The sequence below is a fragment of the Achromobacter sp. UBA2119 genome (assembly GCF_002331005.1).
GTDB lineage: Bacteria > Pseudomonadota > Gammaproteobacteria > Burkholderiales > Burkholderiaceae_B > Achromobacter > Achromobacter animicus.
Genome location: NZ_DCYD01000015.1, coordinates 695,895 through 811,237, shown reverse-complemented (window position 1 = coordinate 811,237; position 115,343 = coordinate 695,895). Strand labels below are relative to the sequence as shown.

103 protein-coding genes, 2 tRNA genes and 1 other RNA gene (2 of these 106 cut by a window edge) are annotated in these 115,343 nt (G+C 62.1%); 41 read left to right on the top strand and 65 right to left on the bottom strand.

The annotated features are described in order from the left end of the window. The 6 genes from B3098_RS18205 to mobF form a co-directional block, all read left to right on the top strand. Positions 1-706, top strand: partial view of a helix-turn-helix domain-containing protein gene (locus B3098_RS18205; RefSeq protein WP_152385226.1) — the 3' portion only. Its footprint begins 281 nt before the window's first position; the window shows 706 of its 987 coding nt (coding positions 282-987); the start codon falls outside the window, past its left edge; the stop codon is at positions 704-706. Positions 707-1,445: 739 nt separating this feature from the next. Next, entirely contained in the window at positions 1,446-2,363 is a 918-nt protein-coding gene (locus B3098_RS18200; RefSeq protein ID WP_152385227.1) for a KfrB domain-containing protein, read from the top strand. Positions 2,364-2,840: 477 nt separating this feature from the next. Continuing rightward, positions 2,841-3,548: a StbB family protein gene (gene stbB / locus B3098_RS18195; protein WP_152385228.1), complete on the top strand. Its 708-nt coding sequence runs from the start codon at positions 2,841-2,843 to the stop codon at positions 3,546-3,548. 65 nt (positions 3,549-3,613) lie between these two features. After that, on the top strand, positions 3,614-3,961 hold the full coding sequence (locus B3098_RS18190; RefSeq protein WP_152385229.1) for a hypothetical protein: 348 nt from the start codon (positions 3,614-3,616) through the stop codon (positions 3,959-3,961). Between the two features lie 62 nt (positions 3,962-4,023). Continuing rightward, positions 4,024-5,652, top strand: a complete 1,629-nt coding sequence (locus tag B3098_RS18185; RefSeq protein ID WP_152385230.1) for a type IV secretion system DNA-binding domain-containing protein — start codon at positions 4,024-4,026, stop codon at positions 5,650-5,652. Positions 5,653-5,706: 54 nt separating this feature from the next. After that, positions 5,707-8,610: a MobF family relaxase gene (mobF, locus tag B3098_RS18180; RefSeq protein ID WP_152385231.1), complete on the top strand. Its 2,904-nt coding sequence runs from the start codon at positions 5,707-5,709 to the stop codon at positions 8,608-8,610. Between the two features lie 221 nt (positions 8,611-8,831). Here the strand turns inward: mobF and B3098_RS18175 are convergent, their stop codons facing one another. From B3098_RS18175 to B3098_RS18165, 3 genes are all read right to left on the bottom strand, one after another. Continuing rightward, a complete protein-coding gene (locus B3098_RS18175; protein ID WP_152385232.1) occupies positions 8,832-9,653 on the bottom strand; it encodes a sulfite exporter TauE/SafE family protein in 822 nt (273 codons plus the stop codon). Between the two features lie 78 nt (positions 9,654-9,731). Continuing rightward, positions 9,732-10,589: an N-formylglutamate amidohydrolase gene (locus tag B3098_RS18170; protein WP_152385233.1), complete on the bottom strand. Its 858-nt coding sequence runs from the start codon at positions 10,587-10,589 to the stop codon at positions 9,732-9,734. 1 nt (position 10,590) lies between these two features. Further along, positions 10,591-11,580, bottom strand: coding sequence for a tripartite tricarboxylate transporter substrate binding protein BugE (locus tag B3098_RS18165; RefSeq protein WP_152385234.1), 990 nt, complete (start codon positions 11,578-11,580; stop codon positions 10,591-10,593). A 160-nt stretch (positions 11,581-11,740) separates the two neighbouring features. On the opposite strand from B3098_RS18165, the gene B3098_RS18160 reads away from it, so the two are divergent. Next, positions 11,741-12,667 carry a LysR substrate-binding domain-containing protein gene (locus tag B3098_RS18160; protein ID WP_227741280.1) on the top strand — a complete coding sequence of 309 codons (927 nt, stop codon included), beginning with the start codon at positions 11,741-11,743 and terminating at the stop codon, positions 12,665-12,667. A gap of 80 nt (positions 12,668-12,747) precedes the next feature. On the opposite strand, the gene B3098_RS18155 is transcribed toward B3098_RS18160, so the two are convergent. From B3098_RS18155 to B3098_RS18130, 6 genes are all read right to left on the bottom strand, one after another. Then, the gene (locus B3098_RS18155; protein ID WP_167351706.1) at positions 12,748-13,845 is read right to left on the bottom strand and encodes a glycosyltransferase family 4 protein; all 1,098 of its coding nucleotides are present in this window, start codon (positions 13,843-13,845) and stop codon (positions 12,748-12,750) included. 97 nt (positions 13,846-13,942) lie between these two features. Beyond that, the gene (locus tag B3098_RS18150) at positions 13,943-15,388 is read right to left on the bottom strand and encodes an ArnT family glycosyltransferase (protein WP_152385236.1); all 1,446 of its coding nucleotides are present in this window, start codon (positions 15,386-15,388) and stop codon (positions 13,943-13,945) included. Next, a complete protein-coding gene (locus B3098_RS18145; protein ID WP_152385237.1) occupies positions 15,372-16,406 on the bottom strand; it encodes a glycosyltransferase family 2 protein in 1,035 nt (344 codons plus the stop codon). Before B3098_RS18145 ends, B3098_RS18150 begins: the two co-directional genes overlap by 17 nt. A gap of 132 nt (positions 16,407-16,538) precedes the next feature. Next, entirely contained in the window at positions 16,539-19,688 is a 3,150-nt protein-coding gene (locus B3098_RS18140; protein WP_152385238.1) for a CusA/CzcA family heavy metal efflux RND transporter, read from the bottom strand. A gap of 12 nt (positions 19,689-19,700) precedes the next feature. After that, positions 19,701-21,173: an efflux RND transporter periplasmic adaptor subunit gene (locus B3098_RS18135; protein WP_227741281.1), complete on the bottom strand. Its 1,473-nt coding sequence runs from the start codon at positions 21,171-21,173 to the stop codon at positions 19,701-19,703. 12 nt (positions 21,174-21,185) lie between these two features. Beyond that, positions 21,186-22,445 carry a TolC family protein gene (locus B3098_RS18130; RefSeq protein WP_152385240.1) on the bottom strand — a complete coding sequence of 420 codons (1,260 nt, stop codon included), beginning with the start codon at positions 22,443-22,445 and terminating at the stop codon, positions 21,186-21,188. Between the two features lie 361 nt (positions 22,446-22,806). On the opposite strand from B3098_RS18130, the gene B3098_RS18125 reads away from it, so the two are divergent. From B3098_RS18125 to B3098_RS18115, 3 genes are all read left to right on the top strand, one after another. After that, a complete protein-coding gene (locus tag B3098_RS18125; RefSeq protein WP_152385241.1) occupies positions 22,807-23,496 on the top strand; it encodes a heavy metal response regulator transcription factor in 690 nt (229 codons plus the stop codon). Continuing rightward, a complete protein-coding gene (locus tag B3098_RS18120) occupies positions 23,496-24,842 on the top strand; it encodes a heavy metal sensor histidine kinase (RefSeq protein WP_152385242.1) in 1,347 nt (448 codons plus the stop codon). The genes B3098_RS18125 and B3098_RS18120 overlap by 1 nt, the downstream gene beginning before the upstream one ends. A 373-nt stretch (positions 24,843-25,215) precedes the next feature. Beyond that, a complete protein-coding gene (locus B3098_RS18115; RefSeq protein WP_152385243.1) occupies positions 25,216-25,908 on the top strand; it encodes a heavy metal response regulator transcription factor in 693 nt (230 codons plus the stop codon). Positions 25,909-26,031: 123 nt separating this feature from the next. Here the strand turns inward: B3098_RS18115 and B3098_RS18110 are convergent, their stop codons facing one another. Then, positions 26,032-27,189 (bottom strand): porin, encoded by a 1,158-nt coding sequence (locus B3098_RS18110; protein WP_180098135.1) that lies wholly within the window; start codon positions 27,187-27,189, stop codon positions 26,032-26,034. 493 nt (positions 27,190-27,682) lie between these two features. On the opposite strand from B3098_RS18110, the gene B3098_RS18105 reads away from it, so the two are divergent. After that, positions 27,683-27,991 (top strand): DUF4148 domain-containing protein, encoded by a 309-nt coding sequence (locus tag B3098_RS18105; protein WP_227741282.1) that lies wholly within the window; start codon positions 27,683-27,685, stop codon positions 27,989-27,991. A 348-nt stretch (positions 27,992-28,339) separates the two neighbouring features. On the opposite strand, the gene B3098_RS18100 is transcribed toward B3098_RS18105, so the two are convergent. Together B3098_RS18100 and B3098_RS18095 are read right to left on the bottom strand one after the other, a co-directional pair. Continuing rightward, positions 28,340-28,621, bottom strand: coding sequence for a DUF4148 domain-containing protein (locus tag B3098_RS18100; RefSeq protein WP_152385244.1), 282 nt, complete (start codon positions 28,619-28,621; stop codon positions 28,340-28,342). A 102-nt stretch (positions 28,622-28,723) separates the two neighbouring features. Then, a complete protein-coding gene (locus B3098_RS18095) occupies positions 28,724-29,059 on the bottom strand; it encodes a DUF4148 domain-containing protein (RefSeq protein WP_152385245.1) in 336 nt (111 codons plus the stop codon). Between the two features lie 323 nt (positions 29,060-29,382). Here B3098_RS18095 and B3098_RS18090 point away from each other — a divergent pair, with 323 nt between their 5' ends. Continuing rightward, positions 29,383-31,338 carry a heavy metal translocating P-type ATPase gene (locus B3098_RS18090; RefSeq protein WP_254636970.1) on the top strand — a complete coding sequence of 652 codons (1,956 nt, stop codon included), beginning with the start codon at positions 29,383-29,385 and terminating at the stop codon, positions 31,336-31,338. Here the strand turns inward: B3098_RS18090 and B3098_RS18085 are convergent. From B3098_RS18085 to B3098_RS18065, 5 genes are all read right to left on the bottom strand, one after another. Then, entirely contained in the window at positions 31,301-31,600 is a 300-nt protein-coding gene (locus tag B3098_RS18085) for a hypothetical protein (RefSeq protein WP_152385247.1), read from the bottom strand. The genes B3098_RS18090 and B3098_RS18085 overlap by 38 nt on opposite strands. 36 nt (positions 31,601-31,636) lie before the next feature. After that, positions 31,637-32,296, bottom strand: a complete 660-nt coding sequence (locus B3098_RS18080; protein ID WP_152385248.1) for a DsbA family protein — start codon at positions 32,294-32,296, stop codon at positions 31,637-31,639. Next, positions 32,293-32,742 (bottom strand): disulfide bond formation protein B, encoded by a 450-nt coding sequence (locus B3098_RS18075; protein WP_217618828.1) that lies wholly within the window; start codon positions 32,740-32,742, stop codon positions 32,293-32,295. The genes B3098_RS18080 and B3098_RS18075 overlap by 4 nt, the downstream gene beginning before the upstream one ends. A gap of 42 nt (positions 32,743-32,784) precedes the next feature. Beyond that, positions 32,785-33,294, bottom strand: a complete 510-nt coding sequence (locus tag B3098_RS18070) for a copper chaperone PCu(A)C (RefSeq protein ID WP_180098134.1) — start codon at positions 33,292-33,294, stop codon at positions 32,785-32,787. 61 nt (positions 33,295-33,355) lie between these two features. Then, positions 33,356-35,482, bottom strand: a complete 2,127-nt coding sequence (locus B3098_RS18065) for a heavy metal translocating P-type ATPase (RefSeq protein ID WP_152385250.1) — start codon at positions 35,480-35,482, stop codon at positions 33,356-33,358. Between the two features lie 68 nt (positions 35,483-35,550). Between B3098_RS18065 and B3098_RS18060 the strand changes: the two genes are divergently transcribed. Then, positions 35,551-35,964: a MerR family transcriptional regulator gene (locus tag B3098_RS18060; protein WP_152385251.1), complete on the top strand. Its 414-nt coding sequence runs from the start codon at positions 35,551-35,553 to the stop codon at positions 35,962-35,964. 791 nt (positions 35,965-36,755) lie between these two features. On the opposite strand, the gene B3098_RS18055 is transcribed toward B3098_RS18060, so the two are convergent. The 13 genes from B3098_RS18055 to B3098_RS17995 all read right to left on the bottom strand — a co-directional run bounded on the left by B3098_RS18055 (position 36,756) and on the right by B3098_RS17995 (position 45,348). Then, complete coding sequence (locus B3098_RS18055) at positions 36,756-37,046, bottom strand: HigA family addiction module antitoxin (RefSeq protein ID WP_217618834.1); 291 nt, start codon at positions 37,044-37,046, stop codon at positions 36,756-36,758. Between the two features lie 5 nt (positions 37,047-37,051). Then, the gene (locus B3098_RS18050) at positions 37,052-37,399 is read right to left on the bottom strand and encodes an XRE family transcriptional regulator (protein ID WP_152385253.1); all 348 of its coding nucleotides are present in this window, start codon (positions 37,397-37,399) and stop codon (positions 37,052-37,054) included. Beyond that, complete coding sequence (locus B3098_RS18045; RefSeq protein WP_152385254.1) at positions 37,392-37,757, bottom strand: type II toxin-antitoxin system RelE/ParE family toxin; 366 nt, start codon at positions 37,755-37,757, stop codon at positions 37,392-37,394. The genes B3098_RS18050 and B3098_RS18045 overlap by 8 nt, the downstream gene beginning before the upstream one ends. Before the next feature lie 164 nt (positions 37,758-37,921). Continuing rightward, the gene (locus B3098_RS18040) at positions 37,922-39,907 is read right to left on the bottom strand and encodes a ParB N-terminal domain-containing protein (protein ID WP_152385255.1); all 1,986 of its coding nucleotides are present in this window, start codon (positions 39,905-39,907) and stop codon (positions 37,922-37,924) included. 26 nt (positions 39,908-39,933) lie between these two features. Then, positions 39,934-40,083: a hypothetical protein gene (locus B3098_RS18035; RefSeq protein ID WP_162876433.1), complete on the bottom strand. Its 150-nt coding sequence runs from the start codon at positions 40,081-40,083 to the stop codon at positions 39,934-39,936. A 72-nt stretch (positions 40,084-40,155) separates the two neighbouring features. Further along, positions 40,156-40,605 (bottom strand): hypothetical protein, encoded by a 450-nt coding sequence (locus tag B3098_RS18030; protein ID WP_152385256.1) that lies wholly within the window; start codon positions 40,603-40,605, stop codon positions 40,156-40,158. A 40-nt stretch (positions 40,606-40,645) separates the two neighbouring features. After that, complete coding sequence (locus B3098_RS18025) at positions 40,646-41,071, bottom strand: hypothetical protein (protein ID WP_152385257.1); 426 nt, start codon at positions 41,069-41,071, stop codon at positions 40,646-40,648. 527 nt (positions 41,072-41,598) lie between these two features. After that, positions 41,599-41,922, bottom strand: coding sequence for a ClpX C4-type zinc finger protein (locus tag B3098_RS29185; RefSeq protein WP_152385258.1), 324 nt, complete (start codon positions 41,920-41,922; stop codon positions 41,599-41,601). Positions 41,923-42,330: 408 nt separating this feature from the next. Beyond that, positions 42,331-42,525: a DUF6900 domain-containing protein gene (locus B3098_RS18015; protein ID WP_152385259.1), complete on the bottom strand. Its 195-nt coding sequence runs from the start codon at positions 42,523-42,525 to the stop codon at positions 42,331-42,333. A gap of 5 nt (positions 42,526-42,530) precedes the next feature. Continuing rightward, positions 42,531-42,785, bottom strand: coding sequence for a hypothetical protein (locus B3098_RS18010; RefSeq protein ID WP_152385260.1), 255 nt, complete (start codon positions 42,783-42,785; stop codon positions 42,531-42,533). Further along, entirely contained in the window at positions 42,782-43,429 is a 648-nt protein-coding gene (locus B3098_RS18005; protein ID WP_057287135.1) for a DNA methyltransferase, read from the bottom strand. The genes B3098_RS18010 and B3098_RS18005 overlap by 4 nt, the downstream gene beginning before the upstream one ends. 301 nt (positions 43,430-43,730) lie before the next feature. Then, the gene (locus tag B3098_RS18000) at positions 43,731-44,630 is read right to left on the bottom strand and encodes an N-6 DNA methylase (protein WP_152385261.1); all 900 of its coding nucleotides are present in this window, start codon (positions 44,628-44,630) and stop codon (positions 43,731-43,733) included. Positions 44,631-44,937: 307 nt separating this feature from the next. After that, complete coding sequence (locus tag B3098_RS17995; RefSeq protein ID WP_152385262.1) at positions 44,938-45,348, bottom strand: antirestriction protein; 411 nt, start codon at positions 45,346-45,348, stop codon at positions 44,938-44,940. Positions 45,349-45,694: 346 nt separating this feature from the next. On the opposite strand from B3098_RS17995, the gene B3098_RS17990 reads away from it, so the two are divergent. After that, entirely contained in the window at positions 45,695-46,543 is an 849-nt protein-coding gene (locus B3098_RS17990; protein WP_152385263.1) for a hypothetical protein, read from the top strand. A gap of 142 nt (positions 46,544-46,685) precedes the next feature. On the opposite strand, the gene B3098_RS17985 is transcribed toward B3098_RS17990, so the two are convergent. Next, on the bottom strand, positions 46,686-47,012 hold the full coding sequence (locus B3098_RS17985; RefSeq protein WP_152385264.1) for a hypothetical protein: 327 nt from the start codon (positions 47,010-47,012) through the stop codon (positions 46,686-46,688). Between the two features lie 250 nt (positions 47,013-47,262). Between B3098_RS17985 and B3098_RS17980 the strand changes: the two genes are divergently transcribed. Next, a complete protein-coding gene (locus B3098_RS17980; protein ID WP_152385265.1) occupies positions 47,263-47,925 on the top strand; it encodes an SOS response-associated peptidase in 663 nt (220 codons plus the stop codon). Between the two features lie 2 nt (positions 47,926-47,927). On the opposite strand, the gene B3098_RS17975 is transcribed toward B3098_RS17980, so the two are convergent. After that, entirely contained in the window at positions 47,928-48,128 is a 201-nt protein-coding gene (locus B3098_RS17975) for a hypothetical protein (protein WP_152385266.1), read from the bottom strand. Between the two features lie 127 nt (positions 48,129-48,255). Here B3098_RS17975 and B3098_RS17970 point away from each other — a divergent pair, with 127 nt between their 5' ends. The 7 genes from B3098_RS17970 to B3098_RS17945 all read left to right on the top strand — a co-directional run bounded on the left by B3098_RS17970 (position 48,256) and on the right by B3098_RS17945 (position 56,879). Then, a complete protein-coding gene (locus B3098_RS17970) occupies positions 48,256-48,534 on the top strand; it encodes a hypothetical protein (protein WP_371825606.1) in 279 nt (92 codons plus the stop codon). A gap of 89 nt (positions 48,535-48,623) precedes the next feature. Continuing rightward, entirely contained in the window at positions 48,624-48,770 is a 147-nt protein-coding gene (locus tag B3098_RS17965; protein ID WP_180098133.1) for a CrpP-related protein, read from the top strand. A gap of 308 nt (positions 48,771-49,078) precedes the next feature. Continuing rightward, complete coding sequence (locus B3098_RS17960; protein ID WP_152385268.1) at positions 49,079-49,261, top strand: DUF3606 domain-containing protein; 183 nt, start codon at positions 49,079-49,081, stop codon at positions 49,259-49,261. Between the two features lie 33 nt (positions 49,262-49,294). Then, complete coding sequence (locus B3098_RS29065) at positions 49,295-49,714, top strand: DNA polymerase ligase N-terminal domain-containing protein (RefSeq protein WP_312537785.1); 420 nt, start codon at positions 49,295-49,297, stop codon at positions 49,712-49,714. A gap of 130 nt (positions 49,715-49,844) precedes the next feature. After that, positions 49,845-51,716 (top strand): DNA ligase D, encoded by a 1,872-nt coding sequence (gene ligD, locus B3098_RS17955; RefSeq protein ID WP_313372282.1) that lies wholly within the window; start codon positions 49,845-49,847, stop codon positions 51,714-51,716. Positions 51,717-52,226: 510 nt separating this feature from the next. After that, positions 52,227-52,985, top strand: a complete 759-nt coding sequence (locus B3098_RS17950) for a hypothetical protein (RefSeq protein ID WP_152385270.1) — start codon at positions 52,227-52,229, stop codon at positions 52,983-52,985. A 93-nt stretch (positions 52,986-53,078) separates the two neighbouring features. Further along, entirely contained in the window at positions 53,079-56,879 is a 3,801-nt protein-coding gene (locus tag B3098_RS17945; RefSeq protein WP_152385271.1) for a hypothetical protein, read from the top strand. A gap of 306 nt (positions 56,880-57,185) precedes the next feature. Here the strand turns inward: B3098_RS17945 and B3098_RS17940 are convergent, their stop codons facing one another. Genes B3098_RS17940 through B3098_RS29180 form a run of 4 tightly spaced genes read right to left on the bottom strand, consistent with a single transcriptional unit; the run spans position 57,186 to position 59,895 of the window. Further along, entirely contained in the window at positions 57,186-57,527 is a 342-nt protein-coding gene (locus B3098_RS17940; RefSeq protein ID WP_152385272.1) for an H-NS family nucleoid-associated regulatory protein, read from the bottom strand. A gap of 42 nt (positions 57,528-57,569) precedes the next feature. Further along, a complete protein-coding gene (locus tag B3098_RS29060) occupies positions 57,570-58,805 on the bottom strand; it encodes a DUF7673 family protein (protein ID WP_152385273.1) in 1,236 nt (411 codons plus the stop codon). Then, the gene (locus B3098_RS17925) at positions 58,802-59,557 is read right to left on the bottom strand and encodes a ParA family protein (RefSeq protein WP_227741283.1); all 756 of its coding nucleotides are present in this window, start codon (positions 59,555-59,557) and stop codon (positions 58,802-58,804) included. The genes B3098_RS29060 and B3098_RS17925 overlap by 4 nt, the downstream gene beginning before the upstream one ends. A gap of 32 nt (positions 59,558-59,589) precedes the next feature. Further along, positions 59,590-59,895, bottom strand: coding sequence for a transcriptional regulator (locus B3098_RS29180; protein ID WP_227741393.1), 306 nt, complete (start codon positions 59,893-59,895; stop codon positions 59,590-59,592). A gap of 95 nt (positions 59,896-59,990) precedes the next feature. Between B3098_RS29180 and B3098_RS17920 the strand changes: the two genes are divergently transcribed. The 4 genes from B3098_RS17920 to B3098_RS17905 all read left to right on the top strand — a co-directional run bounded on the left by B3098_RS17920 (position 59,991) and on the right by B3098_RS17905 (position 62,988). Beyond that, positions 59,991-60,338, top strand: coding sequence for a helix-turn-helix domain-containing protein (locus B3098_RS17920; protein ID WP_152385275.1), 348 nt, complete (start codon positions 59,991-59,993; stop codon positions 60,336-60,338). A gap of 893 nt (positions 60,339-61,231) precedes the next feature. Further along, on the top strand, positions 61,232-61,378 hold the full coding sequence (locus tag B3098_RS17915; protein WP_180098131.1) for a hypothetical protein: 147 nt from the start codon (positions 61,232-61,234) through the stop codon (positions 61,376-61,378). A gap of 3 nt (positions 61,379-61,381) precedes the next feature. Further along, entirely contained in the window at positions 61,382-62,656 is a 1,275-nt protein-coding gene (locus B3098_RS17910; protein ID WP_152385276.1) for a DUF1173 family protein, read from the top strand. A gap of 113 nt (positions 62,657-62,769) precedes the next feature. Then, positions 62,770-62,988, top strand: coding sequence for a helix-turn-helix transcriptional regulator (locus B3098_RS17905; RefSeq protein WP_152385277.1), 219 nt, complete (start codon positions 62,770-62,772; stop codon positions 62,986-62,988). 136 nt (positions 62,989-63,124) lie between these two features. Here B3098_RS17905 and B3098_RS17900 read toward each other — a convergent pair. The 6 genes from B3098_RS17900 to ppk1 all read right to left on the bottom strand — a co-directional run bounded on the left by B3098_RS17900 (position 63,125) and on the right by ppk1 (position 69,607). Then, positions 63,125-63,201 (bottom strand) — tRNA-Pro (locus tag B3098_RS17900). A gap of 149 nt (positions 63,202-63,350) precedes the next feature. Beyond that, positions 63,351-64,127 carry a phosphate ABC transporter ATP-binding protein PstB gene (pstB, locus tag B3098_RS17895; protein ID WP_175126057.1) on the bottom strand — a complete coding sequence of 259 codons (777 nt, stop codon included), beginning with the start codon at positions 64,125-64,127 and terminating at the stop codon, positions 63,351-63,353. Positions 64,128-64,176: 49 nt separating this feature from the next. Further along, positions 64,177-65,031: a phosphate ABC transporter permease PstA gene (gene pstA / locus B3098_RS17890; RefSeq protein ID WP_279972436.1), complete on the bottom strand. Its 855-nt coding sequence runs from the start codon at positions 65,029-65,031 to the stop codon at positions 64,177-64,179. 24 nt (positions 65,032-65,055) lie between these two features. Then, complete coding sequence (gene pstC, locus B3098_RS17885; protein WP_175126056.1) at positions 65,056-66,072, bottom strand: phosphate ABC transporter permease subunit PstC; 1,017 nt, start codon at positions 66,070-66,072, stop codon at positions 65,056-65,058. A gap of 100 nt (positions 66,073-66,172) precedes the next feature. After that, positions 66,173-67,213, bottom strand: a complete 1,041-nt coding sequence (gene pstS / locus B3098_RS17880; protein WP_175138263.1) for a phosphate ABC transporter substrate-binding protein PstS — start codon at positions 67,211-67,213, stop codon at positions 66,173-66,175. Positions 67,214-67,531: 318 nt separating this feature from the next. Continuing rightward, positions 67,532-69,607 (bottom strand): polyphosphate kinase 1, encoded by a 2,076-nt coding sequence (gene ppk1 / locus B3098_RS17875; RefSeq protein WP_286898113.1) that lies wholly within the window; start codon positions 69,605-69,607, stop codon positions 67,532-67,534. A gap of 219 nt (positions 69,608-69,826) precedes the next feature. Here ppk1 and ppx point away from each other — a divergent pair, with 219 nt between their 5' ends. Beyond that, positions 69,827-71,314 (top strand): exopolyphosphatase, encoded by a 1,488-nt coding sequence (ppx, locus tag B3098_RS17870; protein ID WP_175138261.1) that lies wholly within the window; start codon positions 69,827-69,829, stop codon positions 71,312-71,314. A gap of 159 nt (positions 71,315-71,473) precedes the next feature. On the opposite strand, the gene B3098_RS17865 is transcribed toward ppx, so the two are convergent. The 5 genes from B3098_RS17865 to B3098_RS17845 all read right to left on the bottom strand — a co-directional run bounded on the left by B3098_RS17865 (position 71,474) and on the right by B3098_RS17845 (position 77,394). After that, positions 71,474-72,280, bottom strand: a complete 807-nt coding sequence (locus tag B3098_RS17865; protein WP_175126052.1) for a GNAT family N-acetyltransferase — start codon at positions 72,278-72,280, stop codon at positions 71,474-71,476. A gap of 169 nt (positions 72,281-72,449) precedes the next feature. Further along, positions 72,450-73,793, bottom strand: coding sequence for a phosphoglucosamine mutase (gene glmM, locus B3098_RS17860; RefSeq protein ID WP_286898112.1), 1,344 nt, complete (start codon positions 73,791-73,793; stop codon positions 72,450-72,452). Beyond that, a complete protein-coding gene (folP, locus tag B3098_RS17855; RefSeq protein ID WP_175126050.1) occupies positions 73,790-74,635 on the bottom strand; it encodes a dihydropteroate synthase in 846 nt (281 codons plus the stop codon). Before folP ends, glmM begins: the two co-directional genes overlap by 4 nt. Before the next feature lie 18 nt (positions 74,636-74,653). Next, positions 74,654-76,540, bottom strand: coding sequence for an ATP-dependent zinc metalloprotease FtsH (gene ftsH, locus B3098_RS17850; protein ID WP_175126049.1), 1,887 nt, complete (start codon positions 76,538-76,540; stop codon positions 74,654-74,656). Between the two features lie 221 nt (positions 76,541-76,761). After that, positions 76,762-77,394: an RlmE family RNA methyltransferase gene (locus B3098_RS17845; RefSeq protein WP_175126048.1), complete on the bottom strand. Its 633-nt coding sequence runs from the start codon at positions 77,392-77,394 to the stop codon at positions 76,762-76,764. A gap of 18 nt (positions 77,395-77,412) precedes the next feature. Here B3098_RS17845 and B3098_RS17840 point away from each other — a divergent pair, with 18 nt between their 5' ends. After that, on the top strand, positions 77,413-78,015 hold the full coding sequence (locus B3098_RS17840; protein WP_286898110.1) for a YhbY family RNA-binding protein: 603 nt from the start codon (positions 77,413-77,415) through the stop codon (positions 78,013-78,015). Positions 78,016-78,145: 130 nt separating this feature from the next. On the opposite strand, the gene greA is transcribed toward B3098_RS17840, so the two are convergent. Further along, a complete protein-coding gene (gene greA / locus B3098_RS17835) occupies positions 78,146-78,622 on the bottom strand; it encodes a transcription elongation factor GreA (RefSeq protein WP_175126060.1) in 477 nt (158 codons plus the stop codon). Between the two features lie 416 nt (positions 78,623-79,038). Continuing rightward, complete coding sequence (locus B3098_RS17830) at positions 79,039-80,349, bottom strand: solute carrier family 23 protein (RefSeq protein WP_175126046.1); 1,311 nt, start codon at positions 80,347-80,349, stop codon at positions 79,039-79,041. 150 nt (positions 80,350-80,499) lie between these two features. Between B3098_RS17830 and B3098_RS17825 the strand changes: the two genes are divergently transcribed. The 6 genes from B3098_RS17825 to B3098_RS17800 all read left to right on the top strand — a co-directional run bounded on the left by B3098_RS17825 (position 80,500) and on the right by B3098_RS17800 (position 86,861). After that, on the top strand, positions 80,500-80,940 hold the full coding sequence (locus B3098_RS17825) for a FlxA-like family protein (protein ID WP_286898108.1): 441 nt from the start codon (positions 80,500-80,502) through the stop codon (positions 80,938-80,940). 116 nt (positions 80,941-81,056) lie between these two features. Further along, complete coding sequence (locus B3098_RS17820) at positions 81,057-82,382, top strand: ABC transporter substrate-binding protein (RefSeq protein ID WP_286898106.1); 1,326 nt, start codon at positions 81,057-81,059, stop codon at positions 82,380-82,382. A gap of 89 nt (positions 82,383-82,471) precedes the next feature. Beyond that, positions 82,472-84,184 carry an ABC transporter permease gene (locus tag B3098_RS17815; RefSeq protein WP_286898105.1) on the top strand — a complete coding sequence of 571 codons (1,713 nt, stop codon included), beginning with the start codon at positions 82,472-82,474 and terminating at the stop codon, positions 84,182-84,184. Continuing rightward, positions 84,181-85,266 carry an ABC transporter ATP-binding protein gene (locus tag B3098_RS17810; protein WP_286898104.1) on the top strand — a complete coding sequence of 362 codons (1,086 nt, stop codon included), beginning with the start codon at positions 84,181-84,183 and terminating at the stop codon, positions 85,264-85,266. Before B3098_RS17815 ends, B3098_RS17810 begins: the two co-directional genes overlap by 4 nt. A gap of 15 nt (positions 85,267-85,281) precedes the next feature. After that, positions 85,282-86,190 (top strand): LysR family transcriptional regulator, encoded by a 909-nt coding sequence (locus tag B3098_RS17805; RefSeq protein ID WP_279972422.1) that lies wholly within the window; start codon positions 85,282-85,284, stop codon positions 86,188-86,190. Positions 86,191-86,216: 26 nt separating this feature from the next. After that, positions 86,217-86,861, top strand: a complete 645-nt coding sequence (locus B3098_RS17800) for a histidine phosphatase family protein (protein WP_239215340.1) — start codon at positions 86,217-86,219, stop codon at positions 86,859-86,861. 43 nt (positions 86,862-86,904) lie between these two features. Here the strand turns inward: B3098_RS17800 and B3098_RS17795 are convergent, their stop codons facing one another. From B3098_RS17795 to carA, 3 genes are all read right to left on the bottom strand, one after another. Further along, a complete protein-coding gene (locus tag B3098_RS17795) occupies positions 86,905-87,669 on the bottom strand; it encodes an SDR family oxidoreductase (protein WP_175138251.1) in 765 nt (254 codons plus the stop codon). A gap of 74 nt (positions 87,670-87,743) precedes the next feature. Further along, positions 87,744-90,983 carry a carbamoyl-phosphate synthase large subunit gene (gene carB, locus B3098_RS17790; protein ID WP_175126039.1) on the bottom strand — a complete coding sequence of 1,080 codons (3,240 nt, stop codon included), beginning with the start codon at positions 90,981-90,983 and terminating at the stop codon, positions 87,744-87,746. Between the two features lie 10 nt (positions 90,984-90,993). Continuing rightward, positions 90,994-92,148: a glutamine-hydrolyzing carbamoyl-phosphate synthase small subunit gene (gene carA, locus B3098_RS17785; protein ID WP_199778184.1), complete on the bottom strand. Its 1,155-nt coding sequence runs from the start codon at positions 92,146-92,148 to the stop codon at positions 90,994-90,996. Positions 92,149-92,383: 235 nt separating this feature from the next. Between carA and tal the strand changes: the two genes are divergently transcribed. Then, positions 92,384-93,337 carry a transaldolase gene (gene tal / locus B3098_RS17780; RefSeq protein WP_286898102.1) on the top strand — a complete coding sequence of 318 codons (954 nt, stop codon included), beginning with the start codon at positions 92,384-92,386 and terminating at the stop codon, positions 93,335-93,337. Positions 93,338-93,375: 38 nt separating this feature from the next. Here tal and B3098_RS17775 read toward each other — a convergent pair whose 3' ends face one another. Beyond that, positions 93,376-93,903: a carboxymuconolactone decarboxylase family protein gene (locus B3098_RS17775; protein WP_279972413.1), complete on the bottom strand. Its 528-nt coding sequence runs from the start codon at positions 93,901-93,903 to the stop codon at positions 93,376-93,378. Positions 93,904-94,000: 97 nt separating this feature from the next. Here B3098_RS17775 and B3098_RS17770 point away from each other — a divergent pair, with 97 nt between their 5' ends. From B3098_RS17770 to B3098_RS17755, 4 genes are all read left to right on the top strand, one after another. Continuing rightward, a complete protein-coding gene (locus tag B3098_RS17770) occupies positions 94,001-96,190 on the top strand; it encodes an ATP-binding protein (protein WP_286898101.1) in 2,190 nt (729 codons plus the stop codon). Between the two features lie 25 nt (positions 96,191-96,215). Next, positions 96,216-96,572 (top strand): response regulator, encoded by a 357-nt coding sequence (locus B3098_RS17765; protein WP_224776719.1) that lies wholly within the window; start codon positions 96,216-96,218, stop codon positions 96,570-96,572. Between the two features lie 10 nt (positions 96,573-96,582). Beyond that, complete coding sequence (locus B3098_RS17760) at positions 96,583-97,215, top strand: hypothetical protein (protein ID WP_218343182.1); 633 nt, start codon at positions 96,583-96,585, stop codon at positions 97,213-97,215. A gap of 86 nt (positions 97,216-97,301) precedes the next feature. After that, positions 97,302-97,877, top strand: coding sequence for a biliverdin-producing heme oxygenase (locus tag B3098_RS17755; protein ID WP_286898099.1), 576 nt, complete (start codon positions 97,302-97,304; stop codon positions 97,875-97,877). Between the two features lie 25 nt (positions 97,878-97,902). On the opposite strand, the gene B3098_RS17750 is transcribed toward B3098_RS17755, so the two are convergent. From B3098_RS17750 to B3098_RS17695, 12 genes are all read right to left on the bottom strand, one after another. Beyond that, on the bottom strand, positions 97,903-98,697 hold the full coding sequence (locus B3098_RS17750; RefSeq protein ID WP_175126032.1) for an ABC transporter permease: 795 nt from the start codon (positions 98,695-98,697) through the stop codon (positions 97,903-97,905). A 3-nt stretch (positions 98,698-98,700) separates the two neighbouring features. After that, positions 98,701-99,510 (bottom strand): ABC transporter ATP-binding protein, encoded by an 810-nt coding sequence (locus B3098_RS17745; RefSeq protein ID WP_056570777.1) that lies wholly within the window; start codon positions 99,508-99,510, stop codon positions 98,701-98,703. Further along, on the bottom strand, positions 99,503-100,543 hold the full coding sequence (locus B3098_RS17740) for an ABC transporter substrate-binding protein (RefSeq protein ID WP_286898095.1): 1,041 nt from the start codon (positions 100,541-100,543) through the stop codon (positions 99,503-99,505). Before B3098_RS17740 ends, B3098_RS17745 begins: the two co-directional genes overlap by 8 nt. Further along, positions 100,540-101,814, bottom strand: coding sequence for a CaiB/BaiF CoA transferase family protein (locus B3098_RS17735; RefSeq protein ID WP_286898093.1), 1,275 nt, complete (start codon positions 101,812-101,814; stop codon positions 100,540-100,542). Before B3098_RS17735 ends, B3098_RS17740 begins: the two co-directional genes overlap by 4 nt. 67 nt (positions 101,815-101,881) lie before the next feature. Then, positions 101,882-102,490, bottom strand: a complete 609-nt coding sequence (gene recR, locus B3098_RS17730; protein WP_175126029.1) for a recombination mediator RecR — start codon at positions 102,488-102,490, stop codon at positions 101,882-101,884. Between the two features lie 21 nt (positions 102,491-102,511). Continuing rightward, on the bottom strand, positions 102,512-102,838 hold the full coding sequence (locus B3098_RS17725) for a YbaB/EbfC family nucleoid-associated protein (RefSeq protein WP_056326789.1): 327 nt from the start codon (positions 102,836-102,838) through the stop codon (positions 102,512-102,514). Positions 102,839-102,882: 44 nt separating this feature from the next. Then, entirely contained in the window at positions 102,883-105,285 is a 2,403-nt protein-coding gene (gene dnaX / locus B3098_RS17720; protein ID WP_286898088.1) for a DNA polymerase III subunit gamma/tau, read from the bottom strand. A 151-nt stretch (positions 105,286-105,436) separates the two neighbouring features. Then, an RNA gene (gene ffs / locus B3098_RS17715) (signal recognition particle sRNA small type) lies at positions 105,437-105,534 on the bottom strand. A 273-nt stretch (positions 105,535-105,807) separates the two neighbouring features. Then, complete coding sequence (locus tag B3098_RS17710; protein ID WP_286898087.1) at positions 105,808-109,266, bottom strand: UvrD-helicase domain-containing protein; 3,459 nt, start codon at positions 109,264-109,266, stop codon at positions 105,808-105,810. A 2-nt stretch (positions 109,267-109,268) separates the two neighbouring features. Then, positions 109,269-111,938: a PD-(D/E)XK nuclease family protein gene (locus B3098_RS17705; protein WP_414631291.1), complete on the bottom strand. Its 2,670-nt coding sequence runs from the start codon at positions 111,936-111,938 to the stop codon at positions 109,269-109,271. A 124-nt stretch (positions 111,939-112,062) separates the two neighbouring features. Further along, complete coding sequence (locus tag B3098_RS17700) at positions 112,063-112,221, bottom strand: hypothetical protein (RefSeq protein ID WP_286898082.1); 159 nt, start codon at positions 112,219-112,221, stop codon at positions 112,063-112,065. Positions 112,222-112,244: 23 nt separating this feature from the next. Beyond that, positions 112,245-113,450 carry an MFS transporter gene (locus tag B3098_RS17695; RefSeq protein ID WP_175138242.1) on the bottom strand — a complete coding sequence of 402 codons (1,206 nt, stop codon included), beginning with the start codon at positions 113,448-113,450 and terminating at the stop codon, positions 112,245-112,247. Between the two features lie 350 nt (positions 113,451-113,800). Here B3098_RS17695 and B3098_RS17690 point away from each other — a divergent pair. Together B3098_RS17690 and pbpG are read left to right on the top strand one after the other, a co-directional pair. Next, positions 113,801-113,875 (top strand) — tRNA-Arg (locus tag B3098_RS17690). 309 nt (positions 113,876-114,184) lie between these two features. Then, a protein-coding gene (pbpG, locus tag B3098_RS17685) for a D-alanyl-D-alanine endopeptidase (protein WP_254594368.1) crosses the window boundary here: on the top strand, positions 114,185-115,343 show its 5' portion. 44 nt of this gene lie beyond the right edge of the window; the window shows 1,159 of its 1,203 coding nt (coding positions 1-1,159); the start codon lies at positions 114,185-114,187; the stop codon falls past the right edge of the window.

The following is a 115,343-nucleotide window of genomic DNA, read 5'->3' as shown; positions in this document are numbered from 1 at the left end:
GCTGATCGACCTGGCGGCCGCAGGTGCTGTCGCCGGCGGAGAAGCTCAGGCGGCGCAGCAAGATTTGGCTCTGCAGGATGGGAAGGACGATGCCCCAGCGGCCGCGCCGGCCAGCGACAATTCGCTGACAGTGGACCAACCTCAGCCGGGCGATCACGATGGATCCGGGCTCGACGCGATGTCCAAAGGCTCGCGCGTAGCGGACGACGCGGTTGCGGCAGACAGCTGCAGCCCTACTGACGGTTTTCGGAATTCCGCTCCGGCGACGCCTGCACCTACAGGCAAGGCAGCGAAGGGGGCCAGGAAGAAGGGCCGAAGACGCCAGCCTGAAGCGCGCGCTGCCGGCGCCGGCCCGACCAGGCTCCCGGCGACCTGGAAACTGCCGGAGCGGTGGCGAAGTTGGACGCAGGAGCAGCGACCGCTCTGGACGCACGAGAAGATCGACGCCATGGCCGCCACGTTCAGCGCCTACATGCGATCCAGGCCCGGTGAATTGGGCACGTCACCCGACTGGTTCGAGTCATGGCGGCTCTGGGTTTTCCGAGAGCGTGAGTACGGCGAAGCCGCCGGCACAGCGTGGCAGAACAGTTGGACCGGCATCGTGGCCATGGGCAAGAAGCTTGACGTGGAACAGGCGCCGAACGAACCGCCGCCTCATTTCAAGGCTCGCGTGTTCCAGGCCGCTGGGCTTGTGCCGTCCCATTAGATGTTGTCCACAGCCTGGCCCGGTATCGGGACCAGTCCCAATTTTGGGCCTAGCCCGAAAAAGTGTTTTTGCCCGTCCCAATTTCTTCTTTCGCCAGTACCGAAAACGGCTTTTTGCCAGTACCGAAAACGGTACCCAATAGGTATATATAGGTTTTATAGGTTTTAGAGAGAGTCGCGCGCGAGGCGCTGGCTCATCGCGAAGACCGATCCGCCTACCCTCCGGTCGCTGCGCTCCCTCCGCCCCGACGCCTTCGGCGCCGGCCTGCCCCCCCTAGCTTCAGTCCCCCTCCCCGCCGGCGCAATGCGCCACCGGGCGGGGGAAAGGCGTCCCCCCAGGGCGTTGCGGGCCGTTGGCCTCGCCCCGCCCTGAGCGCCCCGACCCGTCTGCCGAACTCTGCCAATGCCGCGCCACCGCTGCTGACCTCCAGGGCCGCGCCAGCGTGCTTGCGCCCCGGAAAAGGTCCGTCCCCTTCCCGGCGGGCACCCCGCCGGGTGGGGGAACGGCAGGCCCCAAAAAGCGCGGGGGCTGCTGCCCCCCTGGCCGGCCGCCTAACGGCGTCCGCGCTTCCGACCCCCCGGGGAACCGCAACGGTTCCCCCGCGCCCGCCTACGGGCGCGGCTCCCCCTCCTTCAACCCCGGTTCTCCAGCAGGAGGGGCGCCATCGCTCACGTCAACTTAACCGCACGCCGGTGCTCAGCCTGGACCGCTACGCACCTTCACCTCACAAGGAAATCTCATGAAAATCTCCGATTGGAAATCCAAAGTCCAAGCGCTGTTTCGTCCAGCCCAGCCCGATCGCGCGGCCGCGTCAAACGGCCCGCGAGCTCTCTCCGCCGACGGCGAGCGCAAGCCGGTGGAAATCTCCATCATCAGCACTGGCGAGCGATTCGTGCATGTGCCCTCCTCGTCCCAGCCTGGCGAAGTGAGCCGCGCAGCTGAACAGATGGGTATTGAGCCCGCCGATTCCTATGAGCAACATATCGCTGCGCTCGAGCGCGAAGCAGTAGCGAAGCTGCGGCTATGGGACGGAAAGTCGGTAAGCGATATCGACACAAGCGCCCTCTATGACTTCCCAAACTTGGAAGACCACCCGGTCATGCGACTAACCGTGCCTGCACCGGTGGTTCGGAAGGAGTTCTTGAACCCGTCGCCGTTGAACGAGAACGATATCGAGAGAGTCACCCTACTTGCGGTCGACAAGCAGGGCCACGCGCTTCTCAAGACAAACCTCGGGCACCAGGTGAGCGATTTCGATGAGACTTACTACGACGTCATGCCCGTAGCGGAGGCTCTCGATCGGCTGCAGCAACACGGCGCCAGCAAAGATTTGACGCTCGTGATTGGCGAAACTTTGTGGCGTGGTGTGACGCCCGCGGAAGTGAAGTCCGCTGAAGTTGGCGCGACGTATCGGGGCGCCATTCTCGCTGTCGAGGGCGGCAAGGTTTACCAGCTCGTGTCGAACAGCACTGCCATCGCGCACGACGCCGGCAGGATGAGCGTTCCCGACCCTCTGCGATGCGTCGGAAAAGAGGTAGACATCAGCTACCCCTGCGGCAAGGTCGGCCTGTTGCGCGAGGTCGACTCGCTCGCGCTCGGACCTACCTCTCTTCAGAAGGCGGAGGCCGAGAAGAGCCCGAACGCGTTGGAGCGGTAGCGCCACCGCTACCCACCTCACCGAACAGGGAATTTCTTCCTCATGCAACGCAATCACGCACAGCCGACGACCGCGAGCGATCTTGTTCAGCAGCTAAACACGATGAGCGCCACAGATAGGCGCGCCCAGTTGCGCGCACTTCTTCCGCTGATAGACCAACTTGTTCGTAGAGGCGTCAGCCACGCCAAGATCGTTGAATCGCTGAAGAACGCTGGCTTCGCCATGACCATCTTGTCCTTTCGGAAGGCGCTTTACCGATGGCGAAAGCGGTCGAGAACTGCGGTGCCTCACGGCCCGCAAGACGTCCCAGCATCCCCCGCCGTCTCTGCAGACTTTCCCTCCCCTCCACCCGCCTCAAGCGCGTCGTCTGCGAGCGGCATCCAAAGCAAAGCCGACCTCGTTCGGCTTCGCAAAGCTTCTGATCCCATTGACCTTGATGAACTGGCCAAAATTGGCCGGAAGAAATAGGAACTTCGCATGAAAATCGCAACCGTCAACTATTCCGGCTCCGTCGGCAAAACCGTCACGACCAGCCACCTGCTCGCACCCCGCATTCCGGACGCGGAGATCATCGCCGTCGAGTCCACCAACGAGAGCGCGGCTGACCTTGGTCTCGCTGTCGAACAAATGCGCGGTGGCCAGTTCGGCCGGCTCTTTCGCAAGCTGCTAATGGCCGAAGCTGCCATCGTGGACGTCGGCGCCTCCAACATCGAGGACTTCCTGGCCGAGCTGGTGAAGTATGACCAGGCGCACCTGGAGATCGACTACTACGTTCTGCCCGTGGTCCCCTCGGGCAAAGCACAGCGGGAGACGATCAAGACCGTCCAGGTTCTCGCACAGATGGGGGTGCCGGCAGACCGCGTTCGCGTGCTTTTCAATCGCGTCGATTCCGACGTCCGAGAGGAGTTCGCTGCCATCTTTGGCTACGCAAAGCAGTCCGGCGATCTCCGCGCCAATCCTGAAGCGGCGATCTTCGAGAACGAAGTGTTCGATCTGCTGGCCAACAAGCGGACGACGATCAAGGAGATCCTGGCCGATCCGCGCGACTACCGCCAGGAGCTGCGCGAGGCGGACCGCGACGACGAGAAGCTCGTCAGCCATCTCAGCGACATGCACGCCCTGCAGTCGCTGGCACGTCCGGTCGACCGGCAACTGGACAAGGCGTTCGGCGCACTCTTCCTGTAGGACGCACCGTGACCGCCCCACCGTCTGAAGGCCCAGCCACATCGTCCGTCATACCCCGCAGCAGGATGGAGCTGCTGTACCGCGACATGCTGCAAGAGAGCGCTCAACTCGTGGGCCTGATCGAGCAGCTGACGGCACGCCAGGAGGGAATCGCCCAGGCGATGCAAGCGCTGCCCTCCACCGTGCGCCAAGCAGGCGTGGAGGCGGCGGCCAATGCGGGCGGTCAAGCCGCCCGCTCGCTTCTTGAGGCAAGCCGGACGCTCGCTAAGTCGACATCCGACGCCCGTATCGCCACTCGCGTTGCGACCCGCGCGTTGCCGGCGACCGCGTGGCGGGCTGGTGTGCTGTGCGGGGTGTGCGCGCTCATTGGAAGCGGCATTGGCGCCGCACTCGTGACGCTGGCTGTCTACTAGCCCCAAGCCGCAATCAAGAAGGCGTCCTCAGTCGCCTTCCTTCTATTCCGAAAAGGACTCTCATGGCACCCGACATACGCCGGCGAATCATCAAATTCGCCCTACTCGTTTTCCCGCTCTGCGCCTGGCTCCTTACAGCCAAGGTCATCTCAGGCCTTCCCTTCGCCCACATCACCTGGACGGTCTTGTCACACTGGGTCGTCTCCACACCGGAATACCCCTCGCTGATCGCCGCGCCCAGCATTGCGTTTGTCCTGGCGCTTGCACTATCCCTCACCCTCAAAAAGTACTCGACCAAAGATGGCTTCGACGGTGCGGGGTACAAGAAGCACATTCGCGGTACTGAGGCGGTCCCCGTCAAAAAGCTGCAGAAGCTCTGCGCGGAGAATGGTCGCCAGCAGATCGACGTGGCGGGTATCCCGATGCCGACGGGGATCGAGAATCTTCATATCCTCCTGAACGGAGCCACGGGCAGCGGCAAGTCGGTGCTACTGCGCAACCTGGTTTATTCCGCCCTTCGGCGCGGTGACCGCATGGTCGTAGTCGATCCGAATGGCGACCTGTACAGCAAGTTCGGGCGCGAGAGCGACGTTTTGCTCAACCCCTACGACCAGCGTACCGAGGGGTGGTCATTCTTCAACGAAGTGCGGGCAGAGTACGACTGGAAGCGCTTGGCGCTGTCCATTGTTCCCCTGGGTAAAGACGCGAACGCGGAAGAGTGGAACGGCTACGCCCGGCTCCTGCTGCGCGAGACCGCCCGTAAGCTCAACGAGTTAGGCACGCCGTCCATCGAAGAGCTCTTTCGTTGGACTACGATCGCCAACGACAAGGACCTGCGGACCTTCCTATCCGGCACGTTGGCAGAGTCCCTATTCGCCGGCTCCGCTGAGGCGAGCAAAGCCCTGACGAGCGCGCGCTTCGTTCTGTCCAAGTACCTCGCGGAACACGTCACCATGCCTGCTGGACAGTTCAGCATCCGTGACTGGATGGAACGAGGCACCGGCAGTCTGTACATCACCTGGCGCGAAGACATGAAGGAGGCGATGAAGCCGCTTATCTCCGCCTTCGTTGACGTGTTCTGCTCGGCCCTGCTGTCGCTGCCAGAAGATCAGGCGCGTCGGTGGTGGCTCGTCATCGACGAGCTGGGGTCGATGGAGAAGATGGCCAGCCTGGAAGACTTCTTGACGAAGGGTCGCAAGAACGGCGGCCGGGCCCTCGCCGGCCTGCAGTCGGTGTCCCAGATGGACGACATCTTCGGAGAGAAGATGTCCCAGACGCTACGGGCCAGTTTCCGCTCGCTGGTGGTGCTCGGCGGCTCCAAGACCGATTTCGAAACAGCGGAGGTGATGTCCAAGTCGCTCGGCGAACATGAGGTCGCGCGGCCGGAGTACACCGATAGCCGAAACCCCGGCAAGACGCCCAACACGAGCGAACGCATGGTCCGCTCTACCGAACGCGTCGTTACCGCCGCGCAGGTGCAAACGCTGCCTGAACTTACCGGCTGGGTCGCCTTTGCCGGCAACCGGCCGATCGCGAAGTTTGAGCTCGAGCCCCGGACCTTCGCCATTCGCAATGCTCCCTTTGTCGAAGCACGACGGGGCGGCGCTCAAAGCATGAGCAGCGCGTCCGCCGGCGGCCCCCAAGCCTGGTCGCAAGTCGATCTGCCCGAGGATCCGACGCTCGCAGCGTAAGCGCATCACACCAGGTCGCCGGCAGGGCCGGCGGCCGCCCGCATGGAACATCCGATGATTTCGCTCAAGACCATCCACCGCAGCGCCGCCACCAAGGCGTCGCACTACTACGCTGACCAGAAGGATGACTACTACAGCCGCGACGGCACTGCGGCGCAGTGGCAGGGAAAAGCTGCAGCGGCCCTTGGCCTCACGGGCAGCATCCAGCAAGAGGAGTTTCTGCGCGCGTTGCGTGGCGATTTTGGGTCCGATGTGACCCTGTCCCGGTCGGTGAGACTCGACGCGAAGGCACGCGCTGCGTTAGACATGACATTCTCCCCGCCAAAAAGCGTCAGCATCCAGGCGCTGGCGGGCAAAGACTCTTCGGTCATCGAAGCCCATGACCAGGCAGTCACCAAAGCGCTCGAATTCCTCGAACACGAGCTTCTGCGCGCGCGGCACACCGAGAAGGGCATCACTACGAGCGAGCGCACCGGTAATGCCGCTATAGCGAAATTTCGCCATGAGACGGCCCGGCCGACGGAAGGCGCATACTCAGATCCCCAACTGCACACACACGCGCTGTTGATGAACGTCACCCAGCGCGCCGACGGAACGTGGGTGGCCACCTCGAATGACGATATCTACCGCTTGAAGTCGATGGTGGAATCCGTATACCACGCCGAGCTCGCTAGCGCGCTAGAGAAGGCTGGTCACCAGATCCGCTACCAGGGCAAATCGCTTGAACTGGCGCATATCACTCGCGACCAAATCGAAAGTTTCTCGAAGCGCTCACAAGACATCAATGCCGAATTGGCCGCAATTGGTGAAACCCGTGGGACAGCGAGCCGCGCACTGAAGCAGACGATCGCGCTCAAGACGCGCCTGGACAAGGTGCCCGAGATTACTCGCGACGAGCTCCAGAAGGACTGGGAGCGCCAGGTGACTGAACTGGGCATCGAGCTCGGCGGCACTAAGCGACCACGCGACAAAGAGAAGGACGTCGCGCAGGAGCCGGGGGACATGGGTCCACGATCCTCCTCCGTACCGCGGGCGGGCGACCTTTCGCCGCCGGCAGCGGCGCTGCTCGCAGACGAGTGCGTGCGCTGGGCAATCAAACACCATACTGAACGCGAATCCGTCATGGACGGCCACGAGATGTTGAAAACGGCGTTGCGACGGTCGCATGGAACGGGCGTGAAGCTGGCGGACCTCAAGGGCGCGGTCAAACGCTTCCTCGACAGGGGGCATCTGATCCTTGGCACCTTGCAGTACCGTCACGCCAGGGACCGGGATGGTGCCGGCATGTCGCGTGCTGCGATGGTCAGTGCCCTCGTGGAAGGTGGCATGAACAAGCGGCTTGCCGAGGAGCAGATTCGCAAGTCCATCGCGCGGGGTGAATATGTCTTGACCGGTGCCCGCTACACCACGCAATCCGCCCGCGAGCGTGAAAAGCGGATCCTGCAGATCGAACGAGAGGGCCGAGACAAGGTCGCCCCGATCCTGCAGGTCGACGCGGCCAAGACTGCTCTTGCGGACAAAAAACTCAAGCCTGGCCAGCTGGCGGCGGCCAGCCTGATACTCACCACGCCGCATCGCTTTGTCGGCGTGCAAGGATTGGCCGGCACTGGCAAGTCGCACATGCTGGCGCAGGTGAAGGAAGCAGCGGAGACGGCGGGCTACCGCGTCCAGGCTGTAGCGTCGTACGGCAAGCAGATCGAGGCGCTGAGAGAGCTGGGCATGGAGGCACGTACGGTGGCGTCCGTGCTGGAAGCACGGCAGAAGGACCGCTTCCAATTGGACGCAAAGACCGTGCTCGTCATCGACGAGGCCGGTGTGGTACCTGCCCGCATCATGGAGCGTCTGATGAAAATGGCAGAAGCCGACGGCGCCCGTGTGGTCATGCTCGGCGACACGGGCCAGACCAAGGCGATTGAAGCGGGGCGACCGTTTCACCAGCTCCAGGCCGCCGGCATGGAGACCTCGCTCATGGGTGACATCATCCGGCAGAAGTCACCAGAACTGAAGGCGGCGGTGGAACTTGCCGCGGCCGGCAACGCGTCCGCATCTCTCGCCGTGTTGGACGGAAAGCTCGAAGCAGTCCACTCCATCGACGACAATGGCGCTCGCTATGACGCCATCGCCTCCAAATACGCTTCGCTCGATGCGGATGAGAGGCGTGAAACGCTCATCGTCACGGGCACCAATGATTCGCGCAATGCACTGAACGAGGCAACGCATCAGGCACTGGGCCTGTCCGGCCGTGGTTTTGACTTCAATCTGCTCACCCGCCGCGACACCACGCAAGCAGAGCGACGGGTGGCAAAGTACTACATCGCCGGCGACATCCTCCAGCCCGAGCGCGACTACAAGGCCGGCAACCTGCGCCAAACCGAGATGTACCGCGTCATCGGCCTGGCGCCAGATAAGCCGAATGACCTGGTAGTGGAACACGTCATCACCGGGGAGCGCACCCAGTTCAATCCCGGCCGCGCCGCCAAGCTCTCCGTGTACGAGCCGGTGCAGGCGGAGCTGTCTGCGGGTGATTGGGTACGCGTAACGCGCAACAACGCCAAGCTTGACCTGGTCAATGGTGGCCGATTCGAAGTTCTGGCGGTAACCCCCACGAGCGTCACAATCGGTGGCGGCGGCCGGCGACTCACGTTGGACGCTGCGACCGGCCCACTTCACCTGGATCGCGCATATGCCACGACCAGCCACAGCGCTCAGGGCCTTACTTGCGATCGCGCACTCATCAATGCGGAGAGCTTCAGCCGGACCACGCAGCGGGACGTCTACTACGTGGCAATTTCACGCGCCCGTCACCAAACGGAGATCTACACGAACGACATCAGCGAGTTGGCCGGTGTCGTAGATCGGCTCGAGGAAAAGACCGCGGCCCTGGACATCGGTTTAGAAACCACCCGTCCATGGCGTCTTCACAAGGCGCCCACTGCCATGGAACACCACACTAAGTAGGATGAACAATGCAATCCATTCAAACACCGTTCCTTATACTGACCGTCAAGGGAAGTTTTCCACATCGAACGTACCAACCGGTACGGAGCCACTGCCGAAATCATGCTCGCGCACAGGCACGCTGCTTCGATGTTTCATCACCTTGGGGCAACCTGAACAGGAACGAAAACAACTGCAAGCATTCTGCAATTGGAGGACCTGATCGTGCATTTATAGCCCCGTCAGGCCCCGCGTACACCGGTGATCAACATATAGGCCGACACGGCAAACAACATGCCGGCGAATGCGCGCTTGAGCCGCGCCACGGGCAGACGATGCGCCGCACGCGCGCCGAGGGGTGCCGTCAGCACGCTGAAGGCAGCCACCAGCGCCAACCCTGGCGTCCAGACGAAACCCATCGAGTGGGCAGGGCGCCCGGCGGTGTCGAGACCGCCGAGGATGAATCCGCCGACGTTCGCCAGCGCGATCGGGAATCCCAGCGCGGCGGAGGTGGCGACGGCACGGTGCACGGGCACGTTGCACCAGGAAAGGAAAGGGACGCTGATAAAGCCGCCGCCCACCCCGACCAGGCCCGACAGCGCGCCGATCGCGCTTCCGGCTCCGAGCAGCCCGGGTGCCCCGGGCAGGCCGCGAGCCGCCGCCGGCTGGCGCCCGCGAAACATCTGCACCGCGGAAAACAGCATGAACACACTGAACACCACAGCCAGCACGTTGCCCTTGAGCAGGGCGAAGACGCCCAGACTGCTAATGAGGCTGCCGGCCACAATGCCCGGGGTCAGCCCGCGCACGATTTGCCAGTCCACGGCGCCACGGCGATGATGCGCGCTCACGCTCGAGAAGGAGGTAAACAGGATTACCGCCATCGATGTGGCGATCGCCATCTTTACCGCCAGGCCGGCGGCCAATTCCTGCCCTTGCAGGAAGAATGTGAGGACGGGCACCAGCACGATGCCTCCCCCGATGCCGAGCAATCCGGCGAGAAAGCCACTCGCGACGCCAAGCGCGGCTAGTCCCAGAAAATGGGGAATGAATTCGAAAGTCATAGGATGCAGGACGCCCCGCCGCTGCGACGGCGGGCGCGGAAAGACAGAAGGCACGCCGGGCGCGCTGCGCCCGCTCATTCAACGCACAACGGCGTCGCGGATGTAGGCGGCGATTCGGGTGAGCAAGGCGTCGATATCGCGCCGGACCACGCCGAAGTTCGCGTTGCGCTCCCGGGTGTTCTCGTCCATGTAGATCGGACGCCGGATCTCGATCTGCATGCTGTAGCGCCGCAGCGCGGGTTGGCCGATATTGGCGATGAGCTGCACGCCCTTGTAGGGGTCGTTTCGCGCCACGGTGTAGCCGCAGCCGCGCAGGTGCGATTCCACGAGATCGAGGAAGCCGGGTTCGCAGGTGGTGCCGTCGCGGTCGCCGAGCACGAAGTCCGCAAGCGGTTTGTCGCTGCGGATCTTCAGGCGCTCGTAGGCGTTGTTCGGCATCGAATGCAGGTTGAGGTGCCAGAGCTTGCCGAAGCGCGCGTGCGCGTCCTGCACCGCCTGCTGTAGCGAGGCGTGGTAGGGCTGGTAGCACCGCTCGATTCGCGCCCGCACTTCAGCCACGGGCAGCTTGCGGTCATAGATCGGCGTGCCGCCCTTGACGGAGCGCCAGATCAAGCCAGAGCCCAGGCGCGTCTTCTCTCCGGGATGCAAGGGTGCGGGCCAAGCGCTCTCGAGAAGCTCGGGATCGATATCGTCGAGCATGCGGTTCAGATCAAGGTAGCTGCGCGGGAAATGCGCTTCGAGCAGCGTGCCGCCTACGCGCGGCACACCGGCCCACAGGGCTTCGACGTGGGTGTCCTCAGCGGCTCGCAGGATGGCGCGCGGCACCGCATGTCGGAAATCCTCGGGGTAGTCCGTGCCGCTATGCGGCGAGTCGCACACCAGCGGGATCGCGTCGTCCGCCGGCAGATGCAGGGTGTACAGAGCATCCATCATCATTTCACTCCGCCGACAGCTTGGCGACCTTCGCCACTGCCTGGTAACGCGCCACGGCTTGCTCGATCTGTGCCTGGAACTGCGCGGGCGTGTTGGGAATGAGTGTGGCGCCCGCTTCGTCCATCTTTTGTACGAAATTTGGCTGCTGCATGGCTTTGTGAATCGCGGCATTCAGCTTGCCCACGACGGCGGGCGGCGTGCCGGCAGGTGCGACGATGCCAAACCAGCCGCCCGTGCCCATCTGCGGATAGCCGATCTCCCCGTACACGGGCACGTCGGGCAACGCGGGCGAACGCTTGTCCGACAGTAGGACCAGCGCGCGCAGGCGGCCCGCTTTGATGTGCGCCAGCGCCGAAGGTAGATTGTCGGTGATGCCGTCGACCTGGCCTCCCACGGCGTCGTTCATGGCAGGGCCGGCGCCCTTATACGGAATGTGGAGCAGTTGGATGCCGGAGAGCGCCGTAAAGTGCTCAATGTTGGTATGGCCGAGTGAACCTACGCCGGGCGACGCATAACTGTATTTGCCCGGCTCAGCCTTGGCCAGCGCGATGAACTCCTGAATTGTCCTGGCCGGGATCCTGGGATTGATCGCGAACACGCTGGGCACCGTGGCCACGTTCGATACCGGCGCGAAATCCTTGATCGGGTCGTACTTCAGGCGCGCGCCGTAGGCGGCGACGTTGGAGCCGTGGGTGCTCATCGTGGCCATGCCGAGCGTGTAGCCGTCGGGTTCCGCCTTAGCGACCTGCTCCATGCCCATCGAGCCACCCGCGCCCGCGCGGTTCTCCACCACGATGGTCTGGCCCAACTCGCGGCCGGCATACTCGGCGATCAACCGCGCGGCCAGGTCGGTAGAACCGCTAGGCGCGAATGGCACGATGAGCTTTAGCGGACGGTCGGGAAATTCGGCGTGCGCCACGGTAGCGGTGAGCGGAGTGGCGGCCGCGAGGGCCAGCGCCGCGAAACCGGCGCGATATCTGGCATGGAGTGTCATGGGCTTGTCGTCATGAAAGGAAATTTATAGACCGTGCCTAGTGTCCAGGCTGGGCCCGCCCACTGGCAAACGACAAGAATGGAAGCCTGTATGACGGAAAGTCATACAATGGTCACAATCCGTGCACGACCCAGCCGCCATGCGCCTGCATTCTCCTTCGATGTCCGAACTCCATGCCTTTGCAGCCGTGGTGCGGCTGGGCAGCTTTTCGCAGGCGGCTGATGAGCTCTGCGTCACTCAGGGTGCGATCAGCCGCGCGGTGGCAAGACTCGAAGCCCACTTCAACCAGGTTCTGTTGCAGCGCGACTCCCATCGCTTGCAGCTCACGGAGGCGGGGCGCGCCTTTCTCGACGCGGTGCAGGAACCGCTGATGGCGATCGAGGCGGCGAGCGCCGGATTGCGCACGGCCCCTGCCGACCGGCCGCTCAGTCTCGCGGTGGTACCGACCTTCGCAAGCGTGTGGCTGGTGCCGCGCCTGCCGGAATTCCGGCGGCTGCACCCCGACGTGCGGCTCAACTTTGCCCCTTATCGCAAGGGCGAGGACTTCAGCGACAACACCGCGGATGCCGCCATCCTGACCGGCCTGGGTCAGCACCAATGGCCGGGCTGGCATTGCGATTACGTCATCGGGCGCGAAATCGTGCCTGTCTGCCACCCCGAACGTCTGGCGCGCATGAGGGCCGAGGGCCGCTGGCGCGAACCGCACGATCTCGCTGCGGAGCCTCTGCTCTACCACACGACCGCGCCGGGCAACTGGACACAATGGCTGCGTTGGGCGGGGCCGCAGGCACCCGCGCCGAATCTGTCCATGGCCTGCGATCAAGTGTCGATCCTTGTTCGTGCCGCGATCGCGGACATGGGCATTGCGCTCGTACAGCGCTGTCTCGTGCGCCATGAACTCGAAACCGGCCAACTCGCCGTGCCCTTCGATCTACCCATCACGCTGGAGCGTGGCTACTTCCTGTGCATTCCGTCCAATCGCCGTCCCCCGCCTGGTTACGGCGCATTCCGCGACTGGCTGCTGGCCGCCGCGCGGCAGGACATCGAGAACCTGATGCGCGCGCTTGATTCGCCACAACCCCCTTAAGCAGCACTAGCGCGTCACCTTTGCCGCGTGCTGGGACTAGAGCCAGTGCGGAATGATCCGAGACGATCCCAAGTCAAATGTCACCGGCCAACACCAGCTTTATCCGCCCTGACGTTAAGCCACCCAAGATAAGCATCCTCGATAGATTCAGCCATTTTCGCCGCACTGAACCTTTCCCGGAGAACGAAGTTTGCTCGCCCAGCTTTGCCGAATCGGCTGCGCAGGCTGCTTTCTACGATCAGATTATTGATCACCGAACGGAGTATCACCCGATCGAAAGGCAGTACAACATATCCCGAAACACCGTTTTCGATGACCTCTGGCAGGCAACCAACTGCGGTAGCTACGACAGGCACACCGGACGCAGATGCTTCGACAAACGTGGATCCCAACACCTCGCACTCCGGCACCATTGCGTAAATATCCACCGCGCCTAACAAGTCACCAACGCAGAAGAAGAAATCTGGAAAGTGGATCCTTCCTATCAACCCAATTTCGACCGCACGTCTCCTTAGCTGGTTGAGTCGGGGCTCATGCAGGCCACCAAGCACCAGGTGAACTTGTGGGTAGACCTCCATCAACGGGTACATCGCTTCGACGAGAATTCGAAGCCCTTGCGCATCCTGATCGTCCGCAACGTTTCCAATGACAATCGCATCGTCGGGAATGGCGAGTTCTTGGCGCATCGAAGGCATCGCAGGCCTGGGATACTGAACGTCTAGGCCTGTAGGAATCGTCCGAACACGCTGCTCGAAATGACCACGTTCGAGGTATCGCTGTCGCTGATACGTGCTTACGGTTATCACATGACCGCTCACCGCGCCGCTGAGTCGCGGCACGTGCAGCCTGCTTTCCCGGTGATGCGTTCTAACTACCAATCGTGTTCGCGCTAAACGCGCGAACAGCGCGGCGCGCAGGTCATCTTCCACGGAATGCGTGTTGACTACATCAAAGTCTCCTCCTCGCACTATCCCGCCGATGCGAAACGGAGTCATTGCAGAAGCAATCAGCCCCTCTACCTCAATGTGGTGCGTTCTAAAGCCGTGATTTTGAGAGCGCTGCCCGAGCTCAGACCGTGCGGCACAAACAACCTCAAGCGTATGTCCGCGATCGCGCATCGCGAGCATCTCATTGAGGATACGCAGTTCTTTGCCACCAAAGCCGCTGGACAGGCTCACGTGCAGGACCCTCAGAAGAGACCGCGAATGCCCCACCGCGGACGCGCGACCAAGAAGCGCGAAGGTGCGTTGATACTTTTCTAGCGCTGACACAGGTTTACCCATTTATTCTGTAAAGCGCGTAGCGACGACTTTGATAGATCGGCACCAACCGTTCTCTCACGCTTTCCTCAAGTGAGGACTCTTTACCCTTTGGAATTGCCACGAAATCATATGCGTCCTTTTCCAAGGACAACTTTTCCAACTCACTCGGAGTAATTAGCTCTGCCGTGCCGCGCGAATAAAAACGCGCGGAGAAAGGGCGGCTATGCACAAAGTAAAGCTTCTGACCTTCGCTCATCTGAGATTCGGCAATGGCCACTAATTGCTTCTCTGTTTTGAGCTTTGTGGGCACCGTGAGCGAGACCAGCCCGAGACCAATTGCCGCTATCGGCACTATTGCACACGTGGCAGCCAAGATCCGGACTAGGCGCGGCATCGCTTTTGCTGGCGATAGCTCTTTGGCGAATATTGCGAGGAGCAGTGCAAAAGCTGGCAGGCTAGGCAACACATACGTCCAAAGTATGTTTCCAGAGAAGGTGAAGAAGGCCGGAGCGGCAACGGCCCACAACGCCAAGTATCCGACGACCGGAGACCGACAAACCTGAAGAGCCCGAGCCCTGCGAGAGGCATTAGCCACTATCCATACACCCAGCAGAATTCCGCCCCATCCCCATGGGAACGAAGCTAGCAGCCAATCACCCCAAATTCCGCCAAAAGGTCGCTCGTGAGCAGTACCGTACAGGTCTCCCTGCCAACCTGAGTCTAGGAACCGCAGAAAGTGCTCACCTACTAAAAAGTACTGGACGAATCCTGGGGTCTTTATCTCAGCGACGATGTACCAAGGAACAGTCAGCGCGACCATCAACAACGTGCCCGTGAACCAAGGAAGATTGGTCAGGTGCGCCCTACTATCACGATAAAGCGCAAGCCAAGGAACGAGGACTATGCCCAGGAGCACGAAGGCGAGCGGCCCTTTCGACAACAGGCCAATGGCTATGCCCACAAAAAACCCATACCGCCAGAAAGGTGTAGGTGCTGTCGGCGCGACTAGGAACGCCAACATCGAATAGGTGATCCCTAGAGCCAAGAAGGAGTCTGTGAGCACAGCACCGGCCGCAGCGAGCGGGAGCAGCATGGAAGACAATATGAGCGTCGTCCATCGGGCCGCCTGTCGATCGACCAAGATAGCAGTTGCGCGATAGAGCATTGCTGCGAGCGCAACCATCGCAAGGAATGAGGGGAGTCGAACCGCGAACTCGGACCCACCAAGGATCCTTATCCCCATCGCCTGACTCCAGAATGAGAGCGGTGGCTTTCCCCAGAACGGAACCCCGGGTTCGAACCAAGGAGTGATCCAATCCCCGGTTTCCGCCATCAATCTCGCAATCTCAGCGTATCTCGGCTCCGAGGTGTCGATCAACGGCATCGCAGCCATTGAAAAAAGCCGAGCGATAACGATGCCCGCCAGGGCCAACAAAAACCATTTAGCCTTCAACTGCATTTTTCGTTCCAATCCCGGCGTGTTGTGAGGCCATCTGCGTGGCTTTCTCGAGCACATCGCGCACTATGAAGATTGGACGCTGCTTCGTCTCCATGTATCCTTTTCCAACGTATTCGCCCAACAGCCCAATCGTCAGGAGCTGAATCCCACTTAAGAGGGTGATCATGGCTGTTAGTGATGGATAGCCAGGCACGTCGTGACCGAACACGATCGTTTTGAAAATAATCCAAAGGCCAAACATGCCACCTGTCAATGCGACAACAGCTCCTATGCCAGTTGCCCAGCGCAGCGGAGCGGTAGAGAATGAGGTGATGCCTTCAAGGGCGAGCCCGAATAGCGCGAAGTAGTTCCACTTGGTCTTGCCGGCGGCCCTGGGCGCGCGATCATAGTCGATCACTTTGGTGGGAAACCCGATCCAAGCATAGAGACCTTTCATATAGCGACACCGCTCTGGCATCTGGAGCAAGGCCTCAACGGTCCTACGACTCATAAGCCGGAAATCCCCTGTGTCTGCGGGTATCCTCGACCGGCTCAAGCGACTCATGATTCGGTAGAACGCATAAGCAGACAAACGCTTTGCGAAACCTTCACCCTCACGCTTGCGCCGGCGCATCGATACGACATCGAACCCATCCTGCCATGCCTTGACCATATCCGGAATTAGTGCGGGAGGATCCTGCAGGTCGGCATCCAACATGATCACCGCCTCACCCCGCGCATGCGCCAGGCCAGCGCTCATCGCAGCCTCTTTCCCAAAATTTCTACTCAGGCGAACCACTCGAACTCTGGGATCCCGCTCCATCAGCGCAGTCAAGATCAATACGCTTTTGTCCGTGCTACCGTCATCCACGAACACGATCTCGTAAGGTAGACCTAGCTCGCCGAGAATCTCTTTCAGCTTCGAGTGACAAATTGGCAAGACATCTTGTTCATTCAAGAACGGAATCACAATCGAGATCTGGATTGCGTTCTCCGCTTTTTTATTGGCTTCTGCGGGGTCTAACGGCAAAGTAACCATGGAGGTCTAACCATTCGGTATCGAAGGCTGCCAATGTACGAAAGTGCGCTCGACAATCGTCGAACCTTGTAATTACATTTCCGCAAGCTTGGAGGAGACCGGGCCCCTCCAAGCTCGCGACAGTTCACACTCCTAGCCGGTTAGCTCCTCCTCCTCTGCGTCTTTATGATGTACCAAGCGATAGAGCGCCGGCAGGATCAGAAGCGTCAAGAAGGTGGAGGAGATGATGCCTCCGATAACCACTGTGGCCAGCGGCCGCTGCACCTCCGCTCCTGTCCCCGTTGCGATAGCCATAGGTACGAATCCAAGCGACGCCACGAGGGCGGTCATCAGCACGGGACGCAAGCGAGTCAAGGCGCCTTCTCGCACCGCGGTGTACAACGGCTTTCCTTCATCTCTCAAGGAGCGAATAAAGGACAACAGAACCAAACCGTTGAGAACAGCGACACCACAAAGTGCAATGAATCCCACTGCAGCGGTAATCGACAAAGGAATTCCTCTGATCCACAGCGCAAGAATTCCGCCTGTCAACGCGAAGGGAATACCGGTGAAGACGAGTAGTCCATCCTTAACGTTTCCAAACATCGCGAACAACAGGACGAACACCAAAAGCAGGGCGACTGGGACCACAACCTGCAATCGCTTGGTAGCTGATTCAAGTTGTTCGAAAGTACCCCCCCATGCTGTCCAGTATCCCGTTGGGACCTTGACTTGTTCAGCGATCGCCGTCTCTGCCTCGCCGACGAACGATCCGAGGTCTCTGCCACGAACGTTGGCGCTGACCACGATCCTTCGCTTTCCATCCTCTCGGGAGACCTGGTTAGGGCCAGGCGCCAGATCGAATGTCGCAACTTCAGATAGTGGTATGTAGGCTGTTTGAAGCTGACCCTCAGCTCTCGGCAACGCAATCGGAAGATTTTTGAGTGCAGTGATGTTCTCGCGGACCTTCTCTGGAAGTCGAACGACGACATCGAACCTACGGTCGCCCTGGAAGAACGTGCCCGCCTCACGACCACCCGCCGCAATCGTCAGGGTGTCCTGGACATCCGACAGACTAAGGCCATAGCGCGCTGCTTTAGCTCGATCGATCGACACGGTCAGCATGGGAAGACCCGTGGTCTGTTCCACTTTGACTTCCGAGGCACCTGGGATCTTTTGGAGGACCTCAGCTACCTCAGTTGCAGTTCTGTTCAACACATCGTTGTCATCACCAAATATCTTCACCGCGACATCGCTGCGAACGCCAGAAATCAGTTCGTTGAACCGTAGCTGAATCGGCTGCGAGAACTCGTAGTTGTTCCCCGGAATGTTCTGTGCTTCACGCTGAATCGCCTCACGCAGCTCCGCATGAGACTTCTTCGGGCTCGGCCAGTCCTTTTCGGGCTTAAGCATGATGTAGCCATCGGAGATATTGGGGGGCATAGCGTCCGATGCGATCTCGGCAGTGCCGGTCCGCGCGAACACACGCTCGATCTCGGGAAACTTCTCCTTTAAACGGGTTTCCAGCTGAACCTGCATGGCGACTGATTGCGTCAAACTTGTGCCCGGAATGCGCAATGCTTGGATTGCCATGTCTCCTTCGTTGAGATTCGGAATAAACTCGCTTCCCAAACGAGTGGCGATAAAACCGCACACGAGCAAGAACCCTAGTGCCCCACCGAGCATGAGAGGAGTGCGGCGAAGTGCCAAGTCGAGCAGAGGTTCGTAGCGTCGACGTGCCCACGCCATTACCCGAATTTCCTTCTCTGACACCTTCTTCCCGATGAACATAGCCACGGCCGCCGGTACGAACGTGACCGACAGAATCATGGCACCGAGCAATGCCATTACCACGGTGAGAGCCATGGGGTGGAACATGCGCCCTTCCACCCCGCTGAGCGCGAATATTGGAAGGTAAACAACCATGATGATCAGCTGGCCGTACAGCAGTGGACGTCGCGCCTCGCGAGCGGCCGCGAATACTTCGTGGAAGCGTTCGGAGCGAGTGAGGGGACGACCGTGATGCAGCTGTGCATGACTCAGCCGTCTGACGCAGTTCTCCACAATCACTACCGCGCCGTCGACAATGATCCCGAAATCAAGCGCCCCAAGACTCATCAGGTTGGCGCTGACCTTGTAGGTCACCATTCCCGTAAACGTGAACAGCATAGATAGCGGGATCACCATCGCCGTGATGATCGCAGCACGAATGTTTCCGAGGAAAACGAACAGGATCACGATCACCAAGATCGCGCCTTCGAGAAGATTCTTCTTTACCGTGGCGATAGCTTTGTCTACGAGATCGGTACGGTCATAGACGGTGATCGCTTCTACCCCGTCGGGCAAGTTCTTGTTTATCTCCCCGAGCTTTTTCGACACTGCTTGGGATACAGCCCGGCTGTTCTCGCCAATCAACATGAAGACGGTACCGAGCACCACCTCCTTGCCATTGTCTGTAGCGGCGCCCGTGCGAAGCTCTTTCCCGATTGAAACATCCGCAACGTCACGAACGCGTATGGCTTGCCCATCTCTCGCGGTCAGGACAATATCCTGAATATCGGCTATCGACCGAACCTGACCCGGAGCACGAATCAAGTACTGCTCGCCCTTTCTTTCAATATACCCAGCTCCAACATTCGCGTTGTTTCGCTCTAGAGCGGTGATGATGTCGGTGAGCGAGAGTCCATAGGACGCCAAGCGCTCGGTATCTGGAGCTACCTGGTACTCCTTTGCGTAGCCTCCGATTGAATTGACCTCGGTCACGCCTTTGACGTTGCGCAGTTGCGGCTTGATGACCCAATCTTGAATCTCGCGCAGGTCCGTGGCCGTATATGGCGAACCGTCTGCCTTCTTTGCATCGGGTTTTGCTTCAACGGTCCACAGGAAAATCTCTCCCAATCCGGTAGAAATCGGCCCCATGACGGGGGTGATCCCCTCCGGCAGGCTTTCCTTGGCCTCCTGCAGACGCTGATTAACGAGCTGACGGGCAAAGTAGATGTCTGTCCCGTCCTCGAAGATCACTGTCGTCTGAGAAAGGCCGTAACGAGACAGCGAGCGAGTTTGCTGCAGCCCCGGCAGACCAGCCATCACGGTCTCGATCGGATACGTGACGCGCTGCTCCGTTTCTAAAGGAGAGTAGCCAGGAGCACTCGCGTTGATCTGGACCTGGACGTTCGTGATGTCGGGAACCGCGTCAATGGCCAGTCGCGAGTAGTTGTACACCCCAACGGCGGCCATTCCAAAAGCGATGAACAAGACAAGCCAACGCTGCTCAATGGCAAAGCGAATTAAACGTTCAAACATGTGGGCTCCGACTCAATGCGCGTGATCTGCCGTTGCCTTGCCCAACTCGGACTTCAGCACGAAAGCATTGGAGCTGACATAGCGCGTTCCAGCATTGAGCCCTGACACAATCTCCGAGCTCTTATCTGTCGTCGCGCCTAACTTGACGGGCTGGGGAAGAAAGCCACCAGGAACTTCGATGAACACCGTAGGCTGTCCGTTGACATCCTGGATCGCGTCGCTCTCCACAGCTACTCCAACGTCATTTCGCTCCACCACAACGCTTACGGAAACGAACAGACCGGGCCGCCAGGCCATGTCGGGATTCTTCAATGTCACCCTCGCAGTCGCTGTGCGCGTTTGCTGTCCAAGCAATGCACCTATATAGGACACGGTGCCGAACGCCTCCTCGGAAAAGGCAGTCGAGGTGATCTTTGCATCTTCACCTACACGGACGTCCCGGAGATCTTTGGGCGCGATTACGAACTCTGCCCATACCGTGCTCAGATCCGAGATTGTGAAGATGCTTGCCGTGTCGGATAGCGCCTCGCCCAAAGCGATGTGCTTCTCGACGATGACACCATCAAAGGGCGCACGAATCTCAAGAAGATTCAAGTCTTTTGCGGACGGTTCTGCGCCAATTGCCCGAAGCTTCTGAGCTGCGTTTTGCACGGCGATATCCGCCTCCTGAAGTGCAGTCTGAGCCTGTTGATAGTCCTGTTGGGCTGAAACCTGCTCCCGCCATAACTTCAGCTCTCGAGCGTGCGTGGCGGCAGCCAATGCTCGGCGCTTCGTCGCAGCAAGCCACTCGCTTCTGAGCTCGGAGAGCGATGCGCTTGAAATGACCGCCAAGAGCTGTCCTTTTTTCACCTCTTGTCCCAGATCGGCCGAGACCTGTTGAACGGTGCCTGCGGCCTTAGGCACGACGTGTGCAGTGCGATCTGCATTAAATCGGATCTCCCCGGGGAATTTCGTGCTCGACTCAAGGCTCTGCGCCTTGGCTTCACTTGTCTCAATTCCGGCCGCAGAGATTTGTTCAGGGGTGAGCGCGACTAACCCCTCCTCTTTGTGCAATTCTGCGCGGATAGGGTCAGGCCTTCCAGGAATGGAGACGCTAATTTCGACTTCAAAGAAATGTGGCTCAGCGATAAGTTGATCACTGACAAATCCTTCTGTGGAGGGGGTCAGCTTGAGCACCTTCTCTTCCCCGTTTGGCCTTTTCAAAGTCGCGGTTGCCGTTAAGTCTTTTGCATTCACAGGCTTGCCTGACGCCGCTATCCAAACCTTTAGCCGAGCCGCCTCGCCCTCCTCAACCAGACCCACCTCAATCGTGTTGTCTCCGACCGTTGTCACTTCACCCTTATTCGGCCCCACTGCCGCTTCGGAATGACTGTCCCCTGCGTGGTCAGATGGCCCTGCAAGCCCCGGCGCCGGAATCAGGAGTTGAAGGGATAGCGCGACCGCAATGACGGCGCGACGTTGTACTAGCTTGAAATACGGGCTCATGTTCATCTCTGTTTATTGGCCAAGGATGCGATCGATTTCAGCGCGGGCCGACGCCGCGCGCGACAACGTCGTCAGGTAGGAAATATTCCCTTGCGATAGAGTCCGTTGCGCGTCCAGGACTTCCAGATAGCCGACCTTTCCCGCCTCAAAGCCCTTACGCGCGGCATCGTATGCCTTCTGCGATGTGGGGATAACAGACTGGCGATAGTCGCTCGCGGAAGACAATGCAAGATCGTAAGTGGAGGCGGCGGACACCAAGTCAGCACTCAATCGTGCCTCTAGCTCTCTGTAAGTGTCTTGGGCCTTGTAGGTTTGCATGGTGGCGGCATAGACGTTCCCCTGATTCCTGTCAAAAATCGGCAATGGCACGGAGATCCCAAATTGAGCCTTGTTGCGCCCCATTTCATTGTCGCGAGCCACTCCACCACTTATCGTGATGTCCGGATATCGCTTGCTCTTCTCGACATTCAATTCGGCTTTGCTCACTTCCAATGCGAGGCGTCCGGCAGTCATTCTCGGGGAGGCCAACAAGGCGCCTCGCAGCTCATCCAGCGATTGTCGCGGCGGAAGATCCTCGATATCCGCACGCACTGCCGTGAATTTCGGAGCTGGGTCGTTCCACAGTAATGAGAGTTCTCTGCGTGCGACGGTGAGCTCATTTTCTGCTTGACGCACTTCAATCTGCGCTTTCGTTAGCTCGATGTCTGCTTTGTTCCTCTCCAAAGGCGGAGCCTTTCCTGAGTCCACTCGCTTTTGAGCTACACGCAATGCCCCAACTGCCACTTCAGCCATATCGCGATTGACACGCACCGTTTCCTGCGCGATTGCGACTGCAAAGAATCGAGACGTAACGGAAGTCTTTATCTCCGCCCTCGCGATCTCATAGTCTCGGCCAGCCAAATCACTGTTTAATTGAGCGGCCTCTGTACGTGCTCGTCGCTTTCCGCCCAACTCAACGGGCATGCTGAGCATCGCCGTGGTCGTCCGCGTCGGACGTTGCTGGTCGTCGATGCTGACGTCCAGGGAAGGATTTGGCAGAAGGCTCGCCTGCTCCACCAACCCCTTCGATGCTCCGAAATCATTCTTGGCAGCCGACAATTGGGGATTCAACCTGTATGCGGCATCCAGCGCCTCGGACAGCGTCAGAACGTTTGCCGACGCAATCGATGCGTCTTCCCGGGTGTACTTTTCTGGCGTAGCCTGAGCCCGAGCCTGCGGACCGCACAGCGCGGCGACCATCAGGAACAATGGAAGCAACTTGAGGCGCATCATTTAACCTTGGTAGTGTCTGAGGAGATGTTGGTGCCTATGCCGGGGTGTCGCACGTGGGACACAATAGGGACGCCCAGGACGGATGACCGCCCGTACTGTATCCAAGCGCCTTCGTCAGAATCCGGACCCCCAGATGACAATTCTGTAAGGTTGCCGTGCATTACAGATTCGTAATCCTGGTGAAGGTAGACTGACGGCTAACCTGCCCTAGAATGCGTGCTCCTATTCAAGTGCAAGACGTGCGTGTTTCTGAACACGCAACGTTGGTGGCTATGCGAGCTCGAGCTCGCGCACCAGTTCCCGCTTGGCACCGGATTCAACCTTCGAGGGGTGCCATTTACGATTCGAACGGTTGTGGAACATGAAGATTTTGGTCGTTGAAGACGAGCGCAAGCTCGCTGAATACCTAAAGCGCGCTCTCTCAGAACACAACTATGTGGTCGACGTTGCGTCGGACGGCGTCAGCGGCCTGCACCTTGCCCAAGAGACCCAGTACGACCTCATTCTTCTGGACGTGATGCTTCCAGGGATGGATGGCTTTGCCGTTCTGCACGAACTGCGCAAGTCCGATCGCGTACCCGTCCTTATGCTCACGGCGCGAGACAAGGTCGAGGACCGAGTTCGGGGACTGCAGGACGGCGCAGACGATTACCTGGTCAAACCATTTGCGTTATCTGAATTGCTGGCGCGCGTCCTCGCGTTGGGGCGGCGGAGGGGGCATGTGGTCGCCGAGGCAAGTCGACAGAATGTCTTGAAAGTGGGAGATCTCGAACTGGATCTCCTGAGGCGCAAGGCTAGTAGGGCCGGCACGCGCCTCGATTTGACCGCCAAGGAATTTACGCTGCTTGCCCTTTTGATGCGAAAGCAGGGGGAAGTTCTGTCCCGCTTGGATCTCGCCGAACAAGTATGGGACATTAACTTCAACAGCAATACCAATGTGGTGGAGGTTGCTGTACGGCGCCTTCGTGGAAAAGTGGATGACCCTTTTGAAACGAAGCTCCTTCATACCGTGCGCGGGATGGGCTACGTACTCGAGCTGAGGGATGAGTAATGGGATTTCGCGAGATCAGTTCTCTGCGCCAATGGCTGTCTCGCTGGCTCGCGCTTCAGACATTTGTCGCACTGGGGGTTGTATGCCTAGTTGTGTATTGGGCGACGAATATAAATCTCTCTTATCGTCAGCAGGCACTACTTGAACAAAAGCGTGAAGTCATCGAGCACCTAGCGGATGAATTCGCCGTTAAAGGCGACCTACCCGCGCTCGAGCATAAGCTGAATGACTTTTTCTATGGAAAGTCTGAGTTTTCGTTGCGACTCGTCATTAATCAAAAAGTCAGCGTTTATGGTGAGCCTGCCGTAGCTGCGAAGGACGTAAATCGAATACAGACGCTCTTTTCTTTGCCTGCGCCCAGCCAGCCGGATAGGAGAATGACCGCAGAGTTGTTTCTGGATACCACGCCGGATGTGCGGCTTCGAGTGATGCTGGCATGGACGCTATTTTCGTGTGCTGTGATCGGAGCGATAGTAGTTTCCGTTATAGCCAACGTCCTGGTCCGGCGCGCGCTGCTTCCTCTTCACGAAGTGGCGCGTCAGGCCGCGCTGATATCGCCTGACCGCATCGGAGAACGACTAAAGGAAACGGGGTTGGCGCAAGAAATCAAACCGTTGGTCCTGCAGTTCAATGCGCTGCTGCAACGGCTAGAGCGGGCCTATGTCCAAATGGAAGGCTTCAATGCAGATGTAGCACACGAACTACGTACTCCTCTCGCGACGCTTATAGGAGAAACCGAATTCGCGCTGGCGGCAAACCGGTCGCCAGTGGATTTGCGAGACGTGCTTGGTTCGAATCTGGAAGAGCTTCAACGCATGACCGCTATTGTCAATGACATGCTCTTTCTCTCACAGGCTGACCGCGGAGCGAGGGCGCGGGCCGAACATGTGGAGAGCCTCCGCGCAATTACTACGGAAGTTCTTGAATATCACGAGGCCGAGGCCCTGGACGCGAGAGTTAGCTTTGACGTCTTGGGAGATCAAGCTGGCAGTGTAGACCGCTCGCTCTATCAACGCGCTATTTCAAATCTGGTTTCGAATGCCATTCGCTACAGCAAGCCGAAGTCAAGAGTAACGGTTAGGCTGTACAGGGCCGACGACGGGAAAGTACACGTCACCGTGCACAATTTGGGTGAGCAAATCGAAGCACAGCATCTACCGCGGCTCTTCTACCGGTTCTACCGGTCAGACTCTGCTCGTGCAAGCGACGCGAACCATCACGGCCTCGGACTGGCCATCGTAGCCGCAATTGCACGGATGCATGGCGGCACTCCCTTCGTAAAATCGGACTCGACGGGCACGACCATCGGCTTCAGCATAGCTGCCGACTTCGATCCATCCAAGTAGAACCACATTGGACGTTGGCGCTCCTGCACACTTGTGCAGTGAGCGCCAATGTCGTTTGTAGAGTAGCAAGGTGGCGCGCATCATTGGACATTTAGCGAGTCCACGTAGGCAGCAATCCTTCTAAAGAGATGCTCTCCGGAAATAGCGACAGGGAAATTACAGATTTCCGCGTTTTTTTTTGCAGATTCGTAATTGACGAGTTCGGGTTCTGACGAAGCTCGGCCGCTAAAGTAGCTTTACATGTAAAGCGATGCTAAGAGCCGGAAGACCAGCACTGTAGCGTTACGTCAACTAGGCTGCAACGGCGGAGTGATCACCGATCACGTCCTTCGCTTTTTTCAACGTCATTTTCAATGACGTATTCAAACGACAAATGAAAATTTTAGTTATTGAAGATGAGCAAAAACTCGCCGAGTTGTTACGCCGCAGCCTTACGGACAACAGCTATATCGTCGATATCGCACTGGATGGCGTCAGCGGTCTCCAACTCGCCTATGAAACGCAATATGACCTAATCATATTGGACATCGGCCTACCCGGCTTAGATGGATTTGAGGTTTTACAACGCATTCGTAAAAACGACAATGTACCTGTCATGATGTTGACCTCCAGGTCAAGCCTTGAGGACAGAGTACGCGGTCTGGAGCAAGGGGCCGATGATTATTTAATCAAGCCATTCGCACTCTCCGAGCTCCAAGCAAGAGTCCTCGCTCTCAAACGGCGCGCGGCGGGAGCTGGCGATACCATGTCCGGCGGAAATATTCTTCGCGTAGCGGACCTTGAACTGGACCTACTTCGCCGACGAGTAGCGCGAGGGAACTCCCGCATAGACCTCACGGCAAAGGAATTTGGGCTGCTGACGTTCATGATGCGGCGTGAAGGCGAAGTGTTGTCGCGCCTAGTCCTCGCGGAACAAGTTTGGGACATGAACTTCAACAGCAATACGAATGTGGTTGAAGTCGCGGTCCGCCGTCTTCGCGCCAAGGTCGACGATCCGTTCGACATAAAATTGCTGCACACCGTCAGAGGAATGGGCTACACCATCGAGTACCGCGAGCCCGAATAGGCTTGCCACTGACGCTCTGCAATTGTCTAGCCGCTCTAATGGCTCCTCTCGCCAAAAAAATGAGGACATAGCGGGTTATGGGCACCCCACTATGTCCTCCGCACGCTAGGTGCGCATTACGCGTCAGAATGCGTGGCGCAAGCCGATCACCGCCTCCCTGGCTTTTACATCGCTTTGAAATGCAAAGTTGTTCGTATAGGTGGCAGCAGCGTACATCGTCGTGCGCTTCGAAAGCGTGTAGGAGTAGCCCAACGCAAACGTGTTGCTGGTCGAGTCTCCACCGGTCAGGTCGCTATTGTTCGGATCGACTCGCTGCCACGAACCAAACATGCTGCTAGCGCCACCCAAGGGGACGGATGCTGCGATCAGATAGGAATTCGAGCTGAAACCATCGACGAATGTGTTGGACGGCGTACCGCGGAACGTTCCGACCGAGGCGCTCGATGGGAGCCCCTTGCCAGCAAACCAGCCATCGGTTGCTCGTTCGTATGCCAGCGCCAGCTTAAAGACTTCAAAGTCGTATGAGCCGCCCAGCGTGAACGAGCGAGGAGTGGCCGCAGTTTGGGCCGAGGTCAGTTTGTTCGACGCATTCAATTGGTCATATGCGAAGAATGCCATGAGCGGACCATTGGCATAGCTAATGCCAGTCGTAATTGCTCGAGTGTTATCGGCCGTCCGGAAGCCCGTCTGGGCCGCGTTACGGTCGTCGGCATTAAATGCATAGCCAGCCGATAGGCGGAAGCCGCCCATCGAAGGGCTTTCATACAGCGCCAGGTTGTCATAGCGCACGAAATACGCCGCGCTGAAGCCAAGGCCTCCACCCGTATTGAGCTGCGTGAAGCCGCCGCCAAATCCGGAACCATACATCGAAGCCATAAGACGCGACGCTACGTTGTACTGGCGCCCAAGACGAAACTCACCCCATTGGTCGCTGCCAAGGCCGATGGTAGCTTCACGACCGAACAGGCGATTGTTTTGGAGAGACGAGCCGTTAGCGGAATCGTACCCAGACTCGAGGCGGAAGGTCGCGTACAGGCCATCACCCAAATCTTCCTTTCCGCGCAGGCCCCAACGCGACCCGGCCGTTTGGCCATTAGTCATCGCCACTCGGCTCCCGTCGAATTCGGACTTCGCGCCCGTTCGAGGATCAGTGTAGGACCCGTCGACCTTGGCGTAGCCAATCCCGGTATCAATAATTCCATACAGCGTTACCGACGACTCGGCGTATGCAGCCGTGGAAAGTGTTGCCGCAGAAATTGCCAGCAATAGAGATTTCTTCACAAATTGCTCCTTTATCACAGAGGCGGACTGGATGGCCTCGCCGATAGAAGAAACGCGAAGTCCGTTTCGCATTTCCATTTCGCGGTGTCTATTCGGCAAGTGCCAAGCAAGTGTGGAGATTGTTCATCGACAAAAAACCAACGATTGGATTACATATATGTCTGCATCCAGTCATTAATGACCATTAACCGCTGCGTGCCAACGCAACTCTATGTTTCCTCTCGATTTTGCAGCGACGGAGGACAATTCAGACCCCTTAACGCCATCCGTTAATTCTCATACGCTCCCCACGTGCGGTTGCAAAATCACAACACCCTTCCAAAATCGAAATAGACACTCGTGGGCTCCACATTTCCAAATCCGGACAAAAACGTAATTTTGTAGTCGCGGTTTGGATGGGATGTCTTCGATACAATTCCTATACGCGTTAAGTGATGATGATTTATTAATACCGGCGTCAGTGCGTACCGCCGGTAATCAAATGGAGTTGGCGATGAAAATTTCCCTCAAGATCCTTTCGGCCGTCGTATTGATTGCGACGCCCATGGCGTACGCTGGCGCGCAAACCGCAGTGCCGGCCAACGCAGCCTCGACGTACTCTAGCGGAATTGACCGGGGACTCACTCGAGCGGAAGTACAAGCAGATCTCGCAGTGTGGAAACGTGCAGGAGTGGATCGCTTCTGGAACCAAGACGAAACGCCCGACATTTACAGCCGCGAATACAGAATGGCGTATGCGGAATATGTTCGCCTTCGCAGCGGCACCGAGTATCAACAAGAGCTGGAACGCCTCAAACGCTAAGGCGATCTCCACCGGCGGCGAGCGGCCTCCTCCACCGCGAAGGGAAGAGGCCTTTTTTGGTGCACATTCTATCGAAATGTGCACCTTTTTTTATTGAACAATTTCTTCGGATGAAGACTTAGCCGTTTCGGAATCGGCACCTCGACATCATAGATGAAAGCAAAGAGAAAGGACCGTTAAAACGGCGAGAGCGACGCTCGCATACAGCCAAGGTGGCCTCGAGCATCGCATCCCAAGTTGGTTGCCCAACGATTTTCTTCGATATATCTAGACAGTGGACGACTTACAGGTGACAGGCCCGCTGTCTTTTCTGGCAGAGCCGCACGCACTGTATGAAGGAACGCTGCATTATTGCTCTTCGCCCTTGAGGCGATTAAGTTCCTCCTGATACTCCGGTCCGTTGCGAAGCTCCAAATAGTTAGCATAGCTCTTACGGTAGGACGCACTGTAAATATCGGGTGTGTGCCGACCTTTGTAGAACTTGTTCATTCCGGCTCGCTTCCACATGGCCAAGTCAGCACGCACTTCTGCTCGCGTTTTCGCGCCCTCGGCCGATGGTGCAGGGCCGCTCGTCATCGCGCAGCCAGAAAGGAACATCACCGAAAGCGCAATTGCGACACGAATCCTCATACATGACCCTCGAATTTAGTTTCGCCAACGGACGGAGGAGCACCCAACCGCGTGGAATTTCCCCACGAATGAGCGCTACCTCCTGCCAAAAGCAGACGGCACTTAAGCACCGGTGTTGTAGATTTCGTCGAGGCGCGCACGCTCTTCGGGGGTGATCGAATCGCGTTCTTTCGCAACTTGCTCACGGGTTTTTTCAGTTGGAACCATCCAACCAGGCTTTGCCGCATTCAGGTTGGTAAAGAACCATTCCCTCTTATTGGATTTTGCGGCGACGAGCTCCTGCCGAACTTGCTCCGAGGTTTTTCCACTTTGGCTGTCGCTAATGTGAACTTCGTAGCCGATCTCAGTGTTTGTATTGTGAAATGTGTCGGCGTGGGCGGTCGAACTCAGAGCACCCAAAGTAAGTGCGATGGCGGCGCTAGAAATAGTTACTTTCATCTCAGTGATCCTCACGTTAGTTGTCGTCGCGCAGAAGCGACTGACTTAATAATGTAAAGATCGCGTTTCGACAGTTTGCCGTCTTTATTATTACAATTCTGTAATGATGCGCTTCGTCGACCGTTCCGCTTTTAGAATTCCGACTAGGCCAATCCGGCGGAATTGGCGCGCATCATAAACGACTAATTGCGTACGGAATAGCCGTTTCATGACACGCCTCCTCCAAACACCACATGGGACTTTTGAGTGTTGCCTTATGACCGAGAACCAATAAGTCGGCGGTTCGCGTGAATGGCAGTGAAATCCAAAGCAAGGACGTAAAAATGACGACTAGCATCACCCGGGCGATTACAGCGCTTTCAGCGGAGGTATATTTTGCTTTCGCGTGCGGCGCGTTGCTGGGGACCGGGGCCGGGATTGAACGCTGGTGGCCGTCTATCCCGGGATGGGTGCCTCTCGCCATGTACGTCTCGGCGTACGTGTTTGGAGGAGCTTTCACCGTGCGAGACGCCTTCAATAGCTGGAAGGAGCGGCGCCTCGAAATCGACAGCTTGATGCTCATTGCCGCCGCTGGCGCTGCCGCGCTCGGAGCATGGGCCGAAGGCGCTCTCCTTCTCTTCTTGTTCAGCCTAGGGCACGCGCTGGAGCATTTCGCGATGGGGCGGGCGAAGCGGGCAATCGAAGCCCTGGCAGAACTTGCGCCAAAAACGGCTACGGTGCGTCGCGATGGCCAAGTTCGCGAGATTGCAGTCGAAGAAATTGAGGTGGGCGACCAGGTTATCGTCAAGCCGAACACGCGGCTTCCCGCAGACGGCTTTGTCATCAAGGGAAGCTCAAGTGTCGATCAAGCCCCCATAACAGGCGAGAGCATTCCAGTAGACAAGGCCCCCGTGCCTGACGCTGCCATTGCGCGCAGCCGGCCGGCTGGCGTCGATCCCAAATCTCAAGTGTTCGCCGGCACGATTAACGGGTCGGGCCTGATGGAGGTCGAGGTCACTCGTAAGTCGAGCGACTCAACCCTTGCCCGCGTCGTAGCGCTGGTCGAGCAGGCCGACGTTAGAAAGTCGCCAACGCAGCGGTTCACGGACAGATTCGAGCGAATCTTTGTGCCGACCGTCCTAAGCATCGCGTTCCTATTGCTTTTCGCCTGGGTCATTGTTGATGAGCCATTCCGCGATAGCTTCTACCGCGCGATGGCGGTACTTGTCGCAGCTAGCCCTTGTGCTCTTGCCATCGCAACGCCGAGCGCAGTGCTTTCAGGTATCGCTCGCGCGGCACGGGGCGGCGTACTCATCAAGGGCGGCGCCCCGCTGGAGGAACTTGGAAGCCTGAAAGCACTAGCTTTTGACAAAACCGGTACCTTGACTGAAGGCCGCCCTCGAATTACCGACATCTTGCCGGCACCTGGGGTCTCCGAACAGGAGCTAGTCGCGATTGCGGTGGCAGTAGAGTCGCTAAGTGATCATCCGTTAGCCGCGGCCATTGTTCGAGATGGTCGCCAAACTCTCGGAACGTATCCGATCCCAGAAGCTTCCCAGGTGGAAAATTTCGTTGGCCAGGGAATCACGGCCAAAGTGGGTTCGCAAAGCGTATGGATCGGAAAAGTTGAGATGTTCGGCGCGTCTGGCATTCCGCAGCTCGAAAGCTCGACGATGGCCGCCGCCGACGAGTTGCGGGAGGATGGCCGAACAACGATGGTCGTGCGACTGGGAGACAGAGATCTCGGTGCCATTGGACTAATGGATACGCCACGGCAGGGTGCTGCCGAAACCATAGAAGATCTGCGGCAACTGGGGATTTCCCACATGGTGATGATCTCTGGCGACCATGAGAACGTCGCCCGCGCCATTGCGAACAAAGTGGGCATTGAGGACGCACGGGGCAATTTAATGCCGGAGGACAAAGTTCAAGTGATTCGCGATCTTAGGGCTGATGCTGAAATCGCGATGATCGGAGACGGTGTGAACGATGCCCCCGCCATGGCAAATGCGACTGTGGGTATCGCCATGGGTGCCGCCGGATCAGACGTCGCACTGGAAACGGCCGATGTCGCTTTGATGGCGGATGATCTGCGCCATCTGCCTTTTGCGGTCGGACTGAGCCGCCAGACTCGACGAATCATTCGTCAGAATCTGTACGTCAGTCTCGGTATCGTCGCTGTCCTAGTACCTGCGACGATCATGGGGCTGAGTATGGGCGCTGCAGTCGCCGTCCATGAAGGATCGACGCTGCTCGTAGTTTTTAACGCTTTGAGATTGCTGGCCTACCGAAAGGGTTAGGAGGTTCCGTTACGAGCTTTTCGAGCCAGGAAATTCGTCCCGAGCAAAGTTCCAAGAAGCGGACTCGCGTAAAAGCGCGCCCCAATTCCGCCTTCGGCGCCCGGAGAAACGTCACGAACAGCATGAGCGCCAGGGCCGGATTGATGGCCGCATCCAGTGACGTGGTTGCCGGGGTGAGATACGCCGTGAGCGCCGCAAGGAACGTGGCGAGGAGATAAATGGAGATCTGGTGGCGTTCCAGCCAGTCACGCAGACGAGTCATGGCATCTTCGGTTCTGATGCGTGGGCGGAAAAGCAGCTATTTTCCACCACCTTGCAGCGCACGCTCGACAGCAGTCGCCAAACCCTCGGGGCTCAGCCGGGTCAGGCGCGTGCCATTGACGAAAAATGTCGGCGTGCCTTTGATTCCCACCGTGTTGACGTCCGCCTCATCCGCCTTGATGAGGGCGCTGATAGCGGCATCGTGCATTTCTTCGCGCGCCCTCTTCTCATTCAGCCCCACCCTCACCGCTGCGCGCCATGCCGCAGTCACGTTGGGATCGTCGTGCCATTCGGGCTGGGCCTCGAGTATCGCCTCCAGCACCGGTTCGAAGAGGCCCTGGCGGCGCGCGGCCTCCAGCATCCGCACGGTTTCCTCGGATCCCTTGTGGAACAGCACATAGCGCATCACCACGCGGACGTCGTTCGGATACTTGCTCAGGATCTGCTTGACGTAGGGGTAGAACGCCCGGCATCCCTCGCATGAGGGATCGAAGAACTCCACGATGGTGACCGGGGCATCGAATCGTCCAATCACCGGCGAATGAAAGCGCACCAGTGTCGTGGCTTCGGTCGCCGGCGTTCCCGTTTGGCTGGCTTGCGGCGAAGGCTCGCTTGCCGGGCGTATGAGAACCGCTGCCGCGGCAAAGGCAATGACCGAGACAACACTAATGATGATGACAAGCAGACGTCGATTCATTTTTTTGAGTGGAAACGGACCAATAAGAGGGAGAGGACGACGAAGGTGAACGCGATCAGGGAAAGAAACGGCAGTGGTATCGAACCGAAGATTGCCATTCCGGCCCCTGAGCATGACGCCTCTGCCGAGCACGCGACGATCTCAGGTTCGATCACGCGCCAGTACAACAAGGTGTGGTAGGCGGCGAATCCTGCGCCGGCCCCCGCCAACGGCAAGGCGTAGCGCCAAGCGCCCAAGTCGCCGCGGTAGCAGGCAACCCCAAGCACCACTACCAGAGGGAACATGAATATCCGCTGGTACCAGCACAACACGCACGGCGTCCTGCCGAGCACTTCCCCGATGAACACGGCGGACAGGGTCGCAATCAATGCCGTCACCCACGCCATGGTCAGCCAGGCGGCGGCGTTTCGCGCATGATTTGTCGACCGAGAGGCAACACTCGACACGGCAGGCTCCTATCCCAATCCCACGTAGCGTTGTGTGGGGTGTCAGTGCGAATGCGTTGCGCCGGCGCCGCCGCTGATGGCGCCAGGCGATTTCAGCGAACCGATAGGCCCGGCGCGCAACTCGACGGCAATCTCCCCTGCCCGCTCGAAGCGCAAGGTGACCGGCACGACCTCGTCCTTGACGATGGGTTGCTTCAACCCCATGAACATGAGGTGAACGCCTCCCGGTGCCAGAACCACTTCCTTACCGGCCGGAATCTCCAGGCCCTTTTCCAGCCAGCGCATGCGCGCCATACCCCCAGTGGTTTCGGACGCATGGATTTCGGTTTTGTCCGACAACGGCGAACTGGCGCCAATAAGCCGGTCCGGTTGCGTGCCGCTGTTGACCACCGTCACATACCCGCCGCCGACCCGAATTCCCGGCGGCGTCGCGCGGGCCCACGCCTCACGAACGGTCACGGTCGACGATTCCGCCGCTTGGACAGCGGGAACGACGGAGGTCACCAGCGCGGAAATCGCGCAAAGTCCGATGCAGGTACGGATGCTGATCAATGTTTCACCTTTTGGTCTGTAGAAGTTGGGAAGCCGCACCAATTCGGCCTGGCAGGCGGCGTCAATCGTGCCCGCGATAACGCAGTAAACGCAGCGCGTTCGCCGTCACTAGAACGGTGGCGCCGGTATCCGCAAGGATTGCCATCCAGAGCGTCGTGACGCCCATTACCGTCGTCACCAGGAAGATCGCCTTCAGGCCAAGCGCGAGCGCGATGTTCTGCCAGATATTGCCGAGCGTGACCCGCGATAGATCGATCAGGTTGGCGATGCCCATCACCCGGTTCTGAAGCAGCGCCGCATCCGCGGTTTCAAGCGCAACATCCGTGCCACCGCCCATCGCGACGCCGACTGAGGCCGTGGCCAAGGCAGGTGCGTCATTGATCCCGTCGCCCACCATCGCGACATGGCCCTCTTGCTTCAGCGCTTCGATGGCGGCCAGCTTCTCTTGAGGCAGCAGCTCAGCCTGCACACTGACGCCCAAGGCGGCCCCGATCGCATCGCCCGTTCGGCGGTTGTCGCCCGTCAGCATGACGGTCTTCACCCCCATCCCAAGCAAGCGCTTCAGCGCCTGGGCCGCGTCAGCACGCGGTTCATCGCGCAAGGCGATCAGGCCGCTGATACGCTTGCCGGCCAACACCACGACCACGGTTTTGCCTTCCTGTTCCAGCCTGGAAATGGACTGGCGAACCGGATCCTCGATGGGAGCAAGTTCCTCGGCATAGCGTGGCGACCCCACCGAGGCAAATCCCGATTTCAACCGCGCGGTAACCGCCTTGCCCGGGATGGCGAGCGCCGCCCCGAAACTCTGCGGCAACTCCAGGTTCCGGGCCTCGGCCGCTTCCACGATTGCCGCGCCCAAGGGGTGGCTGGTCTTGCGCTCGACTGCGGCGGCCCGGGCCAGCACCTCGTCCTCGGTTCCTTCGACGGCGACGATATCTGTGATGCGAGGACGGCCTTCCGTAAGTGTTCCGGTCTTGTCGAAAGCAACGGTTTTGATCTTGCCCAAGGTCTCCAGAGCCGCCCCGCCCTTCACCAGCAGCCCCCGGCGAGCCCCGGCGGCCAGACCTGAAGCGATTGCCGCGGGCGTGGAAATGACCAGCGCGCACGGGCAAGCAATAAGCAGCGTCGCCAGGCCGCGATAGATCCAGGTCATCCAGTCGCCATCGAACAGCAGTGGCGGAACGATTGCGATCAGGAGAGAAACCGCCATCGCCGCCGGGGTGTAGACGCTGCTGAACCGGTCAATGAAGCGTGCCAACGGCGCCTTGGACTCTTGCGCCTCTTCGACCATGTGGATGATGCGGGCGATGGTGTTGTCCGCCGCCGTCCGAGAGATCGACATGCGCAGCTCGCCATTGCCGTTGATGCTGCCGGCGTACAGGTTCGCGCCAGGCTCCTTTGCCACAGGCACGGATTCCCCGGTGATCGGCGCCTCGTTCACCTCGGAAATGCCCTCAAGCACGGCGCCGTCAGACGGAACCCGGTCGCCGGGCCTGACGATGGCGACATCGCCTACGGCGAGCTGTTCCACAGGGACGGTTTCAAGTTTGCCATCCTGTTCGCGAAGCGCTTGTCTCGGCGCGAGATCCATAAGCGCCTTGATGGCGGAACGTGCGCGGCCGGCGGCAACGGTCTCCAGAAGTTCACCCACCGCAAACAGGAATATCACCACCGCGGCCTCTTCCGCAGCGCCGATGACAAGCGCGCCGATAGCGGCCACGGACATCAGGGTTTCAATGCTGAACGGGGTGCCCGTGGTCGCACTGGCGTATGCCCGGCGCACGACAGGCACGATGCTGACGATGGCGGCCGCCGAATACACCCAGCGCTCGAATTGGGGGAAAAGCTGGGCTGCGATGAAGGCGACGGCAAACGCCAAGCCTGTCATCCACACCAGCCTGGCCTTCTTGGTTCGCCAGAATGGCAGCGCATCCTGATCACCCGAGCTTGCCGCAGTCGCGGCTGCGTCGTGACTGACAGGCGTGAAGCCCAGCGCGCGGATTTGGGCCTCGATCTTTTGCTGGCTGCTGCGGTCTTCGTCGTAGGACAGCGCCAGGCTTTCCTGACCATAGCTGACGTTGATGTCCGTCACGCCGGGAAGGCGCTTCATGGCGTTTTCGATCTTGACCGCACAGGCGCCGCAATCCATTCCCTCGATGCGCAATTTGAGGGCTTTGTTGGTGGACATAGCAGAACTCGACATGATTTAAACAATCCGCGTACCATAAACCCCGTAGTGACTACAGAGTCAAACCTATGAGCGCACGGCCGCTGACCATCGGATTCCTCGCACGGGCAACCGGCACCAATATCGAAACCATCCGCTATTACGAGCGTGAAGGCTTGCTCCCGCCGCCTGAACGGACGCAGGGCAATTACCGCGCCTATGAACCCAGCCACCTGCAACGACTGGCCTTCATCCGAAAAGCGCGTGACCTGGGATTCTCGCTTACTCAGGTTCGGACACTGCTATCGCTATCCGATGACAAAACCCGCTCATGCGCCGCCATCGATGAGATAGCGATGGAACACCGAAAAGCTGTCGAACAGAAGATCCGAGACCTTCGGGCCCTGAAATCCGAGCTCGACAATCTGATCGATCAATGCAGCTGCGGTACCGTGGCCGAGTGCCGCATCATCGAATCACTGTCGCCTCCCCCTGTTGCCTAGCCGCCGATCGCAGCCCATCCAACCTCGAACTCGGATCTAGGGAAGGGTTAGCCTGGTGTGCGCCCTCATCGCCGCTGTCGAGAGTTAATTAACTTCGAAGCCAGTTTCCATTTGAATAAGAAGGCTGGGCGAGATTTGGTTTATCCACGTTAGGCATCGCGGATCTCTGAAGTTTGGATTGGGCCAACCACTTCATTGAACTTGGGCATGCAGAAAAAAAATGCCTCGTGCTTCGGTCCTTGGGCCTTAGTCCTCTCCTCCAGTCCACAACCCGGCAATCAGTTGGCGCGTTTGTCTCAATATGGTCTCAACCTTGTCTCACGCCTGTCGCATTTGTGTCTCGCAACAGTCTCACATGTGTCCCATTTGCGTCTTATGTATGTCTCAGAGGTGTCTCAACACGTAGGGCCGGACTGCGAAATTGGCGAGAATTGGACTGATGAATACAGCAGAAATCCGCGTAAAGCGGCCATTCTTGCGGCCCACGGCATTTGTGCGTGCTTCGTTGTCAGACAAAAGAAAACGGCCGACCGCAGGGAAAACCCAAAATAATCAAAGAGATGACAGCACCCGAAGGGTGCGTCCTGTGTGGTGGCCTTAAGGGGCCCGGCGCCGCCCCTGGCGCCGGGGACTTTAAGGGCACCTGTGAGCGTCCGGGGGACGCTCACGAAGTCCGAAGGACGGCCCCACCGGCGCAGCCGGTGGGACTGGACGCCCCGATCAAAACCCGCCGTTCATCCAAAGCAAAAGGCCGCCCTAGGGCGGCCTTTTGCTTTGGCGGATGTTGAAAGTCAGTGCATGCCAGCAGGAAACGCCAGCGGCCTGACGGGCGGCTGTTGACGCTGAAGCGCTTGCCAGAGGTCATAGTTGGCCTGCATTGTCATCCATGCCTGGGCGGTGCTTGCCCCGGCTTGTTCCAGCCGGACAGCGAGGTCCGGGCTGATACCTGCATTGCAGTTGAGGACACGGGACAGGGCCACCCGGGACATGGCAATCCGGTCAGCCGCTTCGGCGACGGACAGCCCGAGTGGGGCAATAATGTCCTGCCGGAGAATTTCGCCGGGATGCGGAGGGTTGTGGATCACGGCTATCTGGCCTCCATATGCTCAGTCCCACCGGCCTGAGTAGACAGGTCGGAAAAGTTGCTGATCCGCACCGATCCATCCGGAAAACGGGCGACCACATCAAGCTGACCACCCATCGCCTCGATGTGGCTGCGCAGCGTCGAAATGTACATGTCCGTCCGCTTCTCCATCTTGGCGATGGACGGTTGCTGTACGTGCAATATCTCGGCCAGGACCTTCTGCGACAGGCCCCGAGCTTGACGCAATTCTTGGAGCGGCATGTCTCGGAGCATTTCGGCCGTGGCGGCCTGGGCGCGAGCCTGAGATTCCGGCGACATGGCCGAGCGGAGCGTTGAGAATTTCTTAGCCATTGATCTGCCCTTCCTTTCGCAATTGTTCCAAATGATCGTCGTACAGCTTGTCTGCTCGCGGCACGAATTCTTCATACCAGCGGTCCTTCCCGGTTTTGTCACCGCCTATGAGCAAAATGGCGGTTCTCCTGGGATCAAACGCATAGAGCGTGCGCAGCGGATGGCCGCCCGCCTGTGTCCGAAGCTCGCGCATGTGTTCGTGTTTCGAGCCGTTTATCCCACTCGAATGAGGAAACCCAAGCGACGTGCCTCTTTCCTCCAGAAGGCCGACCGTAGCGGCCACTGATTCCTGCTCGCTGACCGACAAGGTGTTCCACCAGTCTTCGAACTCGTCCGTGAACTCAACTTCCCAAACCATCAGTTCCCCGCCTCGGTTGTTTGCTCGATTATAACCTAGAGGGAATATTCCATCAAGGGAATACCCAGGAGAAAATCGATGGTCATACGACCGACGGGCGGGCAATGCCCGCCCGTCCGCACTCGCTTCTAAGTTCCCCATCCGCCCGGGTGCCCGAGTGGGACTTACGGCTCCATTTCTCCCATCGGGTGTTCCACCGCCATTGCGACCTGAAGGGGTTGGACGCGCATCAGTTCAGGCACCCAGCCCTTCCCTTCCAGCAATTGCTCGGCTGCTGCGGCGGCCTGGGCCTTCTTCATCGCCAGCAGCGGCTTCGCCTGCTCGGCATCCATCGCCTCGGTGACCACTGCCGCTATTCGATCCTTCGACACATGGGCAAGGTAGGACTGCGCGGTCGGCTTCCACCACTTGCTCATGTCCAGGCCAATCACTTCGCCCAAGCGGTCAAGGTGCCGGGGTTCCTTCCCATAAGAATGGCTTTGGCTGCGGTATATCGAAACGCTGGACAGTACGGCCAGCAAGTCGAGTAGGTCCGTGAGCGACTGCTCCAACAGCCAGGGCAGTACAGCCGCACCGTCCTCGGGAATCTGATTCGTGACGGCCTCAATCTGCGCCTGCACTGCTGCCCACGCCGGACTGTCCTTGATGCTCTCGTCCGTCTTCGCCAGCTCGTAATGCGCTGTCCGCATCGAAACATCGAACGAGTCTCCGGCGCTGCTTCGGCGGCTGCTGTCGAAGTCGCCAAGCATCTGCTCGATGAGCAGGCAAAGCGCCAGGGTGGGACGCATCATGATTTCGGCCTGTAGGGCAATGACGCGCTGTGCCTGGAGTCGGTTGGTCAGCGCCTCGGAATGCACGGGGCGCGTCAGGACCGGGGGCAGGTCCACGCCCGCCGTCGTCTGGCCGTGGCCCTCGTCGCTGCGCATGACCTGGGCCACGGCCTCGCGCTCGTCCTGGCGGATCAGGCCACGGGTGACGGTCAAGTCGCCGTGATAGTCCAGGTGCACAATCGCTCCGCACAGGGCTTTCAGTTCAACCGGGTAGTCGAAAAGCTCCGCCCGGATCTCCCGAATTTGTCCTTCGTAGCCGCGAATGACGCCGCGACGCTTGTCCAGGTCGGCGACGTCGTAGCCCTCAATTTCTTGCAGTTCAGCAAGCTTCGTTCGCGCAGCGTCGATCTTCTTTTGCAGCCCGTCGAGTTGCTTGGCTTGGGCCTTGTCCGGCTCTTGGTAGGAACGCTGAATCTCGCCAAAGGGCTTCTTGTCGGGGTGCTCGAACGACAGGCGGCACTCCACCCACAACCAACCCTCGGCCTGCACCGCCTTGAAAAGTTTGGAACGCTGCATCTTGGCGTCGGCCATGCTGCGCACCTTTTCCGGGTCGGCCAAATAGGCGTCGTCCTCGAAGAGGTCGCGGCGGACTTCTCCGCCCGCCTTCTCGTAGGCTGCGACGGTCACGTACCGCGCCACGGGCGAATCGCCGCGCATTTCGGTTTCGGCCAGCAACCGGCGGATGCAGTAGTCCCGGTTCCAGGTTTGGCCGGCCGAAGCCTTCCATGCCGCCTCCTGGCGGGCGTGGTCCGAAACCGACGCGAGCGCCTGCATTTCGTCCATCTTGATCTTGCCATCGCGGAACAGTTGCATGAGCGTGGGCGACACGCTGCCCAGCGCCAGCAGCTTCTTTACGGCCGATTCCGATGCGCCATGCGCGGCGGCGATTGCCGCGACCGTCCAGTTGTCGGCGCGCAGGCGCGCATATGCTGTGTACACGTCGGCCGGGTGCATCGCCTTGCGCCCGATGTTCTCGATCAGACTGGCGTGGTGCGCATATTCGCCTGGGATCACGAGGCACGGGACCGCGTAGTCGGCGGGAAAAACGCCGTCTTCGATCAGCAGGCCGAGGGCCGTCCAGCGCCGTCCGCCCGCGCACACCTCATAGGAGCCATCCGGCGCTGCGACGACAACGAGGTTTTGCAGCAGCCCGCCCATCGCCTGGATGGTGGCTTTCAGTTCCAGAATTTCTGCGTCTTGTTTGCGGTCCTGCGGGCTACGCGCTTGATACGCTTCGCTCAAACGCAATTGCGAATGAGGGATATCCATGCGCGTGGCGGCGGCGTGGACGGCGGCGAGTTCGTTGGAATCGAGTTTCATGATTGGGGTTCCGGTCGATATCGAGATCAGTGCAATTGGGCGGGGACTTCGGGCGCGTCGAGCGCGGCGATGAGGGCGGTAAGCTGGCGCATCGTCATCGCGGGGATGCGAAAGCTCAGGCCCAGCCGGTGGGCGCGGCGCATGTCATGCGCCAATCTGATAAAGTCGTGGTTCATCACGGTTCTCCTTTTGACGGGTGGGTCGAGGTGCAAGCCCCTATCGGTTGCAGCCGAGTAGGGGCTTTTCGTTTAGTAGCCGAGCCAGTTCAGCAGGTCGCGCCCGCGATACAGCGGCTGATCGCCATGGTCGGCAAAGAAGTCTTGGGCGTTTGCTTGGTGGTCGCGCAGTTGCAGCACTACCTGCAACCGCGTCAAAACGGCTTCCTCGGCCGTCTCTCTGTCGCGCAACCCGTCCGCGTCGACCACGCCGGTATCCAACAGGTCGGCCAAGAGTTCGATGAGGTCGGGGCGATGGCCAGTCCAAGCAACGAACTCGTTTTCAACTGCGACAGTCACGACGGGCGCAAAATCAAAGCCATTACGAGCCAGCGCGGTCCCGTAATCCATGGCGCTGCGTTCGGCGTACTGAACGCCGCGCTGCGCCAGGGCGGCTTTGGTCAAGGCGCATTCAGCGCCTCCCAGGACGGTGTAAAGGACGATAGTCGTATCGGTCGTGTCCTGTTCTTGGGGTGCGTTCATGGAAAGCCTCCTTTCGTTGCGCGGATGGGTTGTCGAGGGGTTACTTGGCAGCGAGCGCCAGGACGTGCCCGCCGCTCAACTTCTTGGCGAAGTTCCAGCCGCTTGTCCAAGCTCCGACCAGAACGGGCACGTCTGCCAACAGCGCGGGCATGTCGGTCTGTTCGTGGCCTGCCTTGCATTCTTCTTCGCCCAGGCTGAAGGCCATGTCCATTGCCCGCGTCCACAGCAGCTTGCGGACCTCTTCGCGGTGCCGATCTTGCGACCGAATCCACATATCCAGCACGTCCACGCCGCGCCGGTCTTGACGCGCCTGCGCACCGAGCAATTTCTCTATCGCCAAGGCCACAATGTTGGTATTCAGCGTCGCGTGGTCGTTCATGTTCGTTTGCTCCAAAAAGAGAGGTCGCACGCCACCCGATCCTGAAGAAGTCGTCCGAGCGTGGGTTTGTTGGATTTGGTTGTTCATGGTCTTTCCCTCCGCGTTGTTCGCATCCGTTCCTGTGAGGCCTGTCCGTGCCGTCCGTGACCGCGGAGGGACGACTGGAAAGGGCCGGAGCAGAGGCCGCATGCGGAGCGCAGCCGTAGGCGAGCACCGAACGGGTGAGCACCGGACCCTTGGAGGGAGGAACGCAGTGGTACGGTCGGCGTTTTAGGACAGGGCTCGCGGGGACGGATGCATTGCGAGAGACAGGGCGGCGACACCAAAGCCAGGCGCGCGCCGAGCGCCCTACCCGCGCGCAGCGCGGGTCATACTGGCCGCAAGGCGGCCCGCAAGCGACAGCGCGCAGCGCCGGCAGGCGCGAAGGCGTGAGCCGACCGGAGGGAGGGAAGGATGGAAGCCCCGAAGGGGGTGAGACTGGCGGTGTTGGCCAGGCTCAACGCGAAGCGCGAGAGCCCGACCCGCAGCCGCAGGCGTAGGGGCACGCCCAGGGGTGAACTCTGGATCTGAAAACGACCGGCGCCGGCGTTCAGGCCAGGCCGAATACCATCAACTTAGTGCTGAGAATCCGTCGACGGCGGCAGCGAAACGTTCAGACGATCTAGGGCCTTGTTTGCCCGATCCCGCGCCTGATCGATGAGTTGATGCTGGCGGACGATGTAGTCAAATAATTCTTTCGGACGATGCTCGGCTTCTACCAACGACTGCTCGTTGATGATCCCGATGCACATTTCAATGCACTCGTCGCAGATCGTGACCTGATCGTTGTCACCCCGGGCAACCAGCTTTCGCACTTCGTGCTGGGACTTATCGCAAAACGAGCAGTGCAGCACTGGCGGCCGCTCCTTGGTCCGGCGTTTCTTCTTCGGCTCATCCATGTCGGCACCGTGCCAAGGGTCGCGAGGCACGCAATCTAGCACAAGCGGAGGCAGTCGGGATGCGTGTTTATCCTACTGGCGTGCGCTTTCTTTCGTGGCATTCTCGAAAAAAAAAAGCAGCCAAAGTTTCCAATCGGAGGAGAATTTTGGAAGGCACGATGGTTATCCACGGTGTCCGGGCCACGTATAGGATTGTTCGCTCGGCAGACGCCAAAGGGTTCAGAGCGGAAGTAAAGATCGGCGCCAACGGTTGTTGCATGTGTGTCGGCGGGGCCGATAAAGTATTCGCCAATGAAACATCAACTCGCAGAGCAGTCCAAGAGGGAATCACTGTTGGCTTCATGAAACAAGTAGCGGGAGGCGGAGCGCTTTAGTACATAGCGCCGGCGTATGCCGGCGCCGTGTTTTCTACCCTCGGCGATGATGGTCCACCATGCCGGCCAAGTACGCGGCCTCTAAAGCCGCGCGCAACCGGCAAATAGACACCTCGTAAAGTTCCAGCTTGGCGCCTGCGGGGCAATCCAACGTCTCCAGATTCAGAAGGCGGCTGGCAATGTCGGCAATGGCGGCGCGAGCCGCCATGGAAAGTTCAACCATGGCCATGGGGCTCACTCCGTGTCTAGCTCGCCCAGCACCTGGCGGGCGAGTGCGTTGAGGTCGATTTCTGACCTGGCAATTGCCTGCACTTCATCCAGCGGCAGGGATTCGATAAGCGCTGCCATGCGGCGCTCGTTTTCGCGGGCGGCCAATGCCGGCCAAGCACCGTACTTGGCAATGGCCGACAGGCCATCAGGGTTGTTTCGTCCGTAGCCCTGCAGGAAGGCGATCAACCCTTGCGTCATTGCGTTGTCGTCCCGGCTCATGCTGCGATCCTTTCTTGACGGGCGAGTTGCAGGCGTTGCGTCGCGGCGGCGTGATACTTCGGGTCCATTTCGATGCCGTAGAAGCGTCGGCCGACCTGGCGGGCGGCGACGCACGTGGAACCGGAGCCGGCGAACGGGTCCAGCACAATGTCCCGCGGGCGGCTAAACGACTCAATCAGCGGCGCCAAGCATTCGACGGGCTTTTGCGTCGGGTGGTGGCGGTTGCCGCTGTACTTCCATGGCATGACGTCCGGCAAGGGCTCGGCCGGCAGCGCCGGCTGACCCTTGGCCAGCAAGTAGGCCGACTCGTGCTGATACGCCAGAAATCGCGCCTTAGATTGGTATTGCTTCGCAAACACGAGGTGGCCGACGACGCGAAAGCCGGCGGCGCGCCAGGCGGCAAAGAATCGGTCTACGCGGTTCCAGCCGTAGAACGAAATGCAGAAGGCGTCATCGCGAAGGACGCGGAACATCTGTGCAAACGCCGGCGCCAGCCATTCGTCGGTACGATCGTTGGCGATGCTCCGGCCGGAGCGGTCCACGTAGTTGACGAGGTATGGCGGATCGGTCAGAACCAGATCGACGCAGCGATCGGGCAAGGTGGGGAGAACGGACAGGCAATCGCCCAGGACAACACGACTCATGGTTGGCTCCTTGCGTGCAGCAATGTCAGCCGATCTGCATTGCACTGCACGGGGCATGCGGGCGCAGCCCATGAGAGCGCGGTCAAGGGACGTGGAATAAATAGTGAGCGCAGCGAACGGTTTATGCCGCGAAAGCCCTTGAAGATGGGCCGCGGCTACAAAGCCGCGCGCGCCGCGGCCCGGTCGTCCGTGCGGGAGGGGGATGCGACTGTGTGCTCCGTGCAGTGCTTGTTGGTCTGCATGTGCCGAAGATGGCGCGTCGCCGGCGCGCCAGGCCCCGACAGGGGCCACTGCAACCTCGCTAGAAGAGCGACATCTGGCCAGCGGCAGCAGCTTGGCGGATGGCCTTCGGAATGGCCAGCAGCGGCGCATCGATCTCGGCCGATGTACTGTCGGCCGCGACCTGGTCGACATCGACCTCGTCAATGTCCGCCGGCGCCTGCAGGAGCGCTCGAGCGCCCTCTTCCGCTTCGCGACGGCGAAGCCGCGCGCGCCAGCCGCCCAGGATATGGGCAGGCGTAAACCACTGCTCGCGGCACTCGCCTGTCAGGCCGTTGCCGTGAATAACCAACGCCGGCACGTGCAGCAGCGCGAGTTGGATGAACGTCATGTGCACGCAGCGTTGATCGATGTCGATCGCGGTCGCGTGCATGCACTGTTGATAGTTCAGTTGCGCATCGTGCAGCGCGTGCGCAGCTGCGATCAACATGCCGCCGGCACCGCAGGCCGGCTCCAGTACCCGTACGAACCCCTGCGCGTTCGTTTTGTCGACCAGCGCCTGGCAGTTGCCCATCATCATGTTGCCCATCAGGCGCGACACCTCGTACGGCGTGAAGAACTGCCCGGCGCCTGCGTTGCCCATGTCCAGCATCATGAACGTGCTTCCCAGGACATCGCCAAAGTCTGCCGCCTCAACGCGTAGTTCGTAGGACATCACCAGGTGCGCGAACGCCTGCACGAGCAGGTCGAGTTCGGCCCGCTCATACTGAGCGATCACCTGAAGGTAGCGCTGCTCGCGCACGTCGCGCTGCGCGAGGTCCGCACGGGCCAATGCGATCGCGCAAATCTCCACCCAATCGCTCCAGACGCGATCGATACCACGGGTGTACGCGACTTGGCGCAGCAGGCCGACAATCTCCTTCTGGTGGGCGTCGGTGTTGTTCAGAAAGCGACGCTGTTGTGCATTTGAAGTTTTGGCCATGTGGTCTCTCCGGTTGCCAGGGCGGGAATGCCCGGAACTTGAGAGGCACGGCGCAGCGCAGCGCTCAAGTGTCGAAGACGGCCGCGGCCGCAAGCGCTGGCGGCACAGCCGGTAGCGCGCCGCACTTGAACGCGAGAACGACGTGGCATCCTGACCGGGAAAGCAGACCCGCCACCCCGTATGGCTTTCAACGGTCTTCGTTCGAAGCGCACGCGTTCCCGTGCAGCGCCGCTTAGCAGGGGCTGAGCGACGATGGCCTAATTGCGCGCAGAAGAAAAAAGGCCCGCCGAAGCGGGCCGGGATGGCGTCAATCGATCGCCGCGAAGATGGCGTTTGCCTCGGCGTGTTCGCCGGCGAAGTCGCGCAGGGCGTGGTACTTCTCGACCAGGTTGTCGCTGGGATACTGACCGCACAATTCGCAGAGGGCGTAAAGCGTGGCCACGATGCCGGCAGCGTCTGCCGACATGGTGCGATCGCACCAGTTCATCGGCCATTCGATGCGAAGTTTGTCGTAGTCGGCCGGCGCCATGTAGAAGCCGTTCGGGATGTCGTAGTAGTGCCAATAGCCGCCCGCGTACTCCTTCGAAAGACGGTCGAGCCAGTTGTAGACACTGATCTCGCCGCGCAACATCAGGCGGCGCCCGAACGCCTTGGGCAGAAAGTCCATGCGATCGCCATCGGGAACCAGGCGTGCGACGGAAAGAGTGGCTTGGGTCATGTCGTGCTCCTCAGAAGTAGGGCCCGGCCGGGTGGCGGGACGGGAGCACTGGCGCCCTGCGGAACAAGCGCCGGGGGCAAGGGGACGTGGAATATAAAGCGAGCGCAGCGAGCGGCTATATGCCGCGAAAGCCCCTTGCCCGCGGTGCGCGCAGGGCAAAGATGCGCCCAAGGCCTGACACCAGCGCCAGGCCCGGCGTTGCGGATCACACGAGCTGGCCCTACTCTGCAAAAAACGTGATTCCGCTTCCGCTTATGAGGCGGTCCATCCCGTAATGCCGCGGCAGTATGATCCAAATGCGAATTCGGACCCGTCAAACTCCTCAGGAGCCGCAGGCAAATTAACCATGACGACACAACCAAGCGAACTTTCAATAAACACGCTCTTGCTAAAACGTCCCCCGGGCACGGCAGGCTTCATTAACGAAGCCCTTGACTATTATCCAGGGCTTGGATATCAGCTCAAAGCGCCCGACGACTTGCTTATGCACTGCGAAGGCAAGTTGTGCAACGGTGAACGGTACTTTGAACTAGCGACGGACGAATGCGATAGAGATGTCTCCGCTTCTATCCCCTCGTACCCGCGACTCGCTTACCACTGTGCAAATTGCGGTGACACACGAAGAGTTTTTATCTTGGAAGTGATTCGTACCGACACCAAGGCCGCGGTAGTTTCAAAGGTGGGAGAACGACCGCCGTACGGTCCTCCGGTCCCTTCAAAACTTATGTCATTGATCGGCCCCGAACGAGAGACCTTTCTAAAAGGGCGCCGTTGTGAAAACCAGGGCTTAGGCGTTGGCGCATTCTCCTACTATCGGCGAGTGGTGGAGATGCAGCGTGCAAAGATCTTCGACGGAATCATCGCCGCCGCAGGAAAGTTAAAGATGGAGGCGGGAAAATTGGAGGTACTTCGGGCTGCGGCGGCGGAGACTCAGTTTTCGAAGTCGCTGGAAATGGCGAAAGATGTCATGCCCGAACAGCTACTCATCCAAGGCCATAGTCCTTTGAAATTGCTACACGCAGCACTGAGCCATGGCGTCCACAATATGACGGACGAGGAGTGTCTTGAACGGGCTGAGAGCGTACGGGTGGTATTGGGTAACCTAGCAGAAGCGGTAGCTCAGGTGACAAAGGACGAAGCCGAGCTCACGAAAGCAGTGAGCGTGCTGCTTAAGCTGCGCACGCAATCTTCTTGAGATGGGGTGCACTGACATTACTTTCCCACTAGACATATGGCATGCTTCCATAACCATGAGTCGAAAATTCCATTGCCTGGATGCACAGCTGGGCGAATTTGGGCCTCGGACCTGACACCAGCGCCAGGCCCGGCACTGCAGGTCAGGGCATGATGCCCTTCTCTGCGAACGAGACGATCCTGCTGCCGGCCACGACCAAGTGGTCCAGGACGTTGGCGGCGCGCGGGTTCAGGTACATGATGCCGAACACTTCGTGCTCCAGACTGAGGTTCAGGCGCAGCTGCAGGAACTCGCGCACGCGCTTTGGCGAATCCATGTGTTGGCCCTGCTGGATCTCCTGCAGGACGACCTCACGTGCCGCAGCGAGGATATCTTTCGGCGCGGCCGGGCGCACCGCGCCAGCGGAATCCTGCACGAAGAGCGCGCCGACGGCGTGATCGATGGTATTGAACGCGATGGAATGCTGCATTGCTGGATCTCCAGTGCCGGGCGGGATTGCCCGGCGATCCTGGGATACGCTGCAGCGGAGCGGTCAAGTGGCCTGCCGGCCCTGGCGCAAGCGGCGCCGGCGCCGCCGGCGTTGCGCAGCACTTGACGGCGAGAACAGCGTGTCACAATCGCCAAAGACGCAAGACTGCCCTCTCCCCCTGGTGGGTCTCCTGCAGGACGGCATGCCCGAGCCTATACTGGCCGGACATCTGCATTCACAGAGGTGATCGATGTGCGGTCGAATCGTCCAGAAGTCGGGTCCGCTGGACTACGTTGAGCGGATCTTTACCAACCAAAGCCAGATCTTCGCGGACCCAGCGGGGCCGCGATTCAACATACCCCCGGGCACGCGCCCGCTCACTTTGCATCGCCTGACTGAAGGCACCGAGGCCATCGCCAGGCTCCCCTGGGGTTACAAGCGTCCCGATTCCAAACACTTCATGAGCAATGCCAAGCTGGAGACCATCCTAAAGAATGGGTGGCCTTGGCGCTTTCTCATCGGAGCTGGCCGCATCCTTGTGCCGGCGGACGGTTGGTACGAATGGCCCGTGCTGGCGGACGGTACCAAGCAGCCCCACTACAGCCAGGGTCATGGCCCGCTCTACTTTGCCGCATTGACGGCCTGGTCGCCGGGCGCGCCGCTGGATGCCGCTCACGGCTTTGCGATCGTGACCAACGACACCAAGGGCGGAATGGTAGACATCCATGCGCGGCGTCCAGTCGCCCTGCCTGCGGACATCGCGCAACGCTGGATTGACCCGTCAATCTCGGCCAGAGATGCGCGGGATCTGCTGCACGAAGACGTGCCCGAGGACGCTTTCACGTGGCATCCGGTCCGGCAAGAAGTCGGCAATTCGAAGTATCAGTTGCCAGACGCCATCGACCCAATCTGAGGTTAGGAGCGAGACTGGTGATCGAACAACGCAAGCGCGGCTTCGAAGGAAGCGCGCATGCCGATCAGGCGCGGCGTATCTCCCCTGCTGTGCCATAGCTCGTGCTGGTAAAGGCCATCCACCCAAACGCGGCAGATGGTCCACCCGGGCGGCCCCGCCCAGTAGTAGTCGTCCATACGGCGCCAATCTTCTGGATCGATCATGGCTACAGTCCCACGCTGCCCACGGAAATTGGGGCGATATGGTGCGGATTCTAGGCGTGTTTATACTGGATGTCCATACAGTATTATTAGCGCTATGCCTTTCAATCCCCCGCTCCGTGTAGAACAGTTGCGTGCAATCCAAGACCGCCATCGCGGCCCGGACGGTAAGATCAGCGATGTCGACGTGCTGGCGCTCCTGCAGGAGGTCAAGCGCTATCGCTCCTTCATCCTTCGCACCAAGCAGCTGTCGGGCTGTTTCAAGCGACCGTCCGGCGTGCTGGCGCCCGTATACGACGAGTGGTTGGAGATCCTGTCCGACGAACCGTGTGTCGGCGAGCAAGAGCAGATGGTTCGGGAATTACTGGAAGCGCCGGAAAAGCTGCGCAAGGGGATGGCGCCCAGGTAAAAGCACCCTTTCCCCAGTACCGGCGCACCATTGAGTCAAACGATGTTTAGCAGGCATACTGGGGGCTCGCAACTTTTGGAGGGTATGTCATGCTCGACGACATCCAGAAGCGGGGCGCAGAGGCTGCTCGCAAGGGACTGAGCCTCTTGGATTGCCCATATCTGAAGGCGTCTGCGATGCCGGCGCACACTGGAGAATCTCCAGGCGACTGGATTCAGCGCGTGACCGCCTGGTAAGAAGGCTGGAAGCGAGAGGTGGCCAACCGCGGGGCCAAACGATCTGCCAGCCCATTTGGAGTCTGCGCCCAGCAGACGCGATCCAATGTCAGGCCTGTTACCAACTAGCCGGTTCGTCAAGACCAAGCGCCCCAACCGGGGCGCTCTTGATTTGATGCTCAAAGCGGGCGTTTAGCTGCTGAACCTTGTATCGCTATCTGCTTCCGGCAAGCCAAAACGTTTAGCAGCTAAACACTTCCATGACGCAACAGTCGAATTAGGCACGTGATTTGCTGAACCTCCCCACCTGTTCAACGAAGGAGGTTTCCATGTCCGACGACTTGAATCAACGGGGTGCGCAGGACCGGTCGCGCATCAATGTGAACGAGTCCCATGAGCTACGGTATTGGACGAAGGAACTGGGCGTAACGGAAGATCAGCTTCGCGCGGCGGTGCAAGCCGTTGGCGTATCTGCGGCCGCAGTCCGGAAACATTTGACCGCGCAGCCCTAGCAACCGGCGCACGACCTTTGAAGAGGCATTCCGGTGGTGAGCAACGGTGGCAGATTTGTCATCTATCGGTCGCTTATACGGCCCGAACAGTTCGAGCTCGTCCTCGCACGGGGCGGCCTCGCGCGACGATGGAAGGTGCTAAACGGAGTTCCCACCGATACCAAAACAAGGCGCATCGCAGTCGAGCAACCGACTGTGTGCGCGCCCTACAGGCGGTTCTCCAAAGGCGCGGCGGTTTTCTCTCGTAGCCCAGCACCCGCGTACACCTGGGACGCCGGCATTTGGTACTCCGTCGGCGATTCAGAGGGATATCGTAGTGGCCACTTACGATTCTGCCTTCGCGGCCTGCTTTTGCACGGCCGGTGGGCACTAGTCCGAATGTCGGGCGAAGGCGCAGGAAGGCACCCGCCGTGGCTATTCGTCCTGACGGCTCCACCAGACGGTCATGAGTGACCCCACTATTGCCCCGCGCCCTCGTACCCCGCCCACGCGCCCGGCCGTTCGGACAAGTAGGGGCGGCGGGGGCACTTCGTCTGGCCTTCCAGGCTCTCAGGCGGAATTGCCCGAGTCCTTGAAGCCCCAGTTGGCCACCCTGGTCGATGGTGTCCCTCGCCACGGCGACGACTGGCTTTATGAGGTCAAGTTTGACGGATACCGGATGATGGCCCGAGTCGAAGGCGCGAGGGTTCAGATGTTTACCCGCAATGGGCACGACTGGAGTGACAAGCTGCCTCATCTGGTCGCGTCCATCCAGCGTCTGAACGTTGGATCAGCCTGGATCGACGGCGAGATTGTCGTCCTGGCCGACAACGGCGTGCCGAGTTTCCAGGCGCTGCAGAACGCCTTCGATGGCAAGCGCACCGCCAACATCATCTTCTATGCGTTCGACCTGCCCTATATTGCCGGGCGGGACATTCGAGGGGAGCCGCTTCGCGTACGCCGTGCGCTGCTATCACAGCTGGTCGCTGCAGGCCAGGATGACATCGTCCGCTTTAGCGAGGCCTTCCAGGCCTCTCCCGCAGACCTGGTCGCGTCCGCATGCCGTATGGGTCTGGAGGGAATCATGGCCAAGCGCCAGTCGGCGCGGTATATATCGAGCCGCACTGATGATTGGGTGAAGATCAAGTGCGCGCAGCGCCAAGAGTTTGTCATCGTGGGATACACGGCTCCCAAGGGTGGCCGAGTCGGCTTCGGCGCGCTTTTGCTGGGCGTGCATGAAGGCGCCGCGTTGCGGTACGCCGGCAGCGTAGGCACCGGCTTCGATGACCGCGGCCTGGCCGACATCCACAAGGCGCTCAGTGCTTTGAACCAGAAGGCCACTCCAATCACCGCCGGAAAGCCGAAGTCCGTGCGCGACGTACAGTGGGTGAAGCCTATCCTCGTGTGCGAGGTGTCGTTCGCGGAATGGACCGAAGGTGGCCACGTCCGCCACGCGACGTTCCGCGGCCTTCGAACGGACAAGCCGGCGCCTGCGATCACAAGGGAACGGGCCGTGCCAACCAGCGCGGTCGAACCGGAGTCGGTGCCGGCGCCGACGAAAACCGCAACGCGATCGCCTATCGCGCGAGCGAAGGCCGGAAAGCTATCCAATCCCGAGCGCGTCATTGATCCGTCGACCGGTTTGACGAAGCTCGATCTCGCCCGCTATTACGGCCTGGTTGCACCTCTCCTGGTGACGCATCTGAAGGGTCGCCCCGTGTCCTTCGTACGCGCCCCGAGTGGTATCCAGGGCCAGTTGTTCTTCCAGAAGCACCTGGATGCCGCAATGCCGGGCGTTGCTTCCTTGCCAGAGCGGCTTCACCCCGGCCACCCAGCCTTACTCGAGGTCCCTACTCCAGACGCGGTCATGTCGGCCGCGCAGATGAATGTCATCGAGTTCCATACCTGGAACGCGGTAAAGACGGCCATAGAGAAGCCCGACAGGCTGATCCTCGACCTTGATCCGGGCGAAGGAGTCAGCTGGCAGGCGGTTCAACAGGCAGCGCAGCTGGTGCGCGTGCTCCTGCAGGGCGTAGGGCTGGAGGGCTGGCTGAAGACGAGTGGGGGAAAAGGCTTGCACGTGGTCGTGCCCTTGCGCCGGCAGTACGAGTGGGACGTCGTAAAAGGCTTCTCGGCGGCCATGGTGCTTCACTTGGCACGGACCCTACCGCAGCTGTTCGTGGCCAAGAGCGGTCCCACGAACCGTGTGGGCAAGATCTTCGTGGACTACCTGCGCAACGGCTTCGGTGCGACAACCGCTGCGGCCTGGTCGGCTCGTGCGAGACCAGGGCTGGGCGTATCAGTGCCCCTGTCCTGGGACGAGTTGGGAAGCGTGACTAGCGGCGCACAGTGGACGATCTCAAACATTCACGACCGGTTGGACGTAGCGAACTCGCCTTGGAACGACTACACCCCGCAATCCATCAGCAAGGCGATGGCGGCGATCAATTACGTGCCGACCCCAGCGAAGCGCTAAGCGGCTCAATCACCCTTGCCGGGTCAGTCGAGCTGCTGTTTTGACCTTCTGTATCTCATGACTGGAAAATGGGAGCCGGTGGGTATGTGGGTGAAACTCGGGTAGCCGGTGGGCACACCCTGTGGACAAACGGTGGGCAGGCGCAGCCTGTCCACCGTTTGTCCATCAGCGGTTGTCCACGGGTTGAGCGCAGCGAGCCGAGTGGTCGCGAAGCGATCATCCACATATCCACGGGTTCAGATGATTGTCTTTTGACTTGGTGTTTAGCGGCTAAACACTTGCCCCTAGCAGTCGATGCCCGGGCTTCCCCGTCGCCAAGAGTCTTCAGGGGGTCTGCTTGTCTGGCGGCTTCGAAGATAAGCACCGGTTGATGAGGAGCTCAAAGGGCGACCTGGCGCGGCGGAACACACATCAAGGAAAATGCGATCTTTCTGAAAACGGTTCGAAGTTGGCTTGGGTTTGCCGCGTCTGGGAAATAGTATGTCGGAGTCAAAACTAAAAGGACACCCAGTGGCAACCCTCCTCCGTTTTCCTCGCTTTGTAGCCTACGTAGTCGGCGCACTTCTCGGTTACGCGGCTCATCACACCCTTCAACCTCCCGTCATGTTCTTGACATCGAGGCTTTCCCGGACGCATATCGGCCGCAGAGCTTTCATCCTGGCCGCGCGGTCGCCGATTGGCCTGCAGCATGTGTTGCTCACGATTCTGATTTCCTTCATCGCAGTCGCACTTTTTTTGCTGCCTTACCTGCTCCCTATTTGGGCACTTGTCCTGCTCCTGCTGGCGCCGCTGCCAGTGTTCGCTGTGTTCAACTACTCCGGCCGCGTACTCACCGTCACCAATCGCGGCAACGGGAACTGGCATATCCACCTGAACACCCTTCGGGCACGCAATCAGACCAGCGCGAGCCGATGGGACGGCGCCTTCGCAGATCTCGAGTCCGTAGCGTCCATGGCCCGCGCGGGCGGGCTACAAACGCTGACGTTGGACTCTACATTGTTGGCACACGCGGCGACCGCTGAACGCCTAGCGCGTAAATTGACGCGTGCATTCTCCAAGCATGGCTTGGTGAGCGAAGTGACAATTAAAGAACCTCGGGCACGGGGTGTTGTGGGCACCGGCTTCATTCATGTTTTGCTGGCACGCCAGCGACACCTCAAAGGCCATCGCTCCGTTTACCAAGCCCCGTTGAATTTGAAGTCGAGAAAGATCGTAGTCGACCTCTCGCCCGCTCCTCACTCGTCACTTGACGCCAAGCTCACGGGCTAATCGCGAGCTCCTCGGATTCCGGTCGGTGTGCCTATACTTAATTACCGCGACTATTGATCAAGAGCTGATTTACGCCGGCTTTCTCGAACACAGATGATATTCTTTGAACTCCAAGCGCGTGACATTTCCGAACTGAACGACGCCGATTTGCGCGAGCTTGTGGGACGTTTGTGCGAAGCCGAGCTACTCCAAAGCGGCATTCCCCCGTCCCGAGTTTTTTGGGGAGGGGCTCAGGAGGCTCCCGATGGAGGCCTCGACGTACAAGTCGAAGCCGCCCACGGAATCGATGATTCTGCCTATATTCCACGGCCCTCCACAGGCTTTCAAGTAAAAAAACACCCCATGAGTAAGGCGGCGTGCCGAGCCGAAATGGAGGAGAGCGGCGCACCTAAGAAGGTTCTGATGGACCTCGCCTCTAGGCGAGGTGCGTACATCATTGTCAGTGGCAAGGACGATTGTTCAGGAAAGATGCTTTCTGAGCGACTGGCGGGCATGAAAGAGGCGGTTGCTGCCCTGCCAGATGCTGACAAACTAAGAGTGGATTTTTACGGGCGAGATCGACTGCACGCGTGGCTTCGAAGACACCCAGGAGTCGCGCTTTGGGTGCGCTCCCGCCTCGGAAAGCCATTGGCAGGCTGGAGGCCTTTTGAACGATGGGCGGGCACTCCCCCAGGCTTCGACGACCAGTTCCTGGTTGACAACCACCCGTGCGTCCTTGCCCCCGACCACCGAGACATGGTCCCCGTGTTGGAGGGTCTGCATCTCGCGAGGGATAGACTTCGCGAACCTGGAAGCACCGTTCGCGTTATGGGGCTATCCGGCGTAGGTAAAACGCGTTTCGTGCAGGCCATGTTCGAGAGCGACGTGGGGCTGAATTCTTTGCCTGCAAGTGATGTCATCTACGCTGATCTTGGGAACGATCTGACTCCGACCGCCTCCGAACTCCTTGTTTATCTAATAGCCAACCGGTTCACTACGTACGTGGTATTGGATAACTGTCCGCCGGACGTGCATCGAAGCCTGCAAAGGCAAGTCGCATCCAGCGGAGCATGCTTGCGTCTGCTCACGATTGAGTATGACATTTCGGATGATAAGCCTGAGGAAACCGTCGTTATCTACCTTGAGCCGTCCAGCGAGGAAATGGTGGCTCGGCTCGTACAAAAACGCATCCCGGGCATCGGGGCAGTGAATGCTGAACGCATAGCGGAGTTCGCGGGGGGAAATGCGAGAGTAGCAATCGCTTTAGCAAGCCAGGTCGGAACAGGCGAGTCGCTGTCAAACTTTTCTGATGAAGATCTTTTTAGAAGACTATTCATGCAGCGAAAAGGAGACTCATCGAGCCTGTTGCAAAGTGCTGAAGCTCTGGCGCTCGTGTACTCCTTTAACGCCTCGCGCGCTGAGGGTGACGAGTTGGGAGGAATTTCGGCGGTCGCCGGTATAGCGCGCCAAACCTTATACAAGGATCAAGCAGAACTGCTGCGGCGCCAATTAGCCCAGTCTCGGGGCAACTGGCGCGCGATCCTCCCTCACGCGTTAGCTAACCGACTAGCCAAACGCGCGCTGGAAAATATACCACCCGAGGATATCAATGCAGAACTATTCAAGCCCGGAAACGTGCGCCTACTCCAATCGTGTGCGCATCGTCTCGGTTACTTGCATGACATAGAGGCTGCCCAGCGCCTCGCAGCCACTTGGCTCGAACCGGCCTTGCCTCTTGCAGACATTGCCACGTGCAGTGAGTCAGGCTTGGTGGTGTGGGAATTCCTTGCCCCACTTTTTCCTGAAGTGGTGCTTCGGGCTATTAAGCGGGCGGCGCACGACCGCCGGTTTGCATCGAGGCAGAATGCGCATTTCGTGCGCTTCGTTCGCCTCCTTTGCCGTCTCGCATATGAGGATGAGCACTTTGACTGCGCAGTGGGCATACTCTTATTGTTCGCCGAAGGTGAGGCCCCAGGGGAGAACAATCATAGTGTGGTCGAACAGATGCGCAGGTTGTTCTCGGTTCGTCTCTCAGGGACAGAGGCAACACCGCTTCGTCGCCAAGCCTTTATTGGCAAGCTGCTAGGCTCTGGCATCCCCAGACACATGGATATTGCGAGGGAGCTCTGCCGCTCGGCTTTCGAAACTCGCAGCTGGACGTCAGTGGGCACGTTTCACTTTGGGGCGAGGAAAAGGGGACCCGGCTGGTCGCCAGATAGTCACACCCAGCAAACTGCCTGGTACGTGGATCATATTAAGCTGCTGGAGTCTGGGTTACGCTCGGGTGTCCCGAGCACAAAAGAAGCCGTCAAGTCGATCTTGGCCGCACATTTTCGCAGCCTTTGCTGGATCCAAGAGTGTTTAGAGGTACTCGAACCGATCGTACGCGAGCATGCGGCCGGGGGCAGGTGGCCGGCGATGTGGATGAGCATCAAGAAGGCCCTCCATTTCGCGAGCGACCGTCACTCTGCCGATATGCTTGACCAAATCCGAGTTCTCGAGCGTTTGGCTGCACCCGCAGACACATACGCGGAGATCGAGGCTTACGTGCTGGTTGACGTTTGGGAGCATGCCGAACTCCGGGGCACCTTCAGTGACAGTGCGCACGACATATTCGAAAGGGCGCAGGCGCTCGGCGAATTGGTCGCAACCGAGCCTCAGCATCTCGATCGCTTGGGTACAAGACTTTGGCACTGCAACGCTCAGCCGCTGTTTCAGTTCGGCAAAGGTTTGGCAAGAGGGTCATCGAACGTTTTTGAGACGTTCTCTGCGCTTATCGGATCCTTTCAGAAACACCAAACTGAACAATCCAATCCTCAATTGCTGAGCGGTTTCATTAGCGGCGTGCATGACTCGGAAGATGCGGTCAAGATGCTCCAGAGCATAGTAGCGACCCCCGGTTTGTCGTCTTTCTCCGTTTCGATGCTTACTGCAGTTCCCATTTCTCCGCCGCTTTTCCAAACCCTCCTTACCTTGGCGAAGGAAGGAGAGATCGAGGCTTGGCGTTTTGAGCATCTAGGTCATGGTTCCGGCGACGCACTTTCCGACGCCGATATGGCGAAGCTGCTGGCAGAAATTAATGAGTTGAAGCAAGGCTATTTGTCTACCATATGGATCGTTCACATGCGGTTAAACCGCAGCCGCGGGATGCCGCTGTCGGAGGAGATTCGGCGTGTAGCCTGGTCTGCCATTTACATTCTCGTATCGCAAGAGAGGGGTGAACGTGGCCCTCGGCAACGGCATGGAATTGAACTTGTTCTCGACGCGACATTAACGCCCGACGCGCCGGAGCAGGAAGTCCGTCAGCTAATCTACGCATTCTGTGACGGAATCCGCAGCCGGAGGCTATACGCTTTCGAATCGCGAGAAATCACGTCCGCCCTAGCGGTCAAATACCCGGAGTGGCTCCTGGACGAAATGTTCAATGGTAGCGAAGGGGAACTCGATTTTGCGAGGGAACTGTTCAGTGATAGCGTGTCTATGAGCGATGAGCCGACACTGAACTGCGTCCCAGTAGAAAGAATATTGAGTTGGTGCCGTGGTGATGAAGGGCGGATTATGAAAATCGCAAATACACTCACCGCTTATGTTCCAACGAAGGCCGTCGGCCAACCTCAGGCGGTTCCCGACAGTGTGACTTTGAGCACCCACGCGAAGTCTCTTTTCGACGCTGCGCGCGACAAGCGCGCCTTCGTTGAGATCTTGTTCGATCGCGTTCACCCAGACAGCTGGTCCGGCTCTCTTGCCGACATTTTTGACGCCAGATCCCGTGCGTTCGCGGAGTTGCTTGAAGTCTCGGATACGGAGTTGCGGGCTCTCGTGGGTGAAAAATTGGCGCTTCTAAAGCTGGCGATCGTTCAACTGCGTGAGAAGGAGAACTCGATCAATAGCGAGCGCGAGCAGCGATTTGAGTGAGCAACGGCGAGGGACGGCCGCTTGTCCTCACTGCTCCGGGCTCTTCGCAGTGATGTTCGTGCCCCATGCGAAGGCTCGGCCTGTCGTCACGTCCGGAAGTGGTATGGCAGGGCACGGGGCTTTCGGTACGCACGCGCTGACGCGGGTGGCCTGTAACGCCCGCAAGGCACAATGGACTGTTCCGGTACTGACCACAGAGACGATGGGGGCTGTCCCGCAAGCATCAGAGCGAACTACTTTCCTTCGACGAACGCGACAAGGTGCGTGCCGGTGAATTGCCCGCCGCAATCAGGCTGCTTCTCGCTGTCAGATGAGAAAATGTTCCCGACTGGCGCCGGCGCGCTCGGCCGCGGCGAGCCAGCGGGGTGCGCGTCCACGGCCACTCCAAGTGTCGCCGGACTCTGGATGCCGGTACTTCGGTGCCACAACGCTACGAGAGTCCCCTTTGCCCTGGGCCGTCTTTCGCTTAAGCCGCGCGGCCTTTTTCTGTGCGTATGCGGCTTGAATATCTTCCGGTGAAATTTGGAAGTCGCGCATCTGTCGGATGATCTTCTGAAGGGCCGCTGCCCGGCCATTCAGGCGGAGACTTTCAGCTCGACGCTGGAGTGCCTGAATCTGGGCATTGATCTTGGCGAGAGCGCTTTCCATCGGTGGCTCCTCTTTCGGTGTGTTTAGCGGCTAAATAATCTGTCAGGCGTCGCAGAGCGCCGGACGCCACAGCGCGACGAGTGCCTTGAACTGTCCATGAATCTCGGCTCCCAAGATATCTGGATATGCGCACGTTTGACGGACCAGTCCAATCACGTCGAGCATGTCATCGGCTATCTCGGCATCGACGCTCCAGAAGTCAGTCAGGTCAAAACCGCCGCAGCTGGTCGCGTTCCACCACGAGAGCAGAAAGTCCGCCACGCGTTTGCTTTGGCCAGTATCGGTCTTTGCGATGTTGAGGAGGCGTGCCAGGGCATCAGTCCCCTTCTTTCGAAGTGCAGGACGGGCGCTATCCCGTCTATGCTCCTCGAGGCGATCCATGCTTCGTTGAAATTCCTGGCCGACGGCTTGGGGAAGTTCGCCTGGTGCGGATGGAGTGCTTGAATCTTTTGCAAGGAACACTTGGGTGGAGCACTGCGCGACCGCCGCACGGGCTGTCGCCTCATCGGGTGATGACTGCGGCGCCTCGTGCGGAAGTGCTTCGTGTGACTTTTGCTTCGCCCCTCCCGATTTCCGAATCGCCTTCACTGCGGACCGGGTGGGTTTCGCTTCTGACGCGTTCAGAAGATCCGCGACGGCCTTGGGATCTTCGCGATGCGCTGCGGCCAACTCGTTGGCCAGGGTAACGTCTGTGACCTTTCCCGCCGCGACGGCTTCGGCTACGGGTTCGGGCAGCGTGAGTAGGCCGGCATGATGGCTCACCCAGGCTCTGGATTTCCCAAGCTCACGTGCCAGGTCAGCCTGGCTCCAGCCTGCTGACAGCTTGCCGCCGATAAAGTCTGCAATCTCGCGAGAGGTCAAATTCTCGCGCTGCACGTTCTCGATGACCTGATCCACGTCATCAAAATCAGGATCCTCAAAGCCCGGCACTGACGTCAGGCCTGCGACCTTCGCGCCGCGAAAGCGCCGGTGTCCGTGATTGATAACGAAGTCTCCAGGGATGGTCGGGTGCGGCCGCAGCGACAAAGGAGATTTGATGCCGCGCTTGCCCTGGCGCTCACGGCGTTTGAACGATTCCGCAAGTTCGCCGATGCTTTCTGCGCTGTATCCCGGATTCTCTTCGCTACGCGAGTTCCGCTCGTCCTCATGGATGCGGCTTATGTCGTACATGCCGGGTTCTCGCGCCTGGAGCGGTGCTCCGTCCAGCATCGCGGCCAGATCGCCCAAGCCGGCCAAGTCCAGGCCGCCGGCATCACCTTGTTTAGCGGCTAAACTCATTTCGCCACTCCCATGGTCTGCAAGACGTGATTGCCGAGGGCGCGCATCTCAGCGCCTGCCGCGCGCGCAGTCGTCTTTCTGCTTTTCCAGACGGGTTCTCCTGCCGCCAATGCCTCTGCAACGCTGGTACGCAGGCACACCACAACGGGTGCCAGAAGTTTGCCGTGTGCGGCTTGTACCTCGGCAAGATGTTTGACCTGGCGCGGATTTCTGCGGTCCACGCGGTTCGGCACGATGCCCAAGAAGTGCAGCTTCGGGTTGTGCTGCTTAGCACCTACGATCACACGCATCATGTCCTTGATGCCTTCGATGCTGTAGTCCTCCATCTCGACCGGGCTGATCACCGCGTCCGCCGTGCGCAGCGCAGTAATGGTGGCAATCCCAATGCTGGCGGGTGTATCGATCACGCAGAGGTCGAACCCTTGCTTTTCGAACTCGCGCAGATTTACCGGGAAATTACGAAGGGCCCGTTCTACTGGCATGTAGATGACGTTGGCCAGAAGCCGGTCTGCGTGCAGCAGGGAAATCGGGCCGGTGTCCTCGGGTATGGCGGGTGCCTCGTCGAGAAACAGTGCGCTCGCCGGCACCTCGAGACGGTGCTGCCGCATAGTTTTGGATAGATTTCCAGTATCCAGATCCACGACGAGCGTCTTGAGACCTCGTTCGGCGGCATGAAATGCAATGTGGACGGCGTCAGCGGTCTTGCCGACGCCACCCTTGTTCTGGGCAACAACAGCGATCTTCATCGTCATTCGATTTCCTCGTGAAAGGTGTCCGCGCTCGATTAGCCCGTAAACGGCGGGTTCGAGCTTGTGTCTTCTCCGCTCGCATTTGAGAGCGGTCTTGGGAGGTCCGGCCATACGTCCCAGAAGTCGGTAGGTCGAAGTTCTTGGCGCGAAATTGCAAGGTGAGCCATGATCCGTACACAGTGGTGTGCTCCAAGCGGAGCTTTGCTTCTCAACATCTTGTTGACGGCCGGCTGGGTCACACCCAGGATGCGAGCGAGCGCCTCTTGGGTACCAGCTAAGGCGATAGCGCGTTTGAGTGCGGGATAGGACGGGCCGTACTGGCCAGAGTCGTCTAGATTCATCATTTTGCAATTTTATAACTTGGGTTATTTCACGGTCAATTGATTTTATTCCTTTGGTTTTTGACCGTACACAACTACACGAATACGCTTCGCGGATGGATCTCAAGGCGATCGGATTTCGGGTCAAGCAGCGGCGCAAGGAGCTCGTTCTGACTCAGGAGGAGCTGGCGGCTCGCACTAGCGTCTCCCAAGCAGCGATCGCTAAGATCGAGCGCGGCGGAGCCACGCGGCACACCGCCGAGTTGGCGCGCGCGCTCGGCGTCAGCACTAGTTGGCTCGTGTACGGGGTGGAAGACTCTTCGACGTCCCGGGATGGATACTGGCCGTTCAAGGTGGCTCGGCTCCAAGACTTCGAGCGCCTATCGCCGTCTAAACAGAATGAACTCGACATGCGCTTGGCAGACTTCATCGCTGGTGCCTCCGAGACCAAAAGAACTGCGTGAGCCCCCGCCAAAAATCCGTCCAAAGTTTCCGCGCGGTCTGCCCACAAATCATCATCCCCGTCTCTCTCCACCTAGGGGATTTGTCGCTTCATCACTTCCGTTGTATTTTCCGGCCCGCAAGGTAACCGAACGCGACTGAAGCAACACAACATGACTTTTTTATAACTTAAGTATTGCTTCGAATTATGACTTCAGTTATATTTTCAGTACTGGTGAGAAATCATTAGTCTTGCTCTTTCACAATACGAAATATTAGTACCGTCCTGCGTCCGCTGCGAAGCGACGCCAAGGGGAGCAGCCGCGATCAATCGCAGGCCCTGGGGACAAAAACAAGCGGCAAAAATCTATTGGTCACGTAGAGGCCCGTGAAGCCCGACTCGGTGAAGCCACCAAGTTGAAAAAATCTGTTCAGGCGCAGACCCTGGAAGACCACCTAGATCTCGAGTGAGCATGGAAAGAATCAGAGATTCCACCCCTTACCCAGCCCTTCAGATCCTAGAAGGGCGCGAGCGCCCAAAGCAGCATCTATCTGCCCCCCGTGGCGAGTAACGGGTTGGGCGAACATCAGGTCAGGAAAACAACTGGCCTGCGCCGTGCAAGTCGGCAGGAGTCCGCCAGCGTCGTGGTATCTCGCTGGCGGCATCCGAATCGGCGTTCAGCATTCCAAGCCGTGTTTAGCAGCTAAACACGGCCTGGCCGAGCGCTCCGATCCGGATGTGGCCACACAAGAAAATTAGGCGAGCTTGGCTCAACCTGTTTAGCAGCTAAACATCCTGCGTTCAGGTCCAGAAGCGAGTCGCACTGGCATGCCGTAGAGACCCCCGCTCAGCTATCAGCGACGCTCTCGCATCTTCTGATTCCCACCGTACACGCCATCCCGCACATGGAATTTCATGATGAAGCAATTTATCGTTTGGACGCTTGCCGCCTTGATATTCGTGGCGGCCTATGCGGTCTACCTCGTCTACTCCGATGCGAAAGCCGACTGCGCAAAGCAGCAAGTCGTGAGCACAACGCTGTGCGCCACCGTCGGGAGCTAAACGATGGACCGCAAGCTGTACCCGGTAGAAGTAACTCTCGGCTCAAATAAACGCCCCTACTCGCCTGAATTCCAAACGCAGGACGAGTTCAAGGATGGCTGGAAGCGAGTGCTGCTAATGGCTCACGGAAAGGCGGATGTGCGATGCACGTGTCCTGGCGATGGGGAGAAGCGATTGTCGATCCACAGTCGCGCGAACTCCGACAGATTCCACCTCGCCCGGTTTCCTGAAACCGGGGCGGAGCACAGCGAAGACTGCGTTTACTACGGGGTCGATCCCAACATGTCTGGCCTCGGCTCCTATCGCCGTGGCGTGGTGCAGGAGCTTGATGACGGCGCAGTGAAGATCAAGCTCAAGGTTGGGCTGCAGCAGCGCGCGGCTGTGGCGCCCCAAGACAGTGAGAACAGCGGACCGGCTGAAACCAAGGCCGGCACGCCCCGACCTCGCTCCGGTCAGGCCAGCATGACGTTGCTTGGCCTTCTTCATTTTCTCTGGACACAAGCAGGCCTGCACACTTGGGCGCCTAGCATGGAGGGTAAGCGCAACCTGGGCGTCGTACATCACCATCTCATGCGCGTTGCAATGTCGACCTATGCAGGCCGCGTTCGCTTTTCGCAGAACTTGGTCATTGCCACACCGTCAGCCTCTGGGCAGCAGGCTGGACAGAACAAGGCAAAGAGCCTGGACGCCATTACCCAGCGGCGGCGACTGGTGGTGGTTGCTCCCCTTGCCCAACACCAGGAAGGGATGGACGGCAGCAGCATACTGCCCATCGCCGGCTTTCACGGTATACCGCACCTTGCCGTGGACGATGCAATCTGGGCCTCCATAGAACGCCGGTTTGCCCGCGAAATCGACGCCTGGCGAGCCGGCAATCCGATCATCGCCGTGGCCCAGACGGATCCACCCAGATCTTCCGGCGGCAGCATGCGCGCTCAGGTCGTCGACGTTTCGCTCATGCAGATTACGCGTGACTGGATTCCCGTCGACTCCGGATACGAAGCGCTCATCGCCGAGAAGCTCGTCGCCGAGAAGCGCCGGTTCGAAAAGCCCCTGCGCTTCGACGCCGGAGAGGATGCGGTATTCCCCGACTTCTGGCTCCGCGACCTGGCCGTTCCCGCCCCTCTTGAGGTATGGGGATTAAGCACGTCGGACTATCAGACTCGCAAGAAGGACAAGGCAGCCCACTATGACGAGACCTACGGAGCCGGCGGTTGGTGGTCGTGGAATGCGGCTATCGGAGACCCGGTTCCCGATTTGCCTCAACCTGGCCAATAGAAGCGCCACGCCCCTCTCGCGACTTTCTCCAGCGAACTTCACATAAACGTATTGGACAAAGTGGCGTAGGCATTGAATGCTCGCATCGCCACTAAGCACTCAAGGATCTTTGGATGAGCAGCTTACAGAACGACAAACCCCTCCCCAATGCAGCAGTTGGCGCTAGCAGTGACAGGCTCTACCGACTGACAGATGTCGAAAGAGTTGTGTCGCTCAAGAAAAGCAAAATCTATGCGCTCATCAAGAATCAACAGTTCCCGCGCCAGAGGAAGATTGACGGCGCGTCGCGATGGGTCGCCTCTGAGATCGACCAATGGGTCGCGCAACGCTAGCCAGCGCTCGGCGGCTAAAGACGCGCGAGAAACTGCTGAACCGGCATGGCCCTCTTGGTGTACCCACTGGTGTACCCATGAAGCCCGAAAATTGAACAAGGGCTTACGCGTTGTACACGTAAGCCCTTGATTTTATTGGTCGGGGCGGTGGGATTCGAACTCACGACCCTCTGCTCCCAAAGCAGATGCGCTACCAGGCTGCGCTACGCCCCGAAGGGTGGCAACTATACCAGAAAGCGATCATTCGCGGCCGAGGTTCAGCCATTCGGCGACGTAACAAAATACCTGCCCTGCGTCCCATGAAATGAAAAACGGCGCGCCACTATGGCGCGCCGTTTCCGGTACCGCATAACGAATCGCGATCAGCCAAAACGGCCCGTGATGTAGTCCTCTGTTTCCTTGCGCGAAGGCTTAACAAAAATCTGGTCGGTCTGACCAAACTCCATCAGCTCGCCCAGATACATATACGCCGTGTAATCCGAGCAACGCGCAGCCTGCTGCATGTTGTGCGTCACGATCACGACGGTGTAGTCGTTCTTCAGTTCGGCGATCAGCTCTTCGATCTTGGCGGTGGAGATGGGATCCAGGGCCGAGCACGGCTCGTCAAGCAGCAGCACTTCGGGCTTGATCGCCACGCCGCGCGCGATGCACAGGCGCTGTTGCTGGCCGCCGGACAGGCTGTTGCCGCTCTGGTGCAGCTTGTCCTTCACTTCGTTCCACAGCGCGGCCTTGCTCAGCGCCCATTCCACGCGCTCGTCCATTTCGCCCTTGGACAGGCGTTCGAACAGACGCACGCCGAAGGCGATGTTGTCGTAGATGCTCATGGGGAACGGCGTGGGCTTCTGGAAGACCATGCCGATCTTGGCGCGGATCAGCGAGATGTCGGTCTTGGCCGTGAGCAGGTTGTCGCCGTCCAGCAGGATTTCGCCCTCGGCGCGCTGGCCGGGGTACAGCTCGAACATGCGGTTGAACGTGCGCAGCAGCGTGGACTTGCCGCAGCCCGACGGGCCGATGAAGGCGGTGACCTTCTTCTCCTGGATCGACATGTTCACGTTGCGAATCGCGTGGAACTTGCCGTAGTAGAAGTTCAGGTTCTTGACCTCGAGCTTGTTCTTGACTGCGGTAGCGGTGTTTTCCATTGGGTTTCCCTTGGATGTCGGCGCGTCCAGCGCGCCGGCAAAGCGATCTTTACTTGCGGAACAGGTTGCGGGCGATGATGTTGATGCCCAACACCAGCAGCGTGATCAGCGTGGCGCCGGCCCAGGCCAGGTTGTTCCAGTCCTTGAAGGGGCTGGCGGCGTATTGGTAGATGACGACCGGCAGGTTGGCCATCGGGCCGTTCATGTTCAGCGACATGAACTGATTCGACAGCGCGGTGAACAGCAGCGGCGCGGTTTCGCCGGAGATGCGGGCGATGGCGAGCAGCACGCCGGTGATGATGCCGGACTTGGCGGCGCGATAGCAGACCAGCGTGATCATGCGCCACTTCGGGCAGCCCAGCGCGGCGGTCGCCTCGCGCAGGCTGTTGGGCACCAGCAGCAGCATGTTGTCGGTGGTGCGGACCACGACCGGGATCACCAGGATGGACAGCGCAATGGCGCCGGCCCAACCCGAGTAATGCCCGACCTGCGCCACATACACGGCATAGATGAACAGGCCGATGATGATGGACGGGGCCGACAGCAGCACGTCGTTCAGGAAGCGCGTGGCCGGGGCCAGCCAACCGCGCTGGCCGTATTCAGCCAGGTAGGTGCCGGCCAGGATGCCGACCGGCGTGCCGATCAGCGTGCCGACGCCCGCCATCATCACGCTGCCCAGAATGGCGTTGAGCAAGCCGCCCGCCTGGCCCGGCGGCGGCGTGATTTCGGTGAAGAGCGTGAATGACAGCGCAGGCGCGCCCTTCATCAGCAGCGTGAGAATGATCCAGAACAGCCAGAACAGGCCGAAGACCAGCGTCGTCATCGACACGGCGAGCATGATGCGATTGACCACGCGGCGCCGGCGATAGATGCCGTTCTGCATGTTGAGTACGGATTCAGCCATGATTTTTTCCTTGTGCTCCGGGCGTCAGGTCTTCTTGCCTTCGCCGGCAGACAGGCGGACCAGCAGCGTCTTGGCCAGGGCCAGCACGATGGTCGTGATCAGGAACAGGATCAGGCCCAGTTCCAGCAACGCCGCCTTCTGGATGCCGCCCGCCTCGTTGAATTCGTTGGCGAGCGCCGAGGCGATGGAGTTGCCTGGCGAGAACAGGGAACCGGACCACTTGAAGGCGTTGCCGATGACGAAGGTCACGGCCATGGTCTCGCCCAGGGCACGGCCCAGGCCGAGCATGATGCCGCCGATGACGCCCGACTTGGTGAAGGGCAGCACCACGCGCCACATCACTTCCCAGGTCGTGCTGCCCAGGCCGTAGGCCGATTCCTTGAGCATCGCGGGGACCAGTTCGAACACGTCGCGCATCACCGCGGCGATGAACGGGATGATCATGATCGAGAGGATCAGGCCGGCGGTGAAGATGCCGATACCGAACGGTGGGCCCGCAAACAGACCGCCGATGATGGGAAGATTGCCCAACGTCGCGATCAGGAACGGCTGCACGTACTGCTGGAACACGGGCACGAAGACGAACAGGCCCCACATGCCGTAAATGATGGACGGGATGGCCGCCAGCATTTCGATGGCAGTGCCCAGCGGGCGGCGCAGCCAGGTCGGGGAGAGTTCGGTCAGGAAGATGGCGATGCCGAAGGACACCGGCACGGCGATGATCAGCGCGATCGCGGACGTCAGCAACGTGCCGATGATCGGCACGACGGCGCCGTAATTGGAGTTGACCGGGTCCCAGTCATTGAGCCACAGGAACGACAGGCCATATTTGGCCAGCGATTCGCGGCTGCCGTAGATGAGGGAGATGAGAATCGCCGCCAGAAGAATGAACACCAGGAAGGCGAACAGGCGGGTCAGATTCTTGAACAGCGCATCCATCAGCGCGTTTTTTGTTTGCTTCATAGGCGAAGGCGTGCCGGTAGTCACGGAATCCGCCACGCTGGGCGGAAGCGGCACACTATTATCCATTACCGCGCTCATGGATGGACTTTCCTTAGGAAACCTGGGGGAACAGCAGAGAGATCGATTTACAAGCGGCGGCCCCGCCCGCCATCAGGCGTCGGGGCCGCTCGGTACTGATTTACTTCCAGACAGCCTGGCCGTCAGCGGACTTCACTTCGCCCCAGGCGGCGCGGATTTCCTTGGTCACGGCTTCCGGCAGCGGCACGTAGTCCATGGCTTCAGCCGACTTGGCGCCGTTCTTGAAGGCCCAGTCGAAGAAGTCCAGCACAGCCTTGCCCTGAACCGGCTTGTCTTGCGACTTGTGGATCAGGATGAAGGTGGCGGCGGTGACGGGCCACGAATCGGCGCCCGGCTCGTCGGTCAGGACCACGCCCATGCCCGGCGCGCTCTTCCAGTCGGCGTTGGCGGCCGCGGCAGCGAAAGCCTTTTGCTCGGGCTGGACGAACTTGCCGTCCTTGTTCTGCAGTTGCGTCCAGGCCAGCTTGTTCTGCTTGGCGTAGGCGTATTCGACGTAGCCGATCGAGTTCTTCAGCTGGCCGACGTAGGCGGCGACGCCTTCGTTGCCCTTGCCGCCCTGACCGGTGGGCCACTTGACGGCCTTGCCTTCACCGACTTGCGACTTCCACTCCGGCGACACCTTGGACAGGTAGTTCGTCCAGCCGAAGGTGGTGCCCGAGCCGTCCGAACGGTGCACGACGATGATGTCGGCCGAGGGCAGCTTGACGTCGGGATTCAGCGCCTTCAGCGCAGCGTCGTCCCACTTCTTGATCTTGCCCAGGAAGATGTCGGCCAGGACCTTGCCCGACAGCTTCAGCTTGCCCGGCTCGACGCCGTCGACGTTCACGACGGCCACGGTGCCGCCGATCACAGCGGGGAACTGCAGCAGGCCATGCTTTTCCAGGTCGGCAGCCTTCATCGGGTCATCCGAAGCGCCAAAGTCGACCGTCTTTGCAATGATCTGCTGTTGACCGCCGCCCGAACCGATGGACTGGTAGTTGACCGCGTTGTTGGTCGCAGCCTTGTAGTCGGACGCCCACTTGGCGTAGATCGGGTACGGGAACGATGCGCCGGCGCCGGTGACGTTGGCGGCCTGGACGGCAAAAACGGCGGCGCTCAGCGCGACGCCCACGGAAACTTGCTTGAAGACACGTTTGAACATCTGGGTTCCTTCTGTGCTCGTTAAAGGAGTCTTGGCAGGCTTTTTAGCTGCCTGTCTTTCAGCGACCTTCGCATCTTAGGTACCCAACGTGACAAGACCATGACAGTCATGATCCCCCCCGACGCGCTACGCGCCTTCCCCCAGGGGGCGCCGGTGGCGGACCGGCGAAGCCGGATCCGCGCGGCCGCGCTCGGGAGGCCGAAGCTCGAAGAAAAGCCCATTCCCGCTAAGGGAATGGGCTCGTCACGCTGGTAAGACGCGCCTGGTAAGAAGTGGCGCTCGCCCCCTTACGAATTTGGGGGGCGGAGCGCCAACTTGTTACACGCCCAGCTTCTGCATCAGGAACTGGTGCACGTTATAGGGCTCGCGGCGGCTCTTGACGCGCGCGTAGTCGCCGCTTGGCTGCTGCTGCCAGGCAAGCTGGTTGTCGCGCAGCGCATAGGTGAAGGCCTCGTCGATAACGCGTTTCTTGAGCGTCTTGTCGTAGATCGGGAAGGCGATCTCGACCCGGCGGAAAAAGTTGCGGTCCATCCAGTCGGCGGACGATAGGTACACGGTCTCTTCACCATCCGCATAGAAATAGAAGACGCGGGAATGCTCCAGGAAGCGGCCCACGATGGAGCGCACACGGATGTTTTCGGACAGCCCCGGCACCCCGGCGCGCAAGGCGCAGACGCCCCGCACGATCAGGTCGATCTTCACGCCCGCCTGGCTGGCCTTGTACAGCTCGGCGATGATCTGCTCTTCCAGTAGCGAATTCATCTTGGCCATGATGCGCGACCGTTTGCCCGCCTTGGCGGCGCGGGCCTCGGCGCGGATCAGCGACACCATGCCTTCGTGCAGGGTGAAAGGCGACTGCATCAACGATTTGAGCGCGCGGCGCGCACCCAGGCCGGTCAACTGCGCGAACACCTTGTCCATGTCCTCGCACAGCTTCGGGTCCGCCGTCAGCAGCCCGAAATCGGTGTACAGACGCGCCGTGCGCGGGTGGTAATTGCCGGTGCCCAAGTGGGCATAGCGGCGCAGACGGCCCTTTTCCCGGCGCAGCACCACCGCCATCTTGGCGTGCGTCTTGTGCGCCACTACTCCGTAGACGACGTGCGCCCCCACCTCTTCCAGCTTGGAGGCCCAGTTGATGTTGGTCTGTTCGTCAAAGCGCGCCATCAGCTCCACCACCACCGTCACTTCCTTGCCGGCGCGCGCGGCCGCCAGCAGGATCTTCATCAGCTCGGAGTCCTCGCCGGTGCGGTAGATGGTCTGCTTGATGGCCATCACGTCCGGATCCAGCGCGGCGGCGGTCAGGAAGTCGATGACGGGCTGGAACGACTGATAGGGATGGTGCAGCAGGCGGTCGCACTCGGCCACCGCCTCAAAGAGTTCCGCGGGCTTGTCGCCGACGCGGTCAAACGGCGCGGGCACGGGCGCGCGGTAGTCGGGAAACAGCAGGTCCGGGCGCGCCGCGGAATTGCACAGCTGCATGAGCCGGGACAGATTCACTGGGCCGGGCACGCGATAGGTGTCGTCGGCCTTGAGCGAAAACTCGCGCTGCAGGAAGGTTTCCAGTTCGACGGGCGTCAGCTTGTCGATCTCAAGGCGGACGGCGGCGCCGAAGTTGCGCTGCGACAGCTCGCCCTGCAGCGCATGGCGCAGGTTGGTGACTTCTTCCTCGTCCACGAACAGGTCGCTGTTGCGCGTGACGCGCCACTGGTAGCAACCCAGCATCTCCAGGCCCGGGAACAGCTCGCCCACGAAGGCGCGCAGGAGGGAAGTCAGGAGGATGTAGCCCTCGGGCTGCCCAGAGAGCTCCTGCGGCATCTTGATCAGGCGCGGCAGCGCGCGGGGCGCCTGGACGATGGCGATGGACGCCTGACGGCCGAACGCGTCGGCGCCGGCCAGCGACACGATGAAATTCAGGCTCTTGTTGTAGACGCGCGGAAACGGATGCGCCGGGTCCAGCCCAATGGGGGTCAACAGCGGCATCACGTCGCGGTGGAACACGTCGCGCGCCCATTCCTGCTGCTCCGGATTCCATTCGGATGCGTGATGCAGCGCGATGCCCTCCTTGTGCATGGCGGGCAGGATCTGATCGTTGAGCAGGTTGTATTGGCGGTTCACCAGTTCGTGCACCGCTTGCTGGACGCATTCGAATGCCTCGTCGGGCGTCATGCCATCCGGGCCGACCAGGTTGGGCGATTGGCGCTGCTGCTCTTTCAGGCTGGAGATCCGGATCTCGAAGAATTCGTCCAGGTTGGAGCTGACGATGCACACGTAACGCAGCCTTTCCAGCAGCGGCGTCTTGGGATTCTCCGCCATCGCCAGCACACGTTCGTTGAACTTGAGCAGCGACAATTCGCGATTCATGAGCAGAGGCTCGCCTGGCGGACGTGTGGGCATACCGGATTCCATACGAAAAGAGAGCGTGAAGTTTTACTGCAAACAGGTGACGGTTCTATGACAGCGCCCAATCGCTAAGGGTACGTCAAATGCGGGACATATGGCGCACCGGACAATGGCTTCCAAGCCTCTGTTCCGTAAGCAAAAACCCGTATCCGGCGGCGTTGTCACATGGGGTCCTTATAATCGGTCCACCTCACAGCCAATATTACGAGCCGCATGGATCAACTTCTGGCCGCGGTGGACCTCGGGTCCAACAGCTTTCGCCTCTCCATCGGACGCATCGTTCAGCAGGACGGTACGCCCCAGATCTACCAGATCGACCGCCTCAAGGAAACCGTCCGGCTCGCCGCCGGTCTGGACGCCGAAAAACGGCTTGGCGACGCCGCCATCGACCGCGCCATTGCCGTCCTGGAACGCTTCGGCGAACGCCTGCGCAGTTTCCACCCCAACCGGGTCCGTGCGGTTGCCACCAACACGTTCCGCGTCGCCCGCAATACCAAAGATTTCCTGCCCCGGGCCGAAGCCGCATTGGGCTTTCCCATTGAAGTCATCGCCGGCCGCGAAGAGGCCCGCCTGATCTTCACGGGCGTGGCCCATACCCTGCCCCCCTCGCCCAACAAGCGCCTGGTCATCGACATCGGCGGCGGTTCCACCGAAGTCATCATTGGCAAGGGCCACGAACCGGGCCTGATGTCCTCGCTGTACATGGGCTGCGTCAGCTACAGCCGCCAGTTCTTCTCGGACGGCGTGGTGGATGCGCACCAGATGAAGCAGGCCGAGCTGGCCGCGCGCCGCGAAATCGAAGTCATCGCCAAGCAATACCGCAAGATGGGCTGGAAGGAAGCCTATGGCTCCTCCGGCACCGCCAAGGCGCTCTTTGCGATCCTGACCGAAGGCGGCTATTCCGACCGCGGCATCACGCGCTCGGGCCTGACCAAGCTGAAGGACCGTCTCATCCGCTCGGGCCGCGTCATTCCGTCCGAGCTTCCCGGCATCAAGATCGAACGCGCCGACGTGCTGCCCGGCGGGCTGGCCATCATGAGCGCGCTGTTCGACGAGCTGGGCATCGACGTCATGCACACCGGCGACGGCGCACTGCGCCTGGGCGTGTTGTACGACCTGCTGGGCCGTGACGACGAGCACGACAAGCGCGATGAATCGGTACGCCAGTTCGTCAAGCGCTATCACGTAGACGTGAACCAGGCGCGCCGCGTTCGCCACGCCGCCCTCAGCCTGTTCGACGCCATGTTCCCGGAAGGCCAGGAGCGCGCCGAGCTGCGCCCCGCACTGGGCTGGGCGGCCGATCTGCACGAAGTGGGCCTGTCCATTGCCCACAACGCGTATCACAAGCACACCGCCTACGTACTGGAAAACGCCGACATGCCGGGCTTTTCACGCGCCGACCAGCAACTGCTGGCCTTGCTGGCGCTGGGACACCAGGGCAAGCTGGCCAAGGTGGAACCGCTGGTGCGCACGCGCCCGCAATGGAAGGCCATCCTGGCGCTGCGTCTGGCGGTGTTGCTGTTCCGCCGCCGCGGCGAGATCGAACCCCTGCCCCTCACCGCGTCGGTCCGAGACAACTCCATCGTGGTGCGCGTCAACCGCGAATGGCTGGCCGAACACCCGCTCAGCGACTTCACGCTGCGCGCGGAAGAAGCCGAGTGGAACAAGGTCGGGTTTTCGTTCGAACTGCTGGAGTTCTGAAAATCAAGAACGGGGCGGCGCGGCTGCCCCGGCTGATCAGAATGGCGAGAGATCGGTTTCCCGATCCAGCCGCCTGAGTTCCATGCGCAGCGGCCGGGTGGCCCGCCGGATCAGTCTGATTGTCATTCGGCGGAACAGGCGGCGCATGATGGATGGGGTCTAGCGCTGGGTAGCGATGATGGCCGGCTGGTCCAGGCCGAAGTGGCGACGGTAGCGCTCGTCCATGCGCTCCATCTTCAAGAGCACCGGGAAGTCGGCGGCGTTGAAATCCGGATCCCATGCCGGTTCGCCGCACACCTTGGCGCCCAGCTTCAGATAGCCCTTGATCAGCGGCGGCACGCGCGCCGGCAAGGTGCTGTTGAGCTTTTCGACCGGGTAGCGGTGCAGCGGCGTGACGCGCGGCTCGTTGCCCTGTGGCATCTGCTTGGCCACCGTACGCCACACTTCCGCTGCGGTGACGCCGTCATCGCGCAGGCTGACGCTGGCGCAACCGAGCACGTATTCGTAACCGCCGCGGCGCAGGTATTCCGCCAGGCCGGACCACAGCAGCATGATGACCGCGCCGCCACGGTAATCGGCGTGGGTGCAGGAGCGGCCGACTTCAACGACTTCGTCGCGGATGGCGCCCAGGCCCGACAGGTCGAATTCCGACTGCGAGTAATAGCCGCCGGCTTCGCGCGCCTTTTCGGGGGTCAGGATCCGATAGGTGCCAACGACTCGATCCGTGTCGAGTTCGCGGACCATCAGGTGTTCACAGAACGGATCGAAGCGGTCTTGCTCGATGCCGTCTTGCGCATCGGGGAAGACGACACCCATGTCTTCGGTGAAGACCTCATAGCGCAGGCGTTGGATCTGCTCTATTTCTTCGGCGGTACGCGCCAGGCCGACAGCCAGGACCTTCGGGGCGGAGCCCGTCCAGGGTTCTGCGGTACTGCGGCTCGGATTGATGCGTGCTAATTCCAGCATTGCGCGAAGCTCCTAGAGAGTCCAGCCAGTGTGGACGCCCTGTATGTCAATGACTTGACCAATATGTTACGTGACTATGACGCTTAAACCGGCATCGAAAACGCAAACAAACAAAAGGCCACGCGACGATTTCGACGCGTGGCCCACATATTAAATCGAAACTCAGGGTTTACCCCAGGCTTGCCGCAAGCTTCTCTGCAGAATTGGTCGCCAGCGCCTCATCTTCGGCCTCGACCATCAGGCGCAGCTTGGGTTCCGTCCCCGAAGCGCGGATCAGAATCCGGCCCCGGCCGTCCAGCTCTGCCTCGACAGCCTGGCGCGCCGCGGTCAACCCGGCGTGCGTCTTCCAGTCCAGGCCCGGCGTCAGCGGCACGTTGATCATCTTTTGCGGATACATGCGCAGGTCGCTGACCCAGTTGTTAAGCGTGGCGGAATTGCGACGCAGGGCGGTCAAGACCTGCAGCGCTGCCACGATGCCGTCTCCGGTGGAGTGGCAATCCAGGCACAGCAGGTGGCCGGAGCTTTCGCCGCCGTACAGCCAGCCGCGCGACTGCATCTGTTCCAGCACGTAGCGGTCGCCCACGTTGGCGCGGTCAAAGCCCACGCCCAGGCGCTTCATTTCACGCTCGAAACCAAAGTTGGTCATCAGCGTGCCGACGACGCCCTCGACCTTGCCGCGCTGCATGCGCTCGCGCACGATGGCGTACATGAGTTCATCGCCGTTGTAGATGCGGCCCTCGCCGTCCACCATCTGCAGGCGGTCGGCGTCGCCGTCCAGCGCAATGCCAAGCTGGGCGCCGCGCGCCTTGACTTCCTTGGCCAGCAGCTCGGGATGCAGCGCGCCCACGCCCTTGTTGATGTTGAAGCCGTCGGGGTGCACGCCGATGGCGTGGACTTCGGCGCCCAGCTCACGGAAGACGTGCGGCGCGATGTTGTAGGCGGCGCCGTGCGCGGCGTCGACCACGATGGTCATGCCGTTCAGGTCCAGGTCGTTCGGGAACGTGCTCTTGCAGAACTCGATATAGCGGCCCTGCGCGTCGCCCATGCGGCGCGCGCGTCCCAGCGCTTCCGAGCTGACGCAACCAAGGGGTTCGTCCAGCGCGGCTTCGATGTCGGCTTCGATCTCGTCGGGCAGCTTCATGCCCTGCGCCGAGAAGAACTTGATGCCGTTGTCCTGGTAGGGATTGTGCGAGGCGCTGATGACGATGCCGGCGACCAAGCGCAGCGCGCGGGTCAGGTAGGCGACCGCGGGCGTCGGGATCGGGCCGGCCAGCAGCACGTCGATACCGGCGGCGGACAGCCCCGCTTCCAGCGCGGACTCCAGCATGTAGCCGGAAATCCGGGTGTCCTTGCCGATGACGACCTGCGGGCGGCTTGCGCCGCGAACGGCGTGCTCGCGGGCCAGCACGCGGCCAGCGGCGTAGCCCAGGCGCAAGGCGAATTCGGCATTGATCACCGGACCGCCGACTTCACCGCGTACGCCATCGGTACCGAAATATTTGCGTCGAATCATGAACTGATTGCTCCTTGTTCAGCCGCCTGCCATACCTTAAGCGCATCCACCGTGGCCGCAACATCGTGCACGCGCACGATGGAGGCGCCACGCGCGACGCAGGCAAGCGCGGCGGCAATGCTGCCGGGCAGCCGGTCGCCAACCGGCCGGCCGGTGGCCTGGCCGATCATGTTTTTGCGCGACAGGCCGATCAGCAATGGATAACCGGTACTGCGCAGGCTGGACAGCCGGCGCAGCAGTTGAAAGTTCTGGTCGGCCGTCTTGCCAAACCCGAAACCCGGGTCCAGCACGATGCGGCGAGGATCGATCCAGGCCGCGCGCAGCTTTTGCGCGCGAGCCCCCAGAAACAGGCCGATTTCACCGATCAGATCGGTGTACTCGGGCGGCGCTGCCTGCATGGTGCGAGGCTCGCCTTTCATGTGCATGACGCACAGGCCACAGCGCGATTGCGAGACGGCTTCGATCGCGCCCGGCTGCCTGAAACCGTAGATGTCGTTGATCATGTCCGCGCCGGCGTCCAGCGTGGCGCGCATGACTTCCGGCTTGAACGTGTCGATGGAGAGCGGCACGCCGCAGTCGCGCAGCGCCTCGACCACCGGGAGCAGCCGGTTCAGCTCGTCGGCCACGGACACGGGGTCGGCCCCCGGCCGCGTGGATTCGCCACCCAGGTCCAGAATCTGGGCGCCTTCCTCGATCAACTGGCGCGCATGCGCCACTGCGGAATCGGTATCGTCGTGTTGGCCGCCATCGGAAAACGAGTCCGGCGTGACATTGACGATGCCCATGACAAGCGGGCGCTCGAGATCAAACTCGAAGCGCCCGCAAAGGAAGTTATTTGCCATAAACCAGAACGAAGAACCTCAGACCGCAGCTGCCGTGCTACCGCCTGCAGCCAAGCCGGTCGGCGGCGTATCGGACGTGTCCGACGGGCCTTGCGGCGTCTTCGGGGGACGCGGGGGGCGGCCCTCCATGATGTCGTTGATCTGGTCGGCGTCGATGGTTTCCCATTCGAGCAGCGCGGACGTCATGACTTCGACCTTATCGCGGTTGTCTTCCAGGATCTTGCGCGCAACGCCGTACTGCTCATCGATGATGCGGCGGATCTCGGTGTCCACCTTCTGCATGGTGGCTTCGGACATGTGCGTGGTCTTGGTGACGCTGCGGCCCAGGAAGACTTCGCCTTCGTTCTCGGCGTAGACCATGGGACCCAGTTCGTCGGTCATGCCGTAGCGCGTGACGATGTCGCGGGCGATGGCGGTGGCACGTTCGAAGTCGTTCGAGGCGCCCGTCGTCATCTGGTCCATGAAGATTTCTTCGGCGATACGGCCGCCGAACAGCACGGCGATGGTGGACAGCAGACGGCCCTTGTCCATGCTGTAGCGGTCGGTTTCCGGCAACTGCATCGTCACGCCCAGCGCACGGCCGCGCGGGATGATGGTGACCTTGTGGACCGGGTCGGTCTTGGGCAGCATGCGCGCGACGATCGCGTGGCCGGATTCGTGGTACGCGGTGTTCTTGCGTTCCTCTTCGGGCATCACGATGGAGCGGCGCTCGGCGCCCATGATGATCTTGTCCTTGGCCTTTTCAAAGTCGGACATATCGACCGTGCGGCCATTGCGGCGGGCGGCGAACAGTGCGGCTTCGTTGACCAGGTTGGCCAGATCGGCGCCGGAGAAGCCCGGGCAACCGCGCGCCAGGATGGTCGCGTCGACATTGGGCGACAGCGGAACCTTGCGCATGTGGACCTTCAGAATCTGCTCGCGGCCACGGATATCGGGCAGCGGCACCACGACCTGACGATCGAAACGGCCCGGACGCAGCAGCGCCGGATCCAGCACGTCGGGACGGTTGGTTGCGGCGATCACGATGACGCCCTGGCCGGATTCGAAGCCGTCCATTTCAACCAGCATCTGGTTCAGGGTCTGTTCGCGTTCGTCGTTGCCGCCACCCAGGCCGGCGCCACGCTGGCGGCCCACCGCATCGATTTCGTCGATGAAGATGATGCAGGGAGCGTGCTTCTTGGCGTTTTCGAACATGTCGCGGACACGGGCCGCGCCCACGCCGACGAACATTTCAACGAAGTCCGAACCGGAGATGCTGAAGAACGGGACCTTGGCTTCGCCGGCGATGGCCTTGGCCAGCAGCGTCTTGCCGGTACCGGGCGAACCCACCATCAGCACGCCGCGCGGGATACGGCCGCCCAGCTTCTGGAACTTACTGGGGTCGCGCAGGAAGTCGACCAGTTCCTGCACGTCTTCTTTGGCTTCGTCGCAACCGGCGACGTCAGCGAAGGTGATCTGGTTGGTGTTCTCGTCGAGCATCCGGGCGCGCGATTTGCCGAAGCTGAATGCGCCGCCCTTGCCACCGCCCTGCATCTGTCGCATGAAGAACACCCATACGCCGATCAGGAGCAGCATCGGGAACCACGAGACGAAAATGCTCATCAGGAGCGACTGCTCTTCGCGCGGCTTGCCCGAAACCTGCACGCCGTACTTCAGCAGATCGGAGACCATCCAGAGATCGCCGGGGGAAGTCAGCGTATAGGCGCGGCCCGCGTCCGGGGTGACGTAGAGCACGTCGCCTTGAACGTCGACCTTGCGGATACGTCCCGCCTTGGCGTCGTCCATGAACTGCGTGTAAGTCACACCGTCCTGGGTCTGAGCGCGTCCGTCGAACTGTTTGAAGACGGTGAACAGCACCAGGGCTATCACCATCCAGACAGCGACTTTGGAAAATGAATTGTTCAAGGTCGATCTCCTGCTTTCGATTCCGACCGGCGACTGCGCACCCGCGTATGGCACAGTCACAAGTATGTCAATAGCCCATTCTAACCTGTAGGACGGAGTTGCGTCCTGGCAGCCGTGGGGCCCATTTAATTACATTTGATTCTTGAGTTTTCTGGTCGTTGTCTCGGCGGGACGGGGGTTTTCTTGGCCGGGACGATTTGCCCCGGATGATTACGGAAGGGTTACTTCAGATCGCGCGCCACCAGAAAGGTTTCTGAGGACTTGTCCCGAGAGGCCTTCGGTTTGCGTTCGACCACCCGGCGGAAGCGCTTTTTGAAGGATTCCACGATCTGCGAGAAGCCCGTGCCGTGGAAAGCCTTGACGATCAGCGCCCCGTTGGGCTTGAGGTGGGCGCAGGAAAATTCCATCGCCAATTCGCAAACATGCTGGATGCGCGCGGAGTCGGCAATACCCACCCCGGACAAGTTGGGGGCCATGTCTGAAATAACAAGGTCCACCGCACGCGATCCGACCATGTCTTCCAATTGTTTCAAGACTTCGTCTTCGCGGAAGTCGCCCTGGATGAATTCCACGCCCGCCACGGGCTCCATGGGCAGGATGTCCAGCGCGATGATGCGCCCGTCCACGACGCCGCCCGGCCCGGCGAGCCGCTCGCGCGCCACCTGTGACCAGCTGCCCGGCGCGGAGCCCAGATCGATGACCAGGTCGCCCCGGCGCATCAGCTTTTCGGTGTCGAGGATCTCGATCAGCTTGAAAGCGGCGCGGGCGCGATAGCCCTTCTGTTGCGCCAGCTTCACATAGGGATCGTTGATGTGCTGGTGAATCCAGTCTTTAGAGAATTTATTCTTGGCCATTACCGTACAATTCCACGCATGCCTATATTAGAACTTACCTCTCGTGAGCGCAGCGACCTGCGGTCCGCCGCTCACCCTCTGCGCCCCGTCGTCCTGATTGGCGACAACGGTTTGACCGACGCCGTGCTGAAGGAAATCGATCGGGCGCTGACTTCGCATGGCCTCATCAAGGTTCGCGCGGGCGGCGACGACCGTGAAGCCCGGGACGCCATGCTCGCCACGATCTGCGAGACGCTATCCTGCGCGCCCGTGCATCACTTGGGCAAGACCCTGATCCTGTTCCGCCCGCTGCCCGGCAACATCAAGCCCGCCGCGCTGGCCGCCCAGGAACCCGAAGCGCCTGCCAAACGCCGCGCCTCGGAACCTTACACGCCCAAGAAGCTGGCCGCCGAAGGCAGGACCCTTGCCAAGCGCCCGCGCCGCAGCGAATCCGAAGAGCCCGCACCCGCCAAGAAGCGTTACGTCCCCCTGGACGAACTCAACAAGAACGGCAAGCCGATGCGGCCTTCCAACAAGCGCGCCACGACTGGCGGCCACGGCATTCCGCGCCGCGCCGGCAGCGCGATGAGCCTGCGCGCCGGAGCCCGCAGCGGCACCAGCCGCAAGACCGCAAAAAGGTAAGTCCAGGCACAAAAACGGGCGCTTTACGCGCCCGGTCCACCATAGCGATCCGCAATGTACCGCGGAATTCAGACGAACGTAGCGTCCGGGCCAGGGTGGTTTGACATTTTTACTGCTTGTGGCGCTTGCGTCAGATGTAACGCACGCCCAGGACTTCGTATTCGCGAACGCCTGCCGGGGCAACGACCTCGACCACATCGCCTTCACTCTTGCCGATCAGCGCGCGCGCCACGGGGCTGGACACGGAAATCAGGTTGGACTTGATATCGGCTTCAACGTCGCCGACGATCTGATACGTAACGCGATCGCCCGAATCCAGGTCTTCGATATCGACGGTAGCGCCAAACACGGCGCGGCCTTCGGCCTCGAGCGAGGTCGGGTCGATGAGGTGGGCATTGGAAAGCGTGCCTTCAAGCTCGGCAATCCGGCCCTCGATGAAACCTTGGCGCTCGCGAGCGGCATCGTACTCGGCGTTTTCCGACAGATCACCCTGTGCGCGCGCCTCGGCGATTGCGTTGATCACGGCAGGACGTTCGACGGTTTTCAGCCGTTGGAGCTCTTCTTGCAAGCGCTCGGCCCCGCGCACGGTCAAAGGAATGGCAGACATGTCGTTTCCCAAACAAAAAGTAGAAAAACGCCCCGAAGGAGCGTTCTCGGTGAAGGCCGCAGGACCGGCGCGCTTGCCTTTTGTTTGCCATTTGATGCTTGGAAAAATCTGGCGAGCGGCGCGGGCGACCAAAACAAAACCCCGGCTCGGGTCGGAACCGGGGCAATCAAAGTCATATTGTGGTCAATCTCGGCGGGAATTGCAAGCCGCCGGAGAAAACGGCCTTTTCGGCGCATTTCGGCGCTGTAACCCGCTAAAACCGGCGATTTCGCACCGAAAAGGCTTTGCGGCCTTGCCGGCCCCGACGGACTCCCGCGCGAACCGAGGGTTTTCCGGGAGCCTCCCAGGCCAGGAAACTACTGAACGATAGACTTTGGGCCACGATGCGGGACGCCTCGGCGCCCCGCATGTCGCCGTTACTTCGTGCGCCGCAAGAGCGCGTACAGGATGATCGCGCCGAACGTGGCGGTACCGATGCCGCCCAGCGTGAAGTTGCCCAGCTTGATGGTGAAGTCGCCCGCGCCCAGCACCAGCGTGACCGCAGCCACGATGAGATTGCGGTTGTCGGTGAAATCGACCTGGTTGACGACCCAGATACGGGCGCCGGCAATGGCGATCAGGCCGAAGACCACCACCGACATGCCACCCAGCACAGGTCCCGGGATCGTCTGGATGAGCGCGCCGAACTTGGGCGAGAAGCCCAGGACGATCGCGATCAGGGCAGCAATCACGAACACCAGCGTGGAATAGATGCGGGTGACCGCCATCACGCCGATGTTTTCGGCGTAGGTCGTGACGCCCGTGCCGCCGACGGCGCCCGACACCATGGTGGCCACGCCGTCGCCGACGAAGGCCCGGCCGAGGTAGCGGTCCAGGTCGCGGCCAGTCATGGCGCTGACGGCCTTCACGTGCCCCAGGTTTTCGGCCACCAGGATGATGGCGACCGGCACGATGAGGCCCATGGCCTCGGCCTTGAAGACGGGCGCCGCGAAGTGCGGCAGGCCGAACCAGGCTGCGGCCGACACGGCGGTGAAGTCGATGGGCTTGCCAAGGCCCAGACCGTTGGCCAGCACGGCGTACACCACGCAGGCGAGGATCAGGCCGACCAGGATCAGCAGGCGCTGCACCATGCCGCGCGTGTAGACGGCGATGCCGCCGACGCAGACGATCGTGACGATGGCCATGGCGCTGTCAAAACCCGAGGCGCCCATCGCGCCCTTGGCGGCAATGGGCGCGAGGTTCAGGCCGATCACCGCGACAACCGCGCCCGTCACGACGGGCGGCATCAGCGTGTCGATCCAGTTGGCGCCACCGCCTGCCCTCGCATTGACGATCCAGACGATCACGCCGATCAACGTGTACGCCAGGCCGCAGGCGATGATGGCGCCCAGCGCCACGCCGATGTTGGCGTTGGCGCCCCCGCCGGCATAGCCGGTCACCGCGATCACGCCGCCGATGAATGCAAAGCTGGAACCCAGGTAGCTGGGCACGCGTCCGCCCACGAACAGGAAGAAGATCAGCGTGCCGATGCCCGACATCAGGATGGCGACGTTGGGATCGAAACCCATGAGCAGCGGCGCGAGCACGGTCGAGCCGAACATCGCAACGACGTGCTGGGCACCCATGGCCACGTTTTTGGGCCAGGACAGCCGTTCATCGGGCGCGATGATGACGCCGGGCTCGGCGTCGTCCGCCAGGCGCCAGCGCGGAAAGTAGGAATTGGACATGGATTCCCCGGGGGATGGTACGGATTAGGGTTTCAGACTGCGAGCGGGCGCCAGTGTAAAGGGGGCCATCAAACGGGGGCAACGTTTAAGTTTTGCCGCCGGATTGCCGTACTAGAGGAAACCCCGAAATCCCCAGGCAAAGGAACAGTCATGGCGATCAACAGCATCAGCGGCACCTCCCGCATCGGCAGCCTTGCCGACATGTGGGCCGAAAAGATTCAGGCCAACAAGGAAGCGAAAAATGCCTCGGGGCAGGAGGCCGTCTCGGTGACCGCTGAAGGCAAGATCCGCGTCAATACGCCTGGCGCCAGCAAGGTGGCGACCGCGCAGGCTGCGGAAGAAACCGACAACGAAGACGAATACACCCGCCAGATCAAAGAGTTGCAGAAGCAGCTCAAGCGCATCATGGACCAGATCGCCAAGGTGCAGGCGAGCGGCATGTCGGCCGAGATGAAGGCGCAACAGGTGATGGCGCTGAACGCGCAGGCCGTGCAGATCCAAGGGCAGATCGCACAAGTCTTGGCAATGCAGGCGCGTGCGGCCCAAAGCAGCGGCGGGTCTCAGGGCGGCGGCGTGTCGGCCACGGCCTGATTCCGGGCGAGCATCGCGGCGCCGTCACTGATGGCGCGCATCAAAATTTCTGATTGGACGCTTGGCGGGCGTGCCGGTACTGTCTCCAGACAAATCTAAAACCACGGAGACAAACCATGCACGCAATGCGCACAGCCCTTGCCGGGGCGCTGCTGGCCGTTTGCGCGGCGCCGGCCCTGGCCGGCACCGTCACGGTGATCACGTCGTTCCCCAAGGACCTGACCCAGGCCTACAAGACCGCTTTCGAGAAAGCCAATCCCGGCATCACGCTGGAAATCCTGAACAAGAACACGGTGTCGGGGATCGCCTTCGTGCGGGAGACGCCAGCGGGTCAGCGCCCCGAGGTCTTCTGGGCCAGCGCGCCCGATGCGTTCGAGGTGTTGGGACGCGACAAGCTGCTGGCCAAGTCGGCCGACATCGCGAACAAGGATGTGCCGGACAAGATCGGCAGCTATCCCATCAACGATCCGGGCGGCATGTATCTGGGCCAGGCGCTGGCGGGCTACGGCATTATCTACAACACCCGGTACATCGCGGCGCACAAGATTCCCGCGCCCGTCGAGTGGAAGGATCTGTTGTCGCCCAAGTGGTTCGGCCACGTGGGCATCACGTCGCCCTCGCGTTCGGGCACGATGCACCTGACCGTGGAAACCATCCTGCAAGGCGAAGGCTGGGATGACGGCTGGAACACGCTTTTGCGCATGTCGGGCAACAGCAGCGCCGTCACCGAGCGCTCGTTCGGCGTGCCCGACGGCGTGAACAACGGCCAGTTCGGCGCCGGACCGGTCATCGACTTCTTCGGGCTGTCGAGCAAGTACTCCAAATTCCCCGTTGAGTTCGTCTATCCGTCCGAGACCGCCATCGTCCCGGCGAACATCGCGTTGATCGAGGGCGCCAAGAATAGCGAGGAAGGCAAGAAATTCATCGCCTTCACGCTGAGCCAGGCGGGCCAGGAGCTGCTGCTGGAGCCGAAGATCTCGCGGTTGCCGGTGCTGCCCTACTCCGCGCTGGCCGGCAAGATTCCGCCCGGCTATCCCGACCCGGCGGAAATCGCCAAGCGCAGCAAGGTTCATTTCGACGCGGACCTGTCGCAGTCGCGCTACTACGTCGTGCAATCGCTGTACGACCAGACCGTCACGTTCCGGCTGAAGGAATTGCAAGCGGCCACCAAGGCCATCTACGACGCCGAGGCCAAGCTGGGCGACAAGGCCAAGAGCGGCAAGGCAGCCGAATTGCTGGACCAGGCACGCAAGCTGGCCTGGGCGCCGCTGATCGACAGCAAGAAGGCGGCCGACCCCGCGTTCCTGGCGATCTTCGCCGGCAACAAGAAGGACGCGGCCGTCAACCAGCAGATCACGCAGCTTGAAGGCGAGTGGAATGGCCGCGCGCGCGCCAACTACGAAGAAGCCGTGAAGCTGGCACGGCAAGCCGCCGCGCTCTGATCGTCTGAATGCGCTGAACACGGCAGGCGGGCGTGCCCCGCCCGCCGTGGATCGCGCCTGTCTTCTGGCAACGATTTTCGGGACTCTCGATGAATCATTCGAGCCATTCGCGCCTGCCCGCCGGCCCCGTCCTGGCGGCGCTGCTGGTGTTCGGCTTTCTGCTGCTTTTCCTGGCCGTGCCTGTGGGCACGGTCTTTCACAGCGCCTTCGTCAATGCCGACGGCAGCTTCACCACCGGTCACTTCGGCGCCTTCTTCAACCAGCCGTTGATGCGGGAAGCGTTCTTCAACAGCCTGTACGTGGCGGGCTGGTCGGCGCTGATCGCGTCCCTGATCGCGGTGCCGCTGGCGTACTTCACGGTGCGCTTCGATTTTCGCGGCGCCTTGCTGATCCAGACGCTGGGCGTACTGCCGCTCATCATGCCGCCCTTCGTGGGCGCGGTGGCCATGCAGCTGATCTTTGGCCGTTCGGGCAGCGTGAACCTGCTGCTCAATGACTGGTTCGGCTTTACGATTCCGTTCATGGAAGGGCTGAATGGCGTCATTTTCGTGGAAGCCATCCACTATTTCCCGTTCATCCTGATGAACCTCGTGGTGGCGCTGCGCAACATCGACGGGGCCATGGAAGAAGCGGCCTTCAACCTGGGTTCGCGCGGGTTCCGGCTGTTCCGGCGTGTGATCTTTCCGCTCGCCCTGCCCGGCTATGTGGCGGGCGCGTCGCTGGTGTTCGTGAAGGTGTTCGACGACCTGGGCACGCCCCTGGTGCTGGGCACGACCAACATGCTGGCGCCGCAAGCGTACCTGCGCATCACGCAGGTGGGGCTGGAGGATCCGCTGGGCTATGTGATCAGCGTGATCATGGTGGGATTTTCGATCCTGGCGCTGTGGCTGTCGGCGCGCGTGCTCAAGGGACGCGACTACTCCACGCTGCAAAAGGGCGGCAATTCCATCCAGACGCGCAAGCTGGGTCCGATGGAAAGCGTGCTGGCGTATGGCTGGATCATCCTGGTGCTGCTGCTGGTGCTGTCGCCGCACATCGGCGTGCTGCTGCTGTCGCTGGCCAGCGTCTGGAGCTATGCGCCGCTGCCGGACGGGTACACGCTGGCCCACTACTCAGCCGTGTTCTCGGAATCGCAGGGCATGATCGCCAACACGCTGCTGTATTGCGGCCTTGCCGCGGGCATCGACGTGATCCTGGGCACCGCGATCGCCTACCTGATGCTGCGCACCCGGCTGCCGGCACGGCAGTGGCTGGATTTTCTGGCGTCCGCAGCGCTGGCGATTCCGGGCATCGTGCTGGCCATCGGCTTTCTGCGCACCTTCCGCGGCATCGAGCTGCCTGGCACGGGCACGATGCTGACGTCCTCCTGGATCATCATCATGCTCGCCTACTCCGTGCGGCGTTTGCCGTACGCGCTGCGTTCGTGCGTAGCGGCGTTGCAGCAGATCCACGTGTCGCTAGAAGAGGCGGCCCAGTCGCTGGGCGCCACGCGCATGAGCACGATCCGACGCGTCGTGGTGCCGCTGATGGCGGGCGGCATGCTGGCCGGGTTCGTGACCAGCTTTGTGACGGCCGCCGTGGAACTGTCGGCCACCATCATGCTGGTGACCAAGGACAGCCAGGCGCCCATGAGCTACGGCATCTATCTGTACATGCAGAGCGCGGCGGGCCGCGGACCGGGCGCCGCGCTTGGCGTCCTGGCGGTGGTCGCCGTGGGTATCGGCACTTACGTATCGCACCTGCTGGTGGACCGCGCATCGAAGCGCCAGCAACCGGCGCGCAATGAAGGGGAATCCGCATGAAGAAAGTCAGCGTCGAATGCCGCAACATCCAGCTCTCGTACGGCAAGACCGAAGTGCTGAAGGACGTCAGCATCAGCATCGAGCCGGGCGAGTTCTTCGCGCTGCTCGGGCCGTCGGGGTCGGGCAAGTCCACCCTGCTGCGGTTGATCGCGGGATTCAACCGCCACAGCGCAGGCCAGTTGCTGGTGGACGGCAAGGACATCAGCGGGACCCCGCCCTGGCATCGGAACATCGGCATGGTGTTCCAGAACTATGCGCTGTGGCCGCACATGACGGTGTGGGACAACGTGGCGTTCGGCCTGGTCGAGCGCAAGCTGCCGCGCGCCGAGATCCGCACCAAGGTGGAAGCCGCGCTCGATCTGGTGGGGCTGTCGCAATATGCCAAGCGGCGTCCCAACCAGCTTTCGGGCGGGCAGCAGCAGCGCGTGGCGCTGGCGCGCACCATCGTGATCGAACCGCAGGTGCTGTTGCTGGACGAACCGCTGTCCAACCTGGACAAGAAGCTGCGCGTGCAGATGCGCCAGGACCTTCTGAGCCTGCAGCGCCGCCTGGGCATCACGACGATCTTCGTCACGCACGACCAGGAAGAAGCGATGACCACCGCCGACCGGATGGCGGTGCTGGATCACGGCGTGGTGCAGCAGATCGGCGCGCCGAGCACGCTGTTCGACTACCCCGTGAACCGCTTCGTGGCGAATTTCGTGGGCACGATGAATGTGCTGGAAGGCAATGTGCGCGAGCGCACCAGCAGCAGCGTGACGCTGGCGGTGGACGGCGTGGGCGACCTGCACCTGCCGCTGACGGGCGAGGCGCCCGCAGCCACGCGGCTGGCGGCGAGCTTTCGGCCCCACACGGTGCAGATCGAGATGGCGGATGGCCTGGGCGATGCGCGTTATGTCTGGCTGCCGGGCGTCGTGGAAAGCAGCGAGTTTCTGGGCGAATTCACGCGCTATCAGGTGCAGGTTGGAGAGCAGCGGCTGACGGCCGATCAGGCGCATCTGGCCGGCCTGTCGCCGTTTCCGGCGGGCGCGCCGGTGTCGGTGGGACTGGAGCCGACACAGGTGCGGCTGCTGGCCGCCTGACCTACACTCGCGGCCATGGAAATCTACCAGATCCGCGCCTTCGTCACGGTTGCCCGATTGGGCAACCTGACGAAGGCGGCCGAGGCGCTGTCGTTGACGCAGCCCGCCGTGACCGCGCAGATCAAGGCGCTGGAGCAGAGCCTGGGCGTCGCGCTGTTCGACCGCAGCGGCGGCCGGCTTGCCTTGGCCAAGGCGGGCGAAGTGCTGCTGCCGACGGCGGAATCGCTGCTGGTGCTGGGCGCGCAATTCAAGTCCGAAGCCCAGCAGTTGCAGGGCAATCTGCATGGCGTTGTCGAGCTGGGTGTTCCCAGCGAAAAGCCCGATTTCCTGCGCTTGGGGGAGCTGGCCTCGGCCGTCACGCAGCGCCTGCCGCTGGTTGAACTGAAGACCCAGACCCAGCCCGCTGCGGCGCTGGCCGAACAGGTCAGTACCGGCCGCCTGCCCGCCGCGCTGACCATCGCGGCCAACGCGCCGCGCGGCGTGTTGTGGCAGCCGCTGCGCAGCGTGCGTTATCGGATTGCGATGCCCGCCGAGCACGCGGCGGTGCTCAAACGCGGCGGCTGGCGCGAGGTGGCGCAACTGCCGTGGCTGGACGGTCCGTCCGGCAGCCACACGCATCTGTTGCTGCGCGATATGTTCGAGCGCCACGGGCTGTCGCCGCGCATCGTCATGCAGAACGACGATCAGGCCAACCTGGACGCGCTGGTGCGGGCCGGCGCGGGCTGCGCGCTGCTCCGCGAGGAAACCGCGCTGGCGGGTGCCGCGTCCAGCGACTTCATCGTGTGGGGCCAGGCGCGCGTCGACGCGGTGCTGGGCTTCATGCTGCCTTACGAACGCGCTAGCGAGCCCGCGCTGGTCGCGTTAAGCTCGATCATTCAAGCCATCTGGAAGCCGCGCGCGCCCATCGCGCCGGTCCAGGCATAAGGCTCAATCCCCGCAACAAGACTGCAATGACTGAAATCTGGTTCATCCGCCACGGCGAAACCGACTGGAATCGCCAGCGGCGCCTGCAAGGCTGGCAAGACATCCCCCTGAACGAATTCGGCGTCAACCAGGCCAGCCTGCTGGCCGCGCGCCTGCACGAAGAGGCCAAGCACACGCCGATCCACGCGATCTACAGCAGCGACCTGCAACGCGCGCACGCGACGGCCGTGCCTGTGTCGGAGCAGCTTGGCCTGCGTGTACGCGTGGAACCCGGCATCCGCGAGCGGGGCTTTGGGGTGCTGGAAGGCCTGGACCATGAGCGCATCGACGTCCTGGCGCCGGAAGCCGCGGCGGCATGGAAGAGCCGCGATCCGCTGCGCCCACTGGACGGCGGCGAATCGCTCGGGCAGTTTCAATCGCGCGTCATCAGCACCGTGGACGATATCGCCAGCCGCCATGAGGGCGAGCGCATCCTGATGTTCACCCATGGCGGCGTGCTGGACATCATTTGGCGCCATGCATCGGGCGTGCCGCTGAATGCGCCGCGCGACGCGGCCCTGCTCAATGTCAGCATCAACCGCGTCGGCGTTGACGGCCGTAAATGGGAAGTGCTGGATTGGGGTGACGTGACGCACATCGCCGCCGAAGTGGGCGACGACGTGGTGCCTTGAGGGACATGCCTGCCCCCGTCCGGCGCGCGCCGGACGGCTGGCCTCACACCGTCTTGCGCGGCTTGCGCGGGGCGTTGCGGGCCAGCCTGTCGTAGACGGCATTGGGCAGCAGCCGCATCAGCTTGGCTACCACGCCCATTTGCCACGGAATCACTGTGTAGCTAGTCCCCCGGCTGATTGCCGCGTGCGCGCGGGTGGCGAAGGCGTCGGCTTCCATCAGGAAGGGCATCGAGTACGGGTTATGCGCCGTCATCGCCGTCTTGATATAGCCGGGCGCGATCGTCACGACGCTGATGCCCTGCGCGGCCAGTTCCAGCCGCAGGCTTTCGCAATAGGTCACCACCGCCGATTTGGACGCGCTGTAAGCGCCGGCTCCGGGCAGGCCGCGTATGCCCGCCACGCTGGCGATCCCGACCAGGCGCCCTGCCCCCGCCGCGCGCATCGGCGCGATGAAGGGTTCGAACGTAGACACGGTGGCCAGAAGATTGGTGTCGACGATGGCCTTGAAGACGTCGAAATCCTCGCCGTGGTCGGTCAGCGTGCCGGCGCTGATGCCGGCGCTGGCGATGACCACATCCACCCTGCCCTCGCAGAACGCGATGAAGTCCTGCGCCGCGGCGTGCAGCGCCGTGCGGTCGCGCACGTCCACGGCATAGCAGCGATGCTCACCCGGCAGGCTGGCGGCCAGTTCGCGCAGCGCTTCCTCGCGGCGGCCCAGCAAGCCCAGCGTGGCGCCCTTGGCTGCGTACTGCTGCGCCAGGGCGCGCCCCAGGCCGCTGCTGGCGCCGGTAATGAAGACTTTGTCCATGTCCTGACCTGCCTGTTGTCGCGTTGCAAAAAATTAGGGCACGCTTTCGCGTGCCCTAATTGTGATCTGCCGGCTTACTTCTGCAGGGAAGCGTGAAGCTCTTGCAGCGGGTACACCTGCAGGCCGAGGCCCTGGCGCAGATACTGCATGCCTTCGACCGCGGCGCGGGCGCCGGCGATGGTCGTGAAGAAGGTCACGCGGGCGGCCAGCGCCTGGGTGCGGATGGTGCGCGAGTCGGCGATGGCGTTGCGGCGCTCTTCGACAGTGTTGATGACCAGCGAGATTTCGCCGTTCTTGACCATGTCGACGATGTGCGGGCGGCCTTCGTTGACCTTGTTGACCACCTGCACCGGGATGCCGGCCGCTTCGATCTCGGCGGCCGTGCCGCGCGTGGCGACCAGCTTGAAGCCCAGGGTGTGCAGGCCGCGAGCCACTTCAACGGCGCGGGCCTTGTCCTGGTTCTTGACGCTGATGAACACCGTGCCGGACTCCGGCAGGCGCACGCTGGCGGCAAGCTGCGACTTCACGAAGGCTTCGCCGAAGCTCATGCCCACGCCCATCACTTCGCCGGTCGACTTCATTTCCGGACCGAGGATGGTGTCCACGCCCGGGAACTTCACGAACGGGAACACGGCTTCCTTGACCGAGAAGTAAGGCGGCACGACTTCCTTCGTGATGCCTTGCGCTGCCAGGGTCTGGCCGGCCATGGCGCGCGCGGCGATCTTGGCAAGCTGCAAACCGGTGGCCTTGGAGACGTAAGGCACCGTGCGCGAGGCGCGCGGGTTCACTTCCAGCACGTAGACGTCGCCACCCTGGATGGCGAACTGCACGTTCATCAGGCCGCTGACGTTCAGGGCCTTGGCCATCATCGTGGTCTGGCGCTTGATCTCGGCGATGACTTCCGCCGACAGCGAGTACGGCGGCAGGCTGCACGCCGAGTCGCCCGAGTGCACGCCGGCCTGCTCGATGTGTTCCATGACGCCGCCGATGAAGACGGTTTCGCCGTCGGCCAGGCAGTCCACGTCGACTTCGGTGGCGTTGTTCAGGAAGCGGTCGAGCAGCACGGGCGAGTCATTGCTGACCTTCACGGCTTCGCGCATGTAGCGCTCGAGGTCCTGCTGCTCGTGCACGATTTCCATCGCGCGGCCGCCCAGCACGTAGCTGGGACGCACGACCAGCGGATAACCGATTTCGGTGGCGTGGGCCAGGGCTTCGCCTTCGGTGCGCGCGGTGCGGTTGGGCGGTTGACGCAGGCCGAGCTTGTTGAGCAGCTTCTGGAAGCGCTCGCGGTCTTCGGCGACGTCGATGGATTCGGGGCTGGTGCCGATGATGGGCACGCCGTTGGCTTCCAGGGCGCGCGCCAGCTTCAGCGGGGTCTGGCCGCCGTACTGGACGATCATGCCGACCGGGTTTTCCTTGTGGACGATTTCCAGCACGTCTTCGAGCGTCAGCGGCTCGAAGTACAGACGGTCGGAGGTGTCGTAGTCGGTGGACACGGTTTCCGGGTTGCAGTTGACCATGATGGTCTCGTACCCGTCGTCACGCAGCGCCAGCGCGGCATGCACGCAGCAGTAGTCGAATTCAATGCCCTGGCCGATCCGGTTCGGGCCGCCGCCCAGCACCACGATCTTCTTGCGATCGGTGGGGGCGGATTCGCACTCTTCCTCGTACGTGGAGTACATGTAGGCGGTGCGGGTGGCGAATTCGGCGGCGCAGGTGTCGACGCGCTTGTAGACCGGACGCACGTTGAGCTGGTGGCGCAGCTTGCGGACTTCGGATTCCGAGGAATCCAGCAGGAACGCGAGGCGGCGGTCGGAGAAACCGCGGCGCTTCAGTTCGAACAGCGTGGCGTAGTCCAGGTCGGCCAGCGTCTTTTGCTCGAGCGCCAGCTCGATGTCGACGATTTCCTTGATCTGCGAAAGGAACCACGGGTCGATGTGCGTGATGTTGTGCACTTCGTCCAGCGTGAAGCCTTGCGCGAAGGCGTCGCCCACGTACCAGATGCGTTCCGGACCGGGTTCGCCCAGCTCGACCTGCAGCTTTTCGCGGTCGGTGGTCTTCTGGTTCAGGCCGTCGACGCCCACTTCCAGGCCACGCAGCGCCTTCTGGAACGATTCCTGGAAGGTGCGGCCGATGGCCATGACTTCACCCACGGACTTCATCTGGGTGGTCAGGCGCGCGTCGGCGGTGGGGAATTTTTCAAATGCGAAACGCGGCACCTTGGTGACCACGTAGTCGATCGTGGGTTCGAACGAAGCCGGCGTGGCGCCGCCGGTGATCTCGTTGCGCAGCTCGTCGAGCGTGTAGCCGACTGCCAGGCGCGCGGCGACCTTGGCGATGGGGAAACCGGTGGCCTTGGATGCCAGCGCCGACGAACGCGACACGCGCGGGTTCATCTCGATGACGATCATGCGGCCGTTCTTGGGATTGACGGCGAACTGCACGTTCGAGCCGCCCGTATCCACGCCGATCTCGCGCAATACCGCGATCGATGCGTTACGCATGATCTGGTATTCCTTGTCGGTCAGCGTCTGGGCCGGCGCGACGGTGATGGAGTCGCCCGTGTGGACGCCCATCGGGTCCAGGTTTTCGATGGAGCAGACGATGATGCAGTTGTCCGCCTTGTCGCGGACCACTTCCATCTCGAATTCCTTCCAGCCGAGCAGCGACTCTTCGATCAGGAGTTCGCTGGTGGGCGAGGCTTCCAGGCCGCGGCGGCAGATGGTTTCGAATTCTTCGGCGTTGTAGGCAATGCCGCCGCCCGAACCGCCCATCGTGAAGCTGGGGCGGATGACCGCGGGGAAACCGGAGGTGCCGACTTCGGCCGCGATGCGGCGCTGCACTTCCCAGGCTTCGTCCATACTGTGGGCGACGCCCGACTTGGCCGATTCCAGGCCGATGTCGGTCATGGCCTGTTTGAACTTCTGGCGGTCTTCGGCCTTTTCGATGGCGTGCTCGTTGGCGCCGATGAGTTCCACGTTGTGCTTCTTGAGCACGCCATGGTGGGCCAGGTCCAGCGCGCAATTGAGCGCGGTCTGGCCGCCCATCGTGGGCAACAGCGCATCGGGCTTTTCACGCTCGATGATTTTTTCGACGGCTTGCCAGGTGATGGGCTCGATGTAGGTGACGTCGGCCGTTTCCGGGTCCGTCATGATCGTGGCCGGGTTGCTGTTCACCAGGATGGTGCGGTAGCCCTCGGCCTTGAGCGCCTTGCAAGCTTGCGCGCCGGAGTAGTCGAATTCGCAGGCCTGCCCGATGATGATGGGGCCGGCGCCGATGATGAGAATGCTTTTTAGGTCTGTACGCTTGGGCATGATGCAGTCTTTACTTTTGGCCGGACATCAGGCTGATGAACTTGTCGAACAGCTCGAGGATGTCGTGCGGACCCGGGCTGGCTTCGGGGTGACCCTGGAAGCAGAAGGCCGGGCGGTCGGTGAGCTCGAAGCCTTGCAGCGTGCCGTCGAACAGCGAGACGTGCGTCACGCGCGCGTTGGCGGGCAGGCTGGCTGCGTCGACACCGAAACCGTGGTTCTGGCTGGTGATGAACACGCGCTTGGACGCGAGGTCCTGCACCGGATGGTTGGCGCCGTGATGGCCGGTCTTCATCTTGACGGTCTTGCCGCCCACCGCCAGGCCCATGATCTGGTGGCCCAGGCAGATGCCAAACACCGGCAGCTTCTTGTCCAGGAAGGCGCGGGTGGCGTCGATGGCGTAGTCGCAGGGCTCGGGGTCGCCGGGGCCGTTGGACAGGAACACGCCATCGGGATTGAGCTTGAAGACGTCTTCGGCGGAGGTCTGGGCCGGCACCAGCGTGATGCGGCAGCCACGGTCGGCCAGGAGACGCAGAATGTTGCTCTTCACGCCGTAGTCATAGGCGACCACGTGGAACTTGGACTGGTCGGGCGACGTGAACCCGCCTTCGAGCTGCCAGGTGCCTTCGGTCCAGCCGGTGCTTTCCTTGATGGACACGACCTTGGCCAGATCCTGGCCGGCCATGCCGGGAAAGCCGCGGGCGAGTTCAACGGCGCGCTCGGCGTCGGAACCCACGAAGATGCACGCGCCCTGGGCGCCCTTTTCGCGCAGGATGCGCGTGAGCTTGCGGGTGTCGATGCCGGAAATGGCAACGATGCCCTGCTCGGTCAGGTAGTCGGGCAAGGATTGCGTGGAACGGAAGTTCGACACGCGGGCGGGGCAGTCGCGTACCACCAGGCCGGCGGCATAGACGCGATTGGATTCCACGTCTTCGGCGTTGACGCCGGTGTTGCCGATGTGCGGATAGGTCAGCGTGACAATCTGACCGCTATAGCTGGGATCGGTGAGAATTTCCTGGTACCCGGTCATCGCGGTGTTGAACACCACTTCGGCAACGGTATGGCCAGGCGCACCGATCGACACGCCTCGAAAAATGGTACCGTCCGCCAGAGCCAGAATTGCAGGAGGGAAGCGGTTGATCCCCTCGGGAAAGAGTTGCGGCAGCACAGTAAACCCCGGTTTTAGAATCGATAATCAAACCTTCGGATTATACCTCGAGCGGCCGTTTTTCCCGGAGAACCGCGCCAAATAAGGCCGAAACCGGGTTTTTCGGCCGTTTTGCCGCGCCGTTGCGCGGCCTGCAATCAGCGCCCCTCGCCCTTGCGGCGGACTGCGGCCTGGCAGCGTCGGTGATACGCTAGCAGCACCTTCAACCCTAGCCAGCTGCGAGTCGTATAAGTCCATGCCCAGCCAACTTGACGCCCTGCGTGACCACACCACCGTTGTTGCCGACACCGGCGATTTCGAAGCCATGAAGGCGTTGCGTCCCACCGACGCGACCACCAACCCGTCCCTGATTCTGAAGGCCGTCCAGCAGGACGCCTACCGCCCGCTGCTGGAAAAGACCGCGCGGGAACACCGCGGCGCCTCCACCGCCGAGCTCATGGATCGCCTGCTGGTCGCCTTCGGCCGCGCGATCCTGGACATCGTGCCGGGCCGCGTGTCCACCGAAGTGGACGCCCGCCTGTCCTTTGACACCCGCGGCACCATCGAACGCGCCCGCGGCCTGATCGCCCTGTACGAAGCCGCCGGCATCCCGCGCGAACGCGTGCTGATCAAGATTGCGTCCACCTGGGAAGGCATCCAGGCCGCCCGGGTTTTGCAGTCTGAGGGCGTCCGCTGCAACCTGACCCTGCTCTTCTCGCTGCCCCAGGCGGTCGCCTGCGCCGATGCGCACGTGCAGCTCATTTCGCCTTTCGTCGGCCGCATCTACGACTGGCACAAGAAATCGGCCGGCGCGAACTGGGTCGAAGACGACAACACGGGCGCGCGTGACCCGGGGGTTCAGTCCGTCACCAATATCTACCGCTACTACAAGCACTTTGAAATCCCGACCGAGATCATGGGCGCGAGCTTCCGCAACGTGGGTCAGATCCTTGCGTTGTCCGGCTGCGACCTGCTGACGATCAGTCCGGACCTGCTGAACAAGCTGGCCGCCACCGAAGGCGACGCGCCCGCCCAGCTTCGCGCTGACGACACGCGCGGCGACATTGCGCGCATCGGCGCGGACGAAGTGACGTTCCGCACGCTGCTCAACGACGATGCGATGGCCAGCGAAAAACTGTCCGAGGGGATCCGCCTGTTCGTGGCCGACGCCATCAAGCTGGACGCCCTGATCGACGCGCAGCGAGGCTGAGTCAATGCGGCGCGCGGTTGCTGTCCGCGCGCCCTTGCCTAGCGGTGATCGTGAGAGTGCACCTGCAGCGCTTCCAGGAACCGCGATACCATGTTGTACGCGGCGACTGTCGCCGTCAGCTCGACCACCAGCTTTTCCGACCCCATGGCCGCCCGGACGGCGTCGAACACCGCCTCGGGAACCTGCACGTGACGCGTCATGGCGTCCGTGTAGGCCAGCACCGCCCGTTCGCGTTCGCTGAACAGACCCGAGGTTTCCCACGCATCCAGCGCGTCCAGCTGCGCCGGGGATACGCCTTCCTTCAACGCGATCGGCGCATGCTGGTCGGCCTCGTAGGGCGCTCCGTTGATGGCCGCCACCCGCATGATGACGAGCTCGCGCAGATCGCCCGGCAACGTGCTGAGTTGCCGGATCGACGTCAGGTAATTCAGCCAGCCGCCGGCCACCGCGGGACTGTGCAGCAGCATCTGATACAGATGCAACACACTGCCCCGCTGCGCGACAATGTTTTCCACCAGGGGCCGTGCTTCGGGATGAGTCAGATCAGCGTAGGGCAAACGGGCCATGCGAACTCCGGAAGGTAGGGGGCAGCAAATGCACACATTCTCACAATATCTTTGACATAATGGCAACACACTTGCGCGTCCACGGTATCTCACTCGCATGAATGCGCCCACCGAATCCTACCCCCAACTCACTCTCGCCAATTGCGACAGCGAACCGATACACATACCGGGCGCCATCCAGCCGCTGGGGGCCCTGCTCGCGTTCGATCCCGACGGCACGCTGCGTTACGCCAGCGAGAATGCCGCCCAGTTGCTCGACACCTGCCTGACGCTGGACCAGCCTTGCGCGCCTGAGGCGTTGCCGCCGGGCCTTGCGTACTGCCTGTCCACGTGGCTCGGTAACCCCGACCCCATTTTCGATCCGCTGACCATCACGCTGGATCGCGCCACCTATGACGTGATCGGCCATCGCAATGTCGATGGGCTGACGATTGTCGAACTCGAGCGCCGGGCCGACGGCGTCGGCATTGCCGCGCCCGAGCGCATCTACCGCAGCATCGAGCGCGTGCGCCGGCAGCGTGACATTCCCGCGCTCCTGGACAGCATGGTGCGCGAAGTGCAGCGCGCCACGGGCTTTGACCGGGTGATGGCGTATCGCTTCCATCCCGACGACAGCGGCGAGATCGTGGCTGAACAGCGACGCGCCGACCTGGACGACTGGGTGGGCCGCCGCTATCCGGCCGGCGACATTCCGGCGCAGGCGCGCCGGCTCTATACGGTAAGCACCCTGCGCCTGATCGCCGATGCGACCTACCACCCGGTGCGCGTGCTGAGCGCCCCTTCGCCGGATTCCCAACCGCTCGACTTGAGCTTCTCGGTCTTGCGCAGCGTGTCGCCCGTTCACCTGGAATACATGGCGAACATGGGGGTACGGGCGTCTATGAGCCTGTCGCTGGTCATCGGCGGGCGCCTGTGGGGCATGATCGCCTGCCACCATCACACGCCGCGGGCCGTGCCCTACCCCGCCCGCCTGGCGTGCGAGGCGATGGCGCAGGTCGTTGCAGCCACGGTGTCCGGCATCGAAGCCAATGAGCGGGCCGAGCAGTCCCGCCAGAACGCCGCGCTGGTCAGCAAGCTTGTCGAGCGCGTGTCGGCCTCTGAAAACGTGCATCAGGCGCTGTCGCAGGGCGGTGAGACGCCGGCGTCGCTGGTCCCGAACGATGCCGCGCTGTGCCTCTGGAGCAACAGCGTCACAGTGTTTGGCGGCATTGCGCCGCGCGGCGAACTGGCGGGCATCCTGAACGCGCTGGACCAGAGCGGACAGCGCGTGGTGCACACCACCAACATCGCGCGCGACTACCCCGAATTGCAGACCGAAATCGTCCCGTACGCGGGCCTGCTCGCGTGCAAGTTCGACCCCATGAACAATGGCTGGCTGGTCTGGTTGCGCAAGGAGCAGATCGAGACCCTCGTGTGGGGCGGCAAGCCGGAAAAGCAGTACGCGGTCGGCAGCCTCGGCCCGCGGCTGACCCCACGCGGCTCGTTCGAAGCCTGGCGCGAGGTCGTACGCGGAGTCTGTCTTCCCTGGCTGCCTGGGGAGCTTGAGGCCGTGGACAACCTGCGTGACGAGCTCTCGCACATTTCGACCAGCCGCGCCGCCGACGTCGACCGCGCCCGCACCGCGCTGCTGGCCATGCTGGGCCACGACCTGCGCGACCCGCTGCAATCCATCTCCATGGCCGCGACCCTGCTGTCCCGCACCGATACCGGCGCGCGCATGGGCGAGCGCATCCGCTATTCCAGCGGCCGGATGCAGCGCCTGATATCGCAGGTGCTGGACCTGTCGCGCCTGCAAGGCGGCCTGGGGCTGGGCATTGAAAAGCGGCTGTGCGACCTGTCGGCACTGGTGAACGGCCTGATCGAGGAAAAGCGCCAGGCCTACCCCGGCCTGCGCATCGAACCCGACGTGCCGGACGGCCTGATGCTCATGGCCGATACCGACCGTATCGCGCAGGTGGTGACCAATCTGATGGGCAATGCGCGTCAGCACGGCGCGCCCCGCCAGCCCATCATGGTGACCGCCGCAAAAACCGATGACGGCATTACGCTCAGCGTCATCAACCATGGCGGCCCGATCGCCGAAGACGTGCTCGCGCACCTGTTCTCGCCCTTCAAGCCGGAATCGGTGGGCCAGTCGCGCAACCGCTCCGGCCTGGGGCTGGGCCTGTACATTGCCGAGCAGGTCGTGCGCGACCACGGCGGCGACATTGCCGTCCAATGCCGCGACGGGCTCGTCATCTTCACGGTCACGCTGCCCCGCGCCATGCCTGAAGCAACCCCCTCTTGAACCTGGGAGACATAACTTGAACGAAGTGCGCGCCATGCGGGTCCTGCTGGTGGACGACAACGAAATGGGATCGGAACTGCTGGCCGAGTTCCTGGCGCTTTCAAACCTGGAGACGCGGTGCGCCGCCACCGGGGCCGAAGCCCTGGAGCTGGTCAACACGTTCGCGCCGGATGCCGTGCTGCTGGACATCCTGCTGCCCGACATGGACGGCTACGAGCTGGCCAAGCGCCTGCGCGAACGCGCCAACCCGCCGCGCATCTATGCGCTGAGCGGCCTGGCGCGGCACGAACGACGCGATGCCATCAACGGCATCTTCACTGGATGGATCGAAAAGCCGGCGGACCCCGACGCGCTCCTGGCCATTCTGCACGAGGCCAACTGACGGTTCTTTCATGATGCAATCCGACACCCTTGGCCTGCTGGCCGCAAAGGGCGTGCAGCTCAAGGTGCTCAGCCAGATCTTCCCCGTGCTGCGCCATGAAGTGCTGGGCCCGCTGTCCAGCGCCTCGCTCGCGGCCGCCATGCTGCGCCAGGCGCCTGAAGGCACCACCGGCGAAGCCGTCCAGCAGCGCTGCGAGCGGCTTGCCGGCGATCTTTCCGACATGCTCGACGAAAGCGTGGGCGTGGTGCGCGAGCTGGATGGTTGGCTGAGCGATGGCGGCGCCATGACGTCCAGCGGCGACCTGCTGCATGACTGCCGCAAACTGATGTTCTCGCACCTGCTGCTGGCGAGCCACGGCATCCGCTGGCCCGAGCAGGTGGCGCACGCCGACGTGCCGTTGTTCAGCACACGATATCTGGTCCTGGCATGGCTGTTGTGCCTGTTGCCGCTGGTGCCCGCGGATGCGCAGCTCGAAGTGGACGCGTCCGAGCCCGGCGTGTGGCGTGCCCGCGTGCCCGAAGGCGCACCGGCCTCGGACAAGCCGCCGGCTTTTGATCCGCAGGAAATCGAGCTGCTGGCGTCCGCTTCGGGCTGGCGGCTGGAGCGTCAGGATCGCTGCTGGTCGCTGCATCTGCCGGCGTAACCCGCCGCCGTAACCCGCCGCCGTAATATCACCGGCTTGATGTCGCCGGTTTAACCGTTCCACCAACTCTTCACGTCACGAGCCCCATGATTTCTCCCGTCCATCAGGTGCTGCGCGAAGGCACCCGCGAACGTCACGAAACACTGGACCAGGGTCTGGCGCTGGCCGAAGACCATGTCGACCGCGGCCATTATCTGGCCTATCTGCGCGCGCTGCTGGGATGGCTGGAACCGTTGGAGCAACAGCTCTGGCAACTGGACTGGCCGGCGTCGCTGCGCGCCCCTGAGCGGGCCGGCAAGACCGCCTGGCTGCATGAAGACCTGAAGGCGGCGGGCGACCCCGCGCCCGTCGTGCATTGCGCACAGCCGCCGCAGATAGAGGCGCCCGACGCCTACGCACTAGGCGTCGCGTACGTTGTCGAAGGGTCGCAGTTGGGCGGCCGTTTCCTGGCCAAGCGCCTGCAGGCGGTGGCGCCCGACTTGCCCCAGCGCTACTTGCGCGGGTATGGCGAGCAGGTGGGACCGCTGTGGAAGGAATTTCTGCTGTACCTGGACAGCGGGGCCGGCGCGGCGGGCCGCGAGGAACAGGCGCTGCAAGGCGCCCGCGACGCCTTCGACAGCCTGACCGCCTGGCTGCGCAGCCAGGGCGCGCTCCGGGCCTGAGCCCGGCAGCGCGACCCAAGGCGGATTACAGCTTTTCGGTTTCGCCCGACTTGGGCTGCCACTTCATCAAGCGCTTCTCGCCAACGCCGACGATGGTGTCCAGGATCAGCGCAAAGGCGGTCAGCACGATGATGCCGGCAAACACGGTGTTCACGTCGAACGTGCCTTCGGCCTGCAGGATCAGATAGCCCACGCCGCTTGCCGACCCCAGGTATTCGCCGACGACCGCGCCCACGAACGCAAGACCCACCGAGGTGTGCAGGCTGGAGAACACCCAGCTCGTAGCCGACGGCAGGTACACGTGACGCAGCAGCTGGCGCTTGCGTGCGCCCAGCATGCGGGCGTTGTCCAGCAAGGTGGGGCTGACTTCGCGCACGCCTTGATAGACGTTGAAGAACACGATGAAGAACACCAGCGTCACGGCCAGCGCCACCTTGGACCAGATGCCCAGGCCGAACCACATGCCGAAGATGGGCGCCAGGATGACGCGCGGCATCGAGTTGGCTGCCTTGATGTAGGGATCCAGGATTGCGCTGGCGCGCGGCGACAGCCCGAGCCACAAGCCGAAAGCCAGGCCCGCGATCGTGCCGATGAAGAACGCCAGCACGGTCTCGGTCAGCGTCACGGCCAAGTGGTTGTAGATGTCGGCGTTGGTGACGAACCACGCCCAGATGCGCCCCCACACCTTCAGCGGTTCGCCGAAGAAAAAGGCGACCTTCGGATCGCGCGACGCAAAATGCCAGACGGCCAGGATGATGACGAGCAGCAGCAATTGCCAGACGCGCAGGCTGCCGGAACCGGATTTGTTCAGTTTGGGCATGGCTCAGGCTCGCTTCTGTTGGGCATAGCCCTTGAGCACTTCCTCGCGCAGCACGCCCCAGATGGCGGCATGCAGCTCGACGAAACGCGGGTCGATGCGCACTTCGGCCACGTCACGCGGACGCGGCAGATCGATGGCAAATTCTCCGATGGGATGGGTGCCCGGACCGGCGGACAGCACGATCACGCGGTCGCTCATGGCGATGGCTTCGTCCAGGTCATGGGTGATGAACAGCACCGCCTTGCGCTTGGCCATCCACAGGTCCAGGACCTCGTTCTCCATGAGCTGACGCGTCTGAATGTCCAACGCCGAGAACGGTTCGTCCATGAGGATGATGTCGGGGTCGCGGATCAGCGTCTGCGCCAGCATGGCGCGTTTGCGCATGCCGCCCGACATCTGATGCGGATATCGGCCCTCGAAACCGCCCAGGCCGACGCGGCGCATCCATTCACGTCCGCGGTCCAACGCCTCGGCGCGGGGTACGTTGGCGAACTCCAGGCCGGCGATGACGTTGTCCAGCGCGCTGCGCCAGGGGAGAAGCGCCTCGCCCTGGAACATGTAGCCCGCACGTTCGTTGATGCCAACCAGCGGCTGGCCAAAGACCTTCACCTGCCCCGACGACGGCGCCAACAGGCCGGCGCTGACGTTGAGCAACGTGGACTTGCCGCAACCGGTCGGGCCCACCACGGACACGAACTCGCCCGGCGCGATGGCCAGGGTCGTGTCGCTGACCGCGGTGTAGCGCTGCGACCGGTCGTCACGCGAGACAAAGGTGCAACTTATGTTTTCCAGCGACAGCGCGGCTTCAGCCATTGGCATACTTCTCGTTGGCGCGGCGCGCGAAATCGTTGGTCCACACCTTCGACGGATCGACCTTTGAGCCGTTGAAGTCAGCCTGGTAGGCGGCCAGCGCCTTGAGCGCGGTGGCCGCGCCGTCTTCGGGGATCATGCCGTCCGGCGACAGGCCTTCCATGCTCTTGCCGAGCGCGGCCTTGTAGATGGCCGGATCGCCCAGCAGGTAGGTTTCGGGCACGACCTTGGCGATTTCCTCGGGGCCGGCCTTCTGAATCCACTTGTCGGCGCGCACGATGGCGTTGGTCAGCGCCTGCACGGTGTTGGAATTGGCGTCGATGAACGTCTGCGGCGCATACAGGCAGCCGGCGGGCATGTTGCCGCCGAAGATTTCCTGCGTGTCCTTGAGCGTGCGCGTGTCGACGATGATCTGGATGTCGCCGGGCATTTCCAGCATCGAGACCACCGGGTCCGTGTTGGAGATGGCGTCGATCTGGCCGCTGCGCACGGCAGTCACCGCGCCCGCGCCAGCGCCCACGCCGATGAAGGACACGTCGGAGGCCTTCAGGCCGTGCTTGGCAAGGAAGAAGCTGACCACCATGTTGGTGGACGAGCCCGGCGCGGTCACGCCGATCTTCTTGCCTTTCAGGTCAGCCGCGCCCTTGTAGCCCGGGATGTTTTTCTTGGAGACGCCCACGCCGATCATCGGCGCGCGGCCTTGCAGCACGAAGGCGCGATAGGCCTGACCCTTGGAGTGCATGGACAGCGTGTGCTCGAAGGCGCCCGAGACCACGTCGGCGCTGCCGCCCACTACGGCCTGCAGGGCCTTGGAGCCGCCGGCAAAGTCCGCGATGCTGACGTCCAGCCCTTCGTCCTTGAAGTAACCGCGCACCTCGGCAATCGTCAGCGGGAGGTAATAGATCAGCGGCTTGCCGCCGACTGCGATCTGGACCTTGGTCTTTTCAAGCTTCTGCGCGCGCACGATGGCAGGGGCCATGCTCATAACGCCGGCAGCGCCGGCGATCTTGAGCAGTTCACGGCGGGTGACTGTCATTGCTTTGTCTCCTGGTTGTCGGATATTCCGATAGCGCCGGTCTTCGCCAGCTCGTCGATAGCCGCTGAATCATACCCCAGCGATTTCAGGACTTCCTCGGTATGTTCCCCTAATTTCGGGCCCACCCAGCGCGTCTGGCCAGGTGTTTCGGATAGCTTGGGAACCACGCCCGGCAGCTTGACGGGACTGCCGTCTGCCAGGCGATGCTGTTCGATCATGCGGCGCGCAAGGAACTGCGGATCGCTGAACATGTCGGCCACGCTGTAGATCTTGCCGACCGGCACGTCGGCGCGCTTCAGGGCTTCGAGCGCCGCTTCAATGTCGCGTCCGTCGCACCATTGCTGGATGGCGCCGTCGATCTCTTGAACGCGCCGCGCGCGGCCGTCGTTGCGCACCAGATCCGGATCCTCGGCCAAATCGTCACGGCCGATGGCCCGCATCAGGCGATGAAAAATCGCGTCGCCGTTGCCGGCGATGACGATGTTCTGGCCGTCGCGCGTGGTGTAGGTATTCGAGGGCACGATGCCCGGCAGCGCGCCGCCGGTGCGCTCGCGCACCACGCCAGCCACGTCGTACTCGGGGACCAGGCTCTCCATCATGTTGAAGACGGCTTCGTACAGCGCCACGTCAACCATCTGGCCCTGCCCTGCCTGGCATTCGTCGCCCGTCTTGCCGTTCCAGCGGCCGCCGGTGGCGTCACGATGGCGCAGCGCCATCATCGCGCCGATCACGCCGTGCAGCGCCGCGATGGAGTCACCGATGGAGATGCCGACCCGCAGCGGCGGGCGGTCGGGGTGGCCCGACACGTAACGCAGGCCGCCCATGGATTCACCGATGGCGCCAAAGCCGGGCTGATCCTTCATGGGGCCCGTCTGGCCGTAGCCGGACAGGCGGACCATGATGAGCGCGGGATTGATGGCGCGCAGCTGCTCAAAGCCGAGCCCCCACTTTTCCAGGACGCCGGGGCGGTAGTTCTCGACCACCACATCGGCGTCCAGCGCCAGCTTGCGGGCGATCTCTTGCGCACGCGGGTCCTTCAAATTGAGCGCGATGGATTGCTTGTTGCGGGCCTGCACCGTCCACCACAGGGAATTGCCCTCGTGCAGATGGCGCCAACTGCGGATGGGATCGCCGCCGCCCGTGCCGTCCGGCCCGTGCGGGGTCTCCACCTTGATGACGTCGGCGCCGAATTCGCCGAAGATGCGCGCGGCGAATGGGCCGGCGATAAGCATGCCGAGTTCCAGGACTTTCAGTCCGGTCAGCGCTGACATGAATTGTCTTCCTCACATTGATTGCCCGGCCGATACGTTGCCGGCGGGCGTTCTGGTACCGCGAGCGTCAGGTGGTCTTGCGCTCCATCAGCGCCCAGGCGATGGTGCCGGCGTCGACGTATTCGAGCTCGCTGCCGGCAGGCACGCCGCGCGCCAGGCGCGTGACCCGCAGGCCGCGCTCGCCCAGGGCCTCGCCCAGGAAATGCGCGGTGGTCTCGCCTTCGGCCGTGAAGTTGGTGGCCAGGATGACTTCCTGCACCACCCCATCCGTCGCGCGCTTGATCACGCGCTCGAAATCCAGTTCACGCGGACCGATGCCTTCCAGCGGCGCGACCCGGCCCATGAGCACGTAATACAGGCCACGGTAACCGTGGCTGGACTCGATCATGTTCTGGTCGGCCGGCGTTTCGACGATGCACAGCAGCGAGGGATCGCGCTTGACATTGGAGCAGGTGGCGCAGACCTCGTCTTCGGAAAAGCTGTTGCACCGCGCGCAGTGCTTCAGATCCCGCACCGCGCCGGCAAGCGCCCGCCCCAGCAGATCCGCGCCTTGCGGATCATGCTGCAACAGGTGATACGCCATGCGTCTGGCCGATCGCACGCCCACGCCGGGCAGGCGCCGCAGCGCTTCGATCAGCGAGACCAGCGGCTCGGGTTCGGGCAGTAAGGGATCCATTGCAACCTACGGCAGCGGCAATCAGAACGGCAGCTTCATGCCCGGGGGCAGCGGCATGCCGGCGGTGACGGACGCCATCTTTTCCTGGGACGTGGCTTCAGCCTTGCGCAGCGCGTCGTTGAACGCGGCGGCGACCAGGTCTTCCAGCATGTCCTTGTCGTCGGCGAGCAGCGACGGGTCGATCTCGACGCGCTTGACGTCGTGGCGGCAGGTCATGGTGACCTTCACCAGGCCGCCACCCGAGGCGCCTTCGACCTGGATGTCGGCCAGCGCGTCCTGCGCCTTCTTCATGTTTTCCTGCATCTGCTGCGCTTGGCGCATCAGGCCGGCGAGTTGTCCTTTCATCATGATGGGAGCTTCCTTGAACGAGGGGAATGAGGTTGGCCGCCGCGTCAGGCGGCGGCCGCTGAATCAACGTGGCGGATCGAGCCAGCAACGACATGGCCGCCGAAATCCGACAGCAGCGCTTGCACGAAGGGATCGTCGGCGACGGCGTTTTCGGCCGCGAGCTGGCGCGCCGCGCTCTCGGCCTGGGCCACGGCATACGCCGTGGCGTCACCGGTGACGCCGACCTGCACGTCCAGCCGGATGCCCTGCCCGAAATGTTCGCACAGGACGGTCTGGAGGCGCACGCGGCTTTCGCTTTCGGCCAGGGTCTTGACGGCCACGCGCAGGATGATGGCATCGCCCTGTACGCCAGCCCATTCGCTCTGGCGAGCCAGTTCCGATGCCAGGCCCGTAACGGGCAGGCGCGCCGCCAGCTCGGGCCAGGACGCCGAGTCCATGTCCGTCAGGCGAGGCGCACGCGACTGGCGCTTGCGCGCGGGCGCGGGGCCATCGCGGCGGGCGGCCGGCGGTGCAGGTGCCGGGGTGGGCGACGTGGCCAGCGTTTCGAACTCATCGTCCGGGTCGGACGTGAAACCGCTGTCGGGCATGAACCCGCCTTCGGCTTCAAAGGGAATTTCTTCGTCGACCCAGGACGGCGGGCCGTCGGTGTCGCCCATTGCCGGGGCGGACGCGGATGCCGGGGCGATCGCCGCGGCGGCCGGTGTCACGGCCAGGGCAGCGGAGCCTTGCGGTTTGGCGGTCGGGGCGTGAGGCGCTGCGGCGTCGGGAGGCGAGGCGTCGGCGGTCGGGGTGTCGGCGGTCGATGCGTCAGGCGTCGATGCGTCAGCGGCCGTTACGGCGCGCGCTGCAGCGTTGCTCGTCGGTGCATTGGACGTCGCTGCGCCCGCGTCTGCATTCGTGGCGTCCGGCGGCAGGTCTTCCCAAGGCGGGACACTGCTGCTGTCTGCGGATTGCGGGACGGGCGCGGCAGGCGATTGCGGCAATACGACGGCGGCGGACTGCGCGGGTGCGGCAGCGACGGCGGCGGGAGATTCCGACGGCGCGTCAACGGACGGGGACGCTGATGCGGACGCGGACTCTGATGCGGATGCCGGCGCCTCGTTGCGCGACGCATTGTCGTCGGCGGCGGTGCTCGCCGAGGCATTGACGGCCTCGGCATGGTTGACCGATGCGCCTGACACTGGCGGAGCGACTGCGCCGGCGTCGGGCGCAGACACGGCAGGCTGACCCGCGCCCGAAGGCGCTGCGGCGGCGGTGACAGCGGCGCCAACCGCATCGGCAGCCGGCGCGGCGATGGCCGCCGCGGGTTCCGCGGTCTGACGCGCAGGCGCGGCGGGCGCTTCCAGCGCGGTCTGCGGGCCGGCGTCACCATTGAGCGCCAGCATGCGCAGGCACGCCATGATGAAGCCCGCGTATTCGTCGGGCGCCAGCGTCAGTTCGCCGCGGCTGTGCACGGCGACGGAGTAGAACAGTTGCACGGCATCCGGATGCAGCGCCTGTGCAAGCCGGGCGATGTCGCCGGCCAGCGGATCTTCGGCGGCGGTCACGCCGGTCACGCGCTGCTCGATCGCCACGCGCGAGAGCAGCACGGCCAGGTCGGCCAGCGCACCGGCATACGACAGTCCGCGAATCGCAAGTTCGTCGGCCACGGCCAGCACGCCCTTGGCGTCGCCCGAAGACAGGGCATCCAGCAGGCGCACGAGATGGCGTTGGTCGATGGTCCCGAGCATGCCGCGCACGGCATCTTCGGTAAGGTTGCCCGCGCTGTAGGCGATGGCCTGGTCGGTGAGCGACAGGGCGTCGCGCATCGAGCCCGACGCCGCCTGCCCAATCAGCCGCAGGGCCGGGATTTCAAAGCCGACATCTTCCTGGCCGAGCACGGCCTGCAGATGGCCAACGATAGAGTCGGCCGGCATCTGCTTCAAATTGAATTGCAGGCAGCGCGACAAAACCGTCACCGGGATCTTTTGCGGATCGGTGGTGGCCAGGATGAATTTGACGTGCGGCGGCGGCTCTTCCAGCGTCTTGAGCATGGCGTTGAACGCGTGCCCGGTCAGCATGTGGACTTCGTCGATCATGTAGACCTTGAAGCGTCCCGCGCCCGGCGCATAGACCGCCTGCTCCAGAAGCTGCGTCATTTCCTCGACGCCGCGGTTGGACGCGGCGTCCAGCTCAAGGTAGTCGACAAAGCGGCCCGCATCGATCTCGGTGCAGGCGCGGCAGACGCCACAGGGCTTGGAGGTGATGCCGGTTTCGCAGTTGAGCGATTTGGCCAGGATGCGCGAGAGCGTGGTCTTGCCAACGCCCCGCGTGCCGGTGAACAGCCAGGCGTGATGCAGGCGTTGCGTGTCGAGCGCATGCGTGAGCGCGCGCACCACGTGATCCTGTCCCACCAGGGTATCGAACGATCGCGGCCGCCACTTGCGGGCCAATACCAGATAAGTCATGGCTGGATTGTAGAGCCTGATTGTTGAACCCGTTGATCGAGCGGGCTGGAATGCAAAGGGGACGGGCTTATTCCCGTGGAACGAATCCTTGGAAAATAACCCCGTCCCCTGTGAAAGCGAAGTAGCAAACGCTACAGCTTTGAAGAATCCGGTTGGCGAGCCTTACTCCGGCACTGACCCTAAACGACTATGGCTGCTTCGTTCCCGACCTGACCAGGTTCACCGTCGAACCATGCGAAGGGGCCCGCCAGCCGAGATTCTAGCAGAGCTGCGCTTCGCGCGCTCGCTAGCCTCTCGGCTGGCGGGCCCCTAGGGGCAATATGTGGGCCCCCTCCCCGGCCCTCCCCCCGAGGGGGAGGGGGTGGGGGTCTTGCTTCGCTTGCCCCCCTTCGGCTCGCTTCGCTTTGCCTTGCCTTGCCTTGGGTGCTGCGCTTTCTTTGTTGGGGGGGGCGTTGCTTCGCTTGCCCCCCTTTGGCTCGCTTCGCTTTGCCTTGCTTTGCTTGCTTGGGTTTTCGCTTCGCTTTATTCCATCAAATCTATCCACGCCTTTGCGCGGGGGAAATACAGGGCGGCTCGGGCGCTGCGGCCATCTAGGGCTGTGACCTGGGTGCAGTAGCGCTGCAACTGTTCACCGTGGCGTTGGCGCATTCGGGTGGCGAAAGCGGGTGCGGACTCGCCGGGGTGAGGTCTGCCCGTCTTGTAATCGACGATCAGCCAGCCGTCTTCGGTGCTTAGGGCCAGGTCGATGACCGACACTTTGCCTGCTGCGTCGATGAGGGGCCACTCTCGACGGGCGCCTGACTGGGATAAGAGCCATAGGCCGCGTTCGTCTGCCAGGGTGGCTTGCAGGGTTTCCAGGACGGCTTCGGCGGCTGCGTCGGCTTGGCTGGCGGGGATGCCTGCTCGGGTCAACTGACGGCGCATGGCGGGTAGGCGGGGGGTTAGCGCTTCGGGGGGCCACGCTTGTATGCCGTCCTGACCGATGCGGGCCAGCCATGCGTGGGCCAAGGTGCCGATGGCGGCGTCGTAGCCGGCTTCCAGTTGCCACGCGGGATGTTCGGCAGCTTCGCCCCATGCGCCGCGTGTGGCCGTGGCGAAGCCGGCGCTCATGGTGATGTTCGCTTGGCGTTGCAGCTGCGCGAGGCCCGCGCTGTCGATGCGGCGCAGGGGTTCGCCTTGCCATTCGGGGGCGTCGCCCTCCTCTTGGATCGGCTCGCCGTTGAGCGATGGCGGGACGGGTGGGGTCAGGCACGGCCACAGGCGGCCTAGCAGGCTGGCTGCGGGTGGGGGCTTGGTCTGGCCGGTGGCTTCGTCGATCGAGACGTGTCCGACCAGGTGCAGGCGCTTGCGGGCTCTTGTGGCGGCGACGTAGAGGAGGCGGTCGATTTCGTAGGAGGCGCGGCGGGCTTCGCGGGCGCCCAGGTAGCGAGAGACGGGGTCTGCCTCGGTTTCGGCGCGGGGTTTGACCGGGCCGAAGAGGACGCGGCCGCCGCTTTGTTCGAAGCGTACCAACGGGGCCTGGTCGCCGCGCGGCGCGCGGTGCAGGCCGTACAGGATCACGGTTTCGAACTGCAGGCCCTTGGACTTGTGCATGGTCATGATCTCGACCGCGCCTTCGTCTTCGTCGGCGGCGTCGGGGGCCGCGAAGAGGCGGGAGATGCCGGCGTCCAGTGCAGCCACGTCAATGCTGCCGTGGGGGGCGAGGCGTTCGACCAGTTGGAACAGGCTTTCTGCGTCGTTGGCGACGGACAGGCCGGCGTACAGGCCCGGTCCGCCCAGCCGGCGCCATAGCGATTCTACCCATGCTGCGAACGGCATTGCGCCGGAGGCGTTGCGCTTGTCCAGCAGCACGGATGCGACCTGGCGCAGGCGTGCGAACTCGTTGGCGCTGAGCACGGTTTGCGCGGACGGCGCTTCGGGTTCGGGTGCCGGCGCATCAAAGAGCGACGCTTGCGGGGCTGCCGACGCAGCGGCCGTTGCCGTGGCGGCGGGTTGCGGCGCAATGCGCAAGGCGCGTTCCAGCAGCACAGGTATCGGCGTGATGTGGTCGTCGCCAAACAGGCGCTGCAGCGACGTTAGCGTCAGGCCGCAATAGGGCGCGCGCAGCACGGACAGCCAGGCGAGGCGGTCGGCGGGATGCGACAGCGCGCGCACGAGCTGGACCAAGTCGGCCACGACTGGGCGCAGCGCCAGCGGCACGAGGTCAACCGCGCGGGAACGGATGCCTTCCTGCGCCAGCCGGCGCGTGAGATTGCCAAGGTGGCTGCGGGCGCGCACCAGGATGGCGACGGGGTGCTTGGCGCCCTTGTGGTCGGTGAGGGCCTGGCGCACCAGCCCCACCGCGATGTCTTCAGCCTGTTCTTCGGCGGGCGGCGCGCCCTCGCGTGACCAGGCCGGATGAAAGCGCACGGCGGGGTCGGGCAAGGCCGGATGAAAGGCCGTGGACGGGCTGTAGGCAATGGCGCCTGCCGCGGCGTCGCTGCGGCGGGGCAGCAGGTCGACGAACGACTGGTTCACCCAGTCCACGATGCCGGCTTGCGACCGGAAGTTGTCCGTGAGGTTCAGGAAGTCTGGTTTGACCTCTCCCACGCCGACGTCGGCCACTTCCAGGAACAGGCCGACCTCTGCCTTGCGGAAGCGGTAGATCGACTGCATGGGGTCGCCCACCAGGAACAGGCTGCGGCCGTCGCCGGACTGCCAGCCTGCCGTGAGCGTGCGCAGCAGGTCGAGTTGCGTCTGGCTGGTGTCCTGGAATTCGTCGATGAGCAGATGGCGGATCGAGGCGTCCAACTTGAGCAGCAGTTCGCCGGGATCGTCGGCGCTGCCCAATGCGGCGGCGGCGCGCTGGGCGATTTCGATGAAGTCCACCTCGCCCTTGTCGGCGAAGCGCAGGCGCAACTGCGCGACGGCGAGCGCGAGCGTCATGAGCTGCGCGCCCAGCACTTCCCACTGCGCATCGGTGAAATGCGGCGCGGGGATATCGCGGACGGCGTGCAGGCGGCGCACCCACGCGCCTTGCGCGTCGGCGCCTTCAAGCCAGGCGACGAAAGGTTCCTTGTGCGCGCATTTGGCCGGGAACCCCAGATTCTTGTTGACCGTCTTGCGCAAGGAGCCGGTGCCGGTCAAGAGCAGATGCGCGACGGCACGCCACGCGTCCAGCAGTTCGGCATCGGGCTGCAGTTCTTCGGTCCAATCCAGCAAAGCGGCCAGCTTGTTTTCGTCTTCGCCGTCCTGCAGGTTGGCCGCGGCAAGCCGCGCGGGGCCACTGAGCGAATCGCACCAGCCGTAGGGCATGGCGGCGCACAGGGCATCGAGGTCTTCGCCAATGGCTTCGGCCAACGTGGCCTCCATGGCCTTGCGGTCGGAGCCGTGGCGCAAGAGCGGCAGCCATTGATCGCGCTGGCCCAGCATGTCGGCGATGGCGTCCTTGGCGGCCTGCACGTCGACGTCGAGGTGACGCAGCAGGATGCGCACGGCCTCGTAGTCGTCGGCGAGATCCAGCGTGGCGCGCGCCGCGGCCTCGTAGTGCGAACGCGCATCGTCCGTGATGTCCGGCATGCCGCCCAGCTCGGACAGCCACGGCATACTGCGCACCAGCCCCGCGCAGAACGAGTCGATGGTGCGGATGGCAAGACGCGCGGGATGCTCGAGCAGATGCCAGCCTTGTTCTGCATTGCGTTCGAGCGCCGCGCGTGCGAGGTCCCAGCTGCGGCGTTCGTGGGCGGCTGCGGGCGGCGCCTCCAGGCCACGGCGCAGCTTGCTCAGCACGCGGGCATGCATCTCGGAGGCGGCCTTGCGCGTAAACGTGATGGCGACGATTTCTTCGGGCCGGTTCACCGTAGCCAGCAGGGCCAGGATGCGGTCGGTCAGGAGTTCGGTCTTGCCCGACCCCGCAGGCGCCTGGACCAGAAAGGAGCGCGCGGGATCGAGCGCTGCGGCGCGCGCGGCGTGGTCATGCGGAAGGCGATCTTGTTCGGCCATGGTCATGCGTCCTCGTCGTCCAGATGCAAGCGCAGGAACGGCAAGGCATCGCAGTATTTCAGATCGTCGCGCCGGTACGCGACGTTGGCCGCATAGCCGGCGACGTATTCGTCGGCCAGCGACTCGATAGCCACGCGCCAGCGTTGGCGGATGTCGGGCCAGGACAGGCCTTCGAAGAATTTGCTTTCGCTGGCCAGCGTGACGCCCGGCATGCCCAGGTCTTCGTCGGCCAAGCCTTGTGCGGCGACCTGCCGCGCGTGGATCTGCGCGAGCACCAGGCCCGCCGCTTCCCCGCCGGCGGCGTCGGCCAGCACGGACGCGTAGAACGGCAACTGCACGTTCACGGGACGGCTGCGCGACCAGTCGGGCTCGGGCTTGGCCGCGGCCACGCCGGTCTTGTAGTCGACGATGACGTTGCGGCCATCGGGCAGGCTGTCGATGCGGTCCAGCCGCAGCTTCAGGTTGAGCGCGCCACGCTGCCACTGATGGTTCTTTTCGACCTGTGCGACCGCGAACGGCATGCGCTGCGCTTCGAGGTCGAGCCACGACGCCAGCACGGCCTGGGCACGCTGGCATTCCAGCGCCCGCAGGGCCGGTGCGTATTCCTTGAGTTCTTCATCAGCGGCCTGCGCCACGGCCTGCTCCAGCAGCGCCGGCAGGCGGCCTGCCGCAAGCTGTTCGTGCAGCGCATCCTGGTCGGGCATCATGCCCCACACGATTTCGAGCGCCTTGTGCAGGAACTGGCCGCGCACGTTCACGGTGGCGGCGTCGGCATACGGCGCGAGCTCGCGCCCGCCGAGGCGATGGCGCACGAAGGCCCACAGCGGATTGCGCGCCTGCGTGTCCAGCACATCCAGCCCGCCCCCGCCACGATTGCCGGCGGCCAGCGGCGGCCCTTGCGAATCGTCCAGCGATTCCTGCGGCAAGGCGGCCTGCGATTCGGCCAGGACCGGCGCCCAATCGGTGAGGGGAAGCGCGGCGATCAGCGGCGACGGGCGCAATTCGCGCTCGCCATCCATATGCGCGTGGCTGACGATGATGTCGGGCGCGCAGCGGCAGAGCGCGGCGTACATGCCTTCCGCCCATTCGCGTTCGCGCTCGGGCGTGGCGCGTGGCGCCCTGGCCTGGCGCAATACGGCCAGGGGCAGCAGCGGGTTTGGCTTCGGCGATGCCGGCAATACGTCGTCCGTCAGGCCCAAGAGCCAGACACCATCCCAGTAGCCGCCTTCGGCTTCCAGCAAACCCAATACGTCCAACCGCGCGAGCGGGTCGCGCTGCGGCTGGAACGAGGATGAACGCGCCACGCTTTCCAGCAGGTTCACCGCCGCCAAGCCGCCCAGACGGCCCGCGGCCGGCGCCAGCGCCGAAAAGCTGCCGAGCGCATCGCCAAGCGCACCCATGACCTGATAACCGACGCTGTCCAGCGGCGCTTCGCCGGGGAAGCCCAGGGCAGTCAATGCGGCCTTCATGCGCAGCATCCAGACATCGCACGTCGCCTTGTTGCCGCCTTGCGTCCAGATCTCTGTGGCGTGGTTCCATGCCTGCGCCAACAACGGAATGTCCGCGAGCAGTTTGCGCCATTCCGGCAAGGCTACGTGCAGCTTGCCCTGGCGCCGCCAGCGCGCGTCAATGGCCGCAAGACGCGCGCGGTCGCGCACGTCGCCGGCGCAATGCCCTGCAAGCAGCGCGGCGCCCAGCACGTCGACGCCACATCCCTTGCCGGGCGCGCATTCGGCCAACGCCCGCAGCCACGCCAACGCCGCGCGCGCCATGGGCCATTCGTCAAGCGGACGGCCCACCGCCACGTTGAACGCAAACGCCGGCGCGCCGTCGCGCCCGGCCAGCGCCTGGCTGAGCACGCGGCGTGCAAATGGGGATTCGGCTTCAAGTTGCGGCGAGACGATGGCATAACGGCCGGCGGGGTTGGCCTTCAATTGGCTGGCCGCCCAGGCCGCGGCGGCGCGCCATTCAGCGCCTTGGTCTGCGGCTTCGAAGCGATGCGCCACCGCTTGCACGCGCTGCGTGTCGCGCCATTGCGCAACATCCGTGCCCTGCGCCTCGAACGCCAGCAGCAGGCGCTGAAAGCGCGGTGAGATGTCCGTGAATCCGGCAAGCACCAGTTGCCGCGGCGTGGCGAGGCGGCCGGCTTCAAGCGCGCGCAGCACGCGCGCATAGCCCTGGTTCGCGTCTTCGGCGTCAATGCCGGCGAGTGTCTGGCGGTAGCGTTCGCGCCATCGCGCAAAGCCGCGGTATTCGTCGGTATCCGCGCCGGAAGGCACCTGCAACGCCCATTCGTCCATGAGCAGGTCGGCATCCATCGACAGCCGGGCAGCCTGGCTGGCGTCCAGCAGGACGCGTTCGGCTTCTTCGATGCGGATGGCTTCGGTCCAGACGAGCTGTGTGGCGAAACTGTCGAGCCGGTAGGCAGGCACGTCTTCGTCTGATTCGAACGCGAGCTCGTTAGCGGATTCCGCAAGCCAGGCGGACAGCGGCAGGATGCGAGGCAATTCGCTGACCTGACGTTCCTGGCGCAGCAATCCGGCGAGCTCGAGCGTGAGGCGGCGCGACAGGCGATTGTTCACCGTCAGCACAAGCGTGTCCGCCGCAGGCAGACCAGCGATGTCTGGCAACGAGAGATCGGAGTAGGTGGGCGCTGCGTCCTGCATGGTCATCCAAGGGCGCGCGCGGCAGGCGCCACGCGAAGAAAAAGAGATGAAAAAGGCGGAGAAAAATCTCCGCCGTAGGATACCGCGAGCCGGCCGGCAAAATGCGCCGGTTGCGGTAAGCCGAGCCCTGTCAAAACCCGCAGAGTGCGGCCAGGTTTTCCCAGTGAATCTGCATCTCTGGCGTGGTGTACCCCCAGAATGCAAGCCCCAACACGGCAACCAACGCCAGCACGCCCACGGCGCGCCAGCCTTTGCGGCGCGAGGCTTCGGGGTTCGGGCTGGCGTTCATGGCGCGGTTCCGGGAGGTCGTGATCACGCCGTTGCGGGCTGAGCCGGCGTCACCGGCTGTTCACGCACGGGCAGGCACAGCAGCGCGGCGATGACCGCCAGTGCAACGCCCAGCCACCAGACCAGGTCATAGCTGCCGGTCTTGGCGTAGGCGTAGCCGCCCAGCCACACGCCGATGAAGCTGCCCAACTGATGGCCGAGGAACACGATGCCCGAGAGCGTGGCCGCATAGCGCAGGCCATAGATCTGACCGATGAGCCCCTGCGTCAACGGCACGGTGCCCAGCCAGAACAAACCCATCCATGCGGCAAATACGTACAACACCCATGGCGTCAGCGGCACCGAAAGCAGCAACAGGATGCCGAACGCCCGCATGAAGTACACCACCGCCAGCAGCCGCTTCTTGCTGTACTTGCCGCCCAGTTTGCCGGCGTAGAACGACCCCAGGACGTTGAAGAGGCCGATGAGCGCGATTGCGGTGGCGCCCTGCCCGGCCGTCAGCCCGCCGTCGGTCACATAGGCAGGCAAATGCAAGGTGATGAACGCAGTGTGGAAGCCGCAGACGAAGTAGCTCCAGAACAGGAAGTGGAACGACGGATGCCGCACGGCCTGCTTGATGGCGGTGGCCAGCGATTGCTGGGGACCCGTGTGCGCTTGCGGCCGGCCGCGCAGGAAATACGCAAGCGGTGCGGCGCATGCCACGAAGAGCGACAGCACCCACAGCGCGCCGGTCCAGTCCAGACCGCTGATGAGCAGTTGCCCGGTAGGCACCACGGCAAACTGCCCCAGCGAGCCGCCCGCGCTGGCAATGCCCATCGCCGTGCTGCGATAGGCGGGCGGCACGGAGCGCGCGACGACGGGCAGGATGACGGGGAACGTCGTGCCCGCCTGGCCCAGCCCGACGAGCACGCCGGCCGTCAGATAAAGCGTGGCCTCGTCGGTGGCAAAGCGCGTGCCGATGAGGCCCAGCATGTACAGCAGCGCGCCCAGAGCAATCGTGCGGCCCGAACCATAGCGGTCGGCCAGCATGCCCATGAAGATACAGGCCACGCCCCACACCAGGTTCTGCAGGGCGAAGGCCATGGAGAACACTTCGCGGCTCCAGCCGTGCGCCAGGCCCATCGGTTGCATGAAAAGGCCGAAGGTGGCGCGCACCCCCATGGCAAGCAGCACGACCAGGGTGCCCAAGGCAATGGTGCGTGCGGAAATCGTATCGGTTTGGCTAGACATGAAACCCGTGTCTGGTTGTTTTTGGGTTTGCGCCCCCTCCTCGGGGCGGCCCCGCGCGGCGGCGGGACTCAAACATCATATACAAGTCGGCAGGCGGGTCCGTGAATACCCGCGTTGGCACGACAAGCTTCGCGGACGAGGCGTTTGCGAAGCGCCATCCAAAGCCCAATGATTTGGGCGTTGCCCCGCCTGCTGATAGACTTGCGTCCTGCTTCGAGGCCCGCGTCCGCAGTGCTAAACTTCGGCTCGCAAGTTCCGCAGCAATTTCAAGGCCTTAGTGCAGTAGCGCGCCCATGCTGGCGCCCGTTTTCCGCCCTCAGTGGCGCAAGCGTCTCGCGCACCCCGCCCCGCTCGCCGTAGTTAAATGGATATAACCGGCCCCTCCTAAGGGTCAATTGGTGGTTCGATTCCACCCGGCGAGGCCACTCAAGCCTCGGCCTTGCGCGCCGTTCCTCCTCAAAAAAGTCCACCCATTCAGCCAGATGAGGGTTAATCCGGGCTACGCTCTTGCGCGCTGCGCGGTTAGCTTTGCGACCTCTGACATGTGACCAATTGCTGCTGCGTCAATATGTCACTGATATTTTTTCGGTAAACGTCGCAAATCGCCTTGCGTGGCACTTGAAATTGCTGTTTAAATTCGACGCGTAAGCCCATAATTCATCTGGACTTTTCCTGATCCGACGAAACGCCGGCTTAAGAAATATTTGTTCACAGACCGACAAGCCTGCTCAACCATGGCCTTTTCCTGGAAACGTGCAATTGCGAAAGCCCTAGCGCCTGCCGCGCTGGCGGTGTGCGCGCTCCTGCCCCCTGCGGCACAAGCAGCCAAGAATTCCGATCCTTGCAAGACAAACGCCAAATCGGCGGCCTGCAAGGCGCAACAAGCGAAGAAAGCCCCCGCGCCCAAGGCGGGCTCGGGCAAGAGCGCCGCTGCCAAGCAGGCAGCGCCGTCCGCCAAGAAGGCGCCTCCCAAATCCTCTTCGGCCAAGAAGGCCCCGCCCAAGAGCGGCAAGCAGGTTGCCGCGAAAGGCACGCCGTCCAAGAAGGCGGGCGCGTCGGGTAAGAGCGGCAAGGGTGGCAAGGCGGACAAGGCCGCTCGCGGCCGGCGCGTTGCCGCAGCCGGCGCTGCCAGCGCCGCGATGCCGCCGCCCGCCGCCTCGGCCCGCGCCGAAGCGGCCGCGCTGCGCTCCAGCACCGCCTACGTGCAAGACCTGGAAACTTCCACGGTCATCTTCGCCAAGAACGAAAACGTCGTGCGCCCCATTGCTTCGATCTCGAAGCTGATGACCGCCGTCGTCGTGGTGGACGCCAACCTGCCGATGGACGAGATGCTGGAGATCACCGACGAGGACGTCGACGAGCTCAAGCACACCACGTCGCGGCTGCGCGTGGGCACCAAGCTGTCGCGCGGCGACATGCTGCACCTGGCGCTGATGTCTTCCGAAAACCGCGCCGCCAACGCGCTGGGCCGCCACTATCCGGGCGGCCTGCGGGCCTTCGTGGCCGCCATGAATGCCAAGGCGCAGTCGCTAGGCATGACCAGCACGCGGTTCATCGAACCCACCGGCCTGTCCAGCAACAACGTGTCGTCGCCGCATGACTTGGCGCGCCTGTTGCGCGCGGCGTCGCAGCGTCCGCTGATCCACCGCTATTCCACCGACACGGAGTATGAAGTCGAGATCAACAACCGCACGCAGACCTTCCGCAACACCAACCTGCTGGTGCGCAAGCCCGACTGGGACATCAAGGTGTCCAAGACCGGCTACATCAACGAAGCGGGCGAATGCCTGGTGATGCTGGCGCGCATCAACGGCCGCGACCTGGCGATCGTGCTGCTGGATTCACAGGGCAAGCTCTCGCGTATCGGCGATGCCGTGCGCATCCGCCGCATCG

Bases quoted from the DNA above. Each gene is read 5' to 3' on its own strand.
- B3098_RS18200 (WP_152385227.1), top strand. From the start codon at position 1,446: ATGAAAATCTCCGATTGGAAATCCAAAGTCCAAGCGCTGTTTCGTCCA.
- stbB (WP_152385228.1), top strand. From the start codon at position 2,841: ATGAAAATCGCAACCGTCAACTATTCCGGCTCCGTCGGCAAAACCGTC.
- B3098_RS18190 (WP_152385229.1), top strand. From the start codon at position 3,614: ATGGAGCTGCTGTACCGCGACATGCTGCAAGAGAGCGCTCAACTCGTG.
- B3098_RS18185 (WP_152385230.1), top strand. From the start codon at position 4,024: ATGGCACCCGACATACGCCGGCGAATCATCAAATTCGCCCTACTCGTT.
- mobF (WP_152385231.1), top strand. From the start codon at position 5,707: ATGATTTCGCTCAAGACCATCCACCGCAGCGCCGCCACCAAGGCGTCG.
- B3098_RS18175 (WP_152385232.1), bottom strand. From the start codon at position 9,653: ATGACTTTCGAATTCATTCCCCATTTTCTGGGACTAGCCGCGCTTGGC.
- B3098_RS18170 (WP_152385233.1), bottom strand. From the start codon at position 10,589: ATGATGATGGATGCTCTGTACACCCTGCATCTGCCGGCGGACGACGCG.
- B3098_RS18165 (WP_152385234.1), bottom strand. From the start codon at position 11,580: ATGACACTCCATGCCAGATATCGCGCCGGTTTCGCGGCGCTGGCCCTC.
- B3098_RS18160 (WP_227741280.1), top strand. From the start codon at position 11,741: ATGTCCGAACTCCATGCCTTTGCAGCCGTGGTGCGGCTGGGCAGCTTT.
- B3098_RS18150 (WP_152385236.1), bottom strand. From the start codon at position 15,388: ATGCAGTTGAAGGCTAAATGGTTTTTGTTGGCCCTGGCGGGCATCGTT.
- B3098_RS18145 (WP_152385237.1), bottom strand. From the start codon at position 16,406: ATGGTTACTTTGCCGTTAGACCCCGCAGAAGCCAATAAAAAAGCGGAG.
- B3098_RS18140 (WP_152385238.1), bottom strand. From the start codon at position 19,688: ATGTTTGAACGTTTAATTCGCTTTGCCATTGAGCAGCGTTGGCTTGTC.
- B3098_RS18135 (WP_227741281.1), bottom strand. From the start codon at position 21,173: ATGAGCCCGTATTTCAAGCTAGTACAACGTCGCGCCGTCATTGCGGTC.
- B3098_RS18130 (WP_152385240.1), bottom strand. From the start codon at position 22,445: ATGATGCGCCTCAAGTTGCTTCCATTGTTCCTGATGGTCGCCGCGCTG.
- B3098_RS18125 (WP_152385241.1), top strand. From the start codon at position 22,807: ATGAAGATTTTGGTCGTTGAAGACGAGCGCAAGCTCGCTGAATACCTA.
- B3098_RS18120 (WP_152385242.1), top strand. From the start codon at position 23,496: ATGGGATTTCGCGAGATCAGTTCTCTGCGCCAATGGCTGTCTCGCTGG.
- B3098_RS18115 (WP_152385243.1), top strand. From the start codon at position 25,216: ATGAAAATTTTAGTTATTGAAGATGAGCAAAAACTCGCCGAGTTGTTA.
- B3098_RS18105 (WP_227741282.1), top strand. From the start codon at position 27,683: ATGAAAATTTCCCTCAAGATCCTTTCGGCCGTCGTATTGATTGCGACG.
- B3098_RS18100 (WP_152385244.1), bottom strand. From the start codon at position 28,621: ATGAGGATTCGTGTCGCAATTGCGCTTTCGGTGATGTTCCTTTCTGGC.
- B3098_RS18095 (WP_152385245.1), bottom strand. From the start codon at position 29,059: ATGAAAGTAACTATTTCTAGCGCCGCCATCGCACTTACTTTGGGTGCT.
- B3098_RS18090 (WP_254636970.1), top strand. From the start codon at position 29,383: ATGACGACTAGCATCACCCGGGCGATTACAGCGCTTTCAGCGGAGGTA.
- B3098_RS18085 (WP_152385247.1), bottom strand. From the start codon at position 31,600: ATGACTCGTCTGCGTGACTGGCTGGAACGCCACCAGATCTCCATTTAT.
- B3098_RS18080 (WP_152385248.1), bottom strand. From the start codon at position 32,296: ATGAATCGACGTCTGCTTGTCATCATCATTAGTGTTGTCTCGGTCATT.
- B3098_RS18065 (WP_152385250.1), bottom strand. From the start codon at position 35,482: ATGTCCACCAACAAAGCCCTCAAATTGCGCATCGAGGGAATGGATTGC.
- B3098_RS18060 (WP_152385251.1), top strand. From the start codon at position 35,551: ATGAGCGCACGGCCGCTGACCATCGGATTCCTCGCACGGGCAACCGGC.
- B3098_RS18050 (WP_152385253.1), bottom strand. From the start codon at position 37,399: ATGGCTAAGAAATTCTCAACGCTCCGCTCGGCCATGTCGCCGGAATCT.
- B3098_RS18045 (WP_152385254.1), bottom strand. From the start codon at position 37,757: ATGGTTTGGGAAGTTGAGTTCACGGACGAGTTCGAAGACTGGTGGAAC.
- B3098_RS18040 (WP_152385255.1), bottom strand. From the start codon at position 39,907: ATGAAACTCGATTCCAACGAACTCGCCGCCGTCCACGCCGCCGCCACG.
- B3098_RS18035 (WP_162876433.1), bottom strand. From the start codon at position 40,083: ATGAACCACGACTTTATCAGATTGGCGCATGACATGCGCCGCGCCCAC.
- B3098_RS18030 (WP_152385256.1), bottom strand. From the start codon at position 40,605: ATGAACGCACCCCAAGAACAGGACACGACCGATACGACTATCGTCCTT.
- B3098_RS18025 (WP_152385257.1), bottom strand. From the start codon at position 41,071: ATGAACAACCAAATCCAACAAACCCACGCTCGGACGACTTCTTCAGGA.
- B3098_RS29185 (WP_152385258.1), bottom strand. From the start codon at position 41,922: ATGGATGAGCCGAAGAAGAAACGCCGGACCAAGGAGCGGCCGCCAGTG.
- B3098_RS18015 (WP_152385259.1), bottom strand. From the start codon at position 42,525: ATGGCCATGGTTGAACTTTCCATGGCGGCTCGCGCCGCCATTGCCGAC.
- B3098_RS18010 (WP_152385260.1), bottom strand. From the start codon at position 42,785: ATGAGCCGGGACGACAACGCAATGACGCAAGGGTTGATCGCCTTCCTG.
- B3098_RS18005 (WP_057287135.1), bottom strand. From the start codon at position 43,429: ATGAGTCGTGTTGTCCTGGGCGATTGCCTGTCCGTTCTCCCCACCTTG.
- B3098_RS18000 (WP_152385261.1), bottom strand. From the start codon at position 44,630: ATGGCCAAAACTTCAAATGCACAACAGCGTCGCTTTCTGAACAACACC.
- B3098_RS17995 (WP_152385262.1), bottom strand. From the start codon at position 45,348: ATGACCCAAGCCACTCTTTCCGTCGCACGCCTGGTTCCCGATGGCGAT.
- B3098_RS17990 (WP_152385263.1), top strand. From the start codon at position 45,695: ATGACGACACAACCAAGCGAACTTTCAATAAACACGCTCTTGCTAAAA.
- B3098_RS17985 (WP_152385264.1), bottom strand. From the start codon at position 47,012: ATGCAGCATTCCATCGCGTTCAATACCATCGATCACGCCGTCGGCGCG.
- B3098_RS17980 (WP_152385265.1), top strand. From the start codon at position 47,263: ATGTGCGGTCGAATCGTCCAGAAGTCGGGTCCGCTGGACTACGTTGAG.
- B3098_RS17975 (WP_152385266.1), bottom strand. From the start codon at position 48,128: ATGATCGATCCAGAAGATTGGCGCCGTATGGACGACTACTACTGGGCG.
- B3098_RS17965 (WP_180098133.1), top strand. From the start codon at position 48,624: ATGCTCGACGACATCCAGAAGCGGGGCGCAGAGGCTGCTCGCAAGGGA.
- B3098_RS17960 (WP_152385268.1), top strand. From the start codon at position 49,079: ATGTCCGACGACTTGAATCAACGGGGTGCGCAGGACCGGTCGCGCATC.
- B3098_RS17945 (WP_152385271.1), top strand. From the start codon at position 53,079: ATGATATTCTTTGAACTCCAAGCGCGTGACATTTCCGAACTGAACGAC.
- B3098_RS17940 (WP_152385272.1), bottom strand. From the start codon at position 57,527: ATGGAAAGCGCTCTCGCCAAGATCAATGCCCAGATTCAGGCACTCCAG.
- B3098_RS29060 (WP_152385273.1), bottom strand. From the start codon at position 58,805: ATGAGTTTAGCCGCTAAACAAGGTGATGCCGGCGGCCTGGACTTGGCC.
- B3098_RS17925 (WP_227741283.1), bottom strand. From the start codon at position 59,557: ATGACGATGAAGATCGCTGTTGTTGCCCAGAACAAGGGTGGCGTCGGC.
- B3098_RS29180 (WP_227741393.1), bottom strand. From the start codon at position 59,895: ATGAATCTAGACGACTCTGGCCAGTACGGCCCGTCCTATCCCGCACTC.
- B3098_RS17920 (WP_152385275.1), top strand. From the start codon at position 59,991: ATGGATCTCAAGGCGATCGGATTTCGGGTCAAGCAGCGGCGCAAGGAG.
- B3098_RS17915 (WP_180098131.1), top strand. From the start codon at position 61,232: ATGATGAAGCAATTTATCGTTTGGACGCTTGCCGCCTTGATATTCGTG.
- B3098_RS17910 (WP_152385276.1), top strand. From the start codon at position 61,382: ATGGACCGCAAGCTGTACCCGGTAGAAGTAACTCTCGGCTCAAATAAA.
- B3098_RS17905 (WP_152385277.1), top strand. From the start codon at position 62,770: ATGAGCAGCTTACAGAACGACAAACCCCTCCCCAATGCAGCAGTTGGC.
- pstB (WP_175126057.1), bottom strand. From the start codon at position 64,127: ATGGAAAACACCGCTACCGCAGTCAAGAACAAGCTCGAGGTCAAGAAC.
- pstA (WP_279972436.1), bottom strand. From the start codon at position 65,031: ATGGCTGAATCCGTACTCAACATGCAGAACGGCATCTATCGCCGGCGC.
- pstC (WP_175126056.1), bottom strand. From the start codon at position 66,072: ATGAGCGCGGTAATGGATAATAGTGTGCCGCTTCCGCCCAGCGTGGCG.
- pstS (WP_175138263.1), bottom strand. From the start codon at position 67,213: ATGTTCAAACGTGTCTTCAAGCAAGTTTCCGTGGGCGTCGCGCTGAGC.
- ppk1 (WP_286898113.1), bottom strand. From the start codon at position 69,607: ATGCCCACACGTCCGCCAGGCGAGCCTCTGCTCATGAATCGCGAATTG.
- ppx (WP_175138261.1), top strand. From the start codon at position 69,827: ATGGATCAACTTCTGGCCGCGGTGGACCTCGGGTCCAACAGCTTTCGC.
- B3098_RS17865 (WP_175126052.1), bottom strand. From the start codon at position 72,280: ATGCTGGAATTAGCACGCATCAATCCGAGCCGCAGTACCGCAGAACCC.
- glmM (WP_286898112.1), bottom strand. From the start codon at position 73,793: ATGATTCGACGCAAATATTTCGGTACCGATGGCGTACGCGGTGAAGTC.
- folP (WP_175126050.1), bottom strand. From the start codon at position 74,635: ATGGCAAATAACTTCCTTTGCGGGCGCTTCGAGTTTGATCTCGAGCGC.
- B3098_RS17845 (WP_175126048.1), bottom strand. From the start codon at position 77,394: ATGGCCAAGAATAAATTCTCTAAAGACTGGATTCACCAGCACATCAAC.
- B3098_RS17840 (WP_286898110.1), top strand. From the start codon at position 77,413: ATGCCTATATTAGAACTTACCTCTCGTGAGCGCAGCGACCTGCGGTCC.
- greA (WP_175126060.1), bottom strand. From the start codon at position 78,622: ATGTCTGCCATTCCTTTGACCGTGCGCGGGGCCGAGCGCTTGCAAGAA.
- B3098_RS17830 (WP_175126046.1), bottom strand. From the start codon at position 80,349: ATGTCCAATTCCTACTTTCCGCGCTGGCGCCTGGCGGACGACGCCGAG.
- B3098_RS17825 (WP_286898108.1), top strand. From the start codon at position 80,500: ATGGCGATCAACAGCATCAGCGGCACCTCCCGCATCGGCAGCCTTGCC.
- B3098_RS17820 (WP_286898106.1), top strand. From the start codon at position 81,057: ATGCACGCAATGCGCACAGCCCTTGCCGGGGCGCTGCTGGCCGTTTGC.
- B3098_RS17815 (WP_286898105.1), top strand. From the start codon at position 82,472: ATGAATCATTCGAGCCATTCGCGCCTGCCCGCCGGCCCCGTCCTGGCG.
- B3098_RS17810 (WP_286898104.1), top strand. From the start codon at position 84,181: ATGAAGAAAGTCAGCGTCGAATGCCGCAACATCCAGCTCTCGTACGGC.
- B3098_RS17805 (WP_279972422.1), top strand. From the start codon at position 85,282: ATGGAAATCTACCAGATCCGCGCCTTCGTCACGGTTGCCCGATTGGGC.
- B3098_RS17800 (WP_239215340.1), top strand. From the start codon at position 86,217: ATGACTGAAATCTGGTTCATCCGCCACGGCGAAACCGACTGGAATCGC.
- B3098_RS17795 (WP_175138251.1), bottom strand. From the start codon at position 87,669: ATGGACAAAGTCTTCATTACCGGCGCCAGCAGCGGCCTGGGGCGCGCC.
- carB (WP_175126039.1), bottom strand. From the start codon at position 90,983: ATGCCCAAGCGTACAGACCTAAAAAGCATTCTCATCATCGGCGCCGGC.
- tal (WP_286898102.1), top strand. From the start codon at position 92,384: ATGCCCAGCCAACTTGACGCCCTGCGTGACCACACCACCGTTGTTGCC.
- B3098_RS17775 (WP_279972413.1), bottom strand. From the start codon at position 93,903: ATGGCCCGTTTGCCCTACGCTGATCTGACTCATCCCGAAGCACGGCCC.
- B3098_RS17770 (WP_286898101.1), top strand. From the start codon at position 94,001: ATGAATGCGCCCACCGAATCCTACCCCCAACTCACTCTCGCCAATTGC.
- B3098_RS17760 (WP_218343182.1), top strand. From the start codon at position 96,583: ATGATGCAATCCGACACCCTTGGCCTGCTGGCCGCAAAGGGCGTGCAG.
- B3098_RS17755 (WP_286898099.1), top strand. From the start codon at position 97,302: ATGATTTCTCCCGTCCATCAGGTGCTGCGCGAAGGCACCCGCGAACGT.
- B3098_RS17750 (WP_175126032.1), bottom strand. From the start codon at position 98,697: ATGCCCAAACTGAACAAATCCGGTTCCGGCAGCCTGCGCGTCTGGCAA.
- B3098_RS17745 (WP_056570777.1), bottom strand. From the start codon at position 99,510: ATGGCTGAAGCCGCGCTGTCGCTGGAAAACATAAGTTGCACCTTTGTC.
- B3098_RS17740 (WP_286898095.1), bottom strand. From the start codon at position 100,543: ATGACAGTCACCCGCCGTGAACTGCTCAAGATCGCCGGCGCTGCCGGC.
- B3098_RS17735 (WP_286898093.1), bottom strand. From the start codon at position 101,814: ATGTCAGCGCTGACCGGACTGAAAGTCCTGGAACTCGGCATGCTTATC.
- recR (WP_175126029.1), bottom strand. From the start codon at position 102,490: ATGGATCCCTTACTGCCCGAACCCGAGCCGCTGGTCTCGCTGATCGAA.
- B3098_RS17725 (WP_056326789.1), bottom strand. From the start codon at position 102,838: ATGATGAAAGGACAACTCGCCGGCCTGATGCGCCAAGCGCAGCAGATG.
- dnaX (WP_286898088.1), bottom strand. From the start codon at position 105,285: ATGACTTATCTGGTATTGGCCCGCAAGTGGCGGCCGCGATCGTTCGAT.
- B3098_RS17710 (WP_286898087.1), bottom strand. From the start codon at position 109,266: ATGGCCGAACAAGATCGCCTTCCGCATGACCACGCCGCGCGCGCCGCA.
- B3098_RS17705 (WP_414631291.1), bottom strand. From the start codon at position 111,938: ATGACCATGCAGGACGCAGCGCCCACCTACTCCGATCTCTCGTTGCCA.
- B3098_RS17700 (WP_286898082.1), bottom strand. From the start codon at position 112,221: ATGAACGCCAGCCCGAACCCCGAAGCCTCGCGCCGCAAAGGCTGGCGC.
- B3098_RS17695 (WP_175138242.1), bottom strand. From the start codon at position 113,450: ATGTCTAGCCAAACCGATACGATTTCCGCACGCACCATTGCCTTGGGC.